Genomic DNA, 115,343 nt, shown 5'->3' with positions numbered 1-115,343 from the left:
GCCGTTCCATTGGACCTGTGGTGTAGAGGGATTTCAGGCCTATGCGCTCAGTGAAAAGCGAGGGGCTGCCGACCCGTTACTCGAGGCGCTTGGGTCAACGCGGCCATCGGGGACGAGGCGGAAAGCGACCTCGTCAAAGCGGCCAAGCGACGCCCGAAAGGTTTCAACTGCGCTGGTGGGCGGAAAGGTGTTCACTGCCGATAGGAGCAATCTCTGGTGTCAGGCGGCCGCGATAGCCGACAACAAGATTGCGGCGGTAGGGACCAACGAGGCGATTCTGTCGCTATGCAGCACCGATACGGAAATTATCGAACTAGCGGGACGGACGGTCATCCCAGGCTTCAATGACGCCCACCTACATCACACGCCAGACCCGACAGGGATCCGTCTACCTGTTGATGGGTTTCACAATAGGGATCTCGACCATTATGCATCGTTAATTTCAGAAGCTGTCGAATCCTCGCCGCCGGGGACTTGGATATTCGGTGAGATGGGCGAGAGGCTCATTAATGAGCCGGCTCTGGACCGATACTTCCTCGATAAAATTGCGCCCCTGCACCCGGTGTTGCTCTTGGGGCTTACCAATCATACCAACGTGCTCAATTCGATCGCTCTCAAACGTCTTGGCGTTGACGAGGATGAGCCGGATCCGATCGGTGGGTTCTTCGAGCGTAGTCCTGGCTCGAATCGCGTCTCGGGCCGAATCAACGAGTACGCCCAGTGGGCCCCCCAACGATCATTTGCGTCGATGACGACGATTGAGGAGGGAGCCGAGAGCATTCGTCGTCTCTCGACTGACTGTCTGAACTTTGGAATCACCACCATTCAGAACATGTCGTGGACACCCGCGGATCGATACGCATCGATGCTCGAGTTGGCGGATCCGCCCATCAAAATTCGCCTTATTCGCTTTCCACCTTCCGAGGCTGGCCGGCGCCTTGTGGGCGAAGGGCGCAGCCTGCCCTCAAGTATAGGGCCGCGCGTGAGCATTAGCGGCACAAAGTGGATTCTCGATGGTACTCCGATCGAACGTGCAGCTGCGCTTGGTCACCCTTATGCCGATGATCCGTCGACTGAAGGGAAGGAGAATTTCTCTGCAAGTGAAGTAAAGGAGATGCTTCGCGAGAGCCTTGAACTCGACGACAAGCTGCTCCTGCATGCGGTAGGAACCGCTGCAATCGAGACGATGATGGATGCCGTCGAAGGATTCTCCACCGTGGATTGGAGCTCGCGCGGGCTTCGGCTGGAGCACGGAGACGGAATTACCCCTAAGTTGCTGCCGCGAGTAAAGGCCGCCGGTATCACGATCGTTCAAAACCCAACCCACTTCTTCTTCGCGGACATTCTTCGCGAAAGATATGGCGAAAAGCAGAAGCAGTTCGTGTTTCGGACGCTTTTTGAAGAAGGGATCCCTATGGCGATTGGATCTGACGGCCCCTTGAATCCGTTTCTGGGATTGTTGGCCGCTGTGACGCATCCTTGCCGGCCATCCGAGGCGGTCTCGATGGAGGAAGCCGTGATCGCTTATACGTACGGAGGGGCGTGTGCCGAAGGGGCCGGCGATCTGAAGGGAAAAATAGCACCCGGTTACGCGGCAGATCTGGCGGTCCTCTCCCAAGATATCTTCTCGGTATCGCCCGACACGCTGCCCGCAACGACCAGCGTGCTCACGATGATCGATGGCGAGATCGCTTATCGATCGATGTGATCGATGCGTAGTGACAGGACTTTGTCCGCACCGCGCTCTCGGTCAATTGTCACCGCGCTCATGGTCAAGACATCCAGTGATCGCTCAATACAGTGTCGAAGTCCGCGAACCGTTCGTCGGGCAATAACATCAGGTGAGGTCCCATGTTTCTCTATGTCGAATTCTGGCGTGCTAACAAGGCATGGCTGTCGCTGACCACGGAAAAGCGTGCGCAATACGTTGCGTCCCTGGGTCCGCAAATCGAGGCCCTCATGGCTCAAGGCGGCATTGAGATCTTGGGATGGGGAGAGAATAGCAAGGAGACCGCAAAGCGGGCGTCGTACGATTATTTCGGTCTGTATCGCTTGAGCGGCGCCGACAAGGTTGCAGCGCTCGAGGCTGCGATTCAGGAGTCCGGCTGGTACGACTACTTTGACCAGGTCAATGCTGGTGGTCCGGCCTCGGCTCCCCCCGATCTGCTTCGGGCGCTTGTTACGCTCTGACCCCTTGGCGATTGCTCTAGCTCGGTTCCTGCTCCAATGAAAATCCTCGCTCTACTCTATCCCGGCTTCACGCTGATCGACTTTGTCGGGCCCGCACAATGCTTCGGATTGGTTCCCGGCGTAACTATTGAAACGGTGGCTCGCAGGGCAGGACCAGTTAAAGTGGACTTCGGGACATCGATAGTTGCGGATAAGAGTTTTGCGGATATCGAGGGGGCGCCGGACGTCTTTATCGTACCGGGTGGACCGAGCGGAGCCTTCAATGTCTTGAAGGACGACGAGACTTTGGATTTTGTCGCTCGCGTCGGCGAGCGGGCAGGCTGGATCGCGAGTGTCTGCAACGGCTCGCTGATACTCGGCGCGGCAGGGCTTCTTCGTGGGTACCGCGCAGGGTGCTACTGGTACTCGCGAAACTATTTGAGTGAGTTCGGGGCAATTCCGGTCGACGATCGGGTGGTCATCGATCGTAATCGCGCGACCGGCGGAGGCATGACGGCGGGCGTCGACTTTGGGATCAGCATGGTCGGAACTTGGTTCGGCGATGAGGTCGGCCGCCTGGTCGAGCTCACGATGGAGTACGCACCAAAGCCGCCTTACGGTTGTGGTCGCCCTGAACTGGCGCCGCCGGAGACGTTGGCCGCGGCAAACGCAATTCTTGTCAACGAGATGCCGAACGACGTTGTCGTCGAAGCTGCGCGCCGCCGACTTGCTAAAGCTTCGTAGATTGGCTGGCGCAATCGCTCGTGTCGGCAGACTGATACCACAGCGAACATCAAAAACTGAATGGATGAATGAGGGGGAATATGGAAAGCTTGCCATTGATCATAGACGGTCAACAAATTCAGGTCGATAACCACCAGCCGGTTCGCAATCCGGCGAACGGCGATATTGTCGGTCACGCGCCTGTTGCGACCACTGCCCACCTCGACCGAGCTGTTGCCGCTGCTGCCGCTGCATTCGTCTCGTGGAAAGATACTGGCGACAAGGAGCGTCAAGCCTACTGTCGGGCTATCGCCGATCGCATCGCAGACAACGCCGAGTCGCTCGCGCGCCTGCTAACGCTCGAGCAAGGCAAGCCGCTCAATGGCCTCGGTGCACGGTTCGAGCTCGAAGGCGCGCAGGCGTGGACGCGCGTGACAGCCGAACTGACGTTACCGGTCGAGGTCGTGCAGGACAACGGCGAGGGGCGGGTAGAGGTTCATCGCCGACCAATCGGCGTGGTGGGATCGATTACACCTTGGAACTGGCCGGTGATGATTGCCTGCTGGCACGTGATTCCGGCTATTCGAGCCGGCAACACCGTTGTCATCAAGCCGTCTCCGCTGACGCCGCTGTCAACGATCCGACTTGTTCAGTTGATGAACGAGGTATTGCCTAGAGGTGTTGTTAACTTGGTCACCGGAGCTGGCGAAATCGGTACAGCAATGTCCTCGCATCCCGGAATTTCGAAGGTGACATTTACAGGGTCGATTGCGACCGGCAAAAGAATTATGGCGACCTCGGCCGAGACCTTGAAACGGCTGACGCTCGAACTTGGCGGAAATGACGCCGGCATCGTATTGCCCGACGCTGATCCAGCGTCGATTGCAGAAGGTCTCTTCTGGGGTGCGTTCATCAATAGCGGCCAAACGTGCGCCGCCTTGAAACGGCTTTATGTCCACGACAGCATCTACGAGCCGGTCTGCGACGCGTTGGTCGAGTACTCGCGCAAGATTGTAATGGGCGATGGGTTGTCGGAGGCGACGGTCCTCGGCCCTCTCCAGAACGAGATGCAGTTCAAGAAGGTCCGCGAGCTGGTCGATGATGCCCGTGGCCGAGGAGCTCGGATTTTGGTTGGCGGGAAGCCGCTCGACGGACCCGGGTTCTTCTATCCGGTTACCTTAGTTGCCGACATAGATCACGGGAGCCCGCTAGTCGACGAGGAACAGTTTGGCCCGGCACTTCCGATCATTCGGTATCGCGACGAGAACGCGGTCATTACGAAGGCGAACGACAATCCGACCGGCCTGGGCGGTTCGATCTGGTCGAAAGATATCGACAAAGCGCGAGTCCTCGCCGCGAGGTTGCAGTGCGGATCGGTCTGGATCAACAAGCACGGAATGATTCAGCCGAACGCACCATTCGGCGGGGTTAAGCAGTCGGGGTTTGGCGTAGAGTTCGGCGTAGATGGCTTGAAGGAGTTCACGACAATCCAGAGCGTGTTCTCTTAGATTTCGGCAGTCCTCGACCCCTGTTCGCATCTCACGATGCGAGCAGGGGGTTAGATCGGTTTGCGGTCGAGACTGGGTGGCAGACGGAAGTGCTCCCGATAGCTCCTGGCGAAGTGTGCGGGACTGTTGAATCCCCAACGGAGCGCTATCTCCATGATTGAGCTGCTCGCGAATGCAGGGTTTCGAAGGTCGCTACGGCAACGCGCGAGGCGCCGCTCCAAAATCCAACGCTGAGGGGTGGTCCCGAAGGCAGCAAACACCTCGTGAAGCGTCCGTTTGCTGATGGCAAACACTCTTGCGATCTCATCCAAGCTGAGATGAGGGTTGGTCAATTGATCGTCCATATGGCGTTGAATGCGCGCTGTCAGTGCGCGCCTGCTGGGAGATGCAGAGCCAAAGTGCTCGGTGATTGCAGCATTCGCCGCGGTAGATATGAGATCCATGCTTTGGCGGAGCAATACAGCGTGTAGGTCGTGATCTATTGCCGGCGACTCGTCAAAAAGATTGCGGAGGTACCGAAACGCAAGACGTGTCAGAGGATTCCGACCGTCCAGCCGCAAACCTCCGACGAACCCTCGCATCGCCAATTCTTGGCGAAGCCAGTCTTTCGGAACTTGTACGACCAACTGGCGAAATGACCCGGAAAACGCGAGCTCATATGGTTCGGTGCTGTCGAAGACGGCGAAATCACCAGGCGCCAGCACAAAAGTGCGCCCGCACTGCTGGAGATAGGACGTGCCGTCGATTTGACAGGGCAGGTGAAAGTAGGCCGCGGTCTTCCGCCCGATGTGACGGCGAGTTCGGGCGACGTGCTGCCTGGTCGACGAGATCTCGCACATGGCCGCGTCTCCGGCCCGGAGCAACGATAACTTGGCGTCGAAATCGGAGTCCGAAACGTCGCTGACATCGAGTTCTACGAGCGCGTCACAGACGGCTTCGCGCCAAAAGCGAGCCTTCACAGGCTCTGGGAGATGTTCGGTTGTAACGGTTTCTATTGTCGTCATAGCGGCGGCCATTGGTGACGGGGCGAGCATGCCACCTGGCTAGGCGAGTGCCAAGGTGAGGCTCGGTACGCCCTCCACCACGACATATCACGTTTCGGGGAGTGGAGTGCGAGCGATAGCGCGGCCGATTTTCATGTCGGAGCGGTGTTTCTTTTTCTTCGACGTGCAATAATGTCGCCATGGACACGATCCTTCTGGAAGACTTCCTGGCCGTTCTCGATGAGGGAGGCTTCTCCCGTGCGGCGGATCGGCGGAATGTCAGTCAACCCGCATTCAGCCGCCGGATTCAAAGCTTAGAGGCTTGGGTCGGCGCTCCGCTGTTTGATCGGAACACGCACTCTGTGCGCCTGACCATGGCGGGCGAGCGTTTTCGTCCAGTCGCGGAGGATCTTCTGAGGAGACTGCACGCAGGCCGGCACGAAGCCGTGGCGGCGGCGCAAGCAGGACTGGACACCCTGAAATTTGCGTCCACGCATGCGCTATCTCTGACGTTCTTTCCGGCCTGGCTTCGTCAAATTGAAGCTGCCGCGCCCACATCGTCGACCGTTCAGTTGACTGCGGACAACATGATAGCCTGCGAGAAGATTATGCTCGACGGGCGAGCCCACTTTCTCTTGTGTCATCATCATCCCGCCGCCAGCAACCGGTTGGCGGCGGACGCCTTTATATCGATCGAGCTGGGTTGCGATATTCTGGTCCCAGTGGCGGCTCCCGCTTACCGCCACACTGATCTAAGGGCTGGGCCCTTCCTCGGTTACACGTCGGAGTCAGGTATGGGTCGCATTCTGCACGCGGCCTGGACGGCGATCGGAAGGAAGCTGCCAGAACAGCCGATTTTCTCATCGCATCTCGCCAGCATTATCGTGGCGATGGCTCGTGAGGGCCGGGGGATTGCTTGGTCTCCCCTGAGCCTCATAGAGATGGATTTGAGGACTGGTTCGTTGGTCAAAATCGGAAGTACAGCGGACCAAGTACAAATGGAGATTCGGCTGTTTCGGCCGAAGGCTCGTCAGACTGCCACGGCGGAGGCGTTTTGGATGGTGGCACGCAAGCATGCGACCATTAAGCGACGCCGTGCAAAGTGAAGCGTTCGGCGGTTACGTTTGATCCGCGAGCAAGAAGCCGAGGAGCTCCTCAGTGGTCCGGCTCGGTAGCTCCTCCTGCAACGTGTGGCCGCAATCGAGGCCGCGCCCCGCAACGCTCGAAGCCTTTTCTTTCCAGGTTGCGATCACATCATATAGCGAGCCGACAGTGCTGCGAGCGCCCCAAAGGGCCAGAAGAGGAACGCTGATCCGAACGTGAGCATCATCTGCATCGTGCTTCAGGTCGATGCTGGCGGCCGCGCGGTAGTCTTCGCAGATTGCGTGTCGTGTTGCCGGATCAGAGTAGCAGCGCAGATACTCGGCGAAGATGTTCGGTTCAGTCGCATCCGCCGATTTGTTCTGGCCGTCAATGTGCTTGCGCAGGAAAAATTCTGGATCAGCGGCGATCAATCGTTCCGGGAGAGGGGCAGGTTGAATGAGAAAGAACCACCAGAAGTAGCGGGTGGCGAACTCCTTGTTGGTCATGGCGTACATGGTCGCGGTCGGTGCTATGTCCAAAACGGCAATGCGCGAGACTGCGTTGGGATGGTCCAACGCCATCCTGTGCGCGACTCGGCCGCCTCGATCATGCCCAACCACAGCGAAATGATGATGGTTCAGCGCACGCATCAAAAGGATAAAGTCGCTTGCCATCTCACGTTTGGAGTAGGTGACATGATCATCGTCGCCGGGCGGCTTACTACTGTCTCCATAACCTCGCAGGTCAGGAGCAATAACCGTGAACCGCTTTGCGAGATCGGGGGCTACTTTCCGCCAAGTAACGTGTGTTTGTGGATGACCGTGTAGGAGCAAGAGCGGTGGACCGTGACCGCCGATCGCGACACGGAGCTTGATGCCATTCTCCAATTGAATGTCGGATAACTCAAAGCCGGCTATGAACGGAGACATTCCCAGCGGCTTGCGACGAAGGCTCTCCGGCGAGCTTACATGAGCCATGGAGATTGCTCCAAATAGTCTCGTTCGAAGGCCAAGATATCGTCGCGAAAACGCAAGGTCGTCGCAACGCCATCAAGTCCGAGTTCGAGAGCTTCCTTGCGGGCCGGCTCGATGTCGAATGCGAACCGTTTGCCGTTCACGGCGGTGATCGACTGTCGCGGAAGGTCCACTGTCAACTTTGCCGTTGCTGGATCGGAGGCCAAGTCCGTCAGGCTTCGAACGGCGTCATGGTCCAATGTCAGTGCAAGAAGGCCATTGCGTGCACAATTGTCAAAGAATATCCCGGCAAAGCTGGTGCCCAGCAAGGCGCGAATCCCGAGTTGACGCAGGCCCCAAACGGCGTGTTCGCGGCTCGAGCCGCAACCGAAGTTGGGTCCCACGACTAGAAACGACGCAGTTCGCCACTCCGGACGGTTGAGGACGAATTCGGCTCGTTCTTCGCCGTTGGGACCGAAGCGCAGGCCATGGAAGGTTCCGTCTCCTAATCCGCTGCGGTCAATCCCTTTGAGGAATTGCTTTGGCATAATCACGTCGGTATCGACGTTAGCTGCAGGCATCGGCGCCGCGATGCCTTCGACGATCCCAAACTGTTCCATCCTACTACACTCCTGCACGGCTGCGAGGATCGGTCAGGTGTCCGTTGATTGCGGCTGCAGCGACCATTGCGGGGCTCATTAGATGGGTCCGCCCGGCGGCCCCCTGACGTCCCTCAAAGTTTCGGTTTGTGCTCGAAGCGCATCGTTCTCCAGGATGGAGGACGTCGTCGTTCATGGCCAAACACATCGAACATCCAGGTTGGCGCCATTCGAAGCCAGCATCCAGAAAGACCCGATCGAGCCCTTCGGCTTCTGCCTGGCGTCGTACACTACTGGAGCCGGGAACGACCATAGCTCTTACGCCGGCGGCGACCCGTCTCCCGCGCGCAACGGCGGCGGCGGATCTCAGGTCTTCGATCCGTGCATTCGTACACGACCCGATGAACGCACGTTGAATGGTGATGTCGGTAAGCCGTGTGCCCGGCGTCAATCCCATATAGGAGAGCGCGCGCTCCATATCGCGGCGACGGCCCTGATCGCTTTCCTGGCCGGGATCCGGTACCAGGTCATTGATCGGAGCTGCCTGGTCGGGGCTGGTTCCCCATGTCACCATTGGCTCGATTAAGGCCGCGGCCATAGCCACCTCGCGGCCGAAGACGGCATCGGGATCGCTTCGCAAGGATTGCCAGCTGTCGACGGCACGGCTCCACAGGCCACCCTTAGGGGCCCGCGGCCGACTGGCAAGATATTCCAGCACGGTTTCATCCGGAGCAATAAGCGCTCCGCGCGCTCCGCATTCGACGGCCATGTTGCAAATCGTCATTCGGCCTTCGATGCTCAATTGAGCGATCGTTGAACCAGCGAACTCCAGAGCATAGCCCGTCGCACCGTCGGCTCCAATCATACGAATCAGCGCCATGACGAGATCTTTGGCCGTAACGCCCGCTGCAAGGTCACCATCGACAGAAACGCGCATTGGCTTGAGTCGTTTGTAGATCAGGGTCTGTGTTGCCAGATAGTGCTCGATGTCAGACGTTCCGATACCAAATCCCAAGGCGCCAAAGGCTCCGTAGGTGGTGGTGTGGCTGTCGCCTGCCGCGATCACAGTGCCGGGTAACACGAGGCCGAGTTCAGGCATGACAACATGTTCAATGCCCTGCAGCTTGTGCATGACATCAAAGAGCTCAATGCCGAAATGGGCGCAATTCTCGGCGAAATATTCAGTCTGACGCGCTGCTCCGGGATCTGGCATCGCGGTGGTGCGACGTGATGCGGTTGGATTGACATGGTCGACCGTGCCAAGCGCAGCTTGTGGACGCCAGACCGGTCTGGCTGCCTGTCTAAGTCCGGTGAATGCTTGCGGGCTAGTGTACTCGTTCAGCACCGTCCGATCCACGTAGAGCAGAAGCTGTCTGCCGTCTTCGCTCAAAGACCGTACCGTATGGCTGTCCACGAGCTTATCGTAAAGCGTCGTCCCGCGCATTGATCGCTGTCCAGGTTGAATGAGGTGTGCGTAGGATGCGCCGCAAGGCCACCGCGTGGTCATGCAACTTTTGCATAAAATCATCGGACAACGGCCTTTCCAGAACAGCACGCAGCTTCGCTAGAGTCGAGTAGGCCTGCCGAGAGAGCGGGAAATATGCTGTCGCAGGAAAGACAGCGAGAGGGGCGCTCATGATAGTGCGAAAGCTTTACGTGCAGGTACTGCTCGCGATTGCGATCGGAATCGGGCTCGGTTACCTGAAGCCGGATCTTGCGGAGCAGATGAAGCCGTTGGGCGATCTGTTCATCAAAGTCATCAAGATGATGATCGCTCCGATCATTTTTTCGACCGTCGTGGTTGGTGTGGCCAAGATGGGAAACCTACGAGAGGTTGGTCGCGTTGGTCTCAAGGCGCTGATCTATTTCGAAGCTGTGACGACGTTTGCGTTGGTCCTCGGTCTCGTGGTTGTCAACCTGGTCAGGCCGGGAGCTGGCCTCAACGTTGATACGTCAACTCTCGATATGAAAGCGGTCGCGAAATACGTGACAGGCGCGCAGCACCTATCGACGATTGACTTCGTGATGCACATTGTTCCGGAAACCGTCGTTGGTGCTTTCGCGCAGGGGGAGATTCTTCAAGTTCTCTTCTTTTCCGTGATGATGGGGCTCGCGCTGTCCCACATGGGCTCCAAGGGGGACGCGCTGGTCAAGATTATCGACCAAGCCTCACATGCCCTGTTCGGGGTGATCGGTCTCGTGATGTATCTTGCGCCACTCGGCGCCTTTGGTGCGATGGCATTCACGATCGGGAAGTACGGCATCGGCGCACTTCATCAGCTTTCGCTACTCATGGTCAGCGTGTACTTGACGTGCGTGTTCTTCGTTGCGTGCGTGTTGGGTCCAATTGCTTATTTTAGCGGCTTCAATCTTTGGCGCTTCCTGTCGTACATCAAAGAAGAAATCTTGATTGTGCTTGGGACGTCGACGTCCGAGAGCGCGCTCCCGCGCCTGATGGCCAAGCTGGAGAACATGGGGTGCGCCAAGCCGGTCGTTGGACTTGTCGTCCCGACCGGCTATTCGTTCAACCTGGACGGAACCTCGATCTACTTGACAATGGCAGCAATTTTTATCGCGCAAGCCACGAACACGGACCTTTCTCTGGGCCAGCAAATTGGCCTGCTCGCCGTGCTATTGTTGACGTCCAAAGGGGCTGCTGCGGTGACCGGAGCCGGCTTTATTACGCTGGCGGCGACGCTTTCCTCGACCAACACGCTTCCGGTTGCCGGCCTTGCGTTGCTGCTCGGCGTGGATCGCTTCATGTCGGAAGCCAGGGCAATTACCAATCTGATCGGCAATGGTGTGGCGGCAGTGGTGGTTGCAAGTTGGGAAGGCGCGCTCGATCGTGAACGGATGAAGCGCGTCTTATCGGGTGATCTGGCAGTAAATGGCGAATCCTGGGACGCGCTACCCGAGCCCGACCTCGCTCCGCAGCCGGCCATGGTGGTCACGGGGGCACAGCCGCATCCGATCCAGGCCGCGGTGACGATCTAGCCCGGCCTGCGCAACGAGTTGCGTCGCCGGGATAGTGACAGAGTGCGTGCGTCCCTTGTGCCACTTCGGTCTTTGGGGGCGGCTGTTGTTGCACCGGACAATCGGGGTGTTCCTCAACATGGTCGCCGGAGGCGCGCCCGTCCGGGGACCGAGGATGGAGTTGCTGGATCTCAGCTCTAAATCCGGACGAGTCCCAGGCTGGCCGAATTAGACGGCGCTTTGTCCACCTCGGCGGTAGAATACCTGTCAGAATTTTTTCGTGAACAAACCGGCAGCGGCGGCAAGGCTGTCTAGATCGGAGTTTGCGAGGATTCGGGGGAGGGGGCGATGGGCGTTCAAGATTGTGAGAAAGCTAGCCGGGCTCTGCGGCCCGAGTTATCGCGACGCGAAGTCATTAAGATCGCCGGATCGGCAGGCGTTGCTTTGCTCGGCTCTTCAGTTGCGTTCGCTGCGCCTGAGCGTCGTCTCCGGGTCGGCTTCATCAGTCCGCGCACCGGGCCATTGGGAGAATTTGGAGCAACGGACGGCTATGTTCTCGATCTGATCAGGCGCAGTCTTGCAGACGGCTTTCGGATTGGAGAGGCAACATATCAGATCGACATCCTCGACCGAGATACGCAATCGGACCCGTCCCGCGCCAGTCAGCTCGCAAAGGGACTGATTGGTACAGATAAGGTCGACTTGATGCTGGCAACGGCAGCGCCGGAGACAATCAATCCTGTAGCCGATGCTTGTGAGGCAGCCGGTGTACCCTGCGTGTCGACCGTGATGCCTTGGGAGGCATGGTATTTTGGACGAGGGGCGAAGCCTGGTGCGCCATCGCCCTTCAGGTGGAGTTACCACTTCGGCTTTGGCGTCGACGAGATCTACAAGATGTACATGTCGCTCTGGGGCGACGAGGTGCTCAAGACAAACATGAAAGTCGGCGTTCTCTACCCGAACGATGCCGACGGAAACGCCGTAAGGACCATGCTCGCGCCGCGTCTCTCCAAGCAGGGATTCAAGATCGTCGATCCAGGTCCGTATGAGGATGGCACAACGGACTATTCGGCGCAGATATCGCTATTTAAGAAGGAACAATGCGAAATATTTAACACGTTTCCGATCCCACCCGACTTCGCAGCGTTCTGGCGCCAAGCGGCACAACAGGGATATACGAAGACCGTCAAGATATGTCAGGTCGCGAAGACGGGATTGTTTCCGTCCGGAGTCGAAGCCCTCGGAGGGCTTGGCATCAACCTCTCAACGGCTTCCTATTGGCACAAGGCATTTCCGTACAAATCACCGCTGGTGCGCGTCAGCGGCGCTGAGCTCGCAGATGGCTACGAGAAGGCGACCGGGAAGCAATGGACCCAGCAACTTGGTGGCACGCTCTCGGTGTTCGATGCCGGCTTCGAGGCCCTCCGCGCCGCCAAAGACCCAGCCAACAAGGCGGATGTCGCGAAGTCGATCTCGACGCTCCAGACGACGACCGTAGCCGGCAAAGTGGACTTCAATTCGGGGCCGGTACCGAATGTATCAGCGGGCCCGTTGGTCGGAAGCCAATGGATCAAGGCAACAGCTGGCAGCAAGTATAAGCTAGATCTGGTCGTCACCGAGAACGCAACAGATCCAAATGTTCCGATTGGTGGAAAACTCCTTCCTTTCAACGGCAAGTGACTAATCTTCCGATGCTTTCTGCGCTGTCAATCCGGAAGCAATTCGACGCGCTCGTTGTTCTTGATGGCGTCGATCTGGCGATCGGCGCTGGTGAAATCGTCGGCATCGTGGGCCCGAATGGGGCGGGCAAGACAACTCTTCTTAATGTCCTCGCGGGAACCTACCGGCCGACCGAAGGCGCGGTTCGGCTTGGCGGTCGGGACATAACGCACGAGACGGCGTCGATGCGCTGCAAGCTGGGGATCGCGCGTACGCATCAGATTCCGAAGCCATTCGTCGGGCTGACGGTTTTCGAGAACGTACTTGTCGGAGCTCGTCAGGGCGCTGGCTTGAGTGGCGATGTAGCCTACGAAAGGAGCGTTGAAGCGCTTGTGGACTGCGGCATGTTGGCTCTCGCCAATAGGCGCGCTGAATCGCTTGGACTTATGGACCGCAAGCGCCTTGAGCTCGCCCGTGCTGTTGCGACAGATCCATCTATTCTCCTGTTGGACGAGATCGGCGGAGGGCTCACCGACGCAGAAGCGATCGAGCTCGTATCGATAATCAGTGAGCTTGCCGCAAGAGGAATCGCGGTCGTTTGGATCGAGCACATTGTTCATATCCTTATGCGGCTCGCGAGGCGCCTCGTCTGTCTTGACGGCGGCAAAGTCATCGCGGACGGCGATCCGATCGGGGTGCTGCGGGCTCCAGCGGTGGTCAGTGCCTATTTCGGAGGAGCCGTTGGGTGACGCCGATACTGATCGTTGAGGACTTGAATGCCTACCACGGGCTTCTCCATGCCGTTCGTGGAATTTCACTGCGCGTCGGATCGGGGGAAGTTCTCGCCCTGGTCGGAGCGAACGGTGCCGGCAAGACCACCCTGCTGAGATCTATCATCGGCGCTCATCCCTCCGCGCAAGGTCGAATCGTCTTGATGCAGCGGGACCTTACGGCGCTCTCCGCCTACCAACGAGTCCGCAGAGGTGTCGCTCTGGTGCCGGAAGGACGCCGGTTGTTCGCAGAACTGACCGTCGAGGAGAACCTCATGCTTTCTCGCTCTGCGGGGCGGCCGGGCATATGGAACGTTGAAGCCGTGATGGATGCGCTTCCGCAATTGAAGGCCATCAGAAACGTTAAGGCCCGTTCGCTCTCCGGCGGGCAGCAGCAAGCCACTGCGATTGGCCGCGCCCTGATGACGAACCCTTTGGTTCTGATGTTAGACGAAGTATCTCTTGGTCTGTCGCCAGCAGCGGTCGACCAGGTCTATGCGGCTTTGCATCGGCTCAAGGCGTCTGGAACCACCCTAATATTGGTAGAGCAAGATCTCGGTCGGAGCTTAGATCTTGCCAATCGCGTGGCCTGCATGCTCGAGGGCAGGATCGTACTGCAAGCAGAAGCGGCGAACATTACGCGCGATCAGATCACAGACGCGTATTTTGGTGTTGCTCGCCGACACAAGGCGGAGGACTAGGAGACATGGTTTGGGTCAATCAAGTCGCGCAAGGCGTGCTGCTTGGCGGGTACTATGCGATGGTCGCATGCGGGCTGTCATTCATGTTCGGAGTGATGCGGGTCATCAATCTAGCTCATGGAAGTCTCGCTGTTTCTTCTGCCTTTTGTCTGTGGGTGATCGCGGATGTTTACGGTGTCTCACCCTTCCTCGGGCTATTTCTTGTTGTTCCGTTGTTGGCGTTCGTCGGAGTTGTTCTTCAAAGAGCGATCATTGAGCGGAGTATGCGTGCGGGCGTCCTTGTCCCGATCCTATCAACATTCGGGCTTTCGATCGTCTTTGACAATCTGCTCTTTGAGACGTTTGGAGCAGACACGCGCTCATTGGCCCCATTCATCGGCGACCTTCCCTACGAGGCGTGGCCTGTCTACGGCGATATCTACGTCGGAAAGCTTGCCGTGGTCACCTTCGGATGTTCCATTGTCATTATTGGGAGCATCAGCGTGTTTCTCTCGCGCACCCAATGGGGACGAGCTATCCGTGCGACCGCCCAAGATCCCGATACAGTGGCAATGACTGGTGTTAATCCTCGGGCGATGGCGGCGCTGGCCGCGGCGATAGCCACTGCTACAGCTGCCGTCGCCGGTGCTTTTCTCGCAATCCGGGCGACTTTCGATCCCTACTCAGGAGCGCCACAACTAGTCTTCGCGTTCGAAGCCGCAGTGATCGGCGGTGTAGGGTCGCTGTGGGGTACTTTAGCTGGGGGCGTCCTGCTGGGCGTCGCACAGTCAATCGGTGCCCAGGTGAATTCGCAAGGGTTCATGATAGCGGGTCATGCCACCTTTCTGCTGGTGTTGTTGCTGCGTGGTTACCTCATGGAAAGATATCTAAGATTTCGGTTCGAATTCCTAACTGGCAAGCGCTAATGCAGGAGTCCATCTACTTCGTTACTCGTCGAACGACGCCGGCTATCGTCGGAGGAGTCGCCGCGTCCTTCCTTGTCGTTCTGCTTGGGATGGCTCCGCTCTTGCTGTCGGCGAGTATGCTTGATCGCCTTACTACTCTGTTTGTCTACATCATGCTGGCGACCGGGTGGAACGCGCTTGCCGGCTTCGCTGGCCTCGTCTCGATCGGTCAGCAGTTGTTCTTTGGCCTCAGCGCCTATGCAACAATTCGGCTTTCTGACGCTGGGATGCCGGTGTTCTTGGCTATGCTTGCTTCGATCGCCGTGGTTGGTGCATTTGCAGTCCCGGTGTCGTGGCTGATGTTGCGATTGCGTGAGGGAGAATTCGCAATTGGAATGTGGATACTCGCAGAGCTAGCCCACTTTATCGTCAATCTTGACGGCGTTGTGCAGGGTGAGACCGGAACATCGCTGATAGCGCTCGCGACGTTCTCCGCGGAAGTCCGGCAAGCCTTGATCTACTGGACGGGCCTTGCATCGGTCCTAACGCTGTTAGGAATCTTTTTATTCCTCATCAGAGGAAAGATCGGGCTCGCGATCCAAGCGATTCGTGACAACGAGGAGGCAGCTCAATCCCTTGGCGTCGAAACACTGAATGCCAAGCGAACCGTATTCTTGTTTGCAGCGGTTTGTGCGGCGACTGCTGGCGTGCTCTGGCTCGCCACGGCAATCACATTTCAGCCCAAGACATTCTTCGGCGTTCAATGGACCGCCTACATGATTTTTATGGTTTTGGTTGGCGGCATTGCGACCTTTGAGGGGACAATTCTTGGAGCCCTCATATTCTTCCTTGTCGAGCTGGTCTTTGGTCCTTTCGGAGTGTGGTATTTAATCGGCCTGGGAGCGTCAGCGATTTTATTTTCACTCGTATTTCCGCGTGGGGTGTGGGGGAGTGTTGAAAGTCGCCTTGGTCTGGACTTAGCCGCAGTCCGCTATCGGATCCGTATGTCCAAAGAGGGCGGCCGCAACGGCAAGCCGTCCTAACAGGCAAGCGTCTTCTGAACCGTCAGCGTGTCGTCCGCCTGTGTAGTGCTCCGCTTGACCGCGTGTGCGCTCGAGCGAGTCCGCATATTGATAAGCGAAATGCCAAAGCATAGAGGTGGCTGAATAAGACGGCATTTTGGCCAGTCTGGTTACGGGATACCTGTCACGTTCACCCATGCAGCCGCGAATCCGCGGAGGCGCCGTATGCGGAGTTCTACATGAACTCGCGGGGGGGCTAGGTAATCTCTGGAGGGGGACATGGTAAATATCAGGACGCTTGGTGCGTGTGTGGCGGCGCTTGTGCTGACTGCTACATCGTCCGCGAAAGCGTACGAGTTCGGGTATGCAGGATGGGCGCAGAAGCCTGGTCTCACGATTGGAGGAGGCACTGCCGGTGCGCCGCCACCAGGCATCTATATGTTTGATCAGTTCTTCACCTATCAAGCGAAGATAGTCGGCCCAGGCGCGCCGACTATCGGAGGCGCCGCAACTCCGGTACATGCGGCAGTTGGGGTGACCGGATTTGTATTTGCCCCTGGCTGGACGTTCCTTGGTGCAACCTACGACGCCGTTGTAGTGCAGCCAGTTATCATGCTGGACGTCGGAAATCCCGTGAATATCAATCCGGCCGGTGTCCACAACACCTATATCGTTCCCGCAGAACTAAGTTGGAAGCTCGGAGACAGTGGGGTCTTTGTCAAGGCTGGCCTAGGCATGTATGTCCCCGATGGCAGCACCGGTGGTGCGAACGGACTGGGAAACGTCGGCGCTCCCTGGTGGACGTTCCAACCTGAATTGATCGTTTCCTATCTGAAAGACGGCTGGAATCTTACGGCAAACTTCTTTCAGGAGATGAACACGAAGAATACAATCACGGGGTACCGAACAGGTGACATATTCCATGCCGAATTCACAGCGACAAAAGCCTTCGGCAGTTGGACGCTCGGTCCTGTAGCGTACTACGCTGGGCAAGTCACAAACGACAAATCGAGTGCCTTCTATGGCGGCGCCGTAAACGCGCAGAAATACAATATCTGGGCGGCGGGCGGTTTGGTGGGGTACAACTTCGGACCTGTTCAGCTGAACGTATGGGCTACAAGCGAACTATCCTCTCGCGCCTCGGGAGGAACTTCGTTCGTTGGCGCAGATAGCGCGACGATCACCAAAGGCTATTCGGTCTTCGCTCAGTTGAGCTACCGCCTCTGGGCACCTGAGCAACCGTCGGCGCCGACACATCAGCTCTACCGGAAGTAACGTCGACGTCTCGTGCTAGGGTTTCTGCGCGACGGACGTGAGAGTGTCAGCTGCGGTGTCCGTTCGATGGCCGGACGAGTGCACGTTGAATCGAGGCCGCGGAGTTGACCACCGACTCCGCGACCTCGATTTCCCGCCTCGGCCCGAGCCTTGCGCGGATCGCCGAGACAGTGATAGCAGCTTCCGCGCCGGCAGGGCCCTTGATCCACGCAGATATTGATCGAGTGCCTCGGACCAGGCCCACGTCACGCACAAAATAGCCACTGCGGCGCGCAGCTGAGATCTGTACCTCGACATCCTTGAGTGTAACCTTATACGGGCCAAAGCGTAACTCGTTCTCGCGCGCAATTCTCCGGGCATCGGCGGGTGACATCGCGGTGAGGATCGCTATTCCGGCGCTGCTGACGCCTAGGGGCCTTCGTGCGCCGATATTGATTGAGAGAACCTGAATTGGATAGGTGCCAATCTTCCGGGCCACACAGAGGGCGTCGTTGCCCGTCCTCACGGTGAGGAAGATCGTGTCTCCGATGTCATTGGAAAGAGCCTCCAAATACGGCTCTGCGGCAACCAACAACGAAGAGCGGAAGGGGCGAGCAAGTGCGAGTTCGGATACTTCTCGTCCGATCGCATATCGTCCCGCTTGGCGGGGTTCGACCAGCCCTTCCTCGATGAGGACCTGTACCAAGCGATGTGCGGTTGGTCGAGGAATTCCGGTGGCTTGGACGACTTCCGGCAGTCTGACCCCCGTGTCGCGACCGCTCGCGAGAATCCGCAGCACTGCAAGTGCCTTACGGAGGGTATTCGCGCCGCGTTGCGATGCGTGACCGTCTTTTCGCTGTCCGGATTCGGAGACTGCATAGTTCGGAGGTGTCTACATAGTGGACAAACGGAGCACTTTCCGTTCGATCTAGCAAGTCGATCGTCGTTAATTCAACGGATAGGCGATGGAAGTCGTGAGTAGGCGGCTATCGTAATTTGTCTCCAAGATTGAGAGTTGATGGTGAGCCGTCGATTTCTTGTGGGCGCCTTGGTACTTCTATTGTCAGGCGCCGCAAATGCGCAAACGTTGCCCGAGAGGTCCGTTCGGCTGATTGTACCTTATCCCGCAGGAGGTAATGTCGACGGCGCAGCCCGGATCCTGGCGGACAATCTGCAAACGAAGTTCGGTCAGCCGTTCGTCGTGGAAAACAAGGCCGGTGCGGGTGGATTGATCGCGGGAGAGATGTTCGCCAAAGCGGCGGCCGACGGATATACGCTGTTTGTGGGCTCGAATGGCCCGGTGTTGTTTGCTCCGGAAATTGCCAAGCGAGATGTATACGATTGGCGGCGCGATTTCGCCCCAGTCGCAGCGATTTCAATGACACCGATGGTCCTAGACGTACATCCGTCCGTAGCGGCGCGTACGTTTCAAGAGTTCGTTGAACTTGCGCGAAGAGAACCAGGTCGCTTGGCTCTTGCCTCACCAGGACCGGGCACTTCGAACCATCTGCTAAGCGAACTCATGCGGACGACTCTTGGGGTGAACTGGGTCACGGTGCACTATCGTGGAAATGCTCCGGCGGCGAACGACTTGATTGCCGGTCATGTTCAGTTCGGCCTCGATCAATTGTCTGTGGCACTCCTTTACATTGAAAGCCGGCTCGTTCGCCCTCTGGCGATATCCGGCAATGCGCGATCCCCTTCGCTATTAGACGTTCCGACTTTCGCAGAGCTGGGGTTCGACGAATTCAACAGTCAAACCTTCACCGGGATTTTCTCACCGGCAGGTACGCCACAAGAGATCGTGGACCGTTTGCATGAGGCCGTGGTCGAGGCGCTTTCGAAGCAGGACGTCGTAGCCAAGTTCAATGCTGTGGGAGCGCAATGCGTGATCATGTCCGTGTCGGAATTTCGCGACTACCTTGATCGCGAAGATCGAAAGTGGATTCCGGTTATTCGTGCCGCGAAAATAGCGGAATGATTGACGGGGGGGCGTCGGCAACTTGGTGAAGTTGTCGGTGGTCGTTAGCACGCCGGCACGCGGCCTAAGGCATACCGTTGACAGTACGTCTGGAGTTCGGGTGTGCTCGATCGATCCCTCTGCCCAAGCCGATACTTAATGAGAGAGAGGCAAGATGGTACGACGGTGCAGTGTCAACATAGGCGAATTCAAGCACAAGAATCCGATTCCCAATGCATCGCGCATAGGGAACATTGTGGTTTCCGGGGTGATCTTGGGGCGCGATGCGAAGTCTGGTGCCATGCCGACGTCCTTGGAAGAGCAAAGCGTCAATATGTTCGCCCACATGAAGGCCACGATCGAAGCAGCGGGTGGGGGGGTGGACGACATTATCAAAGTGACGGTGTGGTTGCAGGACAAGAGCAATCGTGGACCTCTTAATACGCAATGGCTGAAAATGTTTCCGGACGCTGAATCCCGTCCTGCGCGACACGCGCTGCAGATGGATATGGACGCCGGAGCTCTCGTCCAGTGCGATTTCATGGCGGTCTTGGACTAGGACGGGGAAATGGCAACCGAGTATCTTCCGTTCGATCCGAACCCCCGGCGTCCGAAGCGTTTACCGCCTCGTAATAGCTGCGACAGTCAGTTTCACGTCCTGGGACCGGCCGACAGGTATCCAGTCCGACCGGGGGCGGCTTATGAGATGCCGTCGGCCACCTGGGAAGCGGCTCTCAGGATGCACAGGACGTTGGGGAATCCAGCGCGGGGTGATTGTTCAGACAACTACCTACGGAGCAGATCATTCCGTGGTGCTTGACGGGTCATCAGCCATGGGGCCATCCTACCGCGGATGTGCGAACGCACTGGTCTTCGCCGAGTCTGACGATCGCTATCTCGCAAAGCTCCATGACGCAGGAGTGCGTGGTGCGCGATTCAGTTTCCGGAAAGAGCTGGGCGCTGTGTTGTCAGACCCGGATTATGAGCGTGCATTGGCCCGCATCCGAGAGCTTGGTTGGTACGTGAAGATTCAGCCAGCGAAGGACGGCATTGTCTCAAGCGTGGAAAAGTACGCAGAGCTCGGCGTTCCCGTGTTGATCGATCACATGGCGCGACCGAATCCGTCTCTTGGAGACCGAGATCCCAATTTGACGAAGTTGCTCGAACTCCTGCAACGAGGCAATTTTTGGGTAATGTTGTCACTGGGCGAGAAAAATTCCAAGGCCGGAGCACCCTGGGACGACATTGTTCAGACAGCGAAGACAATCATTGACGCTGCGCCAGATCGCTGTGTTTGGGCAAGCGACTGGCCGCACCCGGTCTCGATCACGCAGCCTCCAAATGATGCGGACCTTCTCGAACTGATGTTTAAGTACGCGCCAGATGAAGGAGATCTCGAGCGAATCTTGGTATCCAATCCGCAGAAGTTATTCGGATTCAATTAAGTGGAGCGTCGCGGCACTATTGTAGAAGTTCGTCAGCCGGAGAAGCGGCGGGATCCGAGGATCAATTTCAGCTGACGAGGGGCAGTCACTAAGCGACAACTGCGCGTCAAAATCGGCCGAAAATCATTATTGCGGCCAAGGCCGATCGTTCCGCCGTTGACGTATCTTATTGTAAAAGGCTAACCGCGCCGCACATGCGGTTTCTGACGACGCCGCGTGTGCTCTCGTTAGACTTGACTGCTTGATGCAGCATGTCCGCCGTTGAACGACGGCGGACATTTTTTTGCGGCACCGCCGGAAGCTTCTGGCCGGCGAAGTATTGGCAAATTTTGATGCGTGGTTGACATTGTTGGGACCGGCAGTTCGGTGACACGAAGGGATAAGAAGTGCGGGCGGATCGGTATCGTGATCGAGCGGCCTGAACCCTTCTCGATCAACCCTCACGGGAACCGAATCTGGGACGAATGTCATGGCGCAACTGAATATCGGTCTTCTATCCTTTCCAAAGCTGACGCAACTCGATCTGACAGGTCCGTTTGAGGTATTCGCTCGCATTCCGGATGCAAAGGTGCATCTCGTTTGGCGCGATACGCGTCCGATTACTAGTGATGCCGGATTGGTCCTCAGTCCATCTGTCTCTTTTGCAGAGTGCCCCCCGCTCGATGTAATTTGTGTTCCCGGTGGTGCCGGCCAATTCGAGTTTCTCGACGACGACGGCGTGTTGTCGTTTGTCCGCGACCAGGGTCGTCAGGCGAAGTTCGTGACGTCAGTGTGCACCGGATCAATCGTGCTGGGCGCGGCAGGTCTGCTCTCAGGGTACAAAGCGACTAGCCACTGGCTGTTTGAAGATCAGCTCGCATATTTCGGTGCGACTCCGGTTCGTGAACGCATCGTTCACGATCGAAATCGCATCACGGGAGGTGGGATCACGGCAGGGATCGATTTCGGCCTCTATGTTGCCGCGCAACTCGCGGGTGAAGATGTTGCGAAATCGATCCAGCTCATGATCGAGTATAATCCCGCGCCGCCCTATTCTAGTGGCTCACCTGAGACCGCCGATCCAGCCCTCGTTTCGCGAATCAGGGGGAGCATGGAAGCACGCCTTCAGAACAGGAGGGAGATCTCCGCTCGAGCGGCCAAGCGGCTGAACGAGCAGCCGACTACGGGCGGATAGTCGAGCCGATAGGAGGAGGACTATGGATCGGGCTTCCATCAATAGAAGACAGGCGCTCGCATTTGGGGCTGGCGCATTTGCTTATGGAGTGCGGACCGCTAGAGCTCAAGGAAACAGGAAGATCGTCGTCCAGCTTGCGACGCCGATCCCTGACCTAAGCTTCCTCAACCTCTATGTAGGTCGGGAGCTCGGGTACTTCGCCGAGGAAGGGCTTGAAGTTGAATTGCGCTATGGATCTGGCGCACCGTTAGCCGCGCAGTTGGCGGTTAGCGGTGACGCCGACATCGGAGCGATGACCCACGAGCCGGCCTTCCTGGGCTATTCAAAGGGGGTGCGAGGCAAGATCTTCTATCAGACGCTCACCCACCTGATCTACTTCGCGGCTGCGCCGGCTGGAAGTGCTATTCGCACGGTCGCCGATCTCCGTGGCAAAAAGCTCGGCGTCCTCGGGTTGGCGGGTGCGTCGCTCATTGTCGGTAGGTCCATGCTTCGCGAAGGTGGAGTCGAACCGCAACCGGACACGTTCCTGCCGGTCGGTGTCGGTGACCTCGCACTCTCTGCACTTCAAGCCGGTCGCGTGGACGCGCTCTTCCTTTGGGAAGGGGCGTATGCCTCGATTGGGCGCACTGGCTATCGGTTCCAGTTCATCTACCACCCCCGGCTAGCGCACGTCGGAAGTGCAGGATACTTCTCGTCCTACTCGACGTTGCAAAAACGCGCAGACGATCTCGCTCGCTTTAGTCGAGCGGCAGCGCGCGCAACTTCATTCCTGCTGGCGAACCCGGAGGAGGCGCTTCAGCTGTGGTGGCGGGCTAATCCGGAGGCCCGCGGCAAGGGAACGGACGAGGAAGCGAAGGGGCGTGGAATGACGGAATTGCGATCGAGCGCGTTAGTCGCGTTCGATACGTCGAAACGCAGGGATAAGCGGTGGGGATCGATCGATCAGGCCGAACTCGTTCAATACATGGAAACGTTTAAGGCAGACGGGGCGATCCCAGTAGTTCCCCCGGTCGAGGATATTTCGACGAACGAGTTTGTCGATTTCGCAAACAACTTCGACGTCGGTGTCGCTACGCGAAGTATGCTCAAGGCGGCAAGGTAAGAATGATATATCGAGACATCTATCTCTTCGTCGACGGTGAGAGGATCGGGCCACGGGATCGGGAGACGAGACCAGTACTGAACCCCGCGACCGGCGAGGAGATTGGACTTGTGCCGCTTGCGACCGGCGCCGACCTAGACAAGGCTGTGGCGTCCGCGCAGGTTGGGTTCGAGACGTGGCGCGTGGTGCCGGCGATCGAGAGAGCTGCAATCATCAGAGAAGCATCCGACATCCTTCGAGACCGAATAGATGCCGTTGCCCGCCTGATGACGCTTGAGGAAGGCAAGCCTATCGGCGATGCCAAACTGGAAGTTGCCGCCGCATGTGATGCGCTGCTTTGGTCGGCGGAAGAGTGCAAGCGGATCTATGGACGGGTGATTCCTGCCCGAAGCCGGACAACGCGCAATATTGTTCTGCGAGAGCCGATCGGACCGGTCGCGGTGTTCACGCCATGGAATTTCCCGGCCTCGATGCCGGCGCGAAAAATCGCACCCGCGCTAGCAGCCGGTTGCGCTTGTATCATCAAAGCTGCGGAGGAAACGCCGGCCAGTTGCTTGGCGATAATCGAAGCGCTGCTTGATGCGGGCTTGCCGCCACGCGCTATCAACGCGGTATTTGGCGAGCCGTCTGCAGTGTCGCAACACTTGATACGAGCCCCCGAAATTCGGAAAATATCGTTCACAGGGTCGGTGCCGGTTGGCAAGGAGATCGCCCAGTTGGCCGCCCTCGGTGTCAAGCCAGCCACGTTGGAGCTTGGTGGGCATGCGCCGGTGCTTGTGCTGTCGGATGCAGATGCAGAGACCGTCGCATCGCAAGCGGTAGCCGCGAAGTTCCGAAACGCAGGCCAGATCTGTACGTCGCCGACCCGCTTCTACGTGCACGACAGCATTTACGAGAGCTTTCTTGGCAAGTTCGCTGCCCGCGCCCGCGAGTTAAGGGTTGGGACCGGGCTCGACAGCGATAGTGAGATGGGGCCCGTCGCCAATCCGCGACGCTTGCAGGCGATGAAGGATCTGGTCGCAGATGCGGTGCAAGCTGGAGCAAGGCTCGTCACCGGCGGCAATCAGATCGGCAACGTGGGCTTCTTTTATGCACCGACCATTCTGGCTGATGTGCCTCCATCTGCCGCCGTGTCGACTGTCGAGCCGTTTGGTCCAATCGCCATTGTGAACCGATTTTCGTCGGAGACGGAAGCCATCAAGTTGGCTAACCAACTTCCGTTTGGGTTGGCGGCCTACGTTTTCACGTCCCCCGGCAAGCTTGGTGCTTCCCTGGTCGATCGGGTCGAATGCGGTCTCCTGGGGATCAACACGTTCGCCGTCTCTTATGCGGAGACGCCGTTCGGCGGGGTTAAGGAAAGCGGATACGGAAGCGAGGGAGGGTTAGAAGGTGTCGAGGCTTATCTGACCACAAAGTTCGTAGCGCTCGCCTAGAAATCATGAGTACCCGATGAACAAGAAGTTTGATCCGATTGATATCGCCCCACCGTTCAACAACATCTACTCCCATGGGGTGGAGGTGCCGCCCAACAGCCGCACGCTCTGGATTGCGGGCCAGACTGGAGACCTTCCAGATGGGACGACGCCAGATTCGTTTGAAGATCAGGCGGAGCAGGCGATGAAGAGCTTCGTCTCGGTGTTGGCGGGAGCCGGGATGACGGTCTCTGACGTAGTCAAAATTAATGTCTACCTGACAAGCCATGCGGACCTCGAAAAATTTCGACCGATCAGATCGAGACATTTGGACGGCCATCGACCGGCGATGACGCTCGCAGTGGTAAGCACTCTCGCCGAGCCGAAGTGGAAGATTGAGGTCGAAGGCGTGGCCGCGAAGCAGTGAGATGGGATTGTCGATGTCATCCACGCTACTTCTACGAAACTGCCTACTCTGGCCGTCGGCTGCCAGCGACTCTGATGCACTTTTGATTCGAGATGGGAAGATCGTTTGGATCGGGCGGAGTGACGATGCGCCTCAAGCAGGGCGAATTATCGATGCCGGCCGTCACACGGTTCTCCCTGGCCTGACCGATGCGCACATTCATCTGTACGCCATGGCACAAGGCCAGCTCAGCTTGGATTTGTCGCCGGCCAAGGTACCAACGTCAGTCGACGCGGTCGCCAAGATCGGTCAGGCGGAGCGTGCGTTGCCGCGCGGTGACGCGTGGCTGGTTGCATCGGGGTACGACGAGCAGCGGATGACGGACTGGCGTCTCATCGAGAGACCTGAGCTCGATAGCATTAGTGAAGAACGGCCCCTCGTCGTGCGGAGGTTTTGCGGTCATGTAGCGATGGCTAACTCGAAGGCGCTGCGTCTCGCAGGACTCGAGTCGGAAGATGGTGTGTTGCGAGGGCAATTGGCGCATCGACTGTTCGGTGCCATTCCGAAGCAGGACGTTGAAACGAGGGCTGAAGCTATCCGCGCTTGCGCCAAGCGGATGCTCCGGTACGGCGTAACCGCGGCAACTGAGGCTGCTGTTGGTTTCACCGACGGTTTTGACGAAGAATGGAAGGTCTGGGAACATATCCGCGCGGGAGCAACGTTTCCGTTGCGAATGTCATTCATGTTGCGCCTCGATGCTGAGGAAGCCTTGAGCCGCGGTCTCAAGCCGGGGCGACCGGACGCAAACTGGCAGGTCAGGACGCTCAAGTTCTTTGCAGATGGTATTACCGGACAGCATACAGCGGCGTTGAATGAGCCTTACGCTGATCGGCCCGATTTTCGCGGGGACCTTATGCGTAGCCCGGAAGAGCTGCGAGCCGCCTTCCGCCAGTGCCAACTCGACGGTTGGCAAGTTGCTTCTCATGCGATCGGCGATCGAGCCATCGACGTTGTGGTAGAAGCGATGGTAGACGCAGTATCCGTCGACCCAGCCCGTTCCCAACGTGCGCGCGTGGAACATGTGGCGAGGCCGACAGCCACGGCCCTCTTGCGCATGCACGAGAAGGGGATTTGGGCGGTTCCGCAGTATGGCTTTATCCACTCAATCGGGGACGGGTTTGCACCGCGTCTCGGCGAAGCCAGAGCGCAAGAAGCATATCCTGGTCGAAGCTTGCTAACGCGAGGAATTTCGGTTGCAGGTAGCTCGGATGCCCCTTCCGGTCCGGAGTCGCCCTTCGTCGGGATAGCCACTGCACGGTCGCGGAAGACTCTGTCCGGAAGAATGATCAACCAGGCGGAGGCAATGTCAGTTGAAGAGGCGTTGTCGATATACATTCACGGCGGAGCCGAGAGCATGGAGCAGTCGCTGTTGAGAGGGACGCTTGCGATTGGAATGGCAGCAGACATTGCCATACTTGATCGCGACATTAGGCAAGCGAGTGATGAGGATCTGATGCAGACGACGTCAGTCGTGACGATCGTGCGGGGCGAGATCCTGCATTCGGCCTGACCGACCGGGCTGATGCGGCCTTCCGGCGCGCGAGGGATGAAACGAAACCATGCAAACGATTGGAGCAACGGCTTTGGCTGGGACCGTCGAGACGGACGCCTCTGACCAGAATGTGGGACGAGAGAACTTGATCGCTGTCGACGGCGTGGGAAAGACCTACGTAACGCAGGATGGTCGCTCAATTCAGGCGGTCGCCAGTGTTAACGTTGAGATCGCAAAGGGGGAGTTTCTATCGATTCTCGGTCCGTCCGGGTGCGGCAAGAGTACGCTGCTGATGATGATTGCGGGCTTGGTCAAACCGTCTGAGGGCGTTATCAGGTTCGAAGGCAAGCCGGTAACTGACCCCCATGGTGACGCCGGCGTGGTGTTTCAAGATGCTGTGCTTTTTCCGTGGCGAACCGTTGCTCAGAACGTCGAGTTGCCCGGTGAAATCAGAAGAGTCAGGCGCGATGCGAGGGTCAAGCGGTCGCTCGACGTCTTGGAACTCGTGGGACTGAAGGGATTCGAGACCAAGTATCCAAATGAGCTATCAGGCGGAATGCAGCAACGAGTTTCGATTGCGCGCGCGCTGTCAATGCAACCGAATCTGATCCTGATGGATGAGCCGTTCGGCGCATTGGACGCAATGACACGAGATCAAATGAACCTCGATCTGCAACGCATAAGCCTGGAGACGGGCGCGACCATCGTCTTCGTCACGCACTCGATCGCTGAAGCTGCGTTTCTATCGGACCGCGTTTGCGTAATGTCGGGACGGCCCTCCACAATAAGGGCAATCGTTCCGATAGAAATTCCGCGGCCTCGGCCGATTGAGATGATGGCGAGTGACGAGATGGGCAGATACGTTACCGAACTGCGCAAGCTGCTTGATCATAGAGGTGGCTGAATATGACTGATGCAGTAGAGTTCAGCTCGATCAAGTCGCGGAGTCCTGGGGCTGTTGCTCGGGTGCTGGGATCGTCGCTGGGGCTGTTTGTTCTGACCAGCATAGCACTCGTCGCGGCTTGGCAGTTGATTGTGGTATGGTTTGAGGTGCCGCAGTTTATCCTACCCGCTCCTTCGGAAGTCGTACGTGCGATCTATTCTGACCTGGTCACTGGACGAATCGTTCAGCATTTCTTGGTCACTTTGGTCGAGATCGTTGGCGGATTTGTCGTGGCAGCGATTCTAGGCGTCGCGCTTGGTTCGTTGATTGGCCTGGTACCCATCGCGGAGCGGATCGGCCTTCCGTACCTTCTGGCGTTCCAGACCGTGCCGAAGGTCGCGATCGCTCCGCTGTTGATCGTATGGTTCGGGTACGGGATCCAGTCGAAAATCGTCACAGCCGGCCTGATTGCTTTCTTTCCCATACTTGTCAATGTGGTGACCGGTCTACAGACAGTCGATCAGAGGCGAATTGTCCTCATGCAGTCGCTAAAGGCCTCACCCTTGGAAATCTATTGCAAGGTTTTGTTTCCTGGCATGCTGCCCTACCTTTTCGCGGGCCTCGAGACCGGAGCCGTATTCTCGGCGATCGGAGCGATCGTCGCGGAGTTCATCGGTGCGGCGTTCGGGCTCGGCTGCCTCATTCTCCAGCGGCAAGCGGCTGTGGATGTCCCAGGCGTGTTCTCGGCCCTCATTTTTCTCTCGTTGATCGGAATTATGCTGAATCTTTTGGTTCGACTGGCCGCCCGGCGCCTAACGTTCTGGTCGCGGCCGAGGCGAACTGCGGATCATTGATGGTCTTGCCAGAATGGCCGAAATTGACGGGTCGTTGGCGTTGCCTGCCGAACCGTCTCGGTGTGCCATGGAGCCCTAACCTTCGAGGGAAATGGCAAGATGCAGCAGATTTTTGTCGAGCTATACAACTACCGTCGGGCTTGGCATGCCCTGCCAGTTGATCAAAAGCGATTGTTCGCCGATCATGTCCTGAAGGAAGTCGAAGGGTTGAGCCAGCACGGTGTTGAGGTGATTGGCTGGGGCATGAATGATCCGAATACGGATCGACGTGCGAATTACGACTTCTTCTGCGTTTACCGGGTGCCCAGCGTCGAGTTTCAGCGGGCGTTCGAGGCCAACATCAGCGCGTCGAAATGGCACGAATACTTCGAGCAAGTGAACATCAGTGGCGCATCGTCTGCTCCGTCGTCCCTCCTGGACGCCAACGTCGCGTTGCGCTCGCCTGAGCCTCAGCGCACCGGCGCTTAGAGATAAGATCTACTTGGGATTCAGCTTTAACGAGGGGGACAAAATGAAAGTACTATCGCTCGCCTTTCCAGGATTCACGTTCATCGATCTCGCCGCTCCGATGCAGGCCTTTATGATGCTCCCGGAGTTCTCGTCGCAGATCGTCTGGCAAGAAAAGGGAGTTGTCGACTCGGATGCAGGCGTGAGCGTGCACGCGACCGATGACTTTAAGAGCTGTTGGAAGGATCCGGATATTCTGTTCGTGCCGGGTAACACCGTCGCGTTGTTCAAGCAGCTTCAGGACGACCGGACACTCGACTTTGTTGCTGAGGTGGGTAGCCGCGCCAAATGGGTTACGAGCGTGTGCAATGGCTCATTGCTCTTGGGCGCTGCGGGACTGTTGAAGGGCTATAAGGCCGCCTCCTACTGGTATACGCGCGAGCATCTGAGCCTGTTCGGCGCGGTTCCGACCGATGCAAGATATGTCGTCGACCGCAATCGCGCGACCGGCGGTGGCATGACGGCGGGAGTGGATTTTGGTTTGGCGATGATTGGTGAGATCATGGGTGAACCAGCAGGCCGAATGTTCGAGCTCCTCTTTGAGTACGCTCCGAAGCCTCCATTTGGGACAGGCCGGCCTGAGTTGGCCGATGCGACAACGGTTGCCAATGCAACCGACACGTTGCAGAAGCTGATGCCGGTAGGCGAACTGGAGGGTGTCAGGGCTCGGCGATCGGCACAAGGCAAGCTTTAAGGGCAGACGGAGCTGGTCTGAGGGTGGCTCGCGAGGCGGTCGTGAGAAAGGGGAACCGGAAGGCCGGCAAACGAAACGTCGTCATCCTGGCATTTCAAGGAGTGACGCTCTTCGACATTACGGGGCCTGCAGACGTCTTCGATGTCGCGTCACGCTATCTGGCGGAGGCTGGAAGCGAGTACCAAGTGCAGGTTGCGTCAATCGAAGGGGGGCTGGTCCGATCCTCCTGTGGACTTGCCCTGGATAGCCGCCGCGTCGAGAGCATCGACCCGGCGGCTATTGATATGCTGTTCGTCTGCGGTGGCGGCCCACCGGAAAGTCCACCCGTTCCCGTCGAACTCGTTGCGTGGTTGAAGGCGAACCAGACTTCCGTCGGTCGAATATGTAGCGTCTGCACGGGCGCGTTCATCGTAGCTGCGGCCGGCATAGCCGACGGCCGCTGTATCACCACGCATTGGGAGGCCGTCGACAGCCTCGCCTCCCGCTACAAAAAGGCCAGAGTGGATCGCAATGCGATCTTCGTCCGGGATGGGCCGTTGTGGAGTTCCGCTGGGTTTACCGCCGGTATCGATCTCTCGATCGCGCTGATCGAGGAGGACTACGGTCGCGAGGTCGCGATGCAGGTTGCGCGTACATTCGTAATGTTCCTTAAGAGACCCGGCGATCAACCGCAGCTCTCGACGACTCTAGTATCGCAATTCGTTACGGACGCCGCCTTTGCGGACCTTCATGCATGGATGTCGAATAGTCTCGACCAAGACCTCAGCGTACCGGTACTCGCGGAACGAGCGAACATGACCACACGAACGTTCTCGCGTCGCTACCGGGCCGTTGTGGGTCGTACGCCTGCAAAGACCGTAGAATTGCTGCGGCTTGAAGCCGCTTGTCGCATGCTTAAAGAATCCAGTCTTTCGCTGAAGTTCATCGCAAAAACCACTGGGTTTGGTGACGAGCAAACTCTACGGCGCACGTTTCGTCGACATTTCGGAGTCGTTCCGCAGCTCTTTGGAAGGACGGCGGGGGGGGCCATCCGCGGGAGCGTCAAGACGAAGCGAATTCCGTTGCACGAAAGAACTTCGTGGTGATTTCGGCAGCCCTGCACTCCGCCTGACCGAGATTGACGGAGACCTGGCAATGCACGAGCGAGTAGCGATGGATTATGTCGCTTCTGAAAGATCCGAGGACCCGGGATGGCCTGATCGGTTCTGCAGAGAAAGACTGATGCTTGCCTCCTAACCTTGACCCAGGACCGATTGTGCTAACGAGATTTGTAGTATTGGTTGCGGCCGTCTTAGTGACGGCGACCCTTTGGGCGATCACGAGAGAGACATTTAAAGAGCGGAGTATAGGTGATCACTTGGCCCACCAGGTGTCGAGGCAGTCACCGAGAATCCCTCCAAGCAAGACCTTTAGCCGCATCTTCGAGCCTTGTGCCCATTGTCACGAGATCGGAGATGGGGCTCGCCAATCCGCGGGTCCTATCCTCAATGATATCATTGGGCGAAAGGCTGCTTCCGAGCCGTATCCCTATTCGAAAGCAATGCGTGACAGCGGCTTGACTTGGACGGAGGAAGTACTTCGAAGGTTTATTCGTAGTCCCGGAGAGGTCGTTCCAGGGACGCGAATGGTGTTTGGTGGATTGCCGGATGAGAAAATCGGGCCCCTCATCGACTTTCTGAAGTCCGGCGCGACTCATCCCTGAGTGTCAGCCGGACGAACGCCAAATGATCGCCTGAAACCGCTACGGCGCCGACGGCTGAGTGCCATTGTATCGGCCGGGTTCACGCCGGGCGGACGAACAGGCTCTCGTCGGCGCAGTAGACGACCTGACCATCGACTATCGTGAGAATGCTGCGTGTCTCCGGAAGTGCTCGCGGATCGACAGAAAAAATGTCCTGCGACAGCACTGCGATGTCGGCGTCATAACCGGGCAACAGCCGTCCCTTTTCGGAGGCTTTTCCCTCGGCTGCGGCGCTGCCGGAAGTGTAGGCAATCAGTGCCGCCTCGATATCGACTGCTTCCTCGGGTCGGGCAGGATGTGTGACTGCCGCCATCAGGCCGATGAAGGGATTGAGAGGACCGTCAGATCCGATCCCCAGCGAAATTCCGGATCGACGCAGACTGTTGAAGCTGGCGAATAGCACGTCCTCTCCAAAACGAGGGCCGTAGATGTGCCTTAGCAGGAAGTGAGAAGGATTCTGGACCACCATAATTCCAAGCAGCTTCACCCGACCGATCTGCTCGGCGGTCAGGCCGTCTGCATGTTCTATCCGCAACCCTCGCCTTCCCCAATCTTGGACGGGCACGAAAGTCTCAAGACAGGAGATTGCTGTTTCGAGGGCTTGCGTTCCGATTGCGTGGAGAAGCAGCGGTACGTCAAGTGCCACGGATTCGCGCAGCATCTCTCCGACTTCATCAGCAGAAAAATTTTCTCTGCCCATGGTCGTCGGATCGTCAGCGTAAGGACGACCAAGCGCTGCGGCTCGTTCTACGGTGGTGCCGTCGAGAATCCATTTGATGCCATCAATCCGAGCACGGGGGCCGACTTCGGTCGGAATATCAAATCCCTCACTGAGGATACGTCCTTGCGGGCCGGAAGGGGGAAAGCGGATTGCTCTGATTTTGATAGGAAGATCAGCGGCCGCGAGCATTTCAGCGTAGCGGGCAATCGGGGTCCAGGACATGTTCTGAAGCGTCGTAATTCCGAATTCGAGGCAACTATCAGCAAGATCGTTGAGGCTTTCGACACCCTGCTCGATCGTCGTCATCGAGGCGAATAGCCGTTGAGGGCTCCATTGGGCATATTCATGAATTCTGCCGTTCAGCTCTATCGAGCCAGGTACACGCTCGAAAAAGCCGCCAACTGGATCAGGATCTCCATCTGACAGACCTAGCAGCTTCATTGCCTTCGAGTTGACGATATTCGTGTGGTTGGTGCGTCCCAGGAAGATTACTGGGTGATCCGGAGCCAAGCGATCAATTTCGAACCGATTCAATCTGGGTTCGTTGATCAGCTGAACGCCCATCGCGCCGAAGATCCACGTGCCAGGAGGAGAACAAGACACTGCTTCAGCGATCAGCTCGCTAACGTCTTCAAAGCCGATCTCATTGTACGGTTGTATGGGGAGGCGGATTCCGGCGGGATCCGGCGTGTGATGCATATGCGCGTCATTCAACCCCGGAATGACAGTACGCCCTTGAACATTTATCACCTCGAAGTCTGGGCCAATCTGCCGGAGAACGTCCTCGGTGGAGCCGACAAATGAAATCTTTCCCCGTGTAATGATCAGCGCGTCGCTCCAACGGAGCTGATGGTCGCCTGTGAAGACGCGACCGTTTACGAGAGCCAATCCGTTAGCGCCGCGCATGGCGTATCTTGCGCGAGAGCGGCCGCCGAATGCGGATGACGTAGTTGCGGTTGTTGCACCAGACAGAATGTGGCGCGCTTCCTCGGATTGGGTGTCTTGTCGGATGATGTGTTGGTGAATTGCGCTGCTCGAGCAACTCCATTGATAGGGTTGAGTCAGAGGCGTCACCCTGGTCCAGTGGCTGTTGCCGAACTCCATTTCATGAAAATCGTCGACCATGCGAACAAAATCGTGGGCGGCTAGACAGCATCCGCAGCGCAGCTGCTGGAACCAATTGCGGAGAGTTAGCTGCGCGGGGCGAGATAGCTTTTCGGGTTGTCTTGATATCATTTTTCAATCTGCGATCTGAAGCGGTTCGAGCTAACCGGATGTTGGCATATCGCCCGCTCAGACGCGTGGACAAACCTGCGTCAAATACTGCCGCACGTCGGGCCACAAAGAAATAACGCACGTCCGCGCAATTTCGGACGTTGGAGTGCTAGAAAAAGGACATCCGACGAAGGGGGCGACCTTCCATGCTGTTAAGACGTTCTTGGCTGTTGTCGAATCGTCAAGCTATAGTTGGCCGAATTTGACGGTTTGGGCCGGGATCGTCGAAGCAACAATTTCAAATGCGGCGAGTCAAACCTTTGCGGCTGAGGTGGAGGATGCCCTCTAAGACCCCCTGTAGAATTAACAACACCGGTCACGAGTGCGCGCCTCGAACCGGACCCAAGAAGATCCTCATCTTGGCGTTCAATGGGATCACGACGTCTGACGTGGTAGGTCCCATTGATGTGTTCCACTTGACTGGCAAAGGGATTGCCGGCGCTAATCACTACGAGGTCGTCGTGGCGTCCATGAACGGAGGCGCCGTACGGTCGTCGTCTGGGATTCAACTAGCGACAGATTGCCTCGCCACCGTTCGCCTGGAGGAAATCGATACGCTTCTGGTCCCAGGGGGAGGCCCACCGGAAGCTCCACCCATTCCGGAAGATCTTGTCGCTTGGCTTCGCCTGGAAGGCAGGAAGCCAAGAAGGATTTGTTCAATCTGTACTGGCGTATTCCTTCTCGCAGAGGCGGGGCTCGCGGACAGCAAACGCGTTACGACTCATTGGAAAGCGGCCGCAGCCTTCGCGAAACGGTACCCCGCGGTGAGGCTTCTGTCTGATCCTATTTTCATTCGTGACGGAAATCTGTGGAGTTCCGCAGGCTTCGCTGCTGGATTGGACGTCGTTCTTGCGCTGGTCGAGGAAGATCTCGGGCACGAGATTGCCATGGACGTAGCGCAACGGCTTGTGATGTACCTCAAGCGACCCGGTAGTCAGTCGCAGCTCTCCGCACCAATGACTGTTCAGTCCTCGGTGGATGAGGAATTCAGCAAGCTCCATGCGTGGATGGTAGAGCATTTGGGCGAGGATCTGAAGATTGAAAGCCTTGCAGTCCGAGCAGGGATGTCTCCGCGTACGTTCGCTCGACGCTACTTCGAGAAGGTTGGTCGAACTCCAGGAAAGACGCTGGATCTATTTCGGATCGAGGCTGCGTTTCGTCAGATGATGGATACTGACCTTACGCTTAAACGAATTGCCAGCCAAACGGGCTTTGGTGACGAACAGAATTTGCGTCGGACGTTCGTGCGGCACTTTGGAGTACTGCCTCGAGACTATCAAGGCCGTGCAACACAAAGCGACAGCTGAGAGATCGTACATGTTCGATTGGTAGTGGTGCAGGTGGTCGGGCCATCCCGTTTGCACGACATAGACATCTAAATGGAATTCAATTGAAATAATTGCGTAATGCATGTAATATCGTTGGAGGGATTGAAGCTGCTGGCTAACGATGCAGCGAAAGCGAGCGAGCAATCTCGCATTGGGGGGAGGGATGAGTACAGTCCACGACCTTGCACCGGTTGGCGCTCAGACTTTGCGTGCACTAGCGCGTTATCCAGGACGAACCGCGTTCAAATGGTCGGGTGGCTCCTTGAGCTATCGTGGAGCGTTGAGCCTGATCGGCCGGTTTCAGGCAATATTTCGGCGTGATGGAATAGAACACGGACGACGGGTTGCGCTATTGTCGACCAATAGGGCCGACGCTTGGTGCGCAGGAGTTGCGGCACAAGCGTCTAGAGCAGCGATAACTTGGTTGCATCCGCTTGGATCACTAGAGGACCAGCTCTTTCAGTTGGAAGATGTTGGAGCAACCACGCTTATTGTGGATTCCGACGCCCTGGAAGACCGAGGGCGCGATATTGTGGTCAGGGCCTCGGGACTTGTAACTATCTATACGCTAGGCCGAGCAGATTATGGAAATGACTTGCTCGCGGCGGCGGAGCTGTTGGGAACGGCAACAGCCAGAGCCTTTGATCAGCCTGAGGATATCGCGACCATCAATTATACCGGCGGCACGACGGGAAGATCCAAGGGAGCCGTCAGGCGGCATCGAGAATATGCAGGCTTTGCGAGCGCAATCCTCGCCGATTTCGAGCTCCCTTCCGATCCCCAGTACCTTGCGGTTGCTCCAATCAGCCATGTAGCTGGCACGAAAGTTCTCCCGGTCTTGATGCGGGGAGGAACGGTTCATCTAATGAGGACGTTTGAGCCAGCCCAGGTGCTCAGCACGATAGAGCAAAGTCGGATAAACTGTACTTTGCTCGTTCCGACAATGATCTATGGCTTGCTCGACCATCCCAACCTTGAGAAGAGCGACGTCTCTTCACTCGACTTGGTGATGTATGGCGCCTCGCCAATGTCTCCAAGCCGGTTGGCCGAAGGGATTGAAAGAATAGGCCCGGTGTTCTCTCAACTGTACGGCCAAACAGAGTGTTACCCGATCATGGTTCTACGAAAGGCCGATCACGATCTTCGTCGGCCGGATCTGCTTCTTTCATGTGGGTTCCCAGTCTCTGCTTGTGATGTAAAGATACTCGACGAGAATGATCGAGAAGTTGATTTCGGCGAAATCGGAGAAGTCTGTGCGCGCGGAGCCCATACGATGACCGAGTATTGGAACCGGCCGGACCAGACCGCCGAGTCCTTACGTCATGGCTGGCTTAGAACTGGCGATATCGCGCGTGCCAACGAAGAAGGGTACTATTTCATCCTCGATCGCAAGAAGGACATGATTGTGACGGGGGGATTCAACGTTTATCCTAGGGAGATCGAGGATATCCTCGCCACACATCCCGACGTATCTCTTTCTGCGGTCGTAGGTGCGCCTGACGATAAATGGGGGGAGGCCGTTACTGCGTTTGTTGTGCTACGCGAAGGGGCGGTTCTATCGCCGGATGCGATTATTTCCTTGGTGAGAGCACGAAAAGGGCCGGCTTACGCGCCGAAGCAAGTCAAGCTTGTCGCTTCGTTGCCCATGACCGGAGTAGGAAAAGTCGACAAGAAGGCCTTGCGCGGCCAGCTATGGGCAGGTCGAGATCGCATGGTTGGCTGATCCACCTGCTATTGTGTTGGCTGGCCTAGCGTCTCTTGTTGCTTTTGGTCAGCTCGATTGATCGTCTCGGTCATAACCTTTCTCTCGACCAATAAATATCCAGGCTTGATCATAATGAGGATCGATCGTCCATGGATTTTGAGCTCACGAAAGACCAAATCCGGATTCGCGAAAGGGCCCGCAAGTTTGTAGACGATGTGTGTCGACCGCTCGAGGGTGAGTGGGGAACTGACGATTACGCTGTTCCGGTCGATGTCTTTATGAGCGTCGTGAGTAAATTCCGTGAATATGGGTTTCGTGGAATAGCAATCCCGAAAGAAGCCGGCGGACAGGGACTAGGGACTGTCGCGAAGTGCCTGGTCTACGAAGAGCTCGTTGAAAGCCCGGTGATGCATGGGCTTCTCGCAACTTGGTCGGGCTTTCTTGATCCTCATCCTGCACTCTATGTGGCGCCAGACTGGCAGAAGGAAGAGTATCTCTACCCGATACTGAGGGAAGACAAGTTCTATCACATCAACATATCCGAACCTGGTGCCGGATCAGACGCAGCGGCAATCCAAACAACGGCAATTCGAGACGGCGACAACTATATCATCAACGGTATCAAGCGTTGGGCTCCGCCCCCCACCCATCCCGGCATCACACCGAAATACTTGCTCTGCTACGCGGTAACGGACCCTAGCAAAGGCTACGAGGGAATTAGTCTCTTTCTCGTCGACTATCCCAACCCTGGCGTGAACGTCGTGCGGGAATATCGTACGATGGCGCCGGGTACCTACCTTGGGCGCAGTTGCGACTACGAGTACAAGGACTGCGTCGTTCCCGCGCAAAACTTGCTTGGCGCCGAGGGCATGGGCTTTCGGTACATGATGGATCAGCTCAACCGCAATCGGACAGTCATCGGAGCTCGGCTTCTTGGAACTGGACGATGGGCGCAGCAGCGAGCGATTGAGCGAGCGCGAGAGCGCAAGACTTTCGGAGCCGTGCTTGCCGAAAGACAGGCGATCCAATGGATGATAGCTGAATCGGAGATGGAGCTCGAGCAAGCAAAGCTGCTGGTCTACAAGACTGCATGGATGATCGATCGGGGGCGGGACGCGCGCAAGGAAGCGGCGATGGTAAAATGCATAACACCTCAGGTAACTTGTCGCGTGATCGACAGAGCCATGCAGATTCATGGCGGGATCGGTATGCTTGAAGAGAGCCGTTTCGGACAGCTGTACTTCCAAAGCCGGATCGCTCAAGTCGCGGAAGGGACAACCGAGATAATGAAGGGGGCGGTCGCCCGCGAGGTGCTGGGCAGGAAATTTCGAAGCTAGCGCGCAAACGAGGAATGTGCCTCTCGAACTCAAAGCGTTTGGAGCTGTTAGCTGCTTCCGCGAGGCTCATATAGAGATACCGTCGCCATCGAAGGGGCCATTTTGGCTCGCGAAGAGCTCTCGATATTCCCCGGGCGGCACGCCGGTCCATCGCTTGAACGCGCGGTGAAAGGTACTCAACTCAGAGAAGCCCAAGGCGATAGCGATCTCCTCAAGAGGCCGTCGGCGGTTATGCAACAGCAGTTCGATTGCCGCGTTCTTTCGAACGAGGTCCTTCAAGCTTTGAAAGCCGCCATTGAGGTCATCTTGAATTCTGCGTCGCAGTGTCTGAGGGGACACTTGGAGCAGTTTTGCGACGGCCTCGAGTGACAGTGGACTCGTCAGATCGCGTCTCAAGATAGAGGCCGCGCGTTCCGAAAGCGATGACCGGTCTGTGAATCTAACGAGAAGTGACGTCGGGACGGAAGCCAAGAAGCGCTCCAGACGTATCTCATCCTGAATAATCGCGAGGTCGAGAATCTTTGCGTCAAGCAAGATTCGTGAACTTGACTGGGAATAGAGCAGCGGTGCTCCATAAAAACGTGTTAGCGTGGAGCTGTAAGGCTCCTCAGGGAAGGCATAGTGAACGGCCTTGAGGGGAATTCTGCGTCCAACGAGCCAGCACATCAAACCGTAGAGAAAGAAGGAAACTGCTCCGTTTATCATGCGGCGCTTCTGCTGGTGTGTCACGCAATCTGTTATCCAGATCGCCGCCTCCCCATTACTCACACCTACGCGGATTGTGAAATCATCAACGATGAGGCGGTAGAACCGCGCGCCAGCTTTTATGGCTTCTCCAAGCGTCTTGCAGCGGACAATCTGTCTACACATGGTCTGAAATGTGCCGAGCCTAACGGGCCGGTCGCACAGGCACCAGAGTTCATCGCGTGTTACTCGAGTTATGACTTTGATCAACCGAGCGAACTCGACCTGACTCAAGCAGCCGGCGGAAAATACCGACAAGTCCAGGCCTGACTTCCTAAGGATATCTTCAGTCCGGTGGCCGGACTCCCCAACTCCACTCAAGATCAACTTTACATACCCGGCATCGATGACTGCGGGCTGAGCTGCTCTTGTAGCGTTCTGTAGACGACGTTTCTTTGGAGGCACGGCTAACCTATATTCGAGCGCCTGGAGGGTTCGCTGGCATCTTCGGTCAAGCTGTTTGGCAGATTGAGCCATTACACTTGCGGTTCGACACCATATCACTAATGCCGTGCAAGGCAGGGCAGGCATACGAGGGATCGTTGATGAAGGCGTGGAGGAGCCGATTTCCGGGAGGTCCGGAAACCCTTAGCCTCGAAGACGTTCCCGCCTCGCCGCCAGGGGCAGGGCAGGTCTCGGTCCGCGTTAAGGCGTGCGGGATCAACTATCCCGATCTACTCCTCATTCAGGATCGTTATCAAGTAAAGCCGGCGCGTCCGTTCTCCCCAGGGTCTGAGATCTCCGGAATTGTTGAGGAGGTTGGAGCCGGCGTCTCTGATATTCAGGCGGGTGAACGAGTAGCCGCACAATGCGGTTGGGGAGGGATGGTGGAGTCCATCGTGCTCGACCGATCTCGTTGCGTCCGCGTTCCACAAGCCATGTCGTTCGAGGACGCCGCGACGTTCAATTTCACCTTCGATACGGCTTATCACGCACTGTTCGATCGAGCTAAGTTAAGGCCCGGGGAGACCGTTCTGGTGACAGGAGCCGCTGGCGGAATCGGGCTAGCAAGTGTCCAGCTTGCCTCGGCAGCCGGTGCTAGAGTGATCGCCATCGTTTCGTCTGTAGAAAAATTGAAGTTCGCGCAAATGTACGGCGCGAGCGATGGGGTAGTATATGATCGTGCGGCCGCGGGCACGTCGCCCGAATGGCGTGCTCGACTGAAATCCATGACCGGAGACACCGGAGCGGATGTAGTCGTTGATCCAGTCGGAGGATTTCTTGCAGAGGCAGCTCTCAGATGTACAGCAGAATATGGCCGCTTTCTGGTGATAGGCTTTACGGCCGGGATTCCTTCGTTGCCGATGAACTTGCCGCTATTGAAGTCGTGCAACATGATGGGGATCAATTGGCGTACGTTCACGCTGTCGTACCCCAAAAATAATGAATTGAACCAGACACGGCTATTCAGGATGTATGAGCAACGACTGATAAAGCCGGCTATCGCAGAGCGATTCAATTTTGACGATGCGCCTAAAGCGATTGGCCGACTCGATGATCCGGATGCGATGGGAAAGATCGTCGTCGTCACTTGATCGTATGGACGACAGCTCGGCTTGAGCCGACGTTACGCCTTAGGCCGCGATTTAATCTTGCTCGACTTCGAGTTAGTCGGTACCTGACCAAGCACTCGCTTGAAGCTCTGCCTCATGCGATCAGGCCCGCTGAAACCAACCGCACGCGCGACGTCGCCCAGTGTTTCGCTTCCGTCCTCCAACCTTACTCGCGCTGCCTCTACCCGCATCCGCTCGATAGCCTTTGCCGGCGTCACGCCAGTTGACGCCAAAAAGGCGCGCGAAAACTGTCGAACGCTGAGCTTCGCAACTCCCGCAAGTTGCTCGACGGAAAGAGAGCTATGCAAATGATCGCGGGCAAAGCCAAGAACAAGGCGAATCCGGTCAGATACGGGATCAAGATCTAGCAGGGAGGAGTATTGCCGCTGACTTCCTGACCTCCGATGATAGACGACCAGCATCCGAGCAACGGACTTCGACAGGTCGGTCCCGAAGTCCTCCTCTACCAAGGCAAGGCACATATCGATACCCGCCGATATGCCCGCTGAGGTCCATATGGGGCCATCCCTCACGTAAATGAGGTCGTCCTCAACGCGGATCGTGGGGTATCGGTCGCGAAGTTCGCTTGCGACCAACCAATGCGTTGTGACCGTCCGGCAGTCGAGCAGGCCGGCCTCCGCCAGGAGGAGCGCTCCCGTGCATACACTCGTCGTGCGCCGTGCTTCTATCGAGCGAATGCAGCGAATTAGATTGGAACGATCCTCAGTCTTTGCGGCCTTACCACCAACAACAATCAGGGTGTCGAGTGCGGCAGCGATTGGCTCGGACAACACTGTGGTTGAGCTCGAACTCGAGATGGGACCACCTTGCACTGAAGCGACGCTTAAAGCGTAACTCCCGGGGCGCATCAATTCGGCATGATGGAATACGGCAAGAGGCCCGCCGAGATCGAGCATATCGAAGCCGTGATAGATCAAGAATCCTATCCGCCGCGCCATCGGTCGAGTGCCAAATCTCCGCGATGAATGAGGCGCTCATGCATGAAGGCACGCGACGCCCTTGAATTCAGTTGACTGAACGACGCAGATTCTGTCGCCCTTCGATTGCTCGTCGATCGGGGCGTTCGCTTGCACAGACTGCTCGATCAGCTGGTCGAGCCGCCCTTTGCTAGATCCCTCACCCGCCGCTCAATCTTGTCCAAAGATCCTTCGAACAAGCGGAGTTCTTCTGGGCTCAGCACAGAAAACACATCATGTTCGATCTGTTGGCCGACAGGGACGATCTCATGATAGACCCGTTGTCCCTTCGCGGATAATTTCAATCGCAACTTGCGTCGATCCTCAGGGTCTTCGTCGCGGAGAATCAGCCCTTGGTCGTAAAGCCGCGAGCAGGCTCGGGAGATCTGGATCTGGTCGGTCGCGATACGTTCACCAAGTTCCTTGGCGGACATAGGGGCGAACTCGCCGAGCTGAGACAGGATTCTCCAGCCTGTGTGGTTCAAATCGAACTTCTTGGAATAGAACTCCTCGAGGCTATTCGTCAGCTGGTTCGAGAGAATCGTGACCCGCGCGTTTAGCCATGTCTTTAAGCTGAAAGGTCGGCTCCTGAGGGTCTGGCCCCTGCCTTCCATCTTTGTGAGAACCATTTTTCATTCCATTGCGAGTGCGAGCTCGATTTTCGCTTTCGTATCAGGAAGTTCCCGCTTTGTCACGTCATGTATAATTTGCCATTTGAAATGATTGCATAATGCATATAATATCCACCCAGATAAAAGCGAGCGGCGTGGGAGGCGTCATGAGGGATAAAGCCAATGGATCTGGCCTGGAAATGGCCGACGCCGACTTCGTCGGTCAAGCGCCTCCCATATCGAGCGTCGATCCCTTCTCCACGGATAGCCTCACTGATCCTTATCCAATGCACGAGGCGCTACGCGAGGCCGGGGCCACCGTTTGGCTGGAAATGTATGGCGTGGTGGCCATGGCGCGGCACGCTGAAGTCTACGCCGCACTTTCAGACTGGCGTACGTACTGCTCTGGCCGCGGAGTCGGTATTGACGATTTTGCTGTGTCGAAGCCGTGGCGAGCCAAGAGCCTTCTTCTTGAGGTCGATCCTCCGATCCACGACGTCACGCGCGGCGTGATGAGCCGGGTGCTGTCTCCGGGGGCGATCCGGAGCATGCGGGACGAATTCGAGCGGAAAGCCGAACGGCTGGCCGATGAGCTGTTGGATCGTCGCGAGTTCGACGCGATACCGCGTCTAGCCGAAGCATACCCGCTCGAAGTATTTCCAGACGCGGTCGGCCTTCAGAAGGAGGGGCGTCACCATTTGCTGCCGTTCGGCAACATGATCTTCAACTCGTTCGTGCCGAACGAGCGGTTTCGCGAATCCGTGCGAGATGCGGCCCCAGTCGTCGAATGGATATTCGGGCAGTGCGCGCGCGAGCGATTGATGCCCGGAGGATTCGGTAGCCAGATCTGGTCGGCTGTCGACAGTGGCTCTATCACCAGCGAGGAGGCGCAGGTTCTGGTCCGTGCCTTCTTGCAGGCCGGTCTCGACACGACTGTGACGGGTATTGGCAACGCAGTCTACGCGTTTGCCAAATTTCCGGTGCAGTGGGAGACCTTGCGTTCGGATACCAAGTTGCTCCGACCGTCATTCGATGAAGTGTTGCGCTGGGAATCGCCGGTGCAGACGTTCTTCCGCACTACGACGTGCGATGTTGAGGTTGGGGGGCGCATGATCCCCGAAGGCAGAAAAGTTCTTCTGTTCCTTGGTGCAGCAAACCGCGATCGGCGCCGTTTCGATAATCCGGCGACATTTGACATTCGGCGCAGGGCCACCGGGCATGTCGCGTTCGGCACGGGAATTCACGGCTGTGTCGGCCAGATCCTTGCGCGCGTGGAGACGGAGGCGATGTTGGGCGCGTTGCTTCGGAGGGTCAAAAGGATCGAGCTCATCGGTGAGCCGAAGCGGAAACTCAACAATACAGTCAGATCATTGGCCGCATTGCCGGTCAGGCTACATCCTGTCTGAGACGCTAGAGGTATCTCATGGACGTCGCAACATCGTTGTTCCTGGTTCAAGACGCCATTTTGAACGGCGCAATATATTCGCTTGTTGGCGTCAGTCTGGTGCTGATCTTCGCGGTGACGCGGGTCATCTTTATCGCTCAGGGTGAATTTGTCGCGTTTAGCACTCTCACTTTTGCGGCACTTGAAGCGGGCAAGGTGCCGAAAGCGGGAGGGTTGCTGATCTTGCTTGGCATGATGGCTTACATTGCCTCGCTGATCCGTGAGCGGTCGTCTCTAACGAAGACAAGGGTATTCGTGCTGGTCCTTGCCGATGTATTCGTACCGATATTGATCGTCTGTTTGGCCGCGTTTCTCGCTCCCCTGCAGCTTGGCTTCGTCGTCGAAGCGTTGCTCACTTTTCTGCTTATTGTGCCGATGGGACCGTATATTTACAGGGTCGTGTTCGAGCCTCTAGCTGAAGCGAGTGTTTTGGTATTGTTGATCGCATCGTTCGGCGTCCACCTTGCACTTACAGGGCTCGGCCTGGGCTTCTTTGGGCCTGAGGGCGCGAATACCAGCTCGCTTGTCACCAGATCCTTTACTGTGGGCGAGCTGACCATTACGGGACAAAGCCTTGTGGTCGTCGGTACCACCGTAGCTCTCTTTATTGCATTCGCTGGAGTCTTCGGGAGAACCTTGTTCGGAAAAGCACTGCGTGCCTGCGCATCCAATCGCTTGGGTGCCCGGTTAGTCGGAATACCCACCGGCGTCGCTGGTCAGATCACGTTTGGGCTGGCAGCCTTGCTCGGATGCGTTTGTGGCATCCTGATTGGTCCAATCCTTACCGTCTACTACGACAGCGGCTTCATGATCGGCCTGAAGGGATTCGTGGCGGCCATCATCGGGGCACTTGGCAGTTACGTCGTAACCGCAGCGGCTGCCCTCGTTGTTGCCCTGGTTGAAGCCTTCTCCTCATTTTATGTAAGCGCCTATAAGGAAATTGTCGTTTTTACGCTGCTTGTGCCTGTGCTTTTGTGGCGATCGCTCAGATCGCCTCACATGGTCGGGCGGTCATGATGCGACACTCTACGATCCTCTGGCAGTTGGCGGTCTTTATTGGAGCTGCTGTAGTCACGCAGACTCGCCTAGTCGATGACTACACCGCGTCCCTTGTGGTCTACATCGGTATCGCTGGGATCGTGGCGATCGGACTGACCCTCCTCACGGGGGTTGGGGGGATGACATCCTTTGGGCAAGCCGCATTCGTTGGTCTGGGAGCCTACACGACGGCTGCGCTGAACGTTCGCTTCGGGATGTCTCCCTGGGAAACATTGCCGTGCTCGTTGGTGATCACCGGCGTCTCGGCCCTGCTCATCGGAGGAATTACCGTGCGACTGGCAGGGCATTTCCTTCCGTTGGGCACCATCGCCTGGGGGTTGTCGCTCTACTTTACCTTTGGCAACATTGAATGGCTTGGCGGCCATGACGGTTTGCGAGGTATTCAACCGATTGCGCTCGGGTCGTTGGTTCTTGTCGAGCCAAAGGCCTACCTTTTGGTTGTCTGGATAGCCGTGGCGATTGCGGTGGTTCTCACGTCGAACCTGTTGAACAGTCGCATCGGCCGCGCGCTTCGTTCTTTGCGCGAGGAAGCCGCCGTCGGGGCTGCCTTCGGCGTCGACGCAAATCGTCTCAAGCTCGTCGTTTTCGTCTATGCCGCGCTGCTCGCGGGTACCGCTGGCTGGCTATATGCGCACTTCCAAAGGTCGGTCGCGCCGGGCTCGTTCGGAATTGTGGCCGGTATCGAGTACTTGTTAATGGCCGTAATCGGAGGCCCCGGTCACGTGGTCGGCGCGATAGCTGGCTCCGCTCTAGTGACCGTGGTCCGTGATCAGCTTCAGAACGCACTGCCTTCGCTGCTAGGCTCCATCGGTAACTATGAAACTGTCGTCTTCGGATGTCTGATCGTAATCATTTTGCAGACATCGCAAAGAGGGATTGGGCCGGTGCTCTTCGGCTTCTTGGATCGCAGGCGTCTGTCGATCGACGACGGCGAGCAGTTGCCGTTACTTCGGAGTCAAGATGCGCGAGAGCGTCTCTTAACTGTCCGTCAGCTGACTAAGCGGTTCGGCGGTCTCGTCGCGGTGAAGGACGTTGACTTGGTTGTCGCTCGAGCAACGATAGTTGGACTGATCGGACCGAATGGAGCCGGAAAAAGCACAACGTTCAACTTGATTGCAGGCTCTATCGCGGCTGACTCGGGGCAGATCGACTTCAACGGAGAGGACATACGGTTGTTCTCTCAGCCGAAGATTGCGTCGTGCCGTTTGGCGCGCACCTTTCAGCACCCACACGTCGTGCATGATATGACGGTCATCGAGAATGTCATGCTCGGAGCGCATGTCCGTGGACAAATCGGCTTCCTGGGAGCCATGCTTCGGATGAACCGTGCCGAGGAGCGCCGCTTACTTCGTACGGCGTACGAGCAGATTCGTCGCGTCGGCTTGGAGAAAGTTGCCTTCTCGACGGCCGGAAATCTGTCGCTGGGAGAGCTGCGGCTTCTAGAAATCGCCCGCGCGCTCTGCCTTGATCCGCTGCTGGTCATGCTCGATGAGCCAGCTGCCGGACTTCGCGTCGGAGAGAAGCGGGCCCTGGCAAATTTGCTGAGAGACCTGCGTCAGCAAGGTCTTGGCATTCTCCTTGTTGAGCATGACATGAGCTTTGTCATGAGTTTGGTCGACGATCTGTTTGTGCTGAACTTCGGATCGTTGATTGCGCGCGGGCGCCCCGCGGCAATTCGAGAGGACGAAGCGGTGCTCAAGGCCTATTTGGGAACAGCAGCGTGAGCGACGGTCTACTTTCCGTGTCAGACTTGTGCGCCAGCTATGGGCGTACTCAAGTCGTATCGAATGTTTCGATCAACATTATGGCCGGATCGATCATTTCGATAATCGGTGCAAACGGAGCCGGCAAGACATCGTTGGTCAACGCCATCATGGGGATCCTTCGATCTACTGGACGGCTTCGCTTCGGCGAACAGGAGATCGCTGGTTGGCCGCTTGAACGACGAGTTGCCGCCGGGATGGCGCTGGTTCCGGAACGCCGCGAGCTATTCGCTGATATGACGGTCGAAGATAACCTGCTTCTTGGTGCGGTTCGTGCGGACGCGAAGAGCCGCAAGCTGCGCCTGAATGAAAACTACGATCGGTTCCCGCGCCTGCGCGAGCGCCGGAGGCAGTTGGCAGGTACGTTGTCTGGCGGCGAGCGCCAAATGCTTGCAATGGGCCGTGCGCTGATGGCGGCCCCGTCACTGCTGATGCTCGATGAGCCAAGCCTTGGTCTTTCTCCCCAGATGACAGAGGAGGTTCTGAAGATCGTTACGAACCTCCGCCAGGCGCAGGTTTCAGTCTTACTGATCGAACAAAACGCCAGGGCGGCGCTCGACATCTCAGATTACGCCTTTGTGATGGAGCTTGGGCGATTTGTTCATGAAGGTCCACCGGCGGCTATTCGCAATGACAGCCGCCTGGTCGAGGCTTACCTCGGATATCGTGAGCATACTTACTGATCATCGGAAGGGGAGAGAGGGCCATGAGAAAAGCAAGTACTGCGGCTGTGTCGGCGGCAGCGATCGCCTGGTTCTTAATGGTGATGCCGCCAGCGTTTGCCGACATCAAGATCGGCATCATCGCCAGCGGAAGCGGACCAGTCGCGTCCCTGGGACGGCCGCAGATGGAATCGATTCCCTTTTTACCGTCGGAGATCGCCGGACAAAAGGTCTCGTACATTGCTCTCGACGACGAGTCGGACGCTACAAAATCTGCTCAAAACGCTCGCAAGTTGATCTTCGAGGAGAAGGTCGACGTGTTGATTGGATCGTCCGGAACGCCGTCTTCGCTGCCTCTCATTGACATTGCGGCTGAAGCCAAGATCCCCCTGCTGACGCTCGCCGGGAGCGACGTCATGATCGAACCCATGGATGATAAGCGACGTTGGGTATTCAAGGTCGTTCCGAAAGACTCGCTGATGGCCGGTGCCATCGCCAACTACATCGCACGAAAGGGAGTCAAGCGCCTTGGTTATATCGGCTTCTCGGACGGCTACGGCGAGGGATACTACAATCAGTTGGCGAAGCTCGCACCAGGGCTAGGCATTGAGCTCACGACCCATGAGGTATTCGCTCGAAGCGACGCAAGTGTAACCGGACAAGTGCTCAAGATTCTTGCAACGAAGCCGGATGCGGTGTTTGTCGCTGCGGCGGGGAGCCCAGGCGTCGTACCGCAACGTGCGTTGCGCTCACGCGGATTTACCGGTCCGATCTTTCAAACTCATGGAATTGCCGGTCAGGATTTTCTGACCCTGGGTGGAAAGGACGTAGAAGGAGCGACGTTCGCTGGCGAAGCGTTCATCGTGGCGGACGACCTTGTGCCGTCGAGCCCGTTCCGGGCTGCGACCGATGACTTTATCTCGCGCTGGAAGGATAAATTCGGCAAGGCTCCGCCGATCTTTGCAGCGCATGTCATAGATTCGGTTGCCTTGGTTCAGCGTGCAGCTTTGCCGGCAATCAAGTCCGGGCAACCGGGAACAGCAGAATTTCGCGCGGCTTTGCGAGATGAGATCGAGAAAGTACGGGACCTCTTCTTGAACAACGGTCTGTCGAACATGTCGCCGACGGACCACAACGGTTACGACGGTCGGTCGGCATTCATTATTAGCGTCCGAGAGGGAAGGTACCGCCTGGAGGAAGCCGGCCGCTGAACGGCGTCAACCAGCCGCAGCGGCTGTCGCATGACCATATACATGCATATTGCAATTATTGCTAAATGAATGTATTATGATCGGAAGATCTAAAGTGGGAGGTTCAAGGTGGCAGTTTCGGTTCTGGAGGCCATTCAGTCTCCTCCATCGCGGCTAGAATTCGGAGGCCAAATTGTCTCGACCGAGACAATCACGCCGAGAGTCCGGTTGTTCAGAGTAAAGCCATTGGTCGAGGCGCCGCCACCTCGCGCGTCTGCGGGTGCGCATGTTGACATTGAGGTCGACCTGTCTGGCAGACGCGAGTGGCGTTCCTACTCGCTCATAAATCATGTGTCATCCGGCGAGTTCTACGAGTTCGCAGTTCAGCGTGAGCAGTCGGGAAAGGGAGGCTCCAACTATCTTCATGACACGGTCGGGCCGGGGAGCGTTGTCCGGCTGCGTGCGCCGGCCAACAATTTCTCTCTCTCGGCGGCAGCAGATAGTTATCTATTAATCGCCGGTGGCATCGGAGTGACTCCAATTCTTGCGATGGCGCAAGAACTCGTTGCGCGGGCCGCTCAAGTGCGAGCGATCTTCTGCGCGAGAACCGCGGCTGATGCACCGTTCCTGGCAGAAATAAAGTCGCTCCTCGGTACTCGTCTGGAAGTCAATCTCGACGCAGGCGACCCAAAAAAGTTCACAGACTTCTCTCGAGTGCTCGGAAGTCGTCGACGAGGCGAGCACTTGTATATGTGCGGACCGAACGCGATGATGACCCGCATCGTCGATCTGGCTTCCTATCACTCGTGGCCGGCTGCGGCCGTCCATCGCGAGACGTTCGATCCGACCAAGGGCGACGACAGTTCGAGTTTTGTCGCTCATCTCGCCCGCACAAAGGTAACGGTGGAAGTGCCGGCCGGCGTATCGTTACTGGACGCGTTACTCACCGCTGGACACGAACCATTCTACGACTGCCGGCGCGGCGAATGTGGTCTCTGCGTAGTCGATGTATTGAGCGGCGAGATTTCGCATCGCGATTCGTATCTCAGGCCGGACGAGCGAGACTGCAAGATGTGTACCTGTGTGTCTCGTGCGGCTGGTCCCGATGTAACTCTCGACATGTAAGAGGCCTGTGATGCTCTCAGCAGAAGACAACGCGACGCTCACCAATACTGACGCTGGAACTCCAATGGGAAAGATGGTGCGTTCTCATTGGATCCCGCTGATGCTTGAGGCGGAAGCGCCCAAGGCAGACGATCCACCGCAGCGGGTTAAGGTACTCGGCGAGAGCCTCGTTCTCTTCCGAGATACTAAAGGTCGACTAGGGCTATTGGAAGAGCTTTGTCCCCATCGAAGGGCAAGCCTTTATTTCGGCCGCAATGAAGAATGCGGATTGCGCTGCATTTACCATGGATGGAAGTTCGACGTTGATGGTAAGTGCCTAGATTTACCCTCTGAGCCCGGGCAGAGCACGTTCAAGGAGCGCGTGCGAGCAAAGAGTTACCCAGTGATGTCAGTCGCGGGCCTCGTTTGGGTATACATGGGTGATGATCCGACCTCGGTCGATATGCCTCACTTCGAATGGTTTGATGTCCCGGCCACCTGGCGCTACGCGTCACGCTGGATCCAAGATTGCAATTTCGTGCAAGCGATGGAAGGGGAGATTGACGAAGCGCATGTTAGCTTCCTACACCGCCCTCTTGATAATCCCGATGTGTCGAAGTCCTCATTGTTCGGCGAGTACTTTAGAGAAGATGGCGCTCCGCGCTACCGGGTGTTCGAAGGTCCGTTCGGTATGGCGTGCGGCGCTCGGCGGACGGTTGAAGGCGGCGCGAAATACTTGTGGAGAATCAATCACTATCTGCTGCCGTTCTACACTATGATTGCGCCGAGTGACGATCAGAATTCGCGCGTTTGGCGCGCTTGGATCCCCGTTGATAACGAGCACTGCTACGTTATCTGCGTCACTTGGCGAGACGACCACGAAGTCGAACAGAAGGAATTGGATCTCTGGCGTAACGGTACGGTGGCGCATCGTCGAGTGATTCCCGGTACGCTTCGCCCGCCTGAAAACAGGGACAACGATTATCTAATTGATCGCGATGCACAGCGAAATCGATCCTTCTCAGGAGTGCACGGTGTGCGCGCTCAAGACGCCGTCGTAGTCGAAAGCGCCGGATCCATCGTAGATCGATCCAAAGAGCATCTGGCTTCGAGCGACGCCGCGATCATTGCGTTGCGGCGTCGGATGCTTCGGGCCGCGCGAGTAGCGAACGACGGCCAAGCGCTGGAAACGACCCGCAACGGCGATCTCTTTTCAATTCGGACGTTCGAGGGCCTTATGTCAGCCGGAACGGACTTCGATAAAGAACCGTCAATTATGGCTGCGATGAAGATTCCGAGCAGCCGTCTGGAGGATGCAACGTAGGCTATCTAGCGAAGGCCTATCTGGGACGTCCCAGGCGTGCTTGTGAGCGGTGAGGTTGGCATGGACTTGCGTATCGGAATATCAGGGCTGGGGGTCCTTCATACTGACACGTCGGTCCCCGACATCGAAACGAAGTTCGCCATGGTGAAGGAATCTGGCGCGTTCGACTATATGGATAGAACGCCGCCGAAATCGGAACTTGATCGTCATCTGCGCGCGAGCCAAAAGCATGCCGTACCAACGCTCGCAGGTGGCTTCTATTACATGGTTGGGCGTGATGAAAGCCTTCTTGAGGAAAATATCAGAATCGGAAAAGCATGTGGCTCGGAGATTCACAACGTTCAGATATTCAGCCATGACGCGTCCGGCCGCTTTCTAACGGACGACGACATCGCGGATATCTATATGCGTACCGCTGAGCTCGGAGAAAAGATTGGAGTACTTCCGTGCTTCGAAAACCACATCAATATGTGGTCAGAGCATCCAGGGCGCGTGCGTCATGTAGCGGATATCGTAAGAAGTCGAGGCGGTAAATTCTCGATGACCATGGATCACTCGCACGTCATCATCAAAATGGACAATCCCGCCGAGCAAGAGGTTCAGCAGCTCGACCAGGATGTTAGATCGGGAAGTATCGTACTCGACCCAGACAAGCCGGGCAATGTAGCGATGCAATGGATCGAGTCGAACTACGTGATTATCGCCCACGCAAGACCGACGATTCCGAACAATCCCCCAAATATTTGGGCGAAACATCCAGACGGTCGCTTTGGTCGGGGCGTCCAGTATCCATGGATAAGGCCCAAGGAAGGCGAGTGGCACTCAGAGTGGGATGAAAGCAAGTTGGAATCGTGGAAGCGGACGATTGACGATTTGCTAACGCACCATGCTACTAACCCTTCTAGTGAGCTCAGATGCATAACGCTTGAGATGATTCCGCCCCCTGACTATGGCGCAGGGGCCAAGTACTCGATCTTTGATAACAACGTCTCCTGTGCGCAATGGATCCGAGGTCGCTGGAAGGAAAAAGTGGCCGCGCGCCGAAAGGATATCCTATTGGAAGCGCGGACGAGCCGCCTGTCCAGTACGTGGTTTTACTAACCTCGCTTGGAATCCTGCGCGAGGATTAACCTGCGGTGTCACGATGGCCATTCTTGCACGGGAAGATCGTTCTGTCGCTAGCGATCCAAGTGGAATCGCTATTGTTGAGCTCCGGTCGCATGACGAGAGGGAAGACTTCAAGCGAGCCCAGGCCCGACATATGGGCCTGTTCGCATGCGTTATGATCGTGATGATCTCGTTGAATCTCCCGAGCGGACCAGTGCACCGCTGACTTAGACAAATTGAAGTCAGGGATCGGCCTATGCTTGGCTTGTCCAGTTGGTAGCTATAACGTCAGGATGTGAGAAATCAGGCATAACCCTGGTCAACTATGGATCAAGCGCTTGGAGCGAAGCCGCGCCGTTTGGCCGCTTGAAGAATAAGGGTTTCGGGCATCTCAGGTCCAACTAATTGGATCGCTCTTGCAAGAACGTCTGAACTTGCGAGCTCAGGTCGGCCGGAATCGAATGGAGACTGGGGGGCATATTCCATAAGTAGTTCGATTGTTGCGCCTTGAGTCGGATTGGTCCATTCGGCTGCCATCAATAGGCCGAAGTCGATGCCAGCGGTTACTCCGCCGCCGCTGGCTCTATTCCGATCGATCACGACGCGGCTGTCGTCAGGAATGGCGCCAAAACGTTCAAGATACGGTCGTGCGTACCAGTAGGAGGCGGCACGGTAACCTCGGAGCAGGCCTGCAGCGCCAAGTATGAGCGACCCTGTGCATACGCTGGTGATCCAAGTCGCTCTGGAGCTGGCAAGCGCAATGGTATCGAGAAATTTGTCATCCTGAATTGCTTCAAACGAAGTGATGCCGCCGCCTGGCACAAAGACAACATCGGGTGATGTTGTGCAAGTCGACAGATCATGGGTCGCGGTGACCTCGAGACCCGTATCCGTCCTAACGGGCCCCCTTGAAGTTGCGACAAACTCAAAATGAGTGTCGGGGATCATATTCCACGCGGTAACTGGTCCGATGAGATCAATCGCTGTAAAGCTAGGGTAGAGGAAGCAGACGATTTTCATGGAGAGGTCCCCTGATCCGAAGTCTCGCTTGTGAGGTCCTATGGACCTTGACTTCAGCCGGGGCAACCGATCCGGTGCCATCAATTTCGGCCAAAGAGCCGACATTTTGCGCGATCTAACGCATCGCCGGAGAACCGATCATGGAGCGGCGCTCGGTGGCGCTAACGATTCACGATGGGATGACTGGGCTTGATGCCATAGGCCCAATCGACGTGTTCGCAACGGCAAATCTCTTGCTCGGACCTGGGCAGGGATACGAAATCGTACTGGTCGCCAAAGACCTGTTGCCCATACGAACCTCAGGTGGGGTGCGCCTTATACCTGACAAATCGTATGCCGAAGCCTGTGGCCCCTACGATATCGCGCTGGTGGCTGGCGGACCTGTCCCGGCCAGGACAGAGCGTGACAAGGTCTTGTCCGAGTGGCTTGCGTCCGTCGCCAGGAGCTCGAAGCTGTACGGCTCGATTTGTACCGGAGCGTTTGCCCTTGGTCATGCAGGTCTGTTGGACGGACACACTGTCACGACACATTGGGATTTCGCGGCAGATCTGTCGCGGCAGTTTCCCGCTGCGACTGTCGAGGCAGATCGGATCTATGTTCGAAGCGGATCGGTTGTTACGTCTGCCGGGGTGACCGCGGGTATCGATTTGGCGCTGGCCTTGGTCGATGAGCATCACGGTGCTCGGTTGTCGCTCGAAGTTGCCAGACAGCTGGTGGTCGTCGCTCAGAGGCAAGGAGGACAATCGCAATTTAGTCCTCATCTCGCGCCGCCGCCTTCGGGCGAGCCACCGATTGCTCAAGTTCAGGCGTATGTAGTTCGCGAGATACGCAGTCCTCTTGGTCTTGAGCGGCTAGCTGCGGTCGCCGGCATGAGCGTGCGGAGCTTTTCGAGACATTTCCACGAGCAAACGGGAGTGTCGCCACACGATTTTGTCGAGCAGTCGCGGACAGATGCCGCACGCCGAATGCTCGAAAGCAGTGGCCTTTCGCTGAAGGCGATCGCCTTCGAAAGTGGCTTTCAAAGCGCCGACTATATGCGACGTGTCTTCAATCGAAGGCTGGGCATTGCGCCTTCCGATTATCGATTGAGGTTTCAGCGCAGAAGCAAATGAACGTCTGAGAGGTCTCTCGTCGTTTTGGGTCGTCGCATCTGGTCGCAGCGCATGTTCCGCAAACGACCGTCCTTCAACTATGTTTGTCCCGACCCGCCGTCCACCTGCAACTCGGTTCCCGTAACGAAGCTGCTGTCATCGCACGCCAAGAAAAGAGCTGCATTGGCTAGGTCCTCCGGCATTCCCCAACGGCCTAACGGCACCAGGTTTCCAATTCCACCGTCAATCTCGGCCAATTCCGCCCCGGTCAGTCCCATCTTTTCAAGAATTGGAGTTCTCACGGGGCCAGGGCTAAGCAAGTTCACTCTAATTTTTCGGCCTTTTAGATCGACTGCCCAATTTCGTGCAAACGCGCGCAAGGCGGCTTTGGTGGCCGCGTAAACGTTATGTCCTGGCAAGACGCGTGTACTGGCGATCGAACCGGTCAGAATAATCGAGCCGCCGTCACTAATAATGCTCAGCGCCTTCTGTACGCTAAAGAACAGTCCCTTGACATTGATGTCAAACTGGCGATCGAATGCCTCCTCGCTGACACTTCCGAAACTTGCCAGTTCGTTGACTCCGGCATTAGCAAAAAAAATATCGAGCTTGCCGAACTGCTGCTGGGCATACTCGACAAGGCGATCTAGCTCCCGCAGGTTCGCAACGTCGCACCTGAACCCGATCGCAATTCCGGTTCCATGACCCTCGCTTTCCAGAAGCTTGAGGGCTTGGGCGATCGTTTCCTGGCTCCGAGCCGCTAAGATTACGCGCGCGCCTTCCCGAAGAAAGAGCCTCGCGGTCGCCAAACCGATGCCGCTGCTGCCGCCAGTGATCACGGCGGTCTTTCCATGAAGTTTGTTCATGCGTGGATTTATGGGAGGCTTGCATCTCCCAAGCTAGCCGTCTCATCCATCAATATCCGCCAATCATCGGCGTTTACTGGCCAGTGTCCGACACCTAAGACAAAAAAGTCGGCTAGACCGGGTCTAGCCGACAAGTTTAGGGAGGAAAACGCTTGGCACGACTGCCGCGCCCAGCTGACTTCCATGTACATGCGATATGTAATAATTGCAATATGAAATTAAAAATGGAATTTTGGTTGTTTCTCCCACGAGCAAGTGCGCCGTCTTGCGCGGCGCGATGAGACTTGTTGCGGTCTTGAGGTTGCGGTCTGGATGAGAGCGTGATCAGCGGGCCTGAGACGCAGGCTTGAATTCCAAGGGCTGGCTTCGGCGGACAACCAGGCAGAGAAGAGTTAGCCTGCGAAAATCCAACTATGACGCCGGCCAGGGTCGCCGGAGCCGTAGCGGTTGCGTAGTGGAAATGGCCAGCGGGCTTCAGTTCTGGTCATGGCACGCGGACCCGCGATCGCGGACTGAAGCAACTTGAGGCCGTAAAGATCTGAACTGCGACTGAGGCCCCTCCTATTGAGCGCGCCGCGCATCCACGGCGCTTCGTCTTAATTATTGCTTATCGAATCTATTGCATAATGAAACAGATTTGACTGTGTGCGGGAATGGAGTGAGTGTTGCGCCGATTGAAGATCGCCTTCAAGCTATCGCTGATCGTTTGGTTGGCAGCCGCCGGAATTATCGTGGTCGCGACGGCGGGACTATCGACTTTGAGGTTTAACCTGCTGCAGGATCGAAAATCGAAGCTGGAGGACGCGGTTCTGCTGGCCAAGCAAATGGTACAGCTCGACTATGATGCCTCGCTTAACGCAGGCTTGTCCTCAACGCTTGCAGCGCAACGCAGCAAGGACTTGCTCAGGAAGTTGCGCTTCGGTCATGATTACTATTTTAACGCCGTCGACTATCAAGGGATCGTCCAAGTTCACGCCAACCGAGCACTGGAGAACAAGGTGTGGTTGGATCAAAAGGACGTCGATGGAGTACCCTTCATCCAGGAGCAAATCGACAAAGCGCGATCTGGCGGCGGATTTGTTTCATATCGCTTTCCCCGTCCAGGCGGTTCTGAGCCACTCCCAAAGATTCAGTTCGCCACCGAGTTTGCGCCGCTTGGCTGGGCAATCGGTGGTGGGATCTACGTCGACGATGTTGACGAGATCTTCTGGTCTCAGATGCAACGTACGCTTTTCTTGGTCGGAGCTGCGCTTGTAATCGTAATGGGGACGTCGCTCCTTATCGCCCGCAGCATTTCCGGCCCCCTCGGTCAGATGGCTCGCGCGATGCGTCGGATATCGCGCGGCAGCACTGATGCCGAGATACCTGGAGTGGACGGGACCGATGAAGTGGCTGCGATGGCGCAGTCGGTCAAGATTTTCAAGGATAACATGCTTGAAGCCCAACGGCTGAAGGCAGAACAAGAGGTCCTTCGGAAGAAGTCCGAAAACGATCGTTCGATCGCGCTGGGGCAGGTCGCTGCCAGTTTCGAATCCGCTATCGGAGAGGTCGTTAACGTCGTCGCTACCTCCGCAACTGGACTTGAGGTCTCAGCCCAAAGCCTCCAGGGAGCAACGGGCCAGACTGAGGGAGCATCGAGCGCGGCAGCGGCAGCCTCGGACGATGCCATGACTAGTGTGAGCGCCGTCGCAGCGGCGGCTGCGCAACTTTCTAGTTCTATACTGGAAATCAGCCGGCGGGTGAGTGAATCGACCTCTATTGCTAATCGAGCCGCTGAGGGTGCGGATAACGCCGCCAGGAAGATCGACCAATTGTCGTCCGCTGGCCAAAAGATCGGAACTATCGTCGATCTAATAACCAACATTGCATCCCAGACGAATCTGCTTGCCTTGAACGCGACAATTGAAGCTGCCAGGGCCGGAGACGCCGGTCGCGGGTTTGCGGTTGTTGCTTCCGAAGTGAAGAGCCTCGCCGAACAGACGGCCAAGGCAACTGCGGAGATCGCGAGTCAAGTCGCTGAGATCCAAGGCTCTACGAACGAGTCCGTGAAAGCGATTTCGGAGATTACCAGAGTCATCAGATCCATGACGGAAGTGTCGGTCGCTATAGCGTCTGCTGTTGAGGAGCAAAGCGTGGCCACCAACGAGATATCGCGCAACGCGCAGCTTGCAGCGATTGGAACTGAGAGCGTCTCGGCGAGCGTCGAACGTGTGCATCTTGCTGCAGGCGAAGCCGGCGAGACCGCATCGCATGTTCTCTCCGCTGCGGGCGAGCTCTCTCAGCAGTCCGAGCGGCTGCGCGCGGAAGTGTCCAATTTCCTCGATACCGTTAGGGCAGCCTGAGCGACCTCTAATCATGCACAGCTAGGAGAGGGGCCTTCGTCGCGACCGATGGCCACCCGCGGCTGTCAATAATCTCGACAAACCGTACCCTAAGCTGCTCGGATCGTTTGTCCGATTTTGACGCTTGTTCGTCATTCCGGCGACGGAAAAATCGGTAGCATCATCCCATGGCAAACCGAGGAAGTCGCCAGCGTGTCGAAAAATCCAGTGAGGTTGGTCTACTGAGTTGGAACGAGTATGGGTTGAGGATAGGTGATGCGCAACGGAGCGATAGGGGATCTCTTTCAAGGTAGGTCCGAGCCGCGGTCTTGGTTCTGGATCGCTAAGCTTCTTTTACTGTGGGCGATCATCGTCTTGCCGAACTTCGAGGCCAGCGCGGCAGAAATGAAAGTCACGTTGCTCGGAACGGGGAATCCGACGCCGCGGGCAGACAGCTTTAGCGCGTCTACACTGGTGGAGGCCGGAAATCAGAAGTTGCTGTTTGATCTGGGTCGAGGAACCGCGATCCGGTTGTTTCAGAAGAAGATCCCTTTGGGTTCGATCACCGCGCATTTCTTGACGCATTTGCACTCAGATCACGTAGTTGGGCTTCCCGACGTTTGGTTGACAGGGTGGATCGGGGCTCCGTTTGGAGCACGAAAATCACCCCTTGTTATCTTCGGGCCCGCCGGTACCGTGGACATGACAAGAAACCTTACGAAGGCGTTTGCGGAAGACATTCGCATTCGTATGGCAGATGAACATTACCCTGCAGCCGGCGTCGCGTTCTCGGCGAAGGACATCGAGCCTGGCTTGGTCTACGAACACGACGGCGTAAGGGTCACTGCTATCGAAGTGAATCACGGCGAGCTGATAAAGCCGGCGTTTGGGTACGTTATCGATTACGACGGAAAGAAAGTGGTGCTTTCAGGCGACACCAAATACGACGAAAGAATTGCCGAAAGCGCTCGTGGCGCTGACCTCTTGATCCACGAGGTCGCCATCATCGATCCAGAGCTGGTGAAAGCCAATCCGATGTTCCGGGACATCCAGAATCACCATACCTCCCCGGAGGAGGCCGGACGCATCTTTAGCATTGCGAAACCGAAACTGGCCGTGTTCTCCCACATCGTATTCGTTCCAGCAAAGCCTCTGGCCACCGATGCTCCCGTGGATGGAGACCAGTTGGTTAGACGAACTCGAACCGGTTACGAGGGTCCGCTCACCGTGGGAAGGGACATGATGTCATTTGTAGTATCTGATACCGTAAGAGTGCTTGATCCCGCGGCAGACGCGTCGGCGCAGTCGCGGCAATGAGGGGCTAATGGTTCTGGGGGAAACGCTCGGCAAGCAGGACACGCAAACTCTATCGGAGCGGGCTGAATCGCTCCTATCGTGTACTTTGATTCGCGCTTCCAGACGCGTGGCGCCACGACATGACAAGAGAGCGAACGACAAACTCGACCATCTCCAATGTGTCGGTCCACGCCATGGTTCGCGTGTAGATTGGGAAAGACACGATGCCGTGTACTGCCGCGATCAAACTGTCAACGGCGCATTTCGGATTGATTGAAGTAGCGCCGTCGGCCTCGAGTAGATCCCTCACGATGCGGTCATAGAGCGAGTAAGAACGAGAGACGACTGTGGATCGACCGAAGGGGACTCCCTCAGCGGTTCTGACAGGCTGCTTGTATGGCGACAGCGAGAACAGCGATTGATACTGATCGAAGTTGTAGAGCCAATATCGAGCGACGCCGATAAAGACTCTGATGACGCGTTCTCTTGGATCTGTTTCGTTGGATGCGAGCCGTTCAAACGCGATTACCGCAGACAGCATGTCTTCTTCGCGTATTGCAAGAAGTAGGGATCGGTAGTCCGCGAAGTATTGATACAGCGTACCAGGAGAATAGCCCGCGGCCGCAGCGATGCTGCGGAGCGACGCTTCCTTGGATCCGTTCTCGCAGAGAAGTGCCCGTCCCGCTGCTATGAATGTTGCGCGAAGGTCGCTCTTCGCTTGCGCCGTCTTGGCGCGCGAACGACCTGTGCGCTGTGCGGAGTTTGTTGGCTTGATCGTTCTTTTCAACTGTGTGCTCCACTGACAGCGCGCATTCGGTCAGAAACCGGATCGCGAGCCGCGTGCTTCTCGTAATTGAACGCGTTCATTTTGTCGTTGACATTATTGAACACGTTTATTTAATGTTCGCTATAGGCGGCCGGTGCTGTCCAACAAACAGAATTATGGGAGGCGAGTCTTGCCGCTGGTTGATGGTGGGCAGGCGCTGGTTGCTGTCCTGAAGCGATTTGACGTTGATACCATTTTCACGCTGCATGGCGGTCATCTCGATTGCGTCTACCAGGCAGCGGTAGCCGGAGGGATTCGGCTGGTTGATCATCGCCACGAGCAAGCCGCGGGTATTGCGGCGACGGGGTATGCGCGGGCGACCGGAAGGGTAGGTGTGGCAATGGTGACCGCCGGCGGCGGCGTCACCAACGTAGTCACGGCGGTCGCAAACGCTTACGCCGATTGTGTTGCGAGCGTCTTCATCGGTGGCGCTCCACCTCTACGCGACTACGATGCTCTGCCAGTAAATAGCGGATACGACCAGCTGTCGGTGATGAGCGGCATCACCAAATGGGCCTGTCGGGTCACGCATGTTGAGCGGCTGCCCGACCTTGTCGGGCGAGCGTTCCATATAGCGAGGGAGGGGCGGCCTGGGCCAGTTTATCTCGACCTGCCGAGTGACGTTCTGTACGCGATATTTGAAGAAGGAGACGCCGTCTATCCGGGCGGACCCATCAATGTCTCGCGGCTAGCGCCGTCGTCGGCGGCTGTCGGAGCCGTGCTCGATATGCTGCGGAGGGCGGAACGTCCTGTCATACTCGCTGGCGGCGGGGTCGCTTATTCGAACGGCGGAGCTCTTCTAAGCCGATTTGCGGAGCTGTCTGGTATCCCGGTTGCTACCAACAACAAGTCGCGAGGCACTCTGTCGACTGATCATCCACTCTGGGTGCGCGGTTTTGGTGCACTGGGCGCGGCCGCGGCCAGGGGAGCCGGTGTCCCCGATGTAGTCCTTATGCTAGGCGCTCGGCTCGGCTTGTATACGGGCGGCCGGCGGAAGTCGGTTATTCCGGCCGACGCGAAGATCATTCAGGTCGACATCTCAGCCGAAGAGATCGGCCGCGTGCGAGACGTTGAACTTGGCGTTGTCTCTGATTGTCGCGAAATGCTCGGAGCGCTAATTGCGCAAGCCGGGAACGGGCCGTGGCCGGAGCGCGGTGCATGGGTCTCGGAACTGCGCGGCGACAATGTCTTAAAGCCACCTCAGCCGAGTCCGACTGACGGGCTGACGCCAGGATTGCTGGCTTTGACGCTCGCTGGTGTTGTTCCTGACGATGCCATCTTGGTCCTTGACGGCGGTGAGACGCCGGCGTGGTTCGATGGCGTTGCTGCAAGCCTCGGACCCGGCCGTTGGCTTGGTCACGGCTATATGGGAGTCATGGGTGAGGGGCTGCCACTCGCGATTGGCGCGCAGGCTGCCCACCCGGACAAGCGCGTGATCTGCCTTTCTGGCGATGGGGCACTGGGCTTCAATTTCGCGGAGTTTGACACTATGGCGCGGCACAACCTGCCGATTGTAGTGGTCGTCAACAATGATCAGCAATGGGGTATGTCGGCACACGGTCAGGATCTCGTTTACGGGCCCGGTAAACGCATCGTGTCTGACCTCGCCGCAACACGCTACGATCTTGCTGCCGCCGGTTTCGGCGCCCATGCGGAATATGTTGCGAGTTTCGACCATCTGGGGCCGGCGCTAAAGCGCGCTCTCGCAGCGAATCGACCAGCTTGCGTCAATGTAATGACGAAGCCTGTGATGAATCCGATTACACCGCGTTTCATGGGCCTAGCGGCGGAGGGGCTGCGTAGTCCGGATGGAAAGGCACGCGTGCCTTATGCCGACATTCTGGAGGTGTGACCATGGTGTCCGGCCGTAGTCTGAACGGTAAAATTGCGATGGTTGTGGGCGGAGGCTCTGGCATGGGTCAGGCTGTTGCGCGACGATTATCGCGGGACGGTGCGGTTGTCGCGGTGGTCGATCGTGACATCGAGGCGGCCAAGGCGACAATTGGGATGCTCGCAGGGGAGACTTTGGCGATCAGCGCTGATGTTGTCAGCGAGGATGAAGTGTCCAGCGCAACGGCTGCGATTACAAGAGCGTTTGGACGGCTCGACATCGGTATCAACGCGGCGGGCATCGGTGTCAGTGTGGCGCTGACCGAGCAGTCGCTCGAGCAATGGCAACGCGTGCAGAATGTTAACCTCGCCGGATTGTTTCTCTGTTGCAAGTATCAGGCGTTGTGCATGCGCGCCCATGGCGGCGTCATTGTGAACTTCATCTCGACCAACGCGGAGCAACCTGGCGAGGGGCTCTCAGCCTATTGCGCGTCAAAGGCCGGAGCGGCGATGTTGACCCGAGTCGCAGCCATGGAGCTCGCCGCAGACAACATCCGTGTGGTCGGTGTCGGGCCGGGCCTTACCGAAACGCCGATGGTTAAGCGGCTGCTTTCACTACCGCAGGCGCGCGCCGAATTTATCGACAATATCCTGCTCGGCCGTCCTGGCCAGCCCGACGAGGTTGCTGCCCTAGTGGCGTTTCTTGTATCGGATGAAGCCAGCTACATGACGGGCGACACGATCTATGTCGACGGTGGTGCACTTAACCGCCGGTATCCAAGCTTAGCGTCGCGCATCGCCACTCCATCTAACGGAGGCGCGATATGAAGGCGTTGGTCTATGCGGGCGAACGCTCGGTACGCTGGACGGATGTCAAGGAGCCGCAGCCGGTCGAAGGGGAAGACATCGTCGATGTCCTCGTCGCGGGGATTTGCGGGACCGATCTGGGGGCTGTCCGTAACGGCCGACCGCCGTTGCCGAATGGATTGACGTTCGGGCACGAGTTCGTTGGTCGGCGGCGGCGAGATGGCGCGCTGGTGGCGGGGAACCCGATTTTGTCTTGCGGTATCTGTCGTTCGTGCCGCGAGGAGCGCCGTCACCTCTGTGAGAGGCGGAAAGTTCTAGGTGTCCATCGGCCGGGTGCATTCGCCCAAAGCATTTCGGTGCCGGCGGGCAATCTAGTCGAGACAGGAGCGCTCGATCTGATCCGAGCGGCGATGGTCGAGCCGATCGCGACCGCGCTGCACGCCTGGCGGCTGTCGTCTACTCCGTGCAGCGACGTTGCTGTACTCGGAGCAGGTCCGATCGGTATGTCTCTGCTCCATGTTCTCAAGGCGCACAGAATAAAGAACATTACGATGACCGATATTGTGCCGGAACGCCGTGCCTTGGCTCTCCAATGTGGCGCAGACATCGCGATTGAAGCGGCAGATGCGGTTTATGATGCGATAATCGATACAGTGGGCGCTGTTGCGACACGACGAAACGCAATCGAAAACGTCCGCGTGGGAGGTTCGGCCGTTCTGGTCGGGCTACATGCGGCGGAGCTCGCGGTTGCGGGCGGACCGATCGTGGCCGGTGAGCGTACTGTTCAGGGATCCTTTGGCTATACGCCCGACGAGTTCAATGAGGCGATCGTTCTCGCGGCGAGCCTCGATACGCGTTGGATCACAACGATCCCGTTCCGCGAAAGCGAGCAGGCGTTTTCAGCTCTTCTTGCAGGCTCAGCCGATCCGGCCTGCGTGAAATTGCATTTTTCTGTGGCGGACTGACATTCGGTGAGAGCCGGAAGATAAGTCTTGGAGGAATGAATGAGAGCCATTCTAAGAGGTGTTCTGGCAGGAGCCGCGATCGCGGTAATGTTCCATTCAGCAAGCGTGGGTGCTGAAGATCCGATCAGGATCGGATTGCTGTTGTCGACAACGGGAGTAGTGGGCTTCATTGGCGACCCCGAGCAGAAAGCCGTCGAGCTCTATGTCAAGAGAGTCAACGATGAAGGCGGCGTGCTGGGACGGAAAATCGAGCTGGTCTCTTACGATGATGCGTCCGAGCCGGCGCGATCCAGCTCCTTGGCGAAGCGATTGATCGAAACCGATCATGTCGACCTCATCATCGGCGGTACGGTCACGCCGACGGCTATGGCAATGATCCCGCTGGTTGAGCGCGCTGAAGTTCCCTACATCTCGGTGGGAGGCGGTCTGCCCATCGTCGATCCAGTCAAGAAGTGGGTATTCAAAACACCGCATACCGATCGGCAAGTCGCCCAGCGAATTCTTCAGGATATGAAATCCAGAGGCTACACCAAAGTCGGCCTGCTGTCAGAGACGGCCGGCTTTGGTCAGTCGGGCCGCAAGGAAGTTATGGAGAACGCCGAGAGCTACGGCGTTACGATCATCGCCGACGAAAAGTATGGTCCGAAAGACACGGACGTCACTCCGCAGTTGGCAACTATCAAGAGCGCCAAAGGAATAGAAGCGGTTTTGATTTTCTGTGGTGCGGGAACCAGCCCGGCAATGGCGGTCAAAAACTATGCCAGACTTGATGTCAAACTGCCGCTCTACTTGCCTCACGCGGTGGTCAGCCAGGAGTTTCTCAATTTGACAGGCAGCGCCTCGGAGGGGGCTCGGATGCCAACCGCCATCTTCGTCGTGCCCGAAGGCGTGCCGGTCGAAGACCCACAAAAACGAGTGATTGATGCCTTCTATCGCGGCTACAAAGAAGCTTACAGGGAGGTCGCGTCGCCGTTTGCCGGAAACTCCTACGATGCGATCGCGATAGCTATCGACGCGCTCCGTCGGGCTGGGACCACGGATAAAGCGAAGGTGAGGCAGGCGATCGAGGAAACTCGCGGGCTTGCCGGCCTAAACGGTGTCTTCTCGATGTCGGCGACGGACCATCTCGGTCTACCTACCGAATCCTTACGCATGCACGTTGTTAAGGACGGCAAGTTCCTTCCTGTGAACTAGCGGAGGACTCAAGACCATCCGGTCGCCCCCATCGCGGGCGGGACATTTCAACCCTCGCGTTTTGTTAGGCATAGGAAGCGTTTCCGGCGGACCGGTGATCTGAAGCCGGCCGAGATTCCGAGGAGGTTATGCTGTCGCAGTTCCTTCAATTCTCGCTGGCCGGCCTCACGGTTGGCGCGACCTACGCACTTGCTGCGCTTGGCTATACGCTGGTTTACAATGCCAGTGGCATGATCAACTTCGCGCAAGGCGAGTTTATCATGCTGGGCGCGATGGTGGCTTCAGCGCTCGTCGCCGGTGGCGTTCCGCTGCTCGGGGCGATTGCCCTCGCTATCCTGTTTACCACCCTGGTTGGCGTCGCAGTGGCGAAGTTCGCGGTCGAACCCGCGCGAACCGCGTCAATGACTTCGTTGATCATCATCACTCTAGGCGCCGGGCAAGTCATTCGCGGTGCGGTTGAGATCGGGCTGGGCAAGGGAAATCATGCGCTGCCGGGGCTATCGGAAGATCGTCCGCTTGACGTTCTCGGCGCGACGCTCGCCCCCCAGGCTTTGTGGATCATGGGACTTTCGCTGGTCGTCGTGGTCGCATTGTTCTGGTATTTCAACGCGACCATGCATGGAAAGGCACTCATTGCCACTTCGCATAATCGACTTGCCGCCCAGCTCGTCGGCATCAATACGACGGGTATCCTGACGTTCTCGTTCGCGCTATCCGCAACGCTGGGCGCAATCGGCGGAGTGTTGCTCGCGCCGATCACGTTCACCAGTTACGATGCCGGCACTATGCTCGGCCTGAAGGGTTTTGTTGCCGCCGCCCTTGGCGGCCTGGGTAGTTCGGTCGGTGCCGTGGTCGGCGGAGTTGCTCTTGGAGTCATTGAAGCGATGACGGCAGCTTACGTGTCGTCAGCGTACAAGGATGCCGTCGCCTTCGTCCTAATCATCTTGCTGTTCTTCGTGGCTCCCCGCGGCTTGTTCGGTGCCAAGACATCGGAGAGGGTGTAGCAATGCGAAAGCCGGTTGTCGGTGTTGGCCTTTTGGCGGCGGGGTTGGCAATCTTTCCGCTGCTGTCGCCTAGTGCCTTTGCCTATGACCTGGCGATCCGCGTAATCATCAACGCAATCGTTGTGGTCGGACTGAATCTTCTGTTCGGCTACACCGGACAGATTAGTCTCGGTCATGCCGGCTTCATAGGTTTGGGTACGTATGCTTCGGCGGTATTAACCACACATTTCAGCTGGCCTCCGGTTGCCGCCTTACTTGCTGGCGCGGTCGGCACAGGATTTCTCGCCTTCGTAATTGCGCGCCCAATTCTGAGCCTCAGAGGTCATCACCTCGCTATGGCGACGCTCGGCATGGGCATCATTATTGCGATCGTGCTCAACAACGAGATGCAATACACCGGTGGATCGGACGGAATGCCTGTCCCGGCGTTCGGCATCGGCTCGCTGATTCTGAGTGGAGACCGCAATTGGTATGGTCTTGTCTCGCTCTTAGTGCTCATAGTGGTGTGGGGAGCAACGAATCTCGTGAATTCGCCCGCGGGACGTGCGCTACAGGCCATCCATGGTTCCGAGGTCGCCGCGCGTGTAGCCGGAATCGATGTTACTGGCGTCAAAATTAAGGTGTTTGTGCTGTCGGCGGTCGTGGCGAGCGTTATGGGTAGCGTCGAGGCGCATTACCTTGAGTTTGCTACGCCAAGCAGCGCCGGCTTCGTGCGCTCGATTATCCTGATGACGATGGTGATCGTCGGTGGAATGGCCTCAGTTGCGGGATCGCTGGTTGGCGCGGCGCTCCTGACGCTCCTACCTCAAGCACTTTCCCAGGTCGAAGGCGGCGAAACGATCGTATTCGGCTCGATCCTGATCTTGACCATGATTTTCATGCCTAGCGGTCTGATACCGACTATCCGTGATCGCCTGGTAGGTGGACGCTTATGAATGCGCTAGAAGTCATCGGCGTTTCAAAGCAGTTCGGCGGCGTTGCCGCTGTCGACGACCTGTCATTCGCGGTTAGGCGCGGATCCATCTATTCCATCATCGGCCCGAACGGAGCTGGCAAGACGACAGTAATCAATCTGCTGTCAGGCATCTACCGGCCGAGCGCTGGTAGTATCAGGATGATGGGAGAAGCGGTGTCCGGTCAGTCGACCGACAAGCTGGCTCGACTCGGTCTTAGTCGGACTTTCCAGAATCTGCAGATCTGCATGAATATGGATGCAATCTCAAACGTGATGATTGGTGGCCACGTGCGGCTAGATTCCGGCTTTCTGCCGGCGCTATTGCATTTGCCACGTATCCGCCGGCACGACGCCGAACTGCGCGAGGAGGCAAGAGCGCTGATGGCGTTCACGGGCTTGTCGCAGTATCATGCCGCGCAGGCGTCCCAGATGCCTTACGGGGCGCTAAAGCGGCTGGAAATTGCGCGCTCACTTGCGGCGAGGCCGAAGCTGCTGCTGCTCGACGAGCCGGCCGCCGGTCTCAACCATGTCGAGACAGACGAAATCCGCGCTCTGATCGAGCAGATCGCCGCAACCGGTGTGACCGTCGTGTTGGTCGAGCACGACATGAAGCTGGTGATGCAGGTTTCCACGCGGATACTGGTTTTGGACTACGGCCGCAAGCTGGCAGAAGGACGGCCGGAGGAGGTCCGTTCTGATCCACGGGTATTGACCGCCTATCTTGGAGCGGCAGCATGAACTTAGTGGATCAGCGGAATGCCTTGGCGCCTACCACGCGCGGAGTTCCTCTGCTGGAAGTCACTGGCCTGAAAGCGCGATATGGCCCGATCGAAGCGTTGCGCGATCTTGATGTCGTGGTGGCGGAGGGGCAATTGGTCGCGCTCGTTGGTGCCAACGGCGCAGGTAAGACAACGCTCTTGCGTGTGTTGTCCGGAATTCACCGCGCAGCTGCTGGAACGATCCGGTTCGATGGCGTCGACATAACCCGCTTGGCAGCGCACCGACGCGTCGCCATTGGCATTTGCCAGGCGCCTGAAGGGCGGCAAGTATTCGGCCCTATGTCGGTGGAAGACAACATACTGCTCGGGGGCTATCGTCGCAGAGACGGACAGCTCGGAGAACGTATGGAAGAAGTCTATTCGCTCTTTCCAGTACTAAAGGAGCGGCGAAAGCAGCCGGCCGGAATGCTGTCCGGCGGTCAGCAGCAGATGCTGGCGATCGCCCGTGCGTTGATGGGAGGCCCGAGGATGTTGCTGCTCGATGAGCCGTCGCTCGGTCTCGCGCCACTGCTTGCCGCTGAAATCCTGCGAGTCGTCGATCAGCTGCGTAAGCAGGGCACTACCATCGTGCTTGTCGAGCAGAACGCTCGCGCCGCTTTGGCGATAGCCGATCTTGGCTATGTCATCGAGACTGGCCGGATCGTCAAGGCGGGATCTGGACAGGAGCTATTGGAGAGCGAAGACGTCAAGCGTGCATATCTGGGAATGTGATCGGATTGCATCACTACGGAGGGATATGATGAGCGTTTCTGAATTGGGTCACAGCACGGCGCCGGATGTCTCGCGATTTCCGTTCCTTGACCCCTTGCAGCTTGGGCATCTGCGCCACATCGAGAACCTCGCTGCGCAGCCGGATGGAGAATGGTCAAAGATGGGCATTCCGGACCCGGGTCAGGAGTGGCTTGATTCCTACCGGTACCAGCTCGCTCAGATGGCTTATGCGCTTGGGCTCGCACATTATCATCGACTGCCGGCCGCTCCTGCCGTCTTTCGGGAGACGTTCGATCATTTGATACGCAAGATGCTGCGGCGCGACGTCTGGGGCTATTGGAAGGATACAAGCCAGGCGGGGCCTTACGTAAACCCAGACCTGAAAGAGCTGCGCAAGGGGTGGATTGATCCTGTCGTACGCGAGAACATCATGTATAGCGGACATCTGTCGGCTATGGTGGGCATGCATAGCATGTTGTTCGATGATGACGCCTACGATCAGCCCGGTGCATTGACCTTTGTGCACAATCCGATCTTCTGGGGCATGAAACCCGAAAAGTTCGAGTACAGCCGTAGCTCGCTCAACGAGGTGATCTACTGGCAGATGGTTGAAAACGGGTGGCTCGGGGTTGCCTGCGAGCCGAACTGCGTCTTTATCGTATGCAATCAGTTTCCGATGCTCGGCTTTCGCTTTGACGATCTGCGCAAGGGTGGCTCGGTGGCGGAGGAGGCTACTCGGAGCTACCGGTCCGCTTGGGATAAGAAAGGCATCTTCTCAAGTGAAGGATGGTTTCACGGTTGGTGGCGTGTTGAGCAGGACGATTTTGTGCCGCCGAAGAGTGTCGGCTGGACCGCTTGGGGAGGGGCGGTAATGAACACATGGAATCGCGACTTCGTACGCGGCATTTATCGCGATCAGCTGCGTGGCGTTTTGAAGTATGGCAGCGATGGCCTGATTTCACTTTACCCGAACTCCGTCGTATCTCGGGTACGTGAGGCCATGGCAAGCGGCCATCCAGTCAATGAAATCGAGGACCGTACCTATCCTTGGCCGATGCCTGACTTTGGGTACGTTGCGATGCTGTTGTCAGAGATGGGTGATGCCGATCTTCAAGGAATCTTCGACCACGCTGACCGTTTTATGTCTCCCACATGGAGTGACGGTGGTCTCTATTATCCGCGTAACGACCAGTCCTATGATGCGGACGGTAATCTTGTCCGCATGGATCGACTGACCGGAAATGCGATGTTGGCCTATGCTCGTCTCAATGTATCTGACGGATTGTGGGCGATGTACAACAAGCCTTGGACCTCCGACCACTTCGCTGATCCTGCTCTGCAGCGCATCTCAGCCGCCGTGGACGTGACGCGCGCAATCTTCGATCGTGATACTAGGCTTTTGGTGCTAACACTTCAGCCGCGTGGTGATCGGCCACCGGAGGTCAGCGTTGATATCGGGCCGGTCGAGCCGGACGCTTCATGGAGGCTGTTTCGAGATGGAGCGTTGGTGGTGACTGCCCGCCGTGGCGAGACAATCGAAAGCACCGGCGAGGTTCGTCCGGTCGCGCGCAATGGAGGCGTCGGGCTGGAGCTATGCATCGAAAAGGCGACGACCCTCGTAATGGCATTCGACGATGTCTGATTGCCGCATAGGACATTCCGCAAACGAGCCGGCCACGCAACCCGGCGGTACCTTCGAGCTGGTCGATCATCACGGCTGCAACGTTAGCGACCGCAGCTATCGTGGCCAGTTTATGCTCCTCTTCTTCGGCTTTACCCATTGCCGCGCGATCTGTCCCGCAGCGTTATCGCGTCTGTCGAGGGTGATTGACCGGCTCGGGGCGGTGGCCTCACGCTTGCGACCCCTTTATGTCACTGTTGATCCAGAGCGCGACACGCCGGAGGTAATGAAGGCGTTCATTGAGCGTAGTTATCCGCGTTTCACTGGCTTGACCGGTTCGCGCGAGAACATCGATCATGTTAAGTCTGTCTATAGGGTGTTCGCGAGGCGTGCCGCTGATCCCGACGATCCTAGGGGATATCAGATGCCACATACAGCCTTCACCTATCTAATCGGGCCGGATGGCCGCTACGTCACACATTTCACCGATGCGGCCGGAGAAGACGAGATCGTTCATCAGCTCGTGAGCTATCTCGGTTCTGGTTGTTCGAGCCCTTAGAGCGGAGTCAGCGACTGTTCCGGGACCAGGTCGAGATCAGGGCGTCAAGGACTTCTTCTGCCATCCGGATCTGGTTTGACCATTCCAAGGTATGGGTGTGCAGAGTAAAGGCGACAATTCCGTGGGTTGCCGCAATCACGGTATCGGTTGCGAGTCGCGGTGAGCATGGCGGAGAAGGATAGGTGGCGAATAAGTCGTCGACCAGCTTTCGATAGAGTTCGTACGAGCGAACGACTACGGCTGATCTGCCAAACGGCGGTCGTCCTGCCTTGATAGACTGCTCAGGGCGCATCGAGAACAATACGCGGAATTCTTCAGGATACTTCAGCCAGTGCCGCACGGCTGCGAGAAACACGGAGCGTAAACGCTGCACAGGATCTGGCGTCCGCTGTCCGATTCTTTCTAGACTGGTAACAACCCGCGACATATCTTGCTCGCGGATTGCAATGAACAGGTCATGCTGATCTCTAAAGTACTGATAGATGGTACCAGGTGAATAGCCGGATTCTGCGGCGATCCTTCGCAACGACACTCCGGAAGGATCGTCGATTGCAAACAAGTGGCGGCCAACTGCAATGAGATTTTCCCGGACGTCCTTTTTTTGCTGATCGGTCCTTGCGCGAGCGCCGGGGGCAGGCCGTTTACCGGGGATACCGTTGTCGGGTTTGGCCGGTCGACGGGATTTCATGATGTGGCTCGCTGTAGCAGGATTCGCTGAAACAGAGGGTACCTGCCACAACTACTATTGCAAATCCTACCTGCAAATGCGTGCCCCGATCCCCGTCCGGGAGGCCGGATTTGAAACCAGCGCCGGCGCGCCGTCGGCACGCCAACATCCGCGATCGATGTGATGCGTCGCAGTGCGCGCCAAAGGCCTTTCGGTGACGGCGGCATAAGCATCCGCCAGCATTGCGTCCGGGAGCCGGTCCAAGGTTTGTGCAGTCCCGGCAGGAAGACATGGATTGCCCATGTGGGAATTGCTGGATTCCTTGACCGCTAGTGCTCGTGCGTCCGGATGATGATCGATTTCCTCAGTCGTCGCCTTCGTGATTGGGTCCGCAACATCGACAACAGCCTGTTGATGTCGGCAGATGTGTGCGGAAGAGCCAAACGTTGGCCTGCATGCCGCAAGCGCTGACTTGATTGGAGCGCGTCGAGCGGTCAGGAACCGGGCTGCATAGGGCGAGCTTGGCCGGCTTACGGTGATGTGCACGTCACCGAGCCGGTCATCCTAAATGTCGCGCCGAGCACGGTCGACGTGTCGCGACTAGCACAGCCAAGTTCGCGCGGACGTTTCATATTGGTTCGGGAGTGCCCTCTGGCGGAAACGAAATCTCTCGGCGAGGAGGGGGCTCGGCTGGAATGACGTCTTGAGATTAAGCAGGTAGGGAGGATTTGCGTGTACGTTTTTATCGGATGTTGGGTCATGACAGAGAAGTGGGAAGCTCTCGATGAGCAGTCCCGTCACCTTAGATTTGAGGAAATGCGTCGGCGTGTTGAGCCCTTGCTCGCGGGCGGTAGTGTCAAGTGCTTTGGGTGGGGGCTGAACATGGAGGACATCGATCGCCCCGTCGCCGCTCAGCAGAAATTCTTCTGCATTTGGACCGCGGAGTCCAAGGACGGTGTGATGGCTTTTGCGAAAGCTGAACGGGAGATCGGCTGGTATGAGTTCGCCGCTCAAGTTAACTACATCGGCGAGCTCATGCCGTTGGACGCCATGTCCACATATTTGGAGACCCACTAAGACGAGCATCTTCGGCCGACGTTGAGGTTTGGGACGAATTTGAGGTTTATGCCGCGCAGTCGGGAAGGATCGAGAAGTCCGTGAATGGTCGAGGACCTCCAGTTCCGACGCTCTATTGTGCATTGCGGCATTGGCGATCCAGGTTCTGCGCAACCTAGCTAGATCGGCCCGGCCGTAGGACCGAATTTGCTCTGAATCCTTAGGTGGTGCATCGCAATCCCCTCCGTAGACCTGTGCCGATCCCACAGCCGGTATCAACGATTGGGTCGGAGCCGGCCAGATTCATCAAAATGTCACTCCCAGGCATGTTCGGGTGGCGAGCGTAGTCCAGCGCTGGGCGGAGGCCGGACATAGAATGATCGGACGATAGGGGAAGCGCGATATTTTCCGGGGTGGATCACTAGTGACCGATAGAAATCGACTTCTTGAGATCAAAGCCGTATCCAAGGCCTTTCCCGGCGTCAAAGCCCTGGACAATATCTCGTTCTCGGTATTTGGGGGAGAAGTCCACGGCTTGGTCGGAGAGAACGGGGCCGGGAAATCCACGCTCATGGCTATCGCTTCCGGTGCGATCGCGCCGGACGACGGGGTCGTCACGATTGATGGCGTCCTTGCGCAAGGCGATCCTCAACTTGCAAGGCGGCTTGGTCTATCAATTGTCAGGCAGGAGCCGGCCCTGATGCCTGACCTGACCGTCGCCGAAAATCTCCTTCTCGGCGTAACCCCGGATCGAGTTCGGCCCGATGTCTCTCTCTCGAGCTGGACTACGGAACTGCTGGAGTCCTGGCGGACGGATCTCAAGATTGCGCCGAACGATAGAGTAGCGGAGCTGAATTCGGAGCAGCGGTTCATCGTCGAGATTCTACGGGCGCTGGCTGCTGAGCCGAAGGTGCTCGTTCTCGACGAGCCGACTGAACACTTGGGGCCAGACGACGTTTCGAGGTTGTTTGCAAGGATACGATCGCTCACGGCGGCGGGGTGCGCTGTTATCTACATCTCGCATAGAATACACGAAGTATTGTCGATCGCGGACCGAGTCACGGTCCTCCGTGACGGTCAAAGTCAAGGGACACATGACGCCCACAAACTAACCGAACAGCAGATTGTCGAGGCAATCGTCGGCCGCGAGCTCAATCGCGAATTCCCTAGAAAAGCGAGCCATCTAGAGCACAGCGAGATCGCGCTGCAGGTCTACGGCTATCACGGCAAGGGATTTACCAATATCGGAATGGCGGTTCGTCGCGGTGAGATTGTTGGTCTTGCCGGAATAGATGGAAATGGACAACGCGAGTTCATTCGCGCCCTGGCGGGTCTTTCAAGGGCCGGGGGAAGCGTCTTCATAAACGGAAGACCGGTCGATACTGCACTGTTTGGCTGTGCCGCGAAGATTGGCATTCGATATGTGCCTGGCGATCGCCATCGAGACGGAATCTTCGGAGAATTAAGCGTTAGGGAGAACGTTTCAATCAGAAGGTTGTCCGACGTAAGCATTGGAAGGCTCTTGGTCTCGAATGGGCTTGATACCAATCTCGCGAGACGTGCCGTTGACGACTTCTCGGTCAAGACACCATCAATCGAGACCCCAATCCGGCTCTTGTCCGGCGGAAATCAGCAAAAGGTGGTCCTATCGAGCGTCCTGGGAAGTTCTCCGGCCGTTGTACTCATTGACGAACCGACCCAGGGTGTTGACGTCGGCGCGCGTATGGAAATCTACAAGACTCTCCGTGCTACGGCGGCCGATGGCATTCCAATGATCGTTGTGTCGTCCGACGCCGCTGAGATTGCCGGTCTATGCGACCGCGTACTCATCTTCTCTCGCGGTCATATCGTTCGTGAGCTGAATGGTGAAGATGTTACGGAGCACAATATCACATCATCCATGCTTACCTCGACATCGATCAGGCACCACGCCAAGGTTGGTGCGTCGGAGCTTTGGAAATGGGCGGCGGGCAATTGGGCTCCGATCGCGATTCTTTGTACCGTCATCGCCCTGCTTGGCACATATGCGGCGATCAACAATCCGTTCTACCTGTCTGAGCGCAACATGATCGGAATGTTGAGCCTCGTGGCAACGCTCTCATTCGTCGCCTTCGGTCAGCAGCTTCTCATGTTGGTCGGTGGAATTGATCTGTCGGTAGGGCCACTGATGGGACTTATGCTCGTTATCCAGTCGTTCTATTTGGTTGACGGTGCGTCGATGGAGCACCAGATTCTTGGCTGGCTCATATCCTTCGTTGTTGCGGCAGGCGTCGGACTGACCAACTGGCTGCTGGTAGTTCCGATGCGTTTGCATCCGATGGTCGCTACACTGGCAACATTTATGATACTGCAGGCTTCTGCTCTCATCCTTCGCCCCGTTGCTGGCGGCCTGATTTCGGAGGGAGTAACTGAGCTGATCATGACGACCTGGGGCGCGGTCCCGATCGGCATAGCCCTCGCGGCGGCTATGGCGGTAGGCCTCGAGATATCGCTTTTCAGGAGCAGGTGGGGCGTCTCGCTTCGAGGCTTCGGTTCGCGCCCTGAAGCTGCTCGTCTGGCTGGTGTTCAGCCAGGAAAAACACTTCTCTTCGCGTATATCGGCTGCTCGATATTTGCGGCGATTGCAGCTATCCCCATGTTGGCCCAGGTAGGCTCCGGAGATCCAACCGCGGGGGTGGGCTATACTCTTGCAAGCATAGCGGCAGTAGTCATTGGAGGCGCGAGTTTGTCGGGCGGACGCGGGTCATTCTTGGGTGCGTTACTTGGAGCGCTCCTTATCACGCAAGTTAATGTGGTCACCACATTTCTCAATCTCGATGATGCCTGGCAGTCTTACCTTCTGGGTATGATGATCCTCGCATCGGTCGCCCTCTATTCGAAGAGCCGGCAAATGGCGGTCGCCGTATGAGTAATTCCGAATCAGTCAAAGTCGCCAAGGGACAATTGCTCGATGTCGTTCGAGGTCGCCTGCGAATCGGTGAGTTTTCTTGGGTCTGGCTTGCAACCATTGGATTGTTCGCAGCTAGCGCACTCCTGGCCCCAGGATCGGTCACTATTGGCTCATTGGCCTCAATGCTGCCGTTTGCAGGAATCCTTGCGATCGTTGCAGTCGGCCAGACGCTTGTTATCCAGCAGCGTGGGTTGGATATGTCATCGGCCGGTATGGTTTCTCTTGCTGGGACAATCGCCGCGTCAGTTGGAGTGTTGACGAACTCGATCATTATCGCGGTAGTCGCAGCACTGATAGCTGCCGTTGTGCTGGGAATCGTCAATGGCATCCTCACATCCAAGATTGGGATATCTCCACTCGTTGCGACTTTGGCTACAAATGCGGTGCTGATTGGTGGTGTGCGCTCCACTACGGGAAACGCACCTATCTCGGTTCCTGAATCCTTGCAAGCAATCGCCCATGCGCGCGTTGCCGGCGTCCCGAGCAACATCTTGCTCGCGGTGATGGTGGTGGCAATTGCTTGGATTGTGATGCACAAAACCACGATTGGACGACGCTTCGTCGCAGTTGGAATCAACCCATCCGCCGCAGCGTCGGCTGGAATCTCGTTACTTACATATCAGATCGGCACCTATGTCGCTGCGGCACTGTGCTTTGCGGTCGGCGGGCTGTTGCTAGCAGGATTTATCGGGAGTGCTTCTCACACCGCAGGTAACGACTATCTGATGCCGGCCATCGCTGCTGTCGTCGTTGGCGGAACTCCGTTCACCGGCGGCCGCGGCAGCGTTATCGCCAGTGCAGTCGCTGCACTATTCATGACTCAGTTAAGTCAGTTGGTCTTGGCGCTCGGTGCCAGCTCTGCTGTGCAACTCCTGGTCCAGGCCACCGCAATTTTGATGGCGACCGCGCTCCGAAACTTGCCGGCGTTGTTGTCCAGATTGCCTGCCGTCGCAATGGTTTTCCGGGGGGCGTCGGCGGCCCCCAAATGCGTTGCCAGCAATCCGGGTTGATGACAAAGACAGTTGTCGCACTAAATTGGCCCGAGAATTGCTTGCCAATAAGGCGCTCGCCCTTGCCTCCCAAGGGCCACATGGACACAGCTAGGGTTACTAGCTGTGCCGCCTATTGAATTCCGTGTTGCCGCGGTCCTTGATAGGTGTTGGAATGCTGTTCCGCAGCGTCTTATCCGTCGGGAGAGACCCATGGTGACCGAGTTCAGTACAACCGCGGCTCCGCCCTCTGAGCGCCTTGAATACTGGCATGACGCCATTTTGGCCAGGTATTGTGCTGCTGACGTTCGTTCGGATAGCCCTCAGTCCTTCTATGGCTCGATTCGATGCCAGAACCTGGGCAAGATCGACATCAGTCGCATCGATTGCGCGCCCATTGCCTATCGTCGTGGCGTTTCGCGGGTACAATCTGCGCCCAACGACGATTTCATGTTCAGCCTGTTGCTGAGAGGGGCTGCAAGGCTCACCCAGAATGAGCGGACCGCGGTTCAGCAGCCCGGAGAGATGGTGCTGTACGACAACAGCAGCACGATGTCGTACGAGTTTCCCTCGGAGTACACGATCCTCCTCGTAACGATTCCGCGGCGCTCGCTGACGTCTAGGTTGAGTGGTGCCGAGTACATGACAGCAATCAAGCTGGACGGCAGTACTTCGATGGGGGCGCTGTTGTCCGACATGATCCAGAGGGCCGCTGTACTTAATCTGCAGAAAGAGCCGATTGTTGAATCTAGAGTTTCTGCTTCGATACTCGACGTCTTGGCTGCGGCTCTGGAACATGAAGTCGGCGGTCGCGGCGATCAAGGAGCAGATCGAAGAGCTCAGTTTCTCCGCCGAGCGAAGAGCTACATGCTCGCCAATCTTGATGATCCGGATCTGGATCTCGACCAGGTCGCGAGTGAAACCAATGTCTCTCCGCGCACTCTTTGCCGAATCTTCGCTAGCGAAGGAACAACGGTTATCAGATGGTTGTGGCAGCAGCGGCTCAAGGCCAGCCATGATGCGCTGAAGGAGGGCAGGGCCCGTCATGTCACCGACGTGGCCTTGTTGTGCGGCTTCACCGACTTTTCCCACTTTAGCCGCGCATTCAAAAAGCAGTATGGGACTGCGCCCAGCTCAATCGTACCAAACTACGCGGCAACTCGCCGTTTGCGCGACTAACAAACAGCATAGCTTTCGTCATCACAAGGTTTGATGTTCGGTCGGATCCTCCGCTGACCGAAGGGTTGGCTCGTGGACTTTCGCCGAGGCCAGGTCCAGCGCATTGGCGAACCGGAACAAGCATGTTGTCGTCCTCAGCCAAGCGCAAGGTGTTCGCTTCTCCTACGTTGCTTCGGATGACCAATCCAAGCTTCGAATTTGTCTTTATGGGGAGACGGCGATGAGGGTGCGAACGATAGGAACTGTCGCCAGTGCAGGTGTCGGGGCTGCTTTACTGACGGCCTCGGCTCTTTTGCTCGGGGGCACCATCTCAACTGCTGCCCAATCGCCGGACGTCGCCACAATGGGCAAGGGAGCCGATATTGCCCCTCTCTGCGGCACGAAGCCGATGGTTGTTGCCTTGGTCGATGGCTACGGAGGGGATACTTGGCGAAAGACTGCGTTTGCCGAGTTTCGCGATGAAGCGGCCAAGTGCAAGAATATCACAAAAGTGCTCTATGCGAATGCGAACGGCGATCGCCAGAAGGCAAACAGCGACATTAATTCCCTGGTCGCTCAAGGGGTGAACGTCATCGTAGCATTCAACGATTTTGGTGATGCGATGCTGCCCGCGTATCGCGCGGCACAGAAGGCGGGTGCGGTCGTTGTCCCGTACTTCTCTCAGCTCTCCGGGGTACCCGGCAAAGATTTCTCCGAGCAGGTTCTCATCGATGCGAAGCGCCTTTCTCATACATGGGCTGACTGGCTCGGCGCCAACGTCAAGTCAGGCAACGTCGTATTTCTTGGCGGGATCGCAGGTGCGGCGTCGTCACAACGGCTAATCGACGGCCTGAAGGAGGGCCTGCAAAAGTACCCCGACATAAAGCTCTTGGATCAAAACTTCATTGTCACGAACTGGAACCCTGCGGACGCCCAAAGGGCGGTGGCTGGCCTGATAGCGAAATATGGTCAAATCGACGCGATCGTTTCCGATTATGGTGTGACAACCAATGCGGCAATCAAGGCATACGAGCAGGCAGGATTGCCGGTGCCCGCACAGCTGACGGGCGGTAGCAACAACGAGCTGAATTGCAAGTACCTCAATGCCCGCCATGCGGGGAAGGCCTGGAAGTACCTGACTTTGGATGGCACGACGACCCTCAGTCGTTTTGCGCTTCGGCGCGGAGTGTCGAACTTCGAGGGCGTCTCCAATCCGGAGCCGCTTTCCGTCGCATCTTACGTTTATGCTGATAGCGCTAAAGCCGTAGACCCAAAGTGCGATCCCGCGTTTCCCCCCGATGCGGACCTGTCCTCGATCCTGTCGGAAGACCAGTTGAAGGGCGTCGTTCGCTAGTCGTCAGTGGCCCGACTTGAAAATCGTCGGTGGGAAGTGAATCCCTTCAAAGGAAGGCCGCGGTTGCGTGCAAGGCCACGTTCGATGCGTGCTTTCCGCTCGCCTCGCCGCCCAAGGTAACGGGAATCTCAGGAGACAATTGTGCATACAAAGGTGACCTCTGTCCCTAAGCCGGTTTCGGCTGGCGCCAGAGCATTTATGGAGAAGAAGCATCGGCTCTTTATCGCTGGCGACTGGACGTCGCCCCGACTTGGTAAGGTCCGAAAAATCTTCGATCCAGCGCGCGGTGAGGTAATCAGCGAAGTTGCTGAAGGTGAGGCGACAGATATCGATACCGCTGTCGCCGCTGCCAGGACGGCGTTCGAATCTGGCCCATGGGCCGTGATGACAGGTTCCGATCGCGGACGCATTCTTTGGAGAATCGGCGACCTCATCGACAAGCATCGTGAAGAGCTAAGCCTGCTGGATGCCCTCAATCAGGGATCCCCCTATCAAATCATCCACGACTATTATGTTGACGCCGCAGCCGAGCAATTCCGCTACTACGCGGGATGGGCGACGAAATTAAATGGCCATACCGTGCCCCTATCCGCCAATGGCGACTGGCACGCGTACACGCTGCGCCAGCCCATTGGTGTCGTCGGACAGATCATTCCGTGGAATGTTCCACTGTTGATGGCCGCATGGAAGGTTGCGCCAGCGCTTGCTGCTGGTTGCACCGTTGTGCTCAAGCCGGCGGAGCATACGCCGCTCACCGCAATAAGGCTTGCCGAACTCGCGCAAGAGGCCGGCCTTCCTCCGGGAGTGCTGAACGTCGTTACCGGTGATGGCAGCGCTGGCGAGGCGTTGGTCGATCATCCCGGCGTCGACAAAATCGCTTTCACTGGAAGTACCGCAGTCGGAAAAAGAATTGTGCAGCTTGCGGCGGGAAACCTCAAGAAGCTGAGCCTCGAGCTCGGCGGGAAATCGCCGGCAATAGTTCTTCCGGACGCCGACATCGAGCATACTGTGAATGGGCTGCTTGCTGCGACCTACTTGAACAGCGGTCAGGCGTGCACGAACCCTTCAATCATCAACATTCACTCCAGTATTTATGACGAAGTTGTTCACTCGCTCGCGAGACGGGCCGCGGACATGCGTATCGGACATGGCCTCGATCCATCGACGGACATTGGTCCGTTGATCTCAGAACGGCAGCTCAACCGCGTCATCGGATACATCGATCGAGCTGTCTCCGATGGCGGCAAGGTCCTTGTGGGTGGCAAGCGATACGGCGCGACCGGCTATTTCGTCGAGCCAACTATTCTGGAAGGCGTTCCGTCGAGTTGTCCTGCCTATCTGGAGGAGATCTTTGGTCCTGTGACGTGCGTGCAGCGATTCGACGACGCTGCGGACCTGATGGCCATATCCGCTTTGGCTAATGATGGTCCCTATGGTCTCTCCGCCAGCGTATGGACCAAAGACGTGTCCACGGCCCACAAGCTGGCCGCGAAGATCAGGGCGGGCATAGTTTGGATCAACGCGCACCACCAGGTCGATGCAGCTCTCCCATTTGGAGGCTTCAAGCAATCAGGGTGGGGGCGCGAGATGGGCTTCGAAGCGATCCAGCTATACACCGAAGTCAAGTCGGTCGCCGCGCGGCTATAAGCTCAAACGACATATATCGCTTTTACTGAACCGAGGAAATCCCATGATTACGAGAAAGAGTCCCGACGTAGATTACGTGAGCAAGGAAGTGCTCGAGTCGTTTGGTATCGCTCAGGTCGTTCGATACAAGGATACGGTCTATTTCTCCGGGGTCGCGCCAGTGCAAGGTGGTGAATCAGGCGTCTCGATCGTTGGAGAGACGATGGCAGAGCAGCTGCAATTTACATTGCGTGTCATCGATGATCTTCTGAAGAGTGAAGGTCTCGATCGCAGCCGGCTCCTGTATTGGGATTTCTACGCCACCGACATGGCGGCGATGGTGGAGGCCTTTCCAAAAACCGTCGTGCCTTGGGTGGGCAAGCATTTGCCAGCAAACACGATGGTCGAGGTAAAAGGCTTCGTCGTGCCGGGGCAGATGTTGGAAGTAACCGCTATTGCGGCAATCGGTTGATTCCTTGGCGTAGCGATAGTCGAGCCACGATGCCAGAAGGCCGCCCAACGAGTTAGAAACGCCGGTCGTGTGGGCTCGATAACCGTGATGTACGAACCACTTGATGGAACGGTGGCGTGATCCTCGGTACGGATCATGGTCGGTACGTCAAGCGAGGGAATATCAAGTGAGTCCGATGCCAAAGCTTTTCGAGCCCTACGATCTCTCGGGAACAATGTTGCCGAACCGCATTGTGATGGCGCCCATGACGCGCTCTCGCGCAGCCATGGGCGAAGTGGCCGACGGAAATACTGCGTTATACTACCGACAGCGCGCTTCAGCTGGCCTGATAGTCACGGAAGGATCTCAGATATCCCAACAGGGCCAAGGGTATCTTTACACGCCTGGATTCTACACTGACGCTCAGGTGGTGGGATGGAAGCATGTCTCGGAAGTAGTGCACGAAGCCGGGGGACGAATATTCGCTCAACTGTGGCACGTAGGAAGAGTTTCGCATAGATCGCTCCAGCCATCTGGTGACGCGCCCGTTGGGCCAACCAACGAACCGGCGCGAGGAACGTTTGTATTTGCGATCAACCCGGACGGGGTCCCTGGGCAGGTGCCGGCAAGCCGGCCGAGGGCGCTTCTTACCGACGAGGTGCGAGCTCTGGTTCGGGAGTTTGCCGCAGCAGCTGAGCGAGCGTTGAATGCCGGAATGGACGGAATCGAATTGCACGCAGCGAACGGTTACATATTCGAGCAGTTCATTAGTGGGAGCGTGAACACCCGCGACGATGTCTATGGCGGTCAGACGATCGAAAACCGGTTGCGCCTTCTGTTGGAGACCGTCGATGCCGTTGCGGCATCGATAGGGAGTAAGAGGACGGGCGTGCGGATCGCACCTTACGGACGGCTGTTCGACATGCGTCCCTTCGCCGATGAGAGCGAAACATGGCTTGTCCTGGCCAACGAACTCTCAAGTCGACAGCTCGCCTATGTTCATATTAGCGACCAGACTACCCTTGGCATGGGCGCTCAGGAAATCCCTCGCCCGTTTCTCGAGGAATTCCGAGCGGCGTATAGGGGGACGCTGATCTTGGCCGGTGGATTCACTGAGGCAAAGGCCAACGCTGCCCTCGCGAGCGGGATGACTGATCTCGTCGCTTTCGGAGCGCCCTACATCGCCAATCCCGATCTTGTCGAAAGGTTTAGGAACGGCTGGCCGCTGTCCGAACCGGACCGTGATACGTTCTATGGTGGAGGCGCAGAGGGCTATATTGACTATCCGCCCTACCGGGCCGGAAATCTACCGTAGAGTGCCGGTCCAAATCGGAAGTCGCCCGCGTTTGTCCGTTCCAGGGAGTTCTGAGATGCAAAACCGAGACCTTGAGGTGCATACCCGGTTTCGCGACGAATACGCAACGAGGATTCTCGCGATGATTGACGATAAGATCGTCGCCGAACACGCGGCGGGACCTTTGGCAAACCACAGCGTAGGACTAAGCCGCGTTCTGAACTTCTTCAGAAGCGCACCGATGGCCGACAAGTACATTATCGTCTGCACCAAACCGTGGTGTGAGTTTCGGATCGCAGTCCTTAGCGAGGAATGGGCCGTTCCTCCTCGGATTGAAGAGAACGGCGTGGTCTATGCCACCGAAACTGAAGCGCGCCACGGCGTATTTCTTCGACGCATCGAGGATCTCATCAAGGCCTGTGCAAACAAGGGGGCTCATTCTCTGTGACAACGACCATGCACGTCCCGAAAATTGTCGGCTATGCTGACCGGCTGAGCGTCGCTCCTGGGGAAAGGATCGAATTTAAAGTCTCTTGCGAGGAGGCCGGAACGTATCATGCGGAAGTCGTTCGTCTGCTAAATGGCGATAACAATCCGGCCGGACCGGGTACTCAAGTCGAGGCTGTAGAGTCGCCGATCACAGGCGTGTATCCAGCCAAGGCACAGAAGATTCGAGCGGGATCCTATGTTCAGGTGGATGATCGCGGCCGGTTCGCTCTCGGCGCGCGAGGAGCAGTCCATCTATTCGTCTACGCGACTTTGCCGCAAGCTAAAGAGCAGGCCATGGTGTCGCGTTGGGATGTTGTTCGCGGTGCGGGATGGTGGCTGGGGCTGAACAAAGGCCGGCTGGAATTGCGGTTTGGAGACGGAATATCCCAGGTGGCGATAGCGACGGCGGACGAACTGCCCGCGCGCATCTGGTACTCGGTCACTGCCGTTTGGGATTGTTCGACGCGTACGGGAACCGTGCGCGCAACTGCCGTGGTCAATCGTACCAACAGTTTGCTGAGCCCTATGCTGCGTCATAAGACACATCTGGCTAGCGGCGACGTTCGTTCGATTAGCGTCGCAGAGGCACCCGTGCTCATCGCAGCAAGCTGGAATAGCGGAGAGAGATCTACAGAACTGCACTTCAACGGGAAAATTGATGCGCCGAAACTTTACGCGCGGACACTAGAAGATCGTGAAATAGATGATCTGGCGATTGGACGAATTGTTCCGGGTGCGGTCGCGCACTGGAACTTCTCTGCAAATATATCCAAACGTGGAATTGCATCTGATCTATGTCTCGACATCAGCGCGAGTGATGCACATGGGACGGCGGTAAATCTACCGATGCGCGGAGCCACGGGCTGGAGCTGGTCTGGAGAGGAAGATCGCTATTGGTCGGCGCCGGATCAGTACGGTGCGATCCACTTTCATGATGACGATGTTGGGGATGCCGGATGGGAAACGGATGTGACCTTGATCGTGCCCCCTTCGATGCGCAGCGGCGCCTATGCTCTCAGGGTTATCTCGTCGTCGTCGTCCGACATGATTCCGTTCTGGGTGCGGCCGCCGCGGGGCACGTCGACCGCAGATGTTCTTCTGGTGTTTCCGACGGCGAGCTATATGGCGTACGCCAACGATCACATCGTGACACGTTTTCCGGCATCGCAGTTAGGCTGTGGGCACACGCCGGTCGTCAGTGGAGCGGACTTCTTTCTCAATACGCGGCCGGAATTTGGTGTGTCGACCTACGACGTGCACAATGACGGCAGTGGAGTGTGCTATTCGTCGCGGTTGCGTCCGCTACTGACGATGCGCCCCGAATATCGAAGCGGGGTGTCTGGTTCGGTGTGGCAGTTTCCGGCCGATCTCCATATTGTCGATTGGCTCTCGAAAATCGGAGTGGCGTTTGACGTTGCAACTGACGAGGATCTGGACGAGGAGGGGGATCAGCTTCTTTCCCGGTACAAGGTTGCGATAACGGGTACACATCCGGAGTACGTCAGCGAGAATATGCTCAATGCTTGGGAGAATTACCTCTCGGCAGGCGGTCGAGCGATGTACCTGGGCGCAAATGGCTTCTATTGGGTGACCGAGTTCCACCCGAAGGAGCGGTTCGCAGTCGAGATCCGACGTGGCGAAAGCGGCGTGCGTTCATGGCAGGCCGCTCCGGGCGAGTACTATCATGCGTTCTCGGGGAGCAGGGGGGGGCTGTGGCGTCATCGTGGCCGCCCCCCACAAAAGCTTTTCGGCGTCGGCTTCACTGCGCAAGGCTTCGACAATGCCGCGCCATACCGTCCGCTTTCGGATTGGAAGAGCCCGCGCGCGACCGCGTTTACAGTAGGGATCGAAAACGTAGAAATCTTCGGCGCGCATGGTTTGGCGGGCGAGGGGGCTGCTGGGTACGAGTTGGATCGATATGACCTAAGTCTTGGTACACCGCCCGATGCGTTGTTGCTTGCGTCAAGCGACGGCATGCATAGTGACAACTATGTGCATGTCCCCGAAGAACTGCTGATCAATCTGCCAACGACGGGGGGTACCCAAGATTACCAGGTTCGCTCGGATGTTGTGTACTTCCCGACCGCCCGTGGTGGCGGGGTTTTCTCGACCGGGTCTATTTCTTGGTGCGGAGCGCTGAGCAGCAACAACTATAACAACAGCGTGTCCAGGTTGACTGAGAATGTCCTCAGGCGATTTCTTGACGGCGTCGCCTTACCCTGAAGAAGCAAGACGACTTGATAGCGTTCTAGATTGCGCGCCGACAGCCGGAACTGTGAGCCGTGTCCGGGTGGTGTGCTGCTGACCAATTCGGCTGCCGACCATAAGTCGGTCTTTTGACTAGGGACTTCAGATGTCGAATATCGTTGAGTGTGATGTGTTGGTGGTGGGGTCTGGCGCAGGCGGGCTTGCTACGGCGGTAGCGGCGCAGGCACGACAGCTGAGCGTGATCCTCGTGGAAAAGACCGAGTGGGTCGGTGGGACGACCGCTCTATCAGGTGGCTTTTTGTGGGTACCCAACAATCCGATTTCGAAGGCCGACGGAGTCCAGGACAACATCGAAGAAGCGCGCACTTATCTACAACATGAGGCCGGCAATCACTTCAATGCCGAGAATGTAGATACGTTCCTCTTGCAAGGTCCTGAAGCAATCGAGTTCTTCGAGAAGAAGACTGCAGTAAGGTTTGAAGCAGCCTCGGCGTTCTCTGACTATCATCCAAACGCTCCGGGGGGGCGCTCAGGCGGCCGCTCGATTAAGGCCGTGCCGTATCGCGCGCAAGGTCTCGGCAAGCAATTGAAGCGGCTGCGGCCGCCATTGCCGGAATTGACTTTCCTTGGACTAATGATCGGATCTGGTCCAGAACTTAGACACTTTTACAACGTCACGCGATCAGCTCGTTCGGCCGCTTACGTCGCCGGTCGACTGCTATCTCACGCGCGAGACCTTGCGGTTCATGGGCGCGGAATGCTCTTGACCAATGGCAATGCCCTTGCCGCTCGCCTGTTTCGCAGCGCTCTCGATCTCGGAGTTCAGGTGTGGACAAATTCGCCGGCAGTGCGGCTGATCCGGCAAGACCAGGTTGTCACTGGAGCCGTCGTTAGGACTCCCAGAGGTGAGGTCCACGTGCGGGCGCGACGTGGTGTCGTTCTTGCGGCAGGGGGCTTTCCGCAGGACATGCCGCGACGCCGCGTGATGTTTCCGCATGATCGGGACAACACTGGACACCATTCGCCGGCTCCATCGACCAATACGGGCGACGGCCTCCGGCTGGGAGAAGAAATCGGTGCTCAAGTGCAACTAGGTTATCCGAACGCTGCCGCCTGGGTGCCCGTGTCTCGGGTGCCGCGGCGGAAGGGCGGTTTCGGTGTGTTTCCCCACTTCATCGACCGAGCAAAGCCTGGCCTGATCGCCGTACTTTCGGACGGCAAGCGTTTCGTCAACGAAGCAAATTCCTATCACGATTTTTGCCAAGCACTCATTGCCGCAAGTGGTACCGCGGTCGTTCGAGCCTTTCTTGTCGTGGACAGGCCGTTCCTCAATCGCTTCGGTCTTGGATTTGTCAAGCCGTTTCCGGTACCCGTCGGTCCCAACATCCGGTCTGGCTACTTGAAGTGCGGTAGCAGCGTCGCGGAGCTCGCACGATCCGCGGGCATCGATGTTGCCGGCCTCGAGAAGACGATTGCCGAGTGGAATGCCGATGTAAATCGCGGCGAAGATCGTGCGTTTGGAAAGGGATCCACTGCGTACAACCGGTTCAACGGGGACGAAGAATTCAAGCCGAATCCCTGTCTCGCGCCAATCGCGGTTGCTCCATTCTACGCACTCGAAGTCGTAATTGGAGATCTTGGAACGTTTGCTGGCCTGCAAACGGATCAGAATTGCCGCGTGCTTGACACGAAAGGCGTACCGATCGCTGGCCTCTATGCGACCGGAAACGATATGGCCAGTATTATGGGAGGTAACTATCCCGGTGGCGGCATTACATTGGGGCCGGCTCTGACGTTTGGATATGTGGCTGCCAAGCATCTCGCGCACTCCTCGCGCAGCAACGGCTAAGGGGCTTGCGATGTGAGTCTCCCTCCACACGAGTGGAGACCGCCATGCATCAATGCGAACAAAAGCGATTGTCCCAGTCCTGGCGTAGCTCGTTCGACGAGGGACATTCCGCGCGTGATTGCTGTTTCGAATGCTGCTCGCCAACTTGTTGACGAGCAGCAAGGGGTCTGCGCCGCTCCACGTATGAAGCGGAAGACGTCTGCTCCCGCGTGACGATCTCTCGCTCGCACCGAACATTGCGATGATTTCTCATTTTCGGAGGGGCCCTTCGGAAGATTGTGCCCGTCGATCATAGAACTTTCTCGCAATTGTCACTTTGAAGCATGTCGAATGGCTCTGCCAGGAAAGCGCTGATCTCTCACTCGTTGTTTGTTGCATCTTCGCGCGGCGTCCTGGTCGGCTAGTCGGACGTCGAGGCCAACTAAGCGGCCGCCGCAAGGCACGGCGCGATCTCGAACATCGCAATGCAAACAACGGGGGCGTGAATGCAATACCGAATTCCTTCGTGAAGCTTCTCGGAGTTTGAATGAGTTGCAAAGCAATTCTCTCGGAAGCGCGGAACAGATTGGCTGGGGACGACGATCAGGCGGGGTCTGGTCGATCAACAATCTCCTTAAACGGAATGGAGCAGGAGGTCTTTATGAAGCTTTTCACGAGCCTTGTTTTGGGTTCAGCGGCGACAATTATTGGAATGACGGGTGCGCAAGCGGCGGATCTTCCCGTAAAGGCAAAAGCTATTGAATACGTCAAAGTGTGCTCGTCATACGGGCCCGGCTTCTACTACATCCCTGGTACCGACACCTGCTTGAAGCTGGGCGGCTATCTGATGGTTGACGTCGTTGCGAACACCAACACGGACAACATCGGCAGTAGTTTCGGTGCTGGTGCAGCAAATAACCGCTTCACCAACGGTTACACCTGGCGCTCGCGTGAGGACTTGAACATCGATACGCGTACCGCGACCGAGTATGGTGTGGTCCGCACCTTCTTTGATGCAACGTTCAGTTGGACAACGGATAGCTACAGCGCAATCGGAAACGGTTCGACGATCTACTCGCCGATCGGTGCGACTTCGGCGCCGAATAACGCCAACTCAGGTGCGGTCGCGGGCGGCACGGTTGGTGTGTACTACGCTTTCATCCAGTTCGCCGGCTTCACAATTGGTAAAGCGGTCTCGCAGTTCTCGGCTCCGTGGGCCAACTACCCGGGTAACAACTTCGATGGTCTCGTCGGCGGCGGCGGGTCGATCACCGGTATCAATCAGTTCACCTATACCGCGCAGTTCGGCAACGGCGTGTCGCTCTCGCTTTCTGCCCAGGATCAGACCCAGTACTTCCAAGCTGGCGTCAACAATCTCGGTGCGGTTCCCGGCGCACTCGGCCCGTGGGGTACTGCCGATTACGCTGGCACGATTGCTCCCGACCTCATTGCGATGCTGCGCGTCGATCAAGCTTGGGGCTTGTTCCAGGCATCGTTCGCAGCTCATGACAACCACGCGGCCTACTATGGCGCCACTGAAGACACCGGTCATCCGGACGACAAGTGGGGTTGGGCTGGTCAGTTGGCGTTGTCGATCAAGAACCTCCCGACTGGACCGGGCGACACGATCAATATGCAGGGTGTTTACACGAACGGTGCCACGCGCTTCAACATCCAGGACCTCGCTGTCTTGTACGGTGCCAATCAGATATTCAGTGGCACCAATCTGCCTGGCGGGTACCAAAGCGTCGGGCTCGGCATTGCGGCCGATTCGGTGTTCGGAGCTGGCGGCTCACAGCAGCTTGTTTCCACCTGGGGCTTCAATGGTGGTTACACACACAACTGGAGCCCGAACTGGAACACGAGCATCTACGGTGCTTACGCCTCGGTCATGTATAATAGCACGGCTAAGAACCTCATCTGCGGCCCGGCTGGCAATGGCGTGGGAGGCTCATTCGGTGCGGTATTCGGTACCGCCGGCCTGGTTACCTGCAATCCGGACTACAGCATCGCTCAACTCGGTACTCAGACGCAGTGGACACCCGTCAAAAACCTCACGTTTTCGGCCGATCTGACCTACTCCCATCTGGATCAGAAGAACACGGGCACCATCACTGCCTCAAGCCCCGCGATCGGCAAACCGGGCGCGGTGTATGAACTGAAGGATCAGGACACCCTCAGTCTGCTCCTCCGCGCGCGGCGCAATTGGTAAAACTCAGTTGCTTGGAAAAGGGAGATTTTAGAATCGACTGAATTTTCAATCTCCAAGGGAAGGCCTCCGATATGCCCATCGGAGGCCTTTACTCGTCAAGCGACGCTCGCATATTCGACGCCGTCGCGGCGGGGACGCCACACGGAGTGGCTACATCGACGACGTCGATCCGCCGCCGGATCGCTGGGGCCTTGGCGATGCTGAAGGACAAAAGGTCTAGGTTCAGGAAGAAGCACGACCGTCTGCCTCGTGAAGAGCACGTTCAAGAAAATGCCGATCGTAAATCGCAGCGAGATTGCCTACAGGGTCATCAAGACTGCGTGCCATACGGGGACTGAGATGGTCGCCTTCTATGCCGCGGCCGACCGCAACGCACTGCATGTCGAGATGGCCGACGAAGCCATGTTGATAAGCTTGCCGGCTGCGGCCGAGAGTGATCTTTTGATCAGCAGGATCGTCGAGGCCTGCCGCAAGACCGGCGCACTAACCATGCACCCCGGCTACGCTTTCCCGTCCGAGCGCGAGGCCTTTCCGCGCGCACCGGAAGCCGCCGGCGTCGTCTTCGTCGGCCCGAACCCTGGCGCGATCGTCGCGATGAGCGACAAGGTCGAATCCAAGAGGACCGCTGCGAAGCTCATCGTCGATCCCTGGCACATCGAGATCCAGGTGCTCGGCGACAAGCATGGAAACGTGGTCTATCTCAGCGAGCGCGAGTGCTCGATCGTGCGCCGCAGCCGGAAGGTCATCGCGCGAATGCTCATCGCGGAGATTCGACGCCTCAGTTTGGTGTGTCGAATGGCTGCTGAAGCGCGAACCTACCCAAAAGCGTGAAGTGCACGTATCTGGTGCGATAGTCGCGCCGAGAGCGACGAGGAGACCAGTACGACATCGATCTCATCGGGTGGGCCCGGCAGGACTCGAACCTGCAAACAGAAGAAAGCCGGCCGCTTCGTTATCGAGGATTACGAAGCGTCGCACGTCCCTTCTTGCGGGGGGATGGCGAAGACGTCGTCAAGGTTCGCTGATCCTCCTGAAACTTGAGGGTCGCTTTGACATGTTCGGCGAGCTTCACTGCACGGTCCGCGTTCGACGCAAGACGCGACAGCAAATGAGACAACGTCTTGAACTCCTCGCGCGTCAGCATCCCGAACAGCGCGTCGTTGACGGGGCGTTGCAGGGCGGCAAGACGGATCAATAGATTCACGCCGTGCTGGGTGAGTGCAAGCTGCACGCGCCGTCGGTCTTCCGGATGTGGGCTCTTCTCGAGGAGGCCGTCGGAAACGAGTTTGTTGACTTCGTTGGTGACGAAAGTGCCGCTCAGATACAGCCGCTCGGCGACCTGATTGACACCCATCGGCTCTTCCGCTGTCGAATTCTTGATCGCGATCAGGATCAGATACTGAGTGGTCGACAGATCGACGAAGCTCGCGAATATTTCGCGGCAAGCTTCAAGGCTGCGCCCGAACGCGAAATAGTCGTAGAGAACGCCGCGAAGCGTTCGGTCTCCCTCCTTGTCGAGCAGTTCGGGCTTTGACGCCGTCAAAAGCGCTTCAGTCACGGTCGTTCTCCCCGCGAAATCATAGTCTTGCGTACTTGCCTAAGAAGCACGCATGCGCGTGCCCAGCAAGAGGGCTTGACATTGTCAAATAGCTTTGTCAGAAAGCTATCTGACAAGTATAAATCAGGGTCGAAGCAGCGAGGCAGGCGTCCCATGGAGGACCGTGCATTCAGGCGAGTGTTGGGAGAATTCGCGACCGGCGTTGCCGTGGTGACCGCGCGCGGCCAGGGCGAAGAGCTCATTGGCATGACCATGAGCTCGTTCAATTCCGTCTCGCTCGATCCGCCGCTGGTCCTGTTCAGCGTCGACCGCAAGGCCAAAAGCCTGCCCGCAATGCTCGAAGCCAGGGGCTTCGCCGTCAACATCCTCGCCCGCGATCAGGAACAGATCTCCAATCAATTCGCGCGCGCGCTTTCCAACAAATGGGACCAGGTCAAGACGTCGGTCGGTCATGCCGAGGCGCCGCTGATATCGGGCGCGTTGGCTCATTTCGAATGCGAGCCCTTCGGCAGCCACGACGGCGGCGATCACGTGATCTTTGTCGTTCGTGTCGTTCGTTACACCGCGCGCAACGAGCCGACCGCGCCATTGATCTTTTTTCGGGGCCGCTATCGCGACCTCGTCGACGAAAGCGAACGCGAGCCGACCTGGCCGCTTCCCATTCATTACTAGTTCGAACCGGAGAACCGCGATGCGTAGTGCAAAGGAATATCTGTCTGGACTGAGGGACGGGCGGACCATCTACATCAACGGGGCTGCGGTCGGCGACGTGACTGCTCATCGGGCCTATCGAAATCTCGCCAACTCGATGGCGGGATTGTTCGATTTTGCGAGCACCAAGGAGAACGTCGATCTCATGACGTTCGAGACCGATGCTGGACGTGCCAACCGGATCTGGCAGCTTCCGACATCCTATGCCGACCTCGTTGAGCGGCGAAAGGCACTGGAAGCATGGGCTACGCTGCATGCCGGCTTCATGGGCCGTGCCCCGGACCATGTCGCCTCGTGCATTTCCGGTCTGTACATGGGGCTCGACGTGTTCAAGGCGTACGATCCGGCTCGCGCGGGCGCACTCGAGAGCTACTACCGCTATGCGCGCGACAATGACCTCTACCTCACCTACGTCATCATCAATCCGCAGGCCGATCGTTCGAAGGGTGCGGCCGAGCAGGCGGATCCGTTCCTCACCGCCGGTGTCGTCGATCGCGACGCGGAGGGGATCACAGTCCGCGGCGCCAAGATGCTCGCCACGGGAGGTGTGGTCGCCGACGAGGTCTTCGTGACGACCATCCAGCCGATGCGTCCGGGCGAAGAGCGCTACGCGATGTCCTTCGCGATCCCGATGAACTCGAAGGGCCTCAAGATGCTGTCGCGCAAGTCCTACGAGGACGCGGCTGGCGCGGTGTTCGACAATCCGTTGTCGAGCCGCTTCGACGAGAACGACTCGGTTCTCTATTTCGACGACGTGAAGGTTCCCTGGGATCGCGTTTTCATCGAGGGCAACGTTGAAATGTGCCAGAAGCAGTTTCACGCCACCCCCTGTCACGTCTATCAAAACTATCAGGCGATGGTGCGTCTGAGCGTGAAGCTCAAGTTCCTTGCCGGCCTCGCGCATCGCACCGCTGAAATGAACGGCGTCACCCAGTTCCCGCAGGTGCGCGAGATGCTCGGTCAGCTCGCGGCCGAGACCGGCATGGTCGATGCGCTGGTGGCGGCGATGGAAGCCAAGGGCACGATGGTCGGCCCCTATTTCATCCCAGATCGGCACACGCTTTATTCCGCACAGGTGCTGACGCAACAGCTCTACGCGCACATCATCAATACGCTGCGCGAGCTCGCCGGCGGCGGCATGATCATGCTGCCCTCGTCGGTCGCCGACTTCGACAACCCCGAGATCGCGGACTTGATCGGCAAGACGCAGCAGTCGCCGAAGGCCAGTTCGTACGAGCGCGTGAAGTTCTACAAGCTCGCCTGGGATGCGGTCGGATCCGAATTCGGCTCCCGTCACCAGCAATACGAGATGTTCTACGCCGGCGCGACCTTCGTCACCAAGGGACACTCCTATCGCACCTACGATTGGGCCGGCGCGGACCGCCTGGTCCAGACCATGCTCGATTCCTATGACCTCAATGGCGCGTCAACCGCCAGCAAAGCCGCCTGACCCAACGGAGACAACACATGTCCGTCAACAAGAAGCACGACGAATTCTACACGCTCGACATGAGCACCGGTTGGGAAACGCCCGCCGGCTATCCGGCCGGCATCCAGCAGAAGATCATTGCGGGCGGGCTCGACGAGGAGAAGCGGCGTGGGACGCGAACTCGGCTGCTGCGTTTTGCTCCGGGCGTCTACACGAAAGCACCGTTTTCGCACGAATATTGGGAAGAGGTCTATCTGGTTTCGGGTGACCTGATCGTTGGCAACGACGAGAAGGGTGAGGGCGGCAAGAGCTTTCCGCCGAACACTTATGCCTGCCGGCCGCCGCACGCGCCGCACGGTCCGTTCAAGTCCGTCAACGGCTGCCTGCTTCTCGAAATGCACTATTTCGATCCGGTCTGAGGCCGATCCGCCAGCATCGACAACATCGTTCGACCGCTCAAGGGGGTAAATATGGCGTTCAATGGTATCTCGACCGCATTCGCGCGTTGCCTGTCCTCGCTGCAACTGCTCTTCAGGCTCGATCGGGGGCTGCCCCAGGCCAATCTTCGATTGGTGGTCGATGGCCTTGCCGGTGCTCTCGCGATCGGCCTCGTGGCGACAACTCCGGTCGCCGCGCAGGACAAGCCGAGCTCGGTGGGGCTTGGCATCTTCACGTTCACGTCCGGTCCCGCCGCGGCCTATGGCATGCCCGGCAAGAACGCCGCCGATCTCATGATTGACGAGATCAATGCCAAGGGTGGGATCGGCGGCGTGCCGGTCACTGCGACCTATGTCGACGAGGCTCAGGGCGCGCAAGGCGTGATCGCGGAGTATCGCCGGCTGGCGGGCGATGCAAAGAACCAGGTGATGGTCGCGGCCTTGTCGAGCGCGACTTGTCTCGCGCTGGCTCCGATCGCGGAGCAGCTTGAAGTTCCGACCGTGGGCTGGAACTGCGATACTCACCAATTGCTCATGGACGGCAAGAGCAAGTACGTATTCCGTCCCAACGGCAACACCGTGCCTGAGTTCATCGCCTACGCAATCTATCTTCTGGATCGCAAGCCGGACGTGAAAACGGTGGCGATCATCAATCCGGACTATGCGTTCGGCCATGACGCTGCCAAGATCTTCACCGCGGCGCTGAAGGCGTTGAAGCCGGACATCGAGATCGTCGCCGAACTCTATCCGAAGCTCGGCTCGCCGAATTACCAGACCGAGATCTCCCGTCTTACGACCGCGCGTCCGGACGTCGTCTTCTCCAATCTCTGGGGCGCCGACCTCGAGAATTTCGTCCGGCAGGCTACGCCGCGGGGCCTTTTCACCTCCAGCCAGGTGATCCTCGCGCTTGGCGAGACCATCTTGCAGCGCGTGCCGTTGCCCGACGGGGTGATCGTCGGTGTTCTGGGTGATGGCTGGTGGATGTCGCCTGACGCCAAGGCCAACCCGGAGACGGTGAAGTTTGCCGAGGCATACAAGTCTCGCTTCGGTGAGTATCCGGTGTTCCCGTCTATCAAGATGGCCAATACGCTGATCTATGTGAAGGCCGCCTACGAGGTCGCCATGCAGAAGAATGGCGGAAAGTGGCCGGCGCGTGCCGAACTTGCAGGTGCCATGAAGGGCAGCAAGGTTGCGACCCTGACCGGGACCGTGCAGACGCGAGCCGACAACGACGGTCTCGTCGACCAGATCGTCGGCGTCACCGTGAAGACATCGGCCCAGCCATTCCCCGTGATCGGCGACATGGTGCGCTACAAGGGCGACAGCCTGCTGCCGCAGGCCGGTCAGGATCCGCTGGCGTGGATTTCGTCGCTCAAGCCCGAGTTTGCGAAGGGCCTTCCGAAGCCGGGGAGCTACAAGATCGGCGAACGATAGCGTCCAGTCGAAACCGATTACGCAGGCGCAGGTCAATGTCGAATGCAATCATCCCCTTGCTGCTGGACAGCTTGACCAGCGCCGCGTTGATCTTCTTCGCGGCGGTTGGCCTCACGCTCGTCTTCAGCGTACTGCGCGTCCTCAACGTCGCGCACGGCAGTCTCTACTCGATCGGTGGCTATGTCGCTGCTTCGGTTTGCCTGTTCATCGCGAGCCGGCAGCTCAACCCCTATTTGTCGTTCGCTGCGTTGCTGTTCAGTGCTGTTTTCGTGGCCGCGATACTTGGTCCACTTATCGAGCGCAGCCTGGTCCGGTGGACCTACGGCAAGTCCGAAGCGGTCCAGATCCTGATCACGTTCGGGCTGTTCCTGATCCTCGAGGACCTCCAGCGTCTGGTCTTCGGCGTGCAATCCCTGTACGAGGACACGCCGATGCGGTTGCTTGGCACCTCGAGCATCGGTGGCGTCGTTTATCTGAACTACCAGATTTTGCTTGTCGCGATGGCGGCCCTCGTCGTCGTTGGCCTGCGGCTTCTGATCAACCACACGCGGCTTGGGCGTCTGATCACGGCCGTCGTGACCGACCGCGAAATGGCGCAGTCGATTGGCATCGATACCAACCGGATATTCATCCTTGCGTTCTCGCTCGGCGTGTTCCTTGCGGCATTGGGAGGAGCGCTGGCGACACCGACGTCGGGCATCGCACCGGGGCTCGGAGCCGATACAATGGTCCTCGCCTTTGCGGTGGCGGCGATCGGTGGGCTCGGGCAGATCGAGGGAGCGGCGGTGGCGGCGTTGATCGTTGGTTTCGTGCGCGTACTCGCGATCTATCTTGTGCCCTCGCTGGATGCGGTTGCGCCCTATGCGGCGATGCTTGTGGTGCTTCTGATCCGCCCCTATGGCCTGTTCGGATCGATGGCGGCGCGGAGGATATGATGCGGATCATACTGGCCGCTGCTGCGGTACTCACGCTGGCTGGGCTGGCCTTCGCCGCGCCCTGGCTTCAATTCGTCCTGACGCTTGCGATCGCCAAGGGCTTTGCAGCGCTCGGCGTCGCCGTATTGCTGCGTGCCGGGTTGATCTCGATCGGCCATGCGATGTTCTTCGCAGCCAGCGCCTATGGCGCTGCCTTCCTTGCGCGCGCCGGAATCAACGATCTCGGGCTGCTTCTGATCCTCTCGGTGCTGGTCTCTGCACTGATCGGCGCAATTGCCGGGTCGTTCCTCGTCCGCTATCGCGCGATCTTCTTCGCGATGTTGAACCTTGCCGTCTCCATGGTGTTCTATGCGCTGTGCGCCAAACTCTACGGCGTCACCGGCGGAACGGACGGCATGCCGGTGCCGATCCCAGCGGTTTTCGGCATGGTGTTCGCCGAGCCGGCGTTCAAGAGCATCCTGTTCTATCTCAGCCTGGTGCTGATGGTGCTTGTCGGCCTTGTTGTCCATCGGTATCTCGATAGTCCACTGGGGCACGCGCTGTCTGCTGTCCATAGCAATGAAATCCGGCTCGAATATCTGGGCATCCCGGTCTGGGCGATTCTGCTGATCGCCTACACCATCTCCGCGGCGCTCGCAGGTCTTGGCGGTGCGGTCGCCGGCTTTGCGATCGGCCGCGTGGTTCCTGACTTCGCATTCTGGACTGCATCAGGGCATCTCGTGCTGATTGCGGTGCTCGGTGGTATTGGCGGCGTGCCCGGTGCGTTCATCGGAGCGCTATTCCTCGAATTGCTGCACAGCGCGGCCGTAACCGTGACGGATGCCTGGAATCTGTTCGTGGGCATGACGCTGATCGCCGTGATCATGTTCATGCCGCAGGGAATCTACGGATTGTTCGAGCGCAAGGAGGCTCCGAGCCCATGAGCCGTCCCATCCTGGAGGCCAAGAACCTTCGCGTCGCATTTAACGGGGTCAAGGCGGCCGACGGGGCAAGCATCGCAATCCACGACGGCGAGTTCCTCGCCATCATCGGTCCGAACGGATCGGGAAAGACGACGCTGCTCAACATCTGTACAGGCTATATTCGACCAATTTCAGGCAGTGTTCTGCTCGATGGCAACGACATCACCCGGATGTCGCCGCGCGCTATTGCTCGACGCGGGGTCGCGCGCGCCTTCCAGATCCCGCAACTCTTCTCCGCGCAGCGCGTGATCGACAACATGATGCTGGCGCTTGCCGCGAAAGACGGGCTGTGGAGCGCGATCCGGCCACTTGAAACAGCGGAACGGCGCGACGAGGCAAAGGCCCTGCTCGAACTGGTCGGGCTCGGCGGCGATACCGATCGGATTAGTGTCACCCTGCCCGAAGGTCATCGCAAGCTCCTCGACATCGCGGTTGCGCTGGCGCTCAAGCCGAGGCTCCTTTTGCTGGATGAGCCGACCAGCGGCGTGAGTGCGCTGGAGCGCTTCCCGCTGATGGAGGCGTTGATGAGCGCGCTGCGCCAACGCCGCATCACTGCGCTTTTCGTCGAGCACGACATGGACGTGGTTGCACGTTATGCAAGCCGTGTCCTGGTGTGGAACGCCGGAAATATCATGGCCGAAGGGCGGCCCGACGAGGTGTTCGGCAATGCGCTAGTCCGCGAACGCGTCGTGGGAGTGGCCTGATGCTCAGTGTCGACAAGGTCAGCATCTCGATCGAAGGCGTGCGTGTGTTGCGCAAGGTGAGCTGCGACATCGTCGCGCGAAAGACGACGGTGTTGATTGGCCGCAATGGTGCTGGCAAGACGACGACGCTTCGCGCGATCATGGGGCTCATCCCGCGCGACGAGGGCTCGATCTGCCTCGATTCCGACGACCTCGGCAGCATGCCGGCCTACACCCGTGCCCGGGCCGGCATCGGATATGCCCCGGAAGATCGCCGACTGATACCGGAGCTGAGCGTGGAGGAGAACATCCGCCTTCCGGCCCTGGCGCTCAATCTCGACAAGGCGGAAATTGCTCGCAGGTTGGACGAAATCTATACGCTGTTGCCGGAACTGCATGTGATGCGGTCCCGGCCTGCGGGCGGTGTTTCCGGCGGGCAGGGCAAGATGGTTGCGCTGGGCCGCGCGCTGACGGTGGCGCGCAAGGTTCTGTTGCTCGATGAACCGTTCCAGGGCCTGGCGCCGGCCCTCGCACTCGAATACGCGCGGACGCTCGGCGAACTGCGCAAGCACCGGCCCGAACTCGCCTTGCTGATCACGGAATCCTCTCCGGTTCTGCTCGACCGCGTTGCCGATCGCACATTGCAGATCGAGCGCGGCGAGATTCGTGCTCCGTCTACCAAGGATGACAAAGCCCATGTTCATGAAGTTTGACCGCATCGGGAAGGATCGGACCGATCACGTCGGCGTCGAAATCGAATCGCTTGTGATCGCGGGTTGGGCGGGCAGGGACGCAGCCGCGATCGAGCACCATATCGAGGAACTTGCCGCGCTCGGAATTCCGCGTCCGTCGACGACGCCGCTCTACTACCGTGTCGCGGCCCAGACACTGACGCAGGCGGACCGCCTGACTGTGCTTGGTCCGGATAGTTCCGGTGAAGTTGAGCCCGTGGTGGTCGCGATGGCCGATGGGCTCTGGATCGGAATCGGATCCGACCACACCGATCGCAAGGCGGAAGCGACAGGAATCGCACTTTCGAAGCAGCTTTGTGGCAAGCCGATTGGCCTACAGCTCTGGTCATACGCTGATGTCGAACCGCACTGGGACGAATTGGTCCTTCGCTCCTGGGTGACGATCGACGGCAAGCGGGTTCTCTATCAGGACAGTCCTGTCTCGTCGCTAAGAACGCCGCGCGATCTCATTCGTCGCTACGCAAACGCCGATCTGCTTCCTGCCGGGACCTTGATGTTCTGCGGGACGCCGGGCGCGATCGGCGGAATTCGCCCGGGGACGCGCTTTGAAATGGAGCTGGGCGATCCGGTTCTCAAACGCTCCCTGACCCACAGCTACGATATTGACGTCCTCCCGGTTATCTCTTGACCGCCATCTTCGGTGAGGAGCTGCGACGAATGACTTCAGCATCCGATCAATCCCAACCCACCGCCGCGGCTCGATTGGAGGTCGCCCTCGCGCGCGCGAACTCATTGGGCGCAGAGAGTACCTTCACCGCCTTGTTCGCGGAAAGTGCTCGCTGCGAGGCAGAAGCTGCCGATCGGCGCGCTGTCGCCGGAACCACACGCGGCCCGCTCGACGGTCGCATCGTCTCGGTCAAGGCACTCTTCGATGTCGCCGGCACAGTGACGAGCTCGGGTTCTGCTGTGTTACGCGCCTTGCCCACTGCCACCGAAGACGCGCTGGTCGTGAAGCGCTTGCGTGCGGCGGGAGCCGTCATCATCGGCAAGACCCAGATGACCGAGTTTGCCTTCTCAGCGCTGGGGACCAACCCGAACGATGGGGGGCCGGGCAATCCCCGGGACCGCCGCCGCACTCCGGGCGGGTCTTCCTCGGGGGCTGTTGTCTCGGTGATTGACGGCATGGCGGAGATCGCCATTGGCAGCGACACTGGAGGATCGATCCGAATTCCGGCGGCGTTGTCTGGCGCAACCGGCTTCAAGCCGACGAGCGGGTTTGTGCCGACCGCGGGCGCGTTCTCGTTGTCGTCCAGCCTCGATACCATCGGGCCGATTGCGTCGAGCGTCGCAGACTGTTTCGCTGCCGATCAGGTGCTGTCGGGCGGCGACGTGATCCCGCGGCCGCAGGTTGCCTCTCCCTACACTTTTCGTCTCACGGTCGCTCGCGGTCGCCTGTTTGACGGCTGCGAGCCGGAAGTGCTTGGCGCGTTTGAGAATGTCGTAGAGCGGCTTCGATCATCTGGCTTGCAGATCGAAGATGGATCGATCGAACCTGTTCTCGATCGCATTGCAGAGATCGACAGGATCGGCACTTTCCCGTCGATCGAGGTCGGTGCTACACTGCGCGGCCTTGGGCTATCGAGCCTGGATGGGGTCGATCCGAAAACCCGGGTTCGCATCGAAGCAGGCGCCGGCACCCTCGCCGTCGACTATGTGCGCATGGTGCGGCTCCGGCACGCCGCGGTCCAGGCTTTTGAACAGTCCTTCGGCAATGATGAGATTTTCATTCTGCCAACGACGCCAATCCGTGCGCCGCTCCTGTCGGCTGTCGAGGAGGATAGCGCCTTCCACAAATTCAACGGACTGGTGCTTCGCAATCCCCGCATCGCCAACATGCTCGATTGCCCGTCGATCTCGATGCCGTTACCGGTCGATGGGCTGCCCGTCGGTCTAATGTTGATCGGCCGCAGGAACGCCGACCGGCGCCTGCTGGAGATCGCTTCCTGCATCGAGGCACGGTTGTGACTGGGATTGTTATCCAGTCGCGAGCATAGACTCGCACCCAATTGACGATGAGCGAGCCAACCATCGTGGGAGCGTTCAACGATGAGGTTGCCATCCGGTAAGGAAAAAGCCCGGAATACGGCAAACCGCGCAATTTGCGTATCGTTAAGAATGACGTGGCGGTGCCGCCCCGCAGGCGAGCGGTCTCACCAAATCCAGAGCTATACGCTGGACATTCGCGACGGCAAGACCGTCATGATGCGCGAGATCGACGTTCCGATCCGGGGCAAAGGCTGCCATTGAGCCGGCTTTCGAACCGTCTACGCACTGTGGCTCGCCGTATCCGCGCATCTTGGCTGCGTCGGGCGAGAGATGGGCGCCCCTTGCAAGGTCGGGGCCGCAGGACCAGAATAGCTCCGGCCGCCGGAATGCCAGGATGCTTACTATCTGAACAGAGCCGGGTGTGAGTATGACTGCATGCGATTTGCAAATCGCCGACCGCCTCTTCGCAACGCAGCATCGTCTTGTTTCGAGCGGCGATAAGGACGAAGTCGTCGACGCCTGCGCGCGGGCGCTCCGCCCGCACCGTCTGACCATCGCAGAAAAGCGCGCGAAGCTTTCGACGCATTTGGATTACCTTCCGTTAGGCCCCTTTTCGGTGAGTCGACTGCGCTATGGCTGCGACGTCACGGTCGCGCCTGCGGTCCCGGAGGAGGACAATTTTCTCGTCACTCTCCCCATCGCCGGCAAGGCGCGCTTCAGTTACGGTTCTGATGCAGCGGAGGTTCAGCCCAAGTGCGGCGCGGTCGCAAGTGCTCATCGCGCTTTCCGCTTCGACATCGACGGTGCATTCGACCAGATCATCGTGAGGCTCGATCGTCGTCGCGTAGAGGCCGTCTGCGCTAGTCTCGTCGGTTCCGTGAGGCAACAGGCGGTGCATTTCAAGCTGTCGCTCGGAGAAACGCCCGCGTTCTGGACCAGCCTGCTCGAGACCGCGGCGAACCTCGCGTTGCTTGGCGCGACGAAAAACCATCCCCGGCTGTTTGATCAGTTCGAAGAGTTGGTGATCGAGTCCCTTCTGCTCAGCCAGGCGAACAATTTCAGCGCCGCGATCCATGCCGAGCCCCGGCAGCCGCCTCCGGCGCAGATACGGCGTGCGATGGACTACATGCGGGACCATCTCTCCGGGCCGGTTTGCCTCAGCGAAGTGGCTCGACGGAGCGGCATGAGTCTCCGCGGGCTCCAAGCGGGATTCCAGCGCTATGTGGGATCGCCGCCGGGGCGATGGCTACGGTCGGAGCGACTAGACAGGGTCCACGCGGTCCTGTCGAGCGCCGAGCCGGGTACGCTGAACGTCACGGACGTCGCCATGCAGTGTGGATTTGTTCATCTCGGTGAATTCGCGGCGCAGTACAGGGCGCGCTTCGGCAAGCGTCCCTCCGACGTGCTCGCGAAGCGCTGATCCGCGCCCACGCTTCCGTCCACATGGCGCGTCAAGCCCGGACCTCGACGCTCAATATGCATTTTTCCGATAGCCGGCTTCGTCCGGCCGATAGCGCCGAACCTTCTCTTTCATAAGATTGGCAGTCTGGGTTGGACACCGTTCCAATGCGATCATGCCGACGGAAGGAAAGAAAATGCGTTTCGTTCTGGTGCACGGAGCCTGGCACTACGGAGAACTGTGGAATTCTGTCCGGAGCCATCTCGAGGAGGCCGGACATGAGGTGCACACGCCGACCGCGGGTGGACTCGGAGCGAACGACGACAAGCATGTCGATCTCCGCGGCGCTTCTGCCCCGATCATCGAGTACATCAAGAGCCGCGACCTCGGTGACTATGTGCTCGTCGGACACAGTTGGGGCGGCTACCTGATATCGCGCATCGCGATCGAAATGCCCGAGCGTGTCCGTCGGCTTGTCTATTTCGCTGCCTTCGTGCCTGCTCAAGGTCGCGCACTCGTGGAGGAGATCCCGCCGCATCTGCACGACGCCCTCAGAGCCAGCGCCGCGGAACGGAAGGACGGATCCGTCGTTTTGCCGTTTCCGGTATGGCGCGACGCCTTCTTCAACGACGGGACGACGGAACATGCACGGCAGATCTACGACGTCCTGAGGCCCCAGCCGTTCGGCGCCTTCACGGACAAAGCGGACATGAGCGGCTGGGACAAGGTGCCCCCTGCGTTCAGCTACTTGGCGCCGTACGAGGACAACGACATTACGCAAGGAGAGTGGGGCCGACATCCACGTCTTTCCAACCGGCTAGGCGTCTTCCGGCTCGTCGGCATGGAGGGCAGCCACGAGGTCCTCTTGACGAACCCCGAACTCACGGCAAGGAAGTTCGTCGAAGCCGGGCGCGATTAACGTTGATGGTTTGCGGAGGACGATGGCTCGCCTTCTCGGTCGAGAGCCATGGTCTCCACATCACATCGTCGCACGATCCACGGTCGGGCCCCAGCGGGGCCCTAATTCGGAACCAGAGCATGTGGAATCGAGGCATCTTCTACATTGCTCATGGCTCTAAGTGACTAACCACTATTTTGGGGGACTCACCCGAAAGCCATTGAATAACAATGACGTGTTGCCGCCCCAAATTTCGAGCTAAGAGTTTGAATCGGCTGAAATTCCCCGGTCCCAGTCCGCGTCATGTCCACGGTCGGCGAGCAGCATTGACCCGGATTCGGCGCGCGCAGCATGGAGGGTGGTCGCAAAGTCCGCTGAACAAGGGGGCGGAAAGGGAAGGCGAGGTGAAGCTTTCGAAGAATTGGGACAGACCCGATGTTCGGAGCTAGACTGCTCTCCGGTAAGAAAACAGGGCTTCCGAATTAGTGGGTTTCACACTGTAGCGGTCTCCTGACTCGAACCCCCGCAGTGAGTCTCTTTAGTTCTGTCAGGCATCGCTATCGCGCTGTTCCGACAGAGGGAAATCTGATTGTAAGTTCAATGCACGCTTAGCACCGGCTTTGTCGGAACAGGCATTGATTTTCCAACGGAATCATACGCCTCTTAATCAGCGGGTCCCAGGTTCGAGCCCTGGTGCGCCCACCAAGCTTTCAAAGCTTAGGTTTAGCCCTCGTATCGGCCACGCCGGCCAGCAGTCGCGTCTGTTCGGACACCCGGCTGCCCTTCATCCTCGCAACTTTTCCTGATCCAGCCACGCGCGCTTGCTGCGGTGTCGTGTCGGCCGTTCTGCCCCGATCGCCGCTTTGCAGCGGCTTGAAGTTCGCCGCGACGGATCCGCAATCCCGCAAATTGGCGCCGCTGGCTTGAGCGATGGGCGAGGTGTCATCCCAGCGCGGGGGGCCCTGCGGCGAGCGCGGTTGACAGGGGGGAGCACCCACTTTAATCACGTCACTAATTAATCAATTAATTAAAGTCCAAAACCCTAGGGAAAGAATCCGCCTGATGCCGGCTGGCCAAAGACATTCGAAGCTGCTTGCCCCGCTCGGGCGCGGCGTCGTTTGTCTGGAAAACCAGGCGCTCATCGCATCCACGTGGGTCGGTCTCGAACAGGCCGGGTGTGCCCCCGTCCGGCAGACCACAGGCTTCGTTGACCATGCGCGACCCGCCGTGATCGCCGGCGCGGCGTGCGCCGATTCCTTCCGACGGATTCCAGCCCACAAGTCCGAGCGCGGTCGCGCGCTGCCGCGGATCAACGCCCCCTGCTCAACGCAGAGTGGGCTTCGTTCACCCGTACGAAAACATGAGGAGTGAGGCGTAAACGATGGGACGTCGATCTGAGGTACTGATGGCGCAAGACAGCGCCGGCACGGACAACCGGCGCGTGATCCAGGTGGTGTCGCGCGCATTCGACATCGTGCGTTGCTTCGAAGGTCGAAGCATACGCCTCGGCAATCGCGACATCGCCGATCGCTGCGGCCTGCCGCGATCGACGGTCTCTCGTCTCACGCTGACGCTGACCCAGATCGGCCAGTTGATCTACCTGCCGCAGGAGCAGAAATATGCTCTCGGTCCGCACGCCGCCGCGCCCGGTGCTCCGCTGTTTGCGGACAAGCCCGACTGTGCCGACGAGCGGCAGCGCGACCAGGCGCAACCGTCCATGTTGCGGGGCATTAACTCGCGCTTCGATTATTTCGACGATCAGCGCAGCCCCGTCGTCGAGCCGCTTGCGGTGACGCCACACCGCTGACATCTCGGCTCGTACCGGGCAGACGGCGCAGCGGAAGCGGCCGTCGAAATCGGCGCGGGCGCACAGCAATGAAACATCCAAAGCAAGGGAAAACGCATGTCTGAGGCATACATCATCGACGCGGTGCGCACGCCGCGCGGCATCGGCAAGCCGGGCAAGGGCGCACTGTCGCACCTGCATCCGCAGCAGCTGGCCGCAACCGTGCTCGGCGCGCTCAAGGAGCGCAACAAGCTCGATACCTCGACCGTCGACGACATCATCTGGTCGACCTCGACCCAGGAAGGCAAGCAGGGCGGCGATCTCGGGCGTATGTCGGCGCTCGCGGCCGGTTACGACATCAATGCCAGCGGCACGACGCTGGATCGTTTCTGTGGCGGCGGCATCACCTCGGTGAACCTCGCGGCAGCCTCGGTGATGTCGGGCATGGAAGACTGCGTCATCGCCGGCGGTACCGAGATGATGAGCTACCAACAGACGCTCGCAGCCGAGCGCTCCAAGGCGGGACAGCCGGCGCGGATGATGGGTTCGGGTAACCCGGCGCTTGACGAGATTCACCCGCAGTCGCATCAGGGCGTCTGCGGCGACGCCATCGCGACGCGCGAAGGGATCAGCCGTGAGGCCTGCGATGCACTGGCGCTGACCAGCCAGCAGCGCGCCAAGCGGGCGATCGATGAAGGCCGCTTCGCCAAGTCGGTGATCCCCGTCCTCAACGACGACGGCAGCGTTGCCCTCGGTCGTGAAGAATTCCCGCGCCCCGAGACCACGGCTGAAGGGCTGGCATCGCTGAAGCCGAGCTTCGAGCAGCTTGCCGATTTCGATCTCGGCAACGGCGTGACCTTCAAGAAGCAGATCCAGCGCCGCTATCCGGGCCTCGAGTGGAAGGGCGTGCATCATGCCGGCAACAGCTCGGGCGTGGTGGACGGCGCCGCCGCTGTCCTGATCACCTCGAAGGACTATGCCGAGAAGCACGGCCTCAAGCCGCGCGGCCGCATCGTGGCCTATGCCAACCAGGGTGACGATCCGACCCTGATGCTCAACGCGCCGGTTCCCGCGGCCAAGAAGGTTCTCGCCAAGGCCGGCCTGACCAAGGACGACATCGACGTCTGGGAGATTAACGAGGCGTTCGCTGTTGTTGCCGAGAAATTCATCCGCGACCTCGACCTCAACCGCGAAAAGGTCAACATCAACGGCGGCTCGATCGCGCTCGGCCATCCGATCGGCGCGACCGGATCGATCCTGATCGGCACGGCGCTCGACGAGCTCGAGCGCAGCGGCGGTCGTTATGGTCTTGTCACCATGTGCGCGGCAGGCGGCATGGCGCCGGCCATCATCATCGAACGCATCTGATCGCGAAAGGATACAGCCATGAAACTCGATTCATCGGTCGCCGCGGTTGTCACCGGCGGTGCGTCCGGTCTCGGCGCAGCCACCGCGCGGGCGCTCGCTGCACAAGGCGTCAAGGTCGCGATCTTCGACTTCAACGAGGAGAAGGGCGAAGCCATCGCCAAGGAAATCGGCGGTGTGTTCTGCAAGGTCGATGTCACCTCGGACGAGCTCGTCGATGCGGGCTTCGCCAAGGCCCGCGCGGCGCACGGCCAGGAGCGCATCCTGGTGAACTGCGCCGGCACGGGTAACGCGGTGAAGACTGCGGGCCGTGACAAGAAGACCGGCGAACCCACGCACTTCCCGATCGACGCCTTCAACCGCATCATCCAGATCAACCTCGTCGGCACCTTCCGCTGCATCGCCAAGTCGGCGCAGGGCATGCTGTCGCTGTCTCCGCTTGAGCACGGCGAGCGCGGCGCGGTCGTCAACACGGCGTCGGTTGCGGCAGAAGACGGCCAGATGGGGCAGGCGGCTTATTCGGCCTCCAAGGCCGGCGTCGTCGGCATGACCTTGCCGATCGCGCGCGACCTGATGGCCGAAGGCATCCGCGTCAACACCATCCTGCCGGGCATCTTCAACACGCCGCTGCTGCAGGGAGCGCCGGAGAACGTCAAGGCCGCGCTGAGCGCGTCGGTGCCGTTCCCGAAGCGTCTCGGCATGCCGGAGGAATATGCGCATCTGGCGCTGACGATGATCACCAATGGCTACTTCAATGGTGAAGACGTCCGTCTCGACGGCGCCATCCGCATGGCTCCCCGTTAAGCGCACAGCAACAGGAGGCGAAAGCGATGTCCGAAGAAACTCCGGTCCTCACTGAAGTCCGCGGACCGATCCTGATCATCACCCTGAATCGGCCGGAAGCCAAGAACGCAGCCAACCTCGCGCTCTCCAAGGGCGTGGCTGCGGCGATCGACCGGCTCGATGCAGACGACGCCCTCAGCGTTGGGATCATCACCGGCGCGGGCGGCACGTTCTGCTCGGGCATGGACCTCAAGGGGTTCCTGAAAGGCGAACGGCCGTCGATCCCCGGCCGCGGCTTCGCGGGCCTCACCGAGGCGCCGCCGAAGAAGCCGCTGATCGCGGCGGTCGATGGCTATGCGCTCGCCGGCGGGATGGAGATCGCGCTGTCATGCGACATGATCGTCGCCAACCGCAACGCCAAGTTCGGGATCCCCGAGGTGAAGCGCGGGCTGGCGGCTGCGGCCGGCGGCCTGATCCGCATGCCGCGGCAGATGCCGATCCGTGTGGCGATGGAGTTCGCGCTGACGGGCGAGTTCTTCGGCGCCGAGCGTGCGCATCAACTCGGCATCATCAACCGCGTGACCGATGGCCCGGCGCTGGACGCCGCGCTTGAGCTCGCAGCCGCGATCGGCGCCAACGGTCCGCTCGCTGTCAAGGCTTCCAAGCAGGTGGTCGTCGAATCCCGGCTCTGGCCGGAAGATCAGATGTGGAAGAAGCAGCAGGAGATCGTCGGTCCCGTCTTCGTCTCCGAAGATGCCCGCGAGGGCGCGGCGGCCTTTGCCGAAAAGCGCGCGCCGAACTGGAAGGGCAAGTAAGGCATCGCCTGTTTCGACAACGGAGCGCCGGTTTTGATGAAGCAGAACCGGCGCTCTATTTTTTTGTGAGGGCCGCGCCCAGCGCCGGCCGGTTTCCACGCCGCTTGAGAGCGCTATTGGGTGAATGATGCGCAGCTTTACCGAAGACCAGGTCATTTTCCGCGACTCCTATCGCAAGTTCCTCGCCAGCGAGATCACGCCGCATATGGAGGAGTGGCGGGAGGCCGGCATCGTCGACCGCAGCGCGTTCAAGAAGGCCGGCGACCTCGGCTTCCTGATGATCTGGCCTGAAGAAAAATACGGCGGCATGGGCGACGAGGACTTCCGCTATGAGCAGATCATCATCGAGGAGACCGCGCGCTCGGGCTGCAAGGGCTGGTTCAACACGCTGCACAGCCGCCTGGTCGGATCCTATTTCAAGCGCTTCGGCACCGAGGAGCAGCGCGACCGCTTCCTGCCGAAATGCGTCAGCGGCGAGACGATCCTTGCGATCGCGATGACCGAACCCGGCGCCGGCTCCGACCTCGCGGGCATGCGGACGACGGCGGAAGACAAGGGCGACCATTTCCTGCTCAATGGCTCCAAGACCTATATTTCCAACGGTATCAATTCAGACGTCGTGATCGTCGCGGCCAAGCTCACGGGCGCCGAGAAGAAGCACGCCATGGTGCTCCTGATCGTCGAGCGCGGCATGGAAGGTTTCGAGCGCGGCCGCAATCTGAAGAAGATGGGCATGCCGGCGCAGGACACTGCCGAACTATTCTTCCAGAATGTGAAGGTGCCCAAGGCCAATGTACTGGGAGAGGCGGGCAGGGGATTCTACTACCTCATGGAGGGTCTCGCCGAGGAGCGGCTGATCTCCGCGGTCGGATCGATCGCCAATGGCCGCCGGGCGTTCGACATCACGCGCGCTTACGTGATGGATCGCAAGCTGTTCGGCAAGCCACTCGCCGAGCAGCAGAACACCCAGTTCCGGATGGCAGAGATGGATGCCGAAATCGATCTCGTGCAGGTCTACGTCGATCACTGCGTCGCCGAGCACAATGCGGGGCGCCTGACCAGCAATATGGGCGCCAAGGCCAAGATGATGTCGTCGGAAGTCGAGTGGAAGATGCTCGACCTCGGCGTGCAGCTGCACGGCGGCGCGGGCTACATGGACGAATATCCGATCAGCCGGATGTTTACTGACGCGCGCGTCAACCGGATCCTGGCGGGAAGCTCCGAAGTGATGCGGCTGATCATCGGCCGCGATGTTTTCTCGGACCACTACAAGAGCATTCTGGACTAGCCGGGTACGCGATCGGCCGTCTCCTCACATCAGCCGCGTGCCTGCCGCAGCGGCTCGCGCGCGTGTTCCTTCGAGCGCATCAACGCATCGACGAAGATCGGCTCCCAGGAGCGGATGTGGCTGCGCAGCAGGGTCGGCAGCGCTTCGGTCTTGCCGGCGAGCGCGAGTTCGATCAGCCGGTAGTGTTCGGGCACCGACGCCTGCTGCCGCTCGTGACCCGCGCGCGAGCTGATGCCGTAGAGCCGCATCTTGTCGCGCAGGCCCATCACCATCTCGGTCAGGAGCTCGTTGCCGGCGGCGGCGATGAACTCGCGATGATAGTTGCGGTCGGCTTCCAGATAGAGCTGGACGTCGTCGGTCTCGACCGCCCTCGCGATCTCATCGGCCCAGCCGCGCACGGCTGGTAGATCCTTCGGTGGATTGGTGGCGACCAGCACGGCGGCGTGCAGCTCCAGCACCTCGCGCATGTCGAACAGATTGCGTAGCTCGGTCAGCGACGGTTCCACCACCTTGAAGCCGCGGTTGCGCATCGGCTCGACCAAGCCGCCGCGGCTGAGCTCGAGCAGCGCCTCGCGCACCGGCGTCGAGGAGACGCCGAGGCTCGCCGCGAGACTCGGCACCGAATACATCGTGCCCGGAAGGCTCTGCCCGGAAATGATCTCGGCGCGCACCCGCTGCAGCACCTGTTCGCGCAAATTCTGGTCCATGGGAGGTCGCAGCCGCCTTCTCGTTGGGAACTCCGATTCGTCTCTGATTATTACTTAGCCTTGACGGCAGCGGTAGCGTATGACGTAAATGTGTAACGCATTACAAAAATGCGTCACAAGGGTTGACCTGACCATGAGACGGCGGTGAAACAGCGGCTTTCCGGCTATTGCACGCTTTGTCGCTCGCGCTGCGGTGCTGTCACCGTGGTCGAGGACGGACGCCTTGTCGGTGTGGAGGTATTGAATAACCATCCGACCGGTGGGGCGCTCTGTGCCAAGGGCCGGGCGGCACCGGAAATCGTCGCCAGCCCGCGCCGTCTGACCGTCCCCCTGAAGCGGACCCGCCCGCGCGATGCCGCCGATCCCGGCTGGGTCGAGGTGTCCTGGGACGAGGCCCTGACCGAGATCGCCGACCGGCTCGGTCGGATCCGCGCCGAGAGCGGCGCCGAGGCTGTTGCGTTCGGCGTCACCACCCCGAGCGGCACGCCGATGGTCGACAGCTTCGAATGGGTCGAGCGCTTCATCCGCGGCTTTGGCAGCCCGAACCTGATCTATGCGGTCGAGATCTGCGGCTGGCACAAGGATTTTGCGCACGCGCTGACCTTCGGTCGCGGCATCGGCTTTCCCGACTACGACAATGCCGATGCGATCATCCTGTGGGGCCACAATCCGGCGCGCACCTGGCTCGCGCAAGCAACGCGGATCGCCGACGCGCGACGGCGCGGCGCTAAGGTTGTCGTCGTCGATCCCAAGCCGAACGGCTCGGGTCAGCAGGCCGATCTCTGGCTGCGCATCCGTCCCGGTGCCGATGGTGCACTCGCGATGGGCGCGATCCGCCACCTGATCGCGACCGGCAGCTTCGATGCTGTTTTCGTCGACGCCTGGACCAATGGATCGCTGCTGATCGATCGCGCCACCGGGCGCTTCCTGCGCGCCGACGCATTGTGGCCGGATGGCGCGGCCGACGCTTTCGTTCGCCTCGATGTGTCGGGCTCGCCGGTGCCTTGCGATACGCGCTGCGCGCCGGAGAGCGGCGGCCAGCTGCGTGGCGCGCTGTCGATTCCGGCGTGCGACGGCCGCATGATCTCGGCGGCAACCGCATTCGAATTGCTCGTCGAGCGCACCGCGCCCTACACGCCGGCGCGCGTGGCGGAGCTGACCTGGCTTGATGTCGCCGATATCGATGCGTTCAACGCGCTGCTCGCGAGCCGGCCACGGCTCGCTTATCATTCCTGGACCGGCGTGGGTCAGCACACCAACGCCACCGCGATCGAGCGCGCGATCGCGACGCTCTACGCGCTGACCGGCGCCTGCGACCGGCCCGGTGGCAATCGCTGGCCGGTGCCGCCGCCGACACGTCCGCTCAACGACTACAACATCCTGCCGGCTGAGCAGCAGGCGAAGGCGCTGGGGATCGCCGAACTGCCGCTCGGCCCGCCGGCAAAGGGCTGGATCACAGCGCGTGATTTCAGCCGGGCCGTGCTTGACGGCGAGCCCTACCGGGTGCGTGCACTGGTTGCCTTCGGTACCAATTTCGTCGTCTCGCAGGGCCATTCCGAGCGCAACCGTGCGGCGCTGAACGCACTGGAATTCCAGGTTCATATCGACATGTTCATGAACCCGACCGCGGAGAGCGCCGATTTCGTGCTGCCGGCCAGCACGCCGTGGGAGCGCGATGCGCTCAAGATCGGGTTCGAGATCACGCAGGAAGCCGTCGAGACGGTGCAGTTTCGCCCGCGCATGGTCGAGCCGATCGGTGAAGTGAAGGCCGATTACGAGATCGCCGCGGCACTCGCGCTCAAGCTCGGCATGGGCGACTTGTTCTTCGGCGGTGACATCAAGGCCGGCTGGAATTATCAGCTCGCACCGCTCGGCATCGGTGTCGAGGATCTGCGTGCACATCCGGAAGGACGCCGCTTTCCGCAGGCCTTCCGCAATGAAAAGTACGCCATCACCCGCGAGGACGGCACGGCGGCAGGCTTTGCGACGCCGACGCGCCGGGTCGAGATCTATTCGGAGCTGATGCTTGGACACGGGCATGATCCGTTGCCCGATCACGTCGAGCCGGTCGGCAGTCCGCTCACGGCAGCGGCGGACGAACGCTTTCCGTTGGTGCTCTCCACCGCCAAGAGCGGCTGGTTCGTTCACTCCTCGCATCGGCATATCGCCTCGCTGCGGCGTAAGTCGCCGGACCCGGCGGTCGAGATCAGCCCGCAGCTCGCCACGCGGCGCGGACTCGTCGAAGGCGACTGGGCCGTGGTGGAAACGCCGGGCGGTGCCGTGCGTCTGAAGGTGCGGCTCAATGCGGCGCTCGACGATCGTGTCGTCGTCGCCGAATTCGGCTGGTGGGAGGATTGTCCGCCGCTCGGCCGCGATCGGTCAGCTGCGGCAGGCATCCGCACGCACAACATCAACGCGGTGCTGCACGACGATGTGCGCGATCCCGTCAGCGGCTCGGTCCCGCTGCGCGCGATCGTCTGCGAGATCAGGCGCGACGCCGTGGCAAGCCGCGGCGTCTGGAACGGCCAGCGGCGCTTCACGGTTGCCGCGCGCTGGGCCGAGGCCGACAACGTCGTCGCCCTCAGCCTGCGGCCGCTTGACGGCGGTCCGCTGCCCGACTTCCTGCCGGGCCAGCATGTGATGATCTCGCTGCCCGGCACGACGGAGGCGCGGGCCTACTCGCTGACCGGATCGGGCGATCTGCCCGACGCGCTGTCGATTGCGGTGAAGGGGCGGTTCGTCAACGAGGTGCGGAGCGGCGACGCGCCGTTCTTCATGCCGGATCGCCTGCATGGTCTTGCGGTCGGCGACGAGGTGCTGCTCGAGCCGCCGGGCGGCATCTTCACGCCGCCATTGAAGGGACCGCGGCCGCTGGTCTTCCTCGCAGCCGGTATCGGCATCACGCCGTTCATCGGCCATCTCGAGACGCTGCAGCGCGTCGCACCACAGGATCGCGTTGGAGAAATCCTGTTGCTGCATGGCTGCCGCAGTAGCCACGAGCATCCGTTTGCACAGCGGCTTGCGGAGCTGGAAACCAATACGCCGGGACTGACGCGGGTGACCTTCTTTTCCGCGCCGCTCGCAGAGGATCCGATCGGCTCGCATTCGCTGCGCAAGGGGCGGCTTGATCTCGAACAGGTCAAGCAGCTGTCATCGCGCCGGCCGCTGGTCTACATCTGCGGCTCGCCGGACTTCGTCACGGCACAGATCGCGGCCGTGACAGCGCTCGGCGTGCCACGCTTCGACATCTTCGCCGAAAGCTTCGTGTCGCCGCCCTCGATGCCAACCAACCTTGCGCCGCGGACCGTCCGGCTTGCGAGCAGCAAGCAAAGCTTCTCCTGGGGGCCGGAGCAGGGGACACTGCTCGACGCCGCGAGCGCGGCGGGTATTGCGCTGCCGAGCGGCTGCCGTGTCGGACAATGCGAGAGCTGCGCGGTTGAGGTGGTCGACGGGCAGTTCACCCATCTCGGCGTGGTTGATGGCAGCGAGGGACAATGCCTCACCTGCCAGGCCGTCCCGCTGACCGACCTGACGCTCGCACTTTGAATGACCAATCAGGATTGAAGACGAACCGCATCACCGGAAGGGGATCAATTGATGACGAATGCTGCGCACAATCAAACCGTGGACTTACGAAAACCTGTCGCGGACAACATCATCGCGCGCTTTTCGCAAGCTCTGGTGGCGTTTGCGGAGCGCTGGTTTCCGGATGCGTATGTCTTCGTTCTGATCGCGGTGATTGCGGTTGCCGCAGGCGCGATCCTGCATGGCGGCTCGCCGCTCGCCGTCAGCCGGGCGTTCGGCGACGGGTTCTGGAATTTGATTCCGTTCACGATGCAGATGGCGCTGGTCGCGATCGGCGGCTATGTCGTGGCGATGTCGCCGCCGGTGGCGGCCGTGCTGGCGCGGCTCGCAAGTGTGCCGAAGACGGGGCGCGGCGCGGTGGTGTTCGTCGGCGTGCTCAGCATCTTTCTCTCGCTGCTGAACTGGGGCCTCAGCCTGATCTTCTCCGGCCTTTTGGTGCGGGAGATCGCGCGGCGCACGGATATCCGGCTCGATTACCGGGCGGCCGGTGCAGCCGGCTATCTCGGGCTCGGCTGCGGCTTCACCCTCGGCATCACGTCGTCGGCCGCGCAGCTGCAGGCCAATGCCGGCAGCATTCCGGCGTCGCTCCTGCCGATCACCGGCGTGATCGGCTTCTCGGAGACCATCCTGACCTGGCAGAACATGGTCACGGTCGTGATGGTGACTGTCGTCTCTGCTACGATCTGCTATTTCACGACGCCCGCGCCCGCGCAGGCGAGGACGGCGGAAGACCTCGGCGTTGCGCTCGGCGATGACCGCATCGAGGCCAGGAAGCCGGCCCGTCCGGGCGACTGGCTCGAGTTCAGTCCGCTGCTGACGATCCTGATCGCGCTGCTTGCCGTCGGCTGGCTGTGGCAGACGTTCGAGTCGGGCAATCCGCTGATCACCCTGTCGGGGCTCAACACCTACAACTTCGTCTTTCTCATTCTCGGCATCGTGCTGCACTGGCGGCCGCGCAGCCTGGTCGATTCGTTTTCGAAGGCGATGCCGAGCGTCTCCGGCGTGCTGTTGCAGTTTCCGTTCTATGCCGGCGTCGCGCAGATCCTGACCAAGGTGCCGAACAGCAGCGGCACCACACTGTCGGATACGATCGCGCACTGGTTCGTCGACGCCTCCAGCAATTCCACCGTGTTCTCGTTCCTGGTCGGAATCTATTCGGCGCTGCTCGGCTTCTTCGTACCGTCGGCCGGCGGCAAGTGGATCATTGAGGCGCCCTACATCATGAAGGCGGCCAACGATATCGGCGCGCATCTCGGCTGGACTGTCATGGTCTACAATATCGCCGAGACGCTGCCGAACTTCATCAACCCGTTCTGGATGTTGCCGCTGCTCGGCATTCTCGGCCTGAAGTCGAAGGATCTGATCGGCTACACGTCGGTGCAGTTTTTCGTTCATTTCCCGATCGTGATGCTGCTGGCGGCGATCCTGATGGCGACCTTCACCTATCATCCGCCGATCCTGCCCTGAGCGGTGAGGGGCGGGCACCGGGAGGCGCGGTGCCCGGCCAAGATTCCGCCGGTTCATGCCGTCCGCGCCCGGCATCACCAAAACTGTGCTGTTTTTCTGCCCGCAGCGAATGAGGCATCGCGCCGGGCTCTGATCTTTGGTCAGCCATTTCATTGACCGCCGCGCGGTTCGGCCGGATATTGGTGCGCGATATTCGTGTTGTCCAAGGTCGCCGCAATGAGACAGATCCACCGCAGCTTGATGTGCGACATGCGAAGCCGCATGCAGCACCGCTGCGTCTCGGCGGCGACCGGCGTCTGTTGTTGATCGCTTCGACAAATCCAAAGCACCCGACAATGAGACAGGACGCCGTCATTCGGCGATTGAGCACGCATGTCCCAAGCACAAGCTTACGTTATCGAAGTATCGGATCGCACCGCGGGTATCGTCGTCGGCGACAGCCGTGGATTCTGCTTCTTCTCGTCTGACCGCGCTTTCGACGGCCTCGACGGCGGCTATTTCGGTTCCGCGCGCGCCGCGGAGCGCGCGGTGAGGGCGCATCTGCAGCGCCGCCAGGTGCGCGGCCAGCGGTGATCGAACTCACGCAGTATCTGAAAGACGACCTTTGAAAGGACTGTCATGACGACCAGACGTACCATTCTTGCGGCCGCATTGGCGCTTTCGGCATTTGCCGTCGCGCCGACCCGCGCCGAGGACAAGCCGGCCGAGATCCGCATCGGCACGCAGAAGGGCGGCCTGTTTCCGGCCGTTCGCCAGCGTCACACCGTCGAGGACGCGTTCAAGCCGCTCGGCATCGAGGTGAAGTGGATCGACTTCCAGTTCGGGCCGCCGCTGCTCGAGGCGATCAATGTCGGTAGCGTCGATTTCGGTTTCGTCGGCGATACGCCGCCGATTTTCGCACAGGCTGGCGCGGCCAAGATCGAATACGTAGCAGCGGTGACCTCTGATGGCAGCAACCAGGCGATCATCGTGCCGGCGGAATCGCCGATCCGGACGCTCGCCGACCTCAAGGGTAAGCGCGTCGCGTTCGGCAAGGGCTCGAGCGCGCACAATCTGCTGGTGGCGGCGCTCGACAAGGCCGGCCTTTCCTGGAGCGACATCACGCCGACACCGCTGGCGCCGGCGGATGCAACCGTCGCCTTCTCCCGAGGTATCGTCGACGCGTGGTCGATCTGGGATCCCTATCTCGCGCTGGCGGAGATCAAGGATAAGGTGCGCGTGATCGCCTTCGACAAGGACGTGCATAAACCGAACGCGTTCTACATCGCCGGATCGGACTTCGTTGCGAAGTATCCGTCCATCGTCGCGAAGCTGAATTCCATCTTCGCCGCCGAAGGAAAATGGGCCGCCGACCATCGCGACGAGGTGGCCCGTGCGCAGGCCGAGGCGACTGGTGTCGACATCGAGGCGGTCAGACGCTTCGTCGCGCGCTCGAACTACCAGGTGGTGCCGGTCGATGCCGAGATCGTCAGGAGCCAGCAGGCGATTGCCGACCGCTTCAAGGGGATCGGGCTGATCCCGAAGCCGATTAACGTGTCCGATATCGTCTGGAAATGGACGCCCGGCTCCTGAGCTGTTTCAGCGGCACGGTCAGGAGGCCGCGGCCAGCGGCGGCGAGATCACCTGCGGCGCCTCGGGCGTCTGTGTTGCCGTCGTCGCCAGCTGGAAGCGGATGCCGTGCACGGAGACGGTCAGCGGGATGCCGCGGAAATCGTCGTGGAAGGCGCGGATCCGGCGTGCGAGCTCACTGGGGTTGATGCCGGCGGGAAGCTCGCACATCTCGCGGTACATCTGCCTTGTGCTCTTGACGCCGCACCAGGCGATGTCCAGCTCGGCCAGCGGCGCCGGATCGCAGGCGAGATCGCGCGACATCCGCCAGAACAGATGGGCCAGCCGCACATAGGCGATCTGCTCGAGCCCGCGCACGCCGATCTTGTCGGGAATGATGAAAGACTCGACCCCGACGATCGGACCGGAGTCGACGCGCGCGGCCATCACATGGGCCGTTGCGCCGAAGGTGCGGGCGCCGTCATAGAGCGCGAAATGCGCCGGTGCCCAGCCGGGATATTGCGGCGGGCCCGGGTGGAAATTGTAGGCACCATGGCCGAGCGCCGCCAGAATGCTCTCGGGCACGATGACGCTGGTGGTGAAGGCGAGCAGCCGGGCCTCGTGCAGCACCTCGGGCTCGATCGCGGCGAGCTCCTCAGCCGTCACCGCGCAGCGGAACGACAGCGCCGGATTGTGCGCCTTCAACAATTCGGTGAGCGCGAATTGCTGGTCGGCGACGCCGGTGAGAAGGATGATGGTCTTCATGATGGGATGTCCTTCTCTTGCTCTACCGTTTTGCTCGCTTGTCAGCCGCGCTGCCCGGCCATGATGACGACGCTGCCGGCATCGCGAGATTGACCCACGGAGCGGAACAGGTCGGCCGGCAGCGTCTGCCACGGCGCGATCTCGATGATCCGGTTGTTGGCGCTGGCGGCAGCCGATTTCGCCGCGCGGATGTCGTCCTGCCAGGCGCAGAGCGCGAGCTCGAGCCGGCCGAACCCGCCGCAATCTGCGGCGAAGGCGCCGGTGACCGCCTCGATGCTGGCCGCCATCTCGCGCGCGTCGCTGGTTGCGATATCGCGCATGATCACGGTGATCGCATCGTTCGAGGCCGCCTGCGACGTGACCACGATCATGGCGTCGCGGCCGCCGCTGCGGCTGGCGCGCCGCGCAGGGCGCATCGCGACGCCGAATTCGGCATTGGGTCCGAGATCGCTGTTGTCGGTCGGCAGGTTGTGAACCACCGTGGTGTGGCGGGGCGTGCCGGCGTCTTCGGCCGGCGCGTGGTACGAGCGCGGCAGCCAGGCGGTGTCGAGCGCCATCTGCGACGAGGTCAGGCTCCAGGCCTGGTCGAGCAGGTAGCCTTCCCATACCGCGGGATAGGCGGTCGCGATGTGATGCCAGTTGCGCAGCAGCACTTCGGCGCCAGGCGAACGGCCGAGATACAGGGTGCGCGCCGACATCTCCCACCGATTCCATTTGTGGAGTGCGACGTCGCAAGCGAGGTGGGAGGGCAGCAGCGGCGGCTCGCTGAGCGTTGCATCGGCCTCGATGAACAGCAGCGGCTCGCGATGCACCTCCCACATCCGCAGCAAGAACGCGGACTTCTCGGACGCGCGCAGGCGCGTGCCGTCGGCGGTGTCGATCGGCACGATTTCGTTTGCGATCTCGAATTCGGCGAGCTTCTCCCGGAGCGCGATGGCATGATCGTCGCCCAGGGCGCGCGGATAGCAGGAGACCACGCGCAGCGCGGCCTCGGACCTCGCGCCTGCT

General features: G+C 58.8%; 99 protein-coding genes and 3 pseudogenes (2 of these 102 only partly in view). 84 read left to right on the top strand and 18 right to left on the bottom strand.

Annotation, left to right across the window (positions count from 1 at the left end; genetic code table 11):
- The 4 genes from JQ616_RS17495 to JQ616_RS17480 form a co-directional block, all read left to right on the top strand.
- A protein-coding gene (locus JQ616_RS17495; protein WP_212016195.1) for an amidohydrolase crosses the window boundary here: on the top strand, positions 1-1,708 show its 3' portion. The gene continues 167 nt to the left of window position 1, outside the view; 1,708 of the gene's 1,875 nt are visible here — the last part of the coding sequence; its start codon lies off the left edge, out of view; the stop codon is at positions 1,706-1,708.
- A gap of 143 nt (positions 1,709-1,851) precedes the next feature.
- Complete coding sequence (locus JQ616_RS17490; protein ID WP_212016193.1) at positions 1,852-2,190, top strand: DUF6616 family protein; 339 nt, start codon at positions 1,852-1,854, stop codon at positions 2,188-2,190.
- A gap of 36 nt (positions 2,191-2,226) precedes the next feature.
- Positions 2,227-2,913: a DJ-1/PfpI family protein gene (locus JQ616_RS17485; RefSeq protein WP_212016191.1), complete on the top strand. Its 687-nt coding sequence runs from the start codon at positions 2,227-2,229 to the stop codon at positions 2,911-2,913.
- Between the two features lie 80 nt (positions 2,914-2,993).
- Positions 2,994-4,400, top strand: coding sequence for an aldehyde dehydrogenase family protein (locus JQ616_RS17480; RefSeq protein ID WP_212016190.1), 1,407 nt, complete (start codon positions 2,994-2,996; stop codon positions 4,398-4,400).
- A gap of 50 nt (positions 4,401-4,450) precedes the next feature.
- On the opposite strand, the gene JQ616_RS17475 is transcribed toward JQ616_RS17480, so the two are convergent.
- The gene (locus JQ616_RS17475; protein WP_212016188.1) at positions 4,451-5,404 is read right to left on the bottom strand and encodes a helix-turn-helix domain-containing protein; all 954 of its coding nucleotides are present in this window, start codon (positions 5,402-5,404) and stop codon (positions 4,451-4,453) included.
- 179 nt (positions 5,405-5,583) lie between these two features.
- On the opposite strand from JQ616_RS17475, the gene JQ616_RS17470 reads away from it, so the two are divergent.
- Positions 5,584-6,489 (top strand): LysR family transcriptional regulator, encoded by a 906-nt coding sequence (locus tag JQ616_RS17470; RefSeq protein WP_212016186.1) that lies wholly within the window; start codon positions 5,584-5,586, stop codon positions 6,487-6,489.
- Positions 6,490-6,501: 12 nt separating this feature from the next.
- Here JQ616_RS17470 and JQ616_RS17465 read toward each other — a convergent pair whose 3' ends face one another.
- From JQ616_RS17465 to leuC, 3 genes are read right to left on the bottom strand one after another with little or no spacing between them, the layout of a single operon-like run.
- Positions 6,502-7,443, bottom strand: a complete 942-nt coding sequence (locus tag JQ616_RS17465; RefSeq protein WP_249136841.1) for an alpha/beta fold hydrolase — start codon at positions 7,441-7,443, stop codon at positions 6,502-6,504.
- On the bottom strand, positions 7,431-8,039 hold the full coding sequence (gene leuD, locus JQ616_RS17460; RefSeq protein ID WP_212016185.1) for a 3-isopropylmalate dehydratase small subunit: 609 nt from the start codon (positions 8,037-8,039) through the stop codon (positions 7,431-7,433). Before leuD ends, JQ616_RS17465 begins: the two co-directional genes overlap by 13 nt.
- Positions 8,040-8,043: 4 nt before the next feature.
- On the bottom strand, positions 8,044-9,462 hold the full coding sequence (leuC, locus tag JQ616_RS17455) for a 3-isopropylmalate dehydratase large subunit (RefSeq protein WP_212016184.1): 1,419 nt from the start codon (positions 9,460-9,462) through the stop codon (positions 8,044-8,046).
- 191 nt (positions 9,463-9,653) lie between these two features.
- Here leuC and JQ616_RS17450 point away from each other — a divergent pair, with 191 nt between their 5' ends.
- The 7 genes from JQ616_RS17450 to JQ616_RS17420 all read left to right on the top strand — a co-directional run bounded on the left by JQ616_RS17450 (position 9,654) and on the right by JQ616_RS17420 (position 17,302).
- Entirely contained in the window at positions 9,654-11,012 is a 1,359-nt protein-coding gene (locus JQ616_RS17450) for a dicarboxylate/amino acid:cation symporter (RefSeq protein WP_212016183.1), read from the top strand.
- Between the two features lie 327 nt (positions 11,013-11,339).
- Entirely contained in the window at positions 11,340-12,671 is a 1,332-nt protein-coding gene (locus tag JQ616_RS17445; protein ID WP_212016182.1) for an ABC transporter substrate-binding protein, read from the top strand.
- 11 nt (positions 12,672-12,682) lie between these two features.
- Positions 12,683-13,399 carry an ABC transporter ATP-binding protein gene (locus JQ616_RS17440; protein WP_212016181.1) on the top strand — a complete coding sequence of 239 codons (717 nt, stop codon included), beginning with the start codon at positions 12,683-12,685 and terminating at the stop codon, positions 13,397-13,399.
- Positions 13,396-14,121: an ABC transporter ATP-binding protein gene (locus JQ616_RS17435; protein WP_349630012.1), complete on the top strand. Its 726-nt coding sequence runs from the start codon at positions 13,396-13,398 to the stop codon at positions 14,119-14,121. The genes JQ616_RS17440 and JQ616_RS17435 overlap by 4 nt, the downstream gene beginning before the upstream one ends.
- Positions 14,122-14,126: 5 nt before the next feature.
- A complete protein-coding gene (locus tag JQ616_RS17430) occupies positions 14,127-15,026 on the top strand; it encodes a branched-chain amino acid ABC transporter permease (protein ID WP_212016180.1) in 900 nt (299 codons plus the stop codon).
- Positions 15,026-16,048, top strand: coding sequence for a branched-chain amino acid ABC transporter permease (locus JQ616_RS17425; protein WP_212016179.1), 1,023 nt, complete (start codon positions 15,026-15,028; stop codon positions 16,046-16,048). The genes JQ616_RS17430 and JQ616_RS17425 overlap by 1 nt, the downstream gene beginning before the upstream one ends.
- A gap of 258 nt (positions 16,049-16,306) precedes the next feature.
- Positions 16,307-17,302 (top strand): SphA family protein, encoded by a 996-nt coding sequence (locus JQ616_RS17420; protein ID WP_212016177.1) that lies wholly within the window; start codon positions 16,307-16,309, stop codon positions 17,300-17,302.
- 46 nt (positions 17,303-17,348) lie between these two features.
- Here JQ616_RS17420 and JQ616_RS17415 read toward each other — a convergent pair whose 3' ends face one another.
- Complete coding sequence (locus tag JQ616_RS17415) at positions 17,349-17,873, bottom strand: IclR family transcriptional regulator domain-containing protein (protein WP_349630016.1); 525 nt, start codon at positions 17,871-17,873, stop codon at positions 17,349-17,351.
- Positions 17,874-17,957: 84 nt separating this feature from the next.
- Positions 17,958-18,089: pseudogene (locus tag JQ616_RS39805) on the bottom strand (helix-turn-helix domain-containing protein); the annotation flags it as partial.
- A gap of 210 nt (positions 18,090-18,299) precedes the next feature.
- Here JQ616_RS39805 and JQ616_RS17410 point away from each other — a divergent pair.
- The 13 genes from JQ616_RS17410 (at position 18,300) to JQ616_RS17350 (ending at position 30,355) form a co-directional block, all read left to right on the top strand.
- On the top strand, positions 18,300-19,262 hold the full coding sequence (locus tag JQ616_RS17410) for a Bug family tripartite tricarboxylate transporter substrate binding protein (RefSeq protein WP_212016173.1): 963 nt from the start codon (positions 18,300-18,302) through the stop codon (positions 19,260-19,262).
- A gap of 154 nt (positions 19,263-19,416) precedes the next feature.
- Positions 19,417-19,800: a RidA family protein gene (locus tag JQ616_RS17405; RefSeq protein ID WP_212016171.1), complete on the top strand. Its 384-nt coding sequence runs from the start codon at positions 19,417-19,419 to the stop codon at positions 19,798-19,800.
- Between the two features lie 211 nt (positions 19,801-20,011).
- Positions 20,012-20,686, top strand: a complete 675-nt coding sequence (locus tag JQ616_RS17400; protein WP_349630011.1) for an amidohydrolase family protein — start codon at positions 20,012-20,014, stop codon at positions 20,684-20,686.
- A gap of 469 nt (positions 20,687-21,155) precedes the next feature.
- The gene (locus tag JQ616_RS17395) at positions 21,156-21,860 is read left to right on the top strand and encodes a DJ-1/PfpI family protein (protein WP_212016169.1); all 705 of its coding nucleotides are present in this window, start codon (positions 21,156-21,158) and stop codon (positions 21,858-21,860) included.
- Positions 21,861-21,882: 22 nt separating this feature from the next.
- A complete protein-coding gene (locus tag JQ616_RS17390; protein ID WP_212016167.1) occupies positions 21,883-22,962 on the top strand; it encodes an ABC transporter substrate-binding protein in 1,080 nt (359 codons plus the stop codon).
- Between the two features lie 2 nt (positions 22,963-22,964).
- Positions 22,965-24,395 carry an NAD-dependent succinate-semialdehyde dehydrogenase gene (locus JQ616_RS17385; RefSeq protein ID WP_212016165.1) on the top strand — a complete coding sequence of 477 codons (1,431 nt, stop codon included), beginning with the start codon at positions 22,965-22,967 and terminating at the stop codon, positions 24,393-24,395.
- Positions 24,396-24,411: 16 nt separating this feature from the next.
- A complete protein-coding gene (locus JQ616_RS17380; RefSeq protein WP_212016163.1) occupies positions 24,412-24,801 on the top strand; it encodes a RidA family protein in 390 nt (129 codons plus the stop codon).
- A 13-nt stretch (positions 24,802-24,814) separates the two neighbouring features.
- The gene (locus tag JQ616_RS17375; RefSeq protein ID WP_212016161.1) at positions 24,815-26,350 is read left to right on the top strand and encodes an amidohydrolase; all 1,536 of its coding nucleotides are present in this window, start codon (positions 24,815-24,817) and stop codon (positions 26,348-26,350) included.
- Between the two features lie 49 nt (positions 26,351-26,399).
- On the top strand, positions 26,400-27,236 hold the full coding sequence (locus tag JQ616_RS17370) for an ABC transporter ATP-binding protein (RefSeq protein ID WP_212016159.1): 837 nt from the start codon (positions 26,400-26,402) through the stop codon (positions 27,234-27,236).
- A 2-nt stretch (positions 27,237-27,238) separates the two neighbouring features.
- Positions 27,239-28,069, top strand: a complete 831-nt coding sequence (locus tag JQ616_RS17365; protein WP_212016157.1) for an ABC transporter permease — start codon at positions 27,239-27,241, stop codon at positions 28,067-28,069.
- 99 nt (positions 28,070-28,168) lie between these two features.
- The gene (locus JQ616_RS17360; protein ID WP_212016155.1) at positions 28,169-28,537 is read left to right on the top strand and encodes a DUF6616 family protein; all 369 of its coding nucleotides are present in this window, start codon (positions 28,169-28,171) and stop codon (positions 28,535-28,537) included.
- A 43-nt stretch (positions 28,538-28,580) separates the two neighbouring features.
- On the top strand, positions 28,581-29,270 hold the full coding sequence (locus JQ616_RS17355; RefSeq protein WP_212016154.1) for a DJ-1/PfpI family protein: 690 nt from the start codon (positions 28,581-28,583) through the stop codon (positions 29,268-29,270).
- A 41-nt stretch (positions 29,271-29,311) separates the two neighbouring features.
- Positions 29,312-30,355: a GlxA family transcriptional regulator gene (locus JQ616_RS17350; protein WP_212016153.1), complete on the top strand. Its 1,044-nt coding sequence runs from the start codon at positions 29,312-29,314 to the stop codon at positions 30,353-30,355.
- 696 nt (positions 30,356-31,051) lie between these two features.
- Here the strand turns inward: JQ616_RS17350 and JQ616_RS17345 are convergent.
- The gene (locus tag JQ616_RS17345; protein ID WP_212016152.1) at positions 31,052-32,857 is read right to left on the bottom strand and encodes an amidohydrolase; all 1,806 of its coding nucleotides are present in this window, start codon (positions 32,855-32,857) and stop codon (positions 31,052-31,054) included.
- A gap of 392 nt (positions 32,858-33,249) precedes the next feature.
- Here JQ616_RS17345 and JQ616_RS17340 point away from each other — a divergent pair, with 392 nt between their 5' ends.
- The 3 genes from JQ616_RS17340 (at position 33,250) to JQ616_RS17330 (ending at position 37,377) form a co-directional block, all read left to right on the top strand.
- Positions 33,250-34,314, top strand: coding sequence for a GlxA family transcriptional regulator (locus tag JQ616_RS17340; RefSeq protein ID WP_349630010.1), 1,065 nt, complete (start codon positions 33,250-33,252; stop codon positions 34,312-34,314).
- Positions 34,315-34,498: 184 nt separating this feature from the next.
- A complete protein-coding gene (locus JQ616_RS17335; RefSeq protein ID WP_212016150.1) occupies positions 34,499-36,058 on the top strand; it encodes an AMP-binding protein in 1,560 nt (519 codons plus the stop codon).
- 131 nt (positions 36,059-36,189) lie between these two features.
- A complete protein-coding gene (locus JQ616_RS17330; RefSeq protein ID WP_212016149.1) occupies positions 36,190-37,377 on the top strand; it encodes an acyl-CoA dehydrogenase family protein in 1,188 nt (395 codons plus the stop codon).
- Between the two features lie 66 nt (positions 37,378-37,443).
- On the opposite strand, the gene JQ616_RS39890 is transcribed toward JQ616_RS17330, so the two are convergent.
- Positions 37,444-38,598 carry an AraC family transcriptional regulator gene (locus JQ616_RS39890; protein ID WP_212016147.1) on the bottom strand — a complete coding sequence of 385 codons (1,155 nt, stop codon included), beginning with the start codon at positions 38,596-38,598 and terminating at the stop codon, positions 37,444-37,446.
- 68 nt (positions 38,599-38,666) lie between these two features.
- Between JQ616_RS39890 and JQ616_RS17320 the strand changes: the two genes are divergently transcribed.
- Entirely contained in the window at positions 38,667-39,656 is a 990-nt protein-coding gene (locus JQ616_RS17320) for an NADPH:quinone oxidoreductase family protein (RefSeq protein WP_212016145.1), read from the top strand.
- A 32-nt stretch (positions 39,657-39,688) separates the two neighbouring features.
- Here JQ616_RS17320 and JQ616_RS17315 read toward each other — a convergent pair whose 3' ends face one another.
- The gene (locus JQ616_RS17315) at positions 39,689-40,612 is read right to left on the bottom strand and encodes a GlxA family transcriptional regulator (RefSeq protein ID WP_249136838.1); all 924 of its coding nucleotides are present in this window, start codon (positions 40,610-40,612) and stop codon (positions 39,689-39,691) included.
- Between the two features lie 167 nt (positions 40,613-40,779).
- Positions 40,780-41,280 carry a MarR family winged helix-turn-helix transcriptional regulator gene (locus JQ616_RS17310; protein ID WP_212016141.1) on the bottom strand — a complete coding sequence of 167 codons (501 nt, stop codon included), beginning with the start codon at positions 41,278-41,280 and terminating at the stop codon, positions 40,780-40,782.
- A gap of 149 nt (positions 41,281-41,429) precedes the next feature.
- Here JQ616_RS17310 and JQ616_RS17305 point away from each other — a divergent pair, with 149 nt between their 5' ends.
- The 8 genes from JQ616_RS17305 (at position 41,430) to JQ616_RS17270 (ending at position 50,909) form a co-directional block, all read left to right on the top strand.
- Positions 41,430-42,668 carry a cytochrome P450 gene (locus JQ616_RS17305; RefSeq protein WP_349630009.1) on the top strand — a complete coding sequence of 413 codons (1,239 nt, stop codon included), beginning with the start codon at positions 41,430-41,432 and terminating at the stop codon, positions 42,666-42,668.
- A gap of 17 nt (positions 42,669-42,685) precedes the next feature.
- Positions 42,686-43,723, top strand: a complete 1,038-nt coding sequence (locus JQ616_RS17300) for a branched-chain amino acid ABC transporter permease (RefSeq protein WP_212016139.1) — start codon at positions 42,686-42,688, stop codon at positions 43,721-43,723.
- Positions 43,720-45,489, top strand: coding sequence for a branched-chain amino acid ABC transporter ATP-binding protein/permease (locus tag JQ616_RS17295; protein WP_212016137.1), 1,770 nt, complete (start codon positions 43,720-43,722; stop codon positions 45,487-45,489). Before JQ616_RS17300 ends, JQ616_RS17295 begins: the two co-directional genes overlap by 4 nt.
- The gene (locus JQ616_RS17290; protein ID WP_212016135.1) at positions 45,486-46,211 is read left to right on the top strand and encodes an ABC transporter ATP-binding protein; all 726 of its coding nucleotides are present in this window, start codon (positions 45,486-45,488) and stop codon (positions 46,209-46,211) included. The genes JQ616_RS17295 and JQ616_RS17290 overlap by 4 nt, the downstream gene beginning before the upstream one ends.
- Positions 46,212-46,234: 23 nt before the next feature.
- Positions 46,235-47,401 carry an ABC transporter substrate-binding protein gene (locus JQ616_RS17285; RefSeq protein WP_212016133.1) on the top strand — a complete coding sequence of 389 codons (1,167 nt, stop codon included), beginning with the start codon at positions 46,235-46,237 and terminating at the stop codon, positions 47,399-47,401.
- Between the two features lie 108 nt (positions 47,402-47,509).
- Positions 47,510-48,505 carry a PDR/VanB family oxidoreductase gene (locus tag JQ616_RS17280; RefSeq protein ID WP_212016131.1) on the top strand — a complete coding sequence of 332 codons (996 nt, stop codon included), beginning with the start codon at positions 47,510-47,512 and terminating at the stop codon, positions 48,503-48,505.
- 10 nt (positions 48,506-48,515) lie between these two features.
- Positions 48,516-49,808: a Rieske 2Fe-2S domain-containing protein gene (locus tag JQ616_RS17275; RefSeq protein ID WP_212016129.1), complete on the top strand. Its 1,293-nt coding sequence runs from the start codon at positions 48,516-48,518 to the stop codon at positions 49,806-49,808.
- 60 nt (positions 49,809-49,868) lie between these two features.
- Positions 49,869-50,909, top strand: a complete 1,041-nt coding sequence (locus JQ616_RS17270) for a hypothetical protein (protein ID WP_212016127.1) — start codon at positions 49,869-49,871, stop codon at positions 50,907-50,909.
- 336 nt (positions 50,910-51,245) lie between these two features.
- On the opposite strand, the gene JQ616_RS17265 is transcribed toward JQ616_RS17270, so the two are convergent.
- Complete coding sequence (locus tag JQ616_RS17265; protein ID WP_212016125.1) at positions 51,246-51,935, bottom strand: DJ-1/PfpI family protein; 690 nt, start codon at positions 51,933-51,935, stop codon at positions 51,246-51,248.
- A gap of 140 nt (positions 51,936-52,075) precedes the next feature.
- Between JQ616_RS17265 and JQ616_RS17260 the strand changes: the two genes are divergently transcribed.
- On the top strand, positions 52,076-53,047 hold the full coding sequence (locus JQ616_RS17260) for a GlxA family transcriptional regulator (protein WP_212016123.1): 972 nt from the start codon (positions 52,076-52,078) through the stop codon (positions 53,045-53,047).
- 77 nt (positions 53,048-53,124) lie between these two features.
- Here the strand turns inward: JQ616_RS17260 and JQ616_RS17255 are convergent, their stop codons facing one another.
- Positions 53,125-53,892 carry an SDR family NAD(P)-dependent oxidoreductase gene (locus tag JQ616_RS17255; protein WP_212016121.1) on the bottom strand — a complete coding sequence of 256 codons (768 nt, stop codon included), beginning with the start codon at positions 53,890-53,892 and terminating at the stop codon, positions 53,125-53,127.
- A gap of 665 nt (positions 53,893-54,557) precedes the next feature.
- On the opposite strand from JQ616_RS17255, the gene JQ616_RS17250 reads away from it, so the two are divergent.
- Entirely contained in the window at positions 54,558-56,234 is a 1,677-nt protein-coding gene (locus JQ616_RS17250; RefSeq protein ID WP_212016120.1) for a methyl-accepting chemotaxis protein, read from the top strand.
- A gap of 255 nt (positions 56,235-56,489) precedes the next feature.
- A complete protein-coding gene (locus tag JQ616_RS17245) occupies positions 56,490-57,530 on the top strand; it encodes an MBL fold metallo-hydrolase (RefSeq protein WP_249136837.1) in 1,041 nt (346 codons plus the stop codon).
- A gap of 73 nt (positions 57,531-57,603) precedes the next feature.
- Here JQ616_RS17245 and JQ616_RS17240 read toward each other — a convergent pair whose 3' ends face one another.
- Positions 57,604-58,296, bottom strand: a complete 693-nt coding sequence (locus JQ616_RS17240; RefSeq protein WP_212016118.1) for a TetR/AcrR family transcriptional regulator — start codon at positions 58,294-58,296, stop codon at positions 57,604-57,606.
- Positions 58,297-58,465: 169 nt separating this feature from the next.
- Here JQ616_RS17240 and JQ616_RS17235 point away from each other — a divergent pair, with 169 nt between their 5' ends.
- The 10 genes from JQ616_RS17235 to JQ616_RS17190 all read left to right on the top strand — a co-directional run bounded on the left by JQ616_RS17235 (position 58,466) and on the right by JQ616_RS17190 (position 68,760).
- Positions 58,466-60,187, top strand: coding sequence for a thiamine pyrophosphate-binding protein (locus JQ616_RS17235; protein WP_212016116.1), 1,722 nt, complete (start codon positions 58,466-58,468; stop codon positions 60,185-60,187).
- 2 nt (positions 60,188-60,189) lie between these two features.
- A complete protein-coding gene (locus tag JQ616_RS17230; RefSeq protein ID WP_349630008.1) occupies positions 60,190-60,993 on the top strand; it encodes an SDR family NAD(P)-dependent oxidoreductase in 804 nt (267 codons plus the stop codon).
- Entirely contained in the window at positions 60,990-61,937 is a 948-nt protein-coding gene (locus JQ616_RS17225; RefSeq protein ID WP_212016112.1) for a zinc-dependent alcohol dehydrogenase, read from the top strand. Before JQ616_RS17230 ends, JQ616_RS17225 begins: the two co-directional genes overlap by 4 nt.
- A 39-nt stretch (positions 61,938-61,976) precedes the next feature.
- On the top strand, positions 61,977-63,131 hold the full coding sequence (locus JQ616_RS17220) for an ABC transporter substrate-binding protein (RefSeq protein WP_212016110.1): 1,155 nt from the start codon (positions 61,977-61,979) through the stop codon (positions 63,129-63,131).
- A 131-nt stretch (positions 63,132-63,262) separates the two neighbouring features.
- Positions 63,263-64,135, top strand: a complete 873-nt coding sequence (locus JQ616_RS17215) for a branched-chain amino acid ABC transporter permease (protein WP_212016383.1) — start codon at positions 63,263-63,265, stop codon at positions 64,133-64,135.
- A 2-nt stretch (positions 64,136-64,137) separates the two neighbouring features.
- Positions 64,138-65,070 carry a branched-chain amino acid ABC transporter permease gene (locus tag JQ616_RS17210; RefSeq protein ID WP_212016108.1) on the top strand — a complete coding sequence of 311 codons (933 nt, stop codon included), beginning with the start codon at positions 64,138-64,140 and terminating at the stop codon, positions 65,068-65,070.
- The gene (locus tag JQ616_RS17205; protein WP_212016106.1) at positions 65,067-65,828 is read left to right on the top strand and encodes an ABC transporter ATP-binding protein; all 762 of its coding nucleotides are present in this window, start codon (positions 65,067-65,069) and stop codon (positions 65,826-65,828) included. The genes JQ616_RS17210 and JQ616_RS17205 overlap by 4 nt, the downstream gene beginning before the upstream one ends.
- A gap of 50 nt (positions 65,829-65,878) precedes the next feature.
- Positions 65,879-66,580, top strand: coding sequence for an ABC transporter ATP-binding protein (locus JQ616_RS17200; RefSeq protein ID WP_212016381.1), 702 nt, complete (start codon positions 65,879-65,881; stop codon positions 66,578-66,580).
- Positions 66,581-66,608: 28 nt separating this feature from the next.
- A complete protein-coding gene (locus tag JQ616_RS17195) occupies positions 66,609-68,222 on the top strand; it encodes a hypothetical protein (RefSeq protein WP_212016104.1) in 1,614 nt (537 codons plus the stop codon).
- Complete coding sequence (locus JQ616_RS17190; protein WP_212016102.1) at positions 68,215-68,760, top strand: SCO family protein; 546 nt, start codon at positions 68,215-68,217, stop codon at positions 68,758-68,760. The genes JQ616_RS17195 and JQ616_RS17190 overlap by 8 nt, the downstream gene beginning before the upstream one ends.
- Positions 68,761-68,767: 7 nt before the next feature.
- Here JQ616_RS17190 and JQ616_RS17185 read toward each other — a convergent pair whose 3' ends face one another.
- Positions 68,768-69,448: a TetR/AcrR family transcriptional regulator gene (locus JQ616_RS17185; protein WP_212016101.1), complete on the bottom strand. Its 681-nt coding sequence runs from the start codon at positions 69,446-69,448 to the stop codon at positions 68,768-68,770.
- A 711-nt stretch (positions 69,449-70,159) separates the two neighbouring features.
- Between JQ616_RS17185 and JQ616_RS17180 the strand changes: the two genes are divergently transcribed.
- The 13 genes and pseudogenes from JQ616_RS17180 to JQ616_RS17120 all read left to right on the top strand — a co-directional run.
- The gene (locus JQ616_RS17180; protein ID WP_349630006.1) at positions 70,160-70,504 is read left to right on the top strand and encodes a DUF6616 family protein; all 345 of its coding nucleotides are present in this window, start codon (positions 70,160-70,162) and stop codon (positions 70,502-70,504) included.
- A gap of 403 nt (positions 70,505-70,907) precedes the next feature.
- A complete protein-coding gene (locus tag JQ616_RS17175) occupies positions 70,908-73,391 on the top strand; it encodes an ATP-binding cassette domain-containing protein (RefSeq protein WP_212016099.1) in 2,484 nt (827 codons plus the stop codon).
- Positions 73,388-74,443, top strand: a complete 1,056-nt coding sequence (locus tag JQ616_RS17170; RefSeq protein ID WP_249136835.1) for an ABC transporter permease — start codon at positions 73,388-73,390, stop codon at positions 74,441-74,443. Before JQ616_RS17175 ends, JQ616_RS17170 begins: the two co-directional genes overlap by 4 nt.
- A 192-nt stretch (positions 74,444-74,635) precedes the next feature.
- Complete coding sequence (locus JQ616_RS17165) at positions 74,636-75,601, top strand: helix-turn-helix domain-containing protein (protein ID WP_212016098.1); 966 nt, start codon at positions 74,636-74,638, stop codon at positions 75,599-75,601.
- 220 nt (positions 75,602-75,821) lie between these two features.
- Positions 75,822-76,934, top strand: a complete 1,113-nt coding sequence (locus tag JQ616_RS17160; RefSeq protein WP_212016097.1) for a substrate-binding domain-containing protein — start codon at positions 75,822-75,824, stop codon at positions 76,932-76,934.
- Positions 76,935-77,132: 198 nt separating this feature from the next.
- A complete protein-coding gene (locus JQ616_RS17155) occupies positions 77,133-78,581 on the top strand; it encodes an aldehyde dehydrogenase family protein (RefSeq protein WP_249136833.1) in 1,449 nt (482 codons plus the stop codon).
- A 43-nt stretch (positions 78,582-78,624) separates the two neighbouring features.
- Positions 78,625-79,032, top strand: coding sequence for a RidA family protein (locus JQ616_RS17150; RefSeq protein ID WP_212016095.1), 408 nt, complete (start codon positions 78,625-78,627; stop codon positions 79,030-79,032).
- Between the two features lie 103 nt (positions 79,033-79,135).
- Positions 79,136-80,326: an alkene reductase gene (locus tag JQ616_RS17145; protein WP_349630005.1), complete on the top strand. Its 1,191-nt coding sequence runs from the start codon at positions 79,136-79,138 to the stop codon at positions 80,324-80,326.
- Positions 80,327-80,381: 55 nt separating this feature from the next.
- A complete protein-coding gene (locus JQ616_RS17140; protein WP_212016092.1) occupies positions 80,382-80,753 on the top strand; it encodes a hypothetical protein in 372 nt (123 codons plus the stop codon).
- Positions 80,754-80,761: 8 nt separating this feature from the next.
- Complete coding sequence (locus tag JQ616_RS17135) at positions 80,762-83,017, top strand: N,N-dimethylformamidase beta subunit family domain-containing protein (protein ID WP_212016091.1); 2,256 nt, start codon at positions 80,762-80,764, stop codon at positions 83,015-83,017.
- Positions 83,018-83,147: 130 nt separating this feature from the next.
- Entirely contained in the window at positions 83,148-84,851 is a 1,704-nt protein-coding gene (locus JQ616_RS17130) for an FAD-dependent oxidoreductase (protein ID WP_212016090.1), read from the top strand.
- A 640-nt stretch (positions 84,852-85,491) separates the two neighbouring features.
- Entirely contained in the window at positions 85,492-87,042 is a 1,551-nt protein-coding gene (locus JQ616_RS17125) for a porin (RefSeq protein ID WP_212016089.1), read from the top strand.
- Between the two features lie 270 nt (positions 87,043-87,312).
- A pseudogene (locus tag JQ616_RS17120) lies at positions 87,313-87,789 on the top strand (biotin carboxylase N-terminal domain-containing protein); the annotation flags it as partial.
- Positions 87,790-87,994: 205 nt separating this feature from the next.
- On the opposite strand, the gene JQ616_RS17115 reads toward JQ616_RS17120, so the two are convergent.
- Positions 87,995-88,600, bottom strand: coding sequence for a MarR family winged helix-turn-helix transcriptional regulator (locus tag JQ616_RS17115; protein WP_212016088.1), 606 nt, complete (start codon positions 88,598-88,600; stop codon positions 87,995-87,997).
- A gap of 153 nt (positions 88,601-88,753) precedes the next feature.
- Between JQ616_RS17115 and JQ616_RS17110 the strand changes: the two genes are divergently transcribed.
- The 17 genes and pseudogenes from JQ616_RS17110 (at position 88,754) to JQ616_RS17030 (ending at position 106,263) form a co-directional block, all read left to right on the top strand.
- On the top strand, positions 88,754-89,272 hold the full coding sequence (locus JQ616_RS17110) for a flavin reductase family protein (protein WP_212016087.1): 519 nt from the start codon (positions 88,754-88,756) through the stop codon (positions 89,270-89,272).
- Between the two features lie 19 nt (positions 89,273-89,291).
- Positions 89,292-90,761: a 4-hydroxyphenylacetate 3-hydroxylase family protein gene (locus JQ616_RS17105; protein ID WP_212016086.1), complete on the top strand. Its 1,470-nt coding sequence runs from the start codon at positions 89,292-89,294 to the stop codon at positions 90,759-90,761.
- A 17-nt stretch (positions 90,762-90,778) separates the two neighbouring features.
- On the top strand, positions 90,779-91,159 hold the full coding sequence (locus tag JQ616_RS17100) for a cupin (protein WP_212016085.1): 381 nt from the start codon (positions 90,779-90,781) through the stop codon (positions 91,157-91,159).
- A gap of 51 nt (positions 91,160-91,210) precedes the next feature.
- On the top strand, positions 91,211-92,611 hold the full coding sequence (locus tag JQ616_RS17095) for an ABC transporter substrate-binding protein (protein ID WP_249136831.1): 1,401 nt from the start codon (positions 91,211-91,213) through the stop codon (positions 92,609-92,611).
- On the top strand, positions 92,536-93,546 hold the full coding sequence (locus tag JQ616_RS17090; protein WP_349630004.1) for a branched-chain amino acid ABC transporter permease: 1,011 nt from the start codon (positions 92,536-92,538) through the stop codon (positions 93,544-93,546). The genes JQ616_RS17095 and JQ616_RS17090 overlap by 76 nt, the downstream gene beginning before the upstream one ends.
- On the top strand, positions 93,546-94,469 hold the full coding sequence (locus JQ616_RS17085) for a branched-chain amino acid ABC transporter permease (RefSeq protein ID WP_212016083.1): 924 nt from the start codon (positions 93,546-93,548) through the stop codon (positions 94,467-94,469). The genes JQ616_RS17090 and JQ616_RS17085 overlap by 1 nt, the downstream gene beginning before the upstream one ends.
- Positions 94,466-95,212 (top strand): ABC transporter ATP-binding protein, encoded by a 747-nt coding sequence (locus JQ616_RS17080; protein ID WP_212016081.1) that lies wholly within the window; start codon positions 94,466-94,468, stop codon positions 95,210-95,212. The genes JQ616_RS17085 and JQ616_RS17080 overlap by 4 nt, the downstream gene beginning before the upstream one ends.
- A complete protein-coding gene (locus tag JQ616_RS17075; RefSeq protein ID WP_212016079.1) occupies positions 95,212-95,904 on the top strand; it encodes an ABC transporter ATP-binding protein in 693 nt (230 codons plus the stop codon). Before JQ616_RS17080 ends, JQ616_RS17075 begins: the two co-directional genes overlap by 1 nt.
- The gene (locus JQ616_RS17070) at positions 95,888-96,571 is read left to right on the top strand and encodes a DUF2848 domain-containing protein (RefSeq protein WP_212016078.1); all 684 of its coding nucleotides are present in this window, start codon (positions 95,888-95,890) and stop codon (positions 96,569-96,571) included. The genes JQ616_RS17075 and JQ616_RS17070 overlap by 17 nt, the downstream gene beginning before the upstream one ends.
- Before the next feature lie 29 nt (positions 96,572-96,600).
- A complete protein-coding gene (locus JQ616_RS17065) occupies positions 96,601-97,908 on the top strand; it encodes an amidase family protein (protein WP_212016077.1) in 1,308 nt (435 codons plus the stop codon).
- A gap of 448 nt (positions 97,909-98,356) precedes the next feature.
- Positions 98,357-99,349: a helix-turn-helix domain-containing protein gene (locus JQ616_RS17060; protein WP_212016076.1), complete on the top strand. Its 993-nt coding sequence runs from the start codon at positions 98,357-98,359 to the stop codon at positions 99,347-99,349.
- 175 nt (positions 99,350-99,524) lie between these two features.
- Entirely contained in the window at positions 99,525-100,247 is a 723-nt protein-coding gene (locus JQ616_RS17055) for an alpha/beta fold hydrolase (RefSeq protein ID WP_212016075.1), read from the top strand.
- A 1,360-nt stretch (positions 100,248-101,607) separates the two neighbouring features.
- Positions 101,608-101,871, top strand: a pseudogene (locus JQ616_RS39310) (helix-turn-helix domain-containing protein); the annotation flags it as partial.
- A 258-nt stretch (positions 101,872-102,129) separates the two neighbouring features.
- Entirely contained in the window at positions 102,130-103,380 is a 1,251-nt protein-coding gene (locus JQ616_RS17045; protein ID WP_212016073.1) for an acetyl-CoA C-acetyltransferase, read from the top strand.
- Positions 103,381-103,398: 18 nt separating this feature from the next.
- A complete protein-coding gene (locus JQ616_RS17040; protein WP_212016071.1) occupies positions 103,399-104,181 on the top strand; it encodes an SDR family NAD(P)-dependent oxidoreductase in 783 nt (260 codons plus the stop codon).
- A 26-nt stretch (positions 104,182-104,207) separates the two neighbouring features.
- Positions 104,208-104,975 carry a crotonase/enoyl-CoA hydratase family protein gene (locus tag JQ616_RS17035; RefSeq protein ID WP_212016069.1) on the top strand — a complete coding sequence of 256 codons (768 nt, stop codon included), beginning with the start codon at positions 104,208-104,210 and terminating at the stop codon, positions 104,973-104,975.
- A gap of 124 nt (positions 104,976-105,099) precedes the next feature.
- The gene (locus JQ616_RS17030) at positions 105,100-106,263 is read left to right on the top strand and encodes an acyl-CoA dehydrogenase family protein (protein WP_249136830.1); all 1,164 of its coding nucleotides are present in this window, start codon (positions 105,100-105,102) and stop codon (positions 106,261-106,263) included.
- 29 nt (positions 106,264-106,292) lie between these two features.
- Here JQ616_RS17030 and JQ616_RS17025 read toward each other — a convergent pair whose 3' ends face one another.
- A complete protein-coding gene (locus JQ616_RS17025; protein ID WP_212016067.1) occupies positions 106,293-106,970 on the bottom strand; it encodes a GntR family transcriptional regulator in 678 nt (225 codons plus the stop codon).
- A 144-nt stretch (positions 106,971-107,114) separates the two neighbouring features.
- Here JQ616_RS17025 and JQ616_RS39800 point away from each other — a divergent pair, with 144 nt between their 5' ends.
- From JQ616_RS39800 to JQ616_RS17005, 4 genes are all read left to right on the top strand, one after another.
- The gene (locus tag JQ616_RS39800) at positions 107,115-110,516 is read left to right on the top strand and encodes a molybdopterin-dependent oxidoreductase (protein ID WP_212016065.1); all 3,402 of its coding nucleotides are present in this window, start codon (positions 107,115-107,117) and stop codon (positions 110,514-110,516) included.
- Positions 110,517-110,567: 51 nt separating this feature from the next.
- A complete protein-coding gene (locus tag JQ616_RS17015) occupies positions 110,568-112,022 on the top strand; it encodes a short-chain fatty acid transporter (protein WP_212016063.1) in 1,455 nt (484 codons plus the stop codon).
- A gap of 372 nt (positions 112,023-112,394) precedes the next feature.
- Positions 112,395-112,595 (top strand): hypothetical protein, encoded by a 201-nt coding sequence (locus JQ616_RS17010; protein ID WP_212016061.1) that lies wholly within the window; start codon positions 112,395-112,397, stop codon positions 112,593-112,595.
- Positions 112,596-112,640: 45 nt separating this feature from the next.
- The gene (locus tag JQ616_RS17005) at positions 112,641-113,594 is read left to right on the top strand and encodes an aliphatic sulfonate ABC transporter substrate-binding protein (RefSeq protein WP_212016059.1); all 954 of its coding nucleotides are present in this window, start codon (positions 112,641-112,643) and stop codon (positions 113,592-113,594) included.
- Between the two features lie 18 nt (positions 113,595-113,612).
- On the opposite strand, the gene JQ616_RS17000 is transcribed toward JQ616_RS17005, so the two are convergent.
- Entirely contained in the window at positions 113,613-114,338 is a 726-nt protein-coding gene (locus JQ616_RS17000; protein ID WP_212016369.1) for a formyltransferase family protein, read from the bottom strand.
- Between the two features lie 38 nt (positions 114,339-114,376).
- Positions 114,377-115,343, bottom strand: the 3' portion of a protein-coding gene (locus tag JQ616_RS16995) for a hypothetical protein (RefSeq protein ID WP_212016057.1). It continues 392 nt past the right edge of the window; 967 of the gene's 1,359 nt are visible here — the last part of the coding sequence; the start codon falls outside the window, past its right edge — the gene reads right to left on this strand; its stop codon occupies positions 114,377-114,379.

Source organism: Bradyrhizobium tropiciagri, assembly GCF_018130545.1.
GTDB classification, from domain to species: Bacteria; Pseudomonadota; Alphaproteobacteria; order Rhizobiales; family Xanthobacteraceae; genus Bradyrhizobium; species Bradyrhizobium tropiciagri_A.
Note: the sequence above shows the minus strand (reverse complement) of the source record. Positions and strands in the feature narration are given on the sequence as shown.

What these genes read in the sequence shown, in the direction of transcription:
- JQ616_RS17490 (WP_212016193.1), top strand. Translation starts at nt 1,852, where the DNA reads ATGTTTCTCTATGTCGAATTCTGGCGTGCTAACAAGGCATGGCTGTCG.
- JQ616_RS17485 (WP_212016191.1), top strand. Translation starts at nt 2,227, where the DNA reads ATGAAAATCCTCGCTCTACTCTATCCCGGCTTCACGCTGATCGACTTT.
- JQ616_RS17480 (WP_212016190.1), top strand. Translation starts at nt 2,994, where the DNA reads ATGGAAAGCTTGCCATTGATCATAGACGGTCAACAAATTCAGGTCGAT.
- JQ616_RS17475 (WP_212016188.1), bottom strand. Translation starts at nt 5,404, where the DNA reads ATGACGACAATAGAAACCGTTACAACCGAACATCTCCCAGAGCCTGTG.
- JQ616_RS17470 (WP_212016186.1), top strand. Translation starts at nt 5,584, where the DNA reads ATGGACACGATCCTTCTGGAAGACTTCCTGGCCGTTCTCGATGAGGGA.
- JQ616_RS17465 (WP_249136841.1), bottom strand. Translation starts at nt 7,443, where the DNA reads ATGGCTCATGTAAGCTCGCCGGAGAGCCTTCGTCGCAAGCCGCTGGGA.
- leuD (WP_212016185.1), bottom strand. Translation starts at nt 8,039, where the DNA reads ATGGAACAGTTTGGGATCGTCGAAGGCATCGCGGCGCCGATGCCTGCA.
- leuC (WP_212016184.1), bottom strand. Translation starts at nt 9,462, where the DNA reads ATGCGCGGGACGACGCTTTACGATAAGCTCGTGGACAGCCATACGGTA.
- JQ616_RS17450 (WP_212016183.1), top strand. Translation starts at nt 9,654, where the DNA reads ATGATAGTGCGAAAGCTTTACGTGCAGGTACTGCTCGCGATTGCGATC.
- JQ616_RS17445 (WP_212016182.1), top strand. Translation starts at nt 11,340, where the DNA reads ATGGGCGTTCAAGATTGTGAGAAAGCTAGCCGGGCTCTGCGGCCCGAG.
- JQ616_RS17440 (WP_212016181.1), top strand. Translation starts at nt 12,683, where the DNA reads ATGCTTTCTGCGCTGTCAATCCGGAAGCAATTCGACGCGCTCGTTGTT.
- JQ616_RS17430 (WP_212016180.1), top strand. Translation starts at nt 14,127, where the DNA reads ATGGTTTGGGTCAATCAAGTCGCGCAAGGCGTGCTGCTTGGCGGGTAC.
- JQ616_RS17425 (WP_212016179.1), top strand. Translation starts at nt 15,026, where the DNA reads ATGCAGGAGTCCATCTACTTCGTTACTCGTCGAACGACGCCGGCTATC.
- JQ616_RS17420 (WP_212016177.1), top strand. Translation starts at nt 16,307, where the DNA reads ATGGTAAATATCAGGACGCTTGGTGCGTGTGTGGCGGCGCTTGTGCTG.
- JQ616_RS17410 (WP_212016173.1), top strand. Translation starts at nt 18,300, where the DNA reads ATGGTGAGCCGTCGATTTCTTGTGGGCGCCTTGGTACTTCTATTGTCA.
- JQ616_RS17405 (WP_212016171.1), top strand. Translation starts at nt 19,417, where the DNA reads ATGGTACGACGGTGCAGTGTCAACATAGGCGAATTCAAGCACAAGAAT.
- JQ616_RS17395 (WP_212016169.1), top strand. Translation starts at nt 21,156, where the DNA reads ATGGCGCAACTGAATATCGGTCTTCTATCCTTTCCAAAGCTGACGCAA.
- JQ616_RS17390 (WP_212016167.1), top strand. Translation starts at nt 21,883, where the DNA reads ATGGATCGGGCTTCCATCAATAGAAGACAGGCGCTCGCATTTGGGGCT.
- JQ616_RS17385 (WP_212016165.1), top strand. Translation starts at nt 22,965, where the DNA reads ATGATATATCGAGACATCTATCTCTTCGTCGACGGTGAGAGGATCGGG.
- JQ616_RS17380 (WP_212016163.1), top strand. Translation starts at nt 24,412, where the DNA reads ATGAACAAGAAGTTTGATCCGATTGATATCGCCCCACCGTTCAACAAC.
- JQ616_RS17375 (WP_212016161.1), top strand. Translation starts at nt 24,815, where the DNA reads ATGTCATCCACGCTACTTCTACGAAACTGCCTACTCTGGCCGTCGGCT.
- JQ616_RS17370 (WP_212016159.1), top strand. Translation starts at nt 26,400, where the DNA reads ATGCAAACGATTGGAGCAACGGCTTTGGCTGGGACCGTCGAGACGGAC.
- JQ616_RS17365 (WP_212016157.1), top strand. Translation starts at nt 27,239, where the DNA reads ATGACTGATGCAGTAGAGTTCAGCTCGATCAAGTCGCGGAGTCCTGGG.
- JQ616_RS17360 (WP_212016155.1), top strand. Translation starts at nt 28,169, where the DNA reads ATGCAGCAGATTTTTGTCGAGCTATACAACTACCGTCGGGCTTGGCAT.
- JQ616_RS17355 (WP_212016154.1), top strand. Translation starts at nt 28,581, where the DNA reads ATGAAAGTACTATCGCTCGCCTTTCCAGGATTCACGTTCATCGATCTC.
- JQ616_RS17345 (WP_212016152.1), bottom strand. Translation starts at nt 32,857, where the DNA reads ATGGTCGACGATTTTCATGAAATGGAGTTCGGCAACAGCCACTGGACC.
- JQ616_RS17340 (WP_349630010.1), top strand. Translation starts at nt 33,250, where the DNA reads ATGCGGCGAGTCAAACCTTTGCGGCTGAGGTGGAGGATGCCCTCTAAG.
- JQ616_RS17335 (WP_212016150.1), top strand. Translation starts at nt 34,499, where the DNA reads ATGAGTACAGTCCACGACCTTGCACCGGTTGGCGCTCAGACTTTGCGT.
- JQ616_RS17330 (WP_212016149.1), top strand. Translation starts at nt 36,190, where the DNA reads ATGGATTTTGAGCTCACGAAAGACCAAATCCGGATTCGCGAAAGGGCC.
- JQ616_RS39890 (WP_212016147.1), bottom strand. Translation starts at nt 38,598, where the DNA reads ATGGCTCAATCTGCCAAACAGCTTGACCGAAGATGCCAGCGAACCCTC.
- JQ616_RS17320 (WP_212016145.1), top strand. Translation starts at nt 38,667, where the DNA reads ATGAAGGCGTGGAGGAGCCGATTTCCGGGAGGTCCGGAAACCCTTAGC.
- JQ616_RS17310 (WP_212016141.1), bottom strand. Translation starts at nt 41,280, where the DNA reads ATGGTTCTCACAAAGATGGAAGGCAGGGGCCAGACCCTCAGGAGCCGA.
- JQ616_RS17305 (WP_349630009.1), top strand. Translation starts at nt 41,430, where the DNA reads ATGAGGGATAAAGCCAATGGATCTGGCCTGGAAATGGCCGACGCCGAC.
- JQ616_RS17300 (WP_212016139.1), top strand. Translation starts at nt 42,686, where the DNA reads ATGGACGTCGCAACATCGTTGTTCCTGGTTCAAGACGCCATTTTGAAC.
- JQ616_RS17295 (WP_212016137.1), top strand. Translation starts at nt 43,720, where the DNA reads ATGATGCGACACTCTACGATCCTCTGGCAGTTGGCGGTCTTTATTGGA.
- JQ616_RS17285 (WP_212016133.1), top strand. Translation starts at nt 46,235, where the DNA reads ATGAGAAAAGCAAGTACTGCGGCTGTGTCGGCGGCAGCGATCGCCTGG.
- JQ616_RS17275 (WP_212016129.1), top strand. Translation starts at nt 48,516, where the DNA reads ATGCTCTCAGCAGAAGACAACGCGACGCTCACCAATACTGACGCTGGA.
- JQ616_RS17270 (WP_212016127.1), top strand. Translation starts at nt 49,869, where the DNA reads ATGGACTTGCGTATCGGAATATCAGGGCTGGGGGTCCTTCATACTGAC.
- JQ616_RS17265 (WP_212016125.1), bottom strand. Translation starts at nt 51,935, where the DNA reads ATGAAAATCGTCTGCTTCCTCTACCCTAGCTTTACAGCGATTGATCTC.
- JQ616_RS17260 (WP_212016123.1), top strand. Translation starts at nt 52,076, where the DNA reads ATGGAGCGGCGCTCGGTGGCGCTAACGATTCACGATGGGATGACTGGG.
- JQ616_RS17255 (WP_212016121.1), bottom strand. Translation starts at nt 53,892, where the DNA reads ATGAACAAACTTCATGGAAAGACCGCCGTGATCACTGGCGGCAGCAGC.
- JQ616_RS17245 (WP_249136837.1), top strand. Translation starts at nt 56,490, where the DNA reads ATGCGCAACGGAGCGATAGGGGATCTCTTTCAAGGTAGGTCCGAGCCG.
- JQ616_RS17230 (WP_349630008.1), top strand. Translation starts at nt 60,190, where the DNA reads ATGGTGTCCGGCCGTAGTCTGAACGGTAAAATTGCGATGGTTGTGGGC.
- JQ616_RS17225 (WP_212016112.1), top strand. Translation starts at nt 60,990, where the DNA reads ATGAAGGCGTTGGTCTATGCGGGCGAACGCTCGGTACGCTGGACGGAT.
- JQ616_RS17220 (WP_212016110.1), top strand. Translation starts at nt 61,977, where the DNA reads ATGAGAGCCATTCTAAGAGGTGTTCTGGCAGGAGCCGCGATCGCGGTA.
- JQ616_RS17210 (WP_212016108.1), top strand. Translation starts at nt 64,138, where the DNA reads ATGCGAAAGCCGGTTGTCGGTGTTGGCCTTTTGGCGGCGGGGTTGGCA.
- JQ616_RS17205 (WP_212016106.1), top strand. Translation starts at nt 65,067, where the DNA reads ATGAATGCGCTAGAAGTCATCGGCGTTTCAAAGCAGTTCGGCGGCGTT.
- JQ616_RS17195 (WP_212016104.1), top strand. Translation starts at nt 66,609, where the DNA reads ATGAGCGTTTCTGAATTGGGTCACAGCACGGCGCCGGATGTCTCGCGA.
- JQ616_RS17190 (WP_212016102.1), top strand. Translation starts at nt 68,215, where the DNA reads ATGTCTGATTGCCGCATAGGACATTCCGCAAACGAGCCGGCCACGCAA.
- JQ616_RS17185 (WP_212016101.1), bottom strand. Translation starts at nt 69,448, where the DNA reads ATGAAATCCCGTCGACCGGCCAAACCCGACAACGGTATCCCCGGTAAA.
- JQ616_RS17170 (WP_249136835.1), top strand. Translation starts at nt 73,388, where the DNA reads ATGAGTAATTCCGAATCAGTCAAAGTCGCCAAGGGACAATTGCTCGAT.
- JQ616_RS17165 (WP_212016098.1), top strand. Translation starts at nt 74,636, where the DNA reads ATGGTGACCGAGTTCAGTACAACCGCGGCTCCGCCCTCTGAGCGCCTT.
- JQ616_RS17160 (WP_212016097.1), top strand. Translation starts at nt 75,822, where the DNA reads ATGAGGGTGCGAACGATAGGAACTGTCGCCAGTGCAGGTGTCGGGGCT.
- JQ616_RS17155 (WP_249136833.1), top strand. Translation starts at nt 77,133, where the DNA reads ATGGAGAAGAAGCATCGGCTCTTTATCGCTGGCGACTGGACGTCGCCC.
- JQ616_RS17150 (WP_212016095.1), top strand. Translation starts at nt 78,625, where the DNA reads ATGATTACGAGAAAGAGTCCCGACGTAGATTACGTGAGCAAGGAAGTG.
- JQ616_RS17145 (WP_349630005.1), top strand. Translation starts at nt 79,136, where the DNA reads ATGGAACGGTGGCGTGATCCTCGGTACGGATCATGGTCGGTACGTCAA.
- JQ616_RS17140 (WP_212016092.1), top strand. Translation starts at nt 80,382, where the DNA reads ATGCAAAACCGAGACCTTGAGGTGCATACCCGGTTTCGCGACGAATAC.
- JQ616_RS17135 (WP_212016091.1), top strand. Translation starts at nt 80,762, where the DNA reads ATGCACGTCCCGAAAATTGTCGGCTATGCTGACCGGCTGAGCGTCGCT.
- JQ616_RS17130 (WP_212016090.1), top strand. Translation starts at nt 83,148, where the DNA reads ATGTCGAATATCGTTGAGTGTGATGTGTTGGTGGTGGGGTCTGGCGCA.
- JQ616_RS17125 (WP_212016089.1), top strand. Translation starts at nt 85,492, where the DNA reads ATGAAGCTTTTCACGAGCCTTGTTTTGGGTTCAGCGGCGACAATTATT.
- JQ616_RS17110 (WP_212016087.1), top strand. Translation starts at nt 88,754, where the DNA reads ATGGAGGACCGTGCATTCAGGCGAGTGTTGGGAGAATTCGCGACCGGC.
- JQ616_RS17105 (WP_212016086.1), top strand. Translation starts at nt 89,292, where the DNA reads ATGCGTAGTGCAAAGGAATATCTGTCTGGACTGAGGGACGGGCGGACC.
- JQ616_RS17100 (WP_212016085.1), top strand. Translation starts at nt 90,779, where the DNA reads ATGTCCGTCAACAAGAAGCACGACGAATTCTACACGCTCGACATGAGC.
- JQ616_RS17095 (WP_249136831.1), top strand. Translation starts at nt 91,211, where the DNA reads ATGGCGTTCAATGGTATCTCGACCGCATTCGCGCGTTGCCTGTCCTCG.
- JQ616_RS17085 (WP_212016083.1), top strand. Translation starts at nt 93,546, where the DNA reads ATGCGGATCATACTGGCCGCTGCTGCGGTACTCACGCTGGCTGGGCTG.
- JQ616_RS17080 (WP_212016081.1), top strand. Translation starts at nt 94,466, where the DNA reads ATGAGCCGTCCCATCCTGGAGGCCAAGAACCTTCGCGTCGCATTTAAC.
- JQ616_RS17075 (WP_212016079.1), top strand. Translation starts at nt 95,212, where the DNA reads ATGCTCAGTGTCGACAAGGTCAGCATCTCGATCGAAGGCGTGCGTGTG.
- JQ616_RS17070 (WP_212016078.1), top strand. Translation starts at nt 95,888, where the DNA reads ATGTTCATGAAGTTTGACCGCATCGGGAAGGATCGGACCGATCACGTC.
- JQ616_RS17065 (WP_212016077.1), top strand. Translation starts at nt 96,601, where the DNA reads ATGACTTCAGCATCCGATCAATCCCAACCCACCGCCGCGGCTCGATTG.
- JQ616_RS17060 (WP_212016076.1), top strand. Translation starts at nt 98,357, where the DNA reads ATGACTGCATGCGATTTGCAAATCGCCGACCGCCTCTTCGCAACGCAG.
- JQ616_RS17055 (WP_212016075.1), top strand. Translation starts at nt 99,525, where the DNA reads ATGCGTTTCGTTCTGGTGCACGGAGCCTGGCACTACGGAGAACTGTGG.
- JQ616_RS17045 (WP_212016073.1), top strand. Translation starts at nt 102,130, where the DNA reads ATGTCTGAGGCATACATCATCGACGCGGTGCGCACGCCGCGCGGCATC.
- JQ616_RS17040 (WP_212016071.1), top strand. Translation starts at nt 103,399, where the DNA reads ATGAAACTCGATTCATCGGTCGCCGCGGTTGTCACCGGCGGTGCGTCC.
- JQ616_RS17035 (WP_212016069.1), top strand. Translation starts at nt 104,208, where the DNA reads ATGTCCGAAGAAACTCCGGTCCTCACTGAAGTCCGCGGACCGATCCTG.
- JQ616_RS17030 (WP_249136830.1), top strand. Translation starts at nt 105,100, where the DNA reads ATGATGCGCAGCTTTACCGAAGACCAGGTCATTTTCCGCGACTCCTAT.
- JQ616_RS17025 (WP_212016067.1), bottom strand. Translation starts at nt 106,970, where the DNA reads ATGGACCAGAATTTGCGCGAACAGGTGCTGCAGCGGGTGCGCGCCGAG.
- JQ616_RS17015 (WP_212016063.1), top strand. Translation starts at nt 110,568, where the DNA reads ATGACGAATGCTGCGCACAATCAAACCGTGGACTTACGAAAACCTGTC.
- JQ616_RS17010 (WP_212016061.1), top strand. Translation starts at nt 112,395, where the DNA reads ATGTCCCAAGCACAAGCTTACGTTATCGAAGTATCGGATCGCACCGCG.
- JQ616_RS17005 (WP_212016059.1), top strand. Translation starts at nt 112,641, where the DNA reads ATGACGACCAGACGTACCATTCTTGCGGCCGCATTGGCGCTTTCGGCA.